At 51.4% G+C, this 89560-nt stretch carries 80 protein-coding genes and 1 tRNA gene; 49 read left to right on the forward strand and 32 right to left on the reverse strand.

Translation table 11 applies throughout. The features are described 5' to 3' along the window. Positions 1-161: 161 nt before the first annotated feature. Positions 162-1532 carry an asparagine--tRNA ligase gene (gene asnS, locus Q0Y65_RS11975; RefSeq protein WP_297960081.1) on the forward strand — a complete coding sequence of 457 codons (1371 nt, stop codon included), beginning with the start codon at positions 162-164 and terminating at the stop codon, positions 1530-1532. Between the two features lie 109 nt (positions 1533-1641). After that, the gene (gene asnA, locus Q0Y65_RS11980) at positions 1642-2652 is read left to right on the forward strand and encodes an aspartate--ammonia ligase (protein ID WP_297960083.1); all 1011 of its coding nucleotides are present in this window, start codon (positions 1642-1644) and stop codon (positions 2650-2652) included. Positions 2653-2963: 311 nt separating this feature from the next. Here asnA and Q0Y65_RS11985 read toward each other — a convergent pair whose 3' ends face one another. From Q0Y65_RS11985 to Q0Y65_RS11995, 3 genes are read right to left on the reverse strand one after another with little or no spacing between them, the layout of a single operon-like run. Further along, positions 2964-3581 (reverse strand): hypothetical protein, encoded by a 618-nt coding sequence (locus Q0Y65_RS11985; protein WP_297960085.1) that lies wholly within the window; start codon positions 3579-3581, stop codon positions 2964-2966. Between the two features lie 52 nt (positions 3582-3633). After that, positions 3634-5346, reverse strand: coding sequence for an NAD(P)H-hydrate dehydratase (locus Q0Y65_RS11990; RefSeq protein ID WP_297960087.1), 1713 nt, complete (start codon positions 5344-5346; stop codon positions 3634-3636). Between the two features lie 59 nt (positions 5347-5405). After that, on the reverse strand, positions 5406-5927 hold the full coding sequence (locus tag Q0Y65_RS11995; RefSeq protein WP_297960089.1) for a hypothetical protein: 522 nt from the start codon (positions 5925-5927) through the stop codon (positions 5406-5408). Between the two features lie 558 nt (positions 5928-6485). Here Q0Y65_RS11995 and pheS point away from each other — a divergent pair. From pheS to pheT, 3 genes are read left to right on the forward strand one after another with little or no spacing between them, the layout of a single operon-like run. After that, positions 6486-7514, forward strand: coding sequence for a phenylalanine--tRNA ligase subunit alpha (gene pheS / locus Q0Y65_RS12000; RefSeq protein WP_297960090.1), 1029 nt, complete (start codon positions 6486-6488; stop codon positions 7512-7514). A 1-nt stretch (position 7515) separates the two neighbouring features. After that, on the forward strand, positions 7516-8028 hold the full coding sequence (locus Q0Y65_RS12005) for a hypothetical protein (protein WP_297960092.1): 513 nt from the start codon (positions 7516-7518) through the stop codon (positions 8026-8028). A 42-nt stretch (positions 8029-8070) separates the two neighbouring features. Continuing rightward, positions 8071-10527 (forward strand): phenylalanine--tRNA ligase subunit beta, encoded by a 2457-nt coding sequence (gene pheT, locus Q0Y65_RS12010; protein WP_297960094.1) that lies wholly within the window; start codon positions 8071-8073, stop codon positions 10525-10527. A 197-nt stretch (positions 10528-10724) separates the two neighbouring features. Here the strand turns inward: pheT and Q0Y65_RS12015 are convergent, their stop codons facing one another. Then, on the reverse strand, positions 10725-11612 hold the full coding sequence (locus Q0Y65_RS12015; RefSeq protein WP_297960096.1) for a hypothetical protein: 888 nt from the start codon (positions 11610-11612) through the stop codon (positions 10725-10727). 355 nt (positions 11613-11967) lie between these two features. Between Q0Y65_RS12015 and Q0Y65_RS12020 the strand changes: the two genes are divergently transcribed. The 17 genes from Q0Y65_RS12020 to Q0Y65_RS12100 all read left to right on the forward strand — a co-directional run bounded on the left by Q0Y65_RS12020 (position 11968) and on the right by Q0Y65_RS12100 (position 26958). After that, positions 11968-13062 carry a DUF3810 domain-containing protein gene (locus tag Q0Y65_RS12020; RefSeq protein ID WP_297960098.1) on the forward strand — a complete coding sequence of 365 codons (1095 nt, stop codon included), beginning with the start codon at positions 11968-11970 and terminating at the stop codon, positions 13060-13062. Between the two features lie 161 nt (positions 13063-13223). After that, the gene (locus Q0Y65_RS12025) at positions 13224-14312 is read left to right on the forward strand and encodes a hypothetical protein (protein WP_297960100.1); all 1089 of its coding nucleotides are present in this window, start codon (positions 13224-13226) and stop codon (positions 14310-14312) included. A 31-nt stretch (positions 14313-14343) separates the two neighbouring features. After that, the gene (locus Q0Y65_RS12030) at positions 14344-15477 is read left to right on the forward strand and encodes a hypothetical protein (protein WP_297960102.1); all 1134 of its coding nucleotides are present in this window, start codon (positions 14344-14346) and stop codon (positions 15475-15477) included. A 72-nt stretch (positions 15478-15549) separates the two neighbouring features. Continuing rightward, positions 15550-15828 carry a sporulation protein YabP gene (gene yabP, locus Q0Y65_RS12035; RefSeq protein WP_297960104.1) on the forward strand — a complete coding sequence of 93 codons (279 nt, stop codon included), beginning with the start codon at positions 15550-15552 and terminating at the stop codon, positions 15826-15828. After that, positions 15825-16370 carry a spore cortex biosynthesis protein YabQ gene (yabQ, locus tag Q0Y65_RS12040; RefSeq protein WP_297960106.1) on the forward strand — a complete coding sequence of 182 codons (546 nt, stop codon included), beginning with the start codon at positions 15825-15827 and terminating at the stop codon, positions 16368-16370. Before yabP ends, yabQ begins: the two co-directional genes overlap by 4 nt. Then, positions 16360-16662 carry a hypothetical protein gene (locus tag Q0Y65_RS12045; protein WP_297960108.1) on the forward strand — a complete coding sequence of 101 codons (303 nt, stop codon included), beginning with the start codon at positions 16360-16362 and terminating at the stop codon, positions 16660-16662. Before yabQ ends, Q0Y65_RS12045 begins: the two co-directional genes overlap by 11 nt. A 44-nt stretch (positions 16663-16706) precedes the next feature. Further along, positions 16707-17252: a S1 RNA-binding domain-containing protein gene (locus Q0Y65_RS12050; protein WP_297960110.1), complete on the forward strand. Its 546-nt coding sequence runs from the start codon at positions 16707-16709 to the stop codon at positions 17250-17252. 117 nt (positions 17253-17369) lie between these two features. Beyond that, on the forward strand, positions 17370-18170 hold the full coding sequence (locus Q0Y65_RS12055) for a hypothetical protein (RefSeq protein WP_297960112.1): 801 nt from the start codon (positions 17370-17372) through the stop codon (positions 18168-18170). 12 nt (positions 18171-18182) lie between these two features. Further along, positions 18183-19709 (forward strand): YifB family Mg chelatase-like AAA ATPase, encoded by a 1527-nt coding sequence (locus Q0Y65_RS12060; protein WP_297960114.1) that lies wholly within the window; start codon positions 18183-18185, stop codon positions 19707-19709. A gap of 264 nt (positions 19710-19973) precedes the next feature. Then, positions 19974-21131 (forward strand): FtsW/RodA/SpoVE family cell cycle protein, encoded by a 1158-nt coding sequence (locus Q0Y65_RS12065; protein ID WP_297960116.1) that lies wholly within the window; start codon positions 19974-19976, stop codon positions 21129-21131. A gap of 128 nt (positions 21132-21259) precedes the next feature. Beyond that, the gene (locus Q0Y65_RS12070; RefSeq protein WP_297960118.1) at positions 21260-21538 is read left to right on the forward strand and encodes a hypothetical protein; all 279 of its coding nucleotides are present in this window, start codon (positions 21260-21262) and stop codon (positions 21536-21538) included. A 22-nt stretch (positions 21539-21560) separates the two neighbouring features. Next, a complete protein-coding gene (locus tag Q0Y65_RS12075; RefSeq protein ID WP_297960120.1) occupies positions 21561-21839 on the forward strand; it encodes a hypothetical protein in 279 nt (92 codons plus the stop codon). A 197-nt stretch (positions 21840-22036) separates the two neighbouring features. After that, positions 22037-22891, forward strand: coding sequence for a dockerin type I repeat-containing protein (locus Q0Y65_RS12080; protein ID WP_297960122.1), 855 nt, complete (start codon positions 22037-22039; stop codon positions 22889-22891). Positions 22892-22894: 3 nt separating this feature from the next. Further along, positions 22895-23968: a radical SAM/SPASM domain-containing protein gene (locus Q0Y65_RS12085; RefSeq protein ID WP_297960124.1), complete on the forward strand. Its 1074-nt coding sequence runs from the start codon at positions 22895-22897 to the stop codon at positions 23966-23968. A gap of 175 nt (positions 23969-24143) precedes the next feature. Next, positions 24144-25154 carry a M20/M25/M40 family metallo-hydrolase gene (locus Q0Y65_RS12090; protein WP_297960126.1) on the forward strand — a complete coding sequence of 337 codons (1011 nt, stop codon included), beginning with the start codon at positions 24144-24146 and terminating at the stop codon, positions 25152-25154. 2 nt (positions 25155-25156) lie between these two features. Next, positions 25157-26161: a M42 family metallopeptidase gene (locus Q0Y65_RS12095; RefSeq protein ID WP_297960234.1), complete on the forward strand. Its 1005-nt coding sequence runs from the start codon at positions 25157-25159 to the stop codon at positions 26159-26161. Next, complete coding sequence (locus tag Q0Y65_RS12100) at positions 26158-26958, forward strand: GNAT family N-acetyltransferase (RefSeq protein ID WP_297960128.1); 801 nt, start codon at positions 26158-26160, stop codon at positions 26956-26958. Before Q0Y65_RS12095 ends, Q0Y65_RS12100 begins: the two co-directional genes overlap by 4 nt. A gap of 48 nt (positions 26959-27006) precedes the next feature. Here Q0Y65_RS12100 and Q0Y65_RS12105 read toward each other — a convergent pair whose 3' ends face one another. Beyond that, the gene (locus tag Q0Y65_RS12105; RefSeq protein WP_297960130.1) at positions 27007-28038 is read right to left on the reverse strand and encodes a hypothetical protein; all 1032 of its coding nucleotides are present in this window, start codon (positions 28036-28038) and stop codon (positions 27007-27009) included. Between the two features lie 3 nt (positions 28039-28041). Next, positions 28042-28284: a hypothetical protein gene (locus Q0Y65_RS12110; protein ID WP_297960132.1), complete on the reverse strand. Its 243-nt coding sequence runs from the start codon at positions 28282-28284 to the stop codon at positions 28042-28044. A 187-nt stretch (positions 28285-28471) separates the two neighbouring features. On the opposite strand from Q0Y65_RS12110, the gene Q0Y65_RS12115 reads away from it, so the two are divergent. Both Q0Y65_RS12115 and Q0Y65_RS12120 read left to right on the forward strand, forming a co-directional pair. Continuing rightward, positions 28472-29284 carry an amidohydrolase family protein gene (locus Q0Y65_RS12115; protein WP_297960134.1) on the forward strand — a complete coding sequence of 271 codons (813 nt, stop codon included), beginning with the start codon at positions 28472-28474 and terminating at the stop codon, positions 29282-29284. 51 nt (positions 29285-29335) lie between these two features. Then, positions 29336-29749 carry a peptide deformylase gene (locus Q0Y65_RS12120; RefSeq protein ID WP_297960136.1) on the forward strand — a complete coding sequence of 138 codons (414 nt, stop codon included), beginning with the start codon at positions 29336-29338 and terminating at the stop codon, positions 29747-29749. Between the two features lie 222 nt (positions 29750-29971). Here Q0Y65_RS12120 and Q0Y65_RS12125 read toward each other — a convergent pair whose 3' ends face one another. Both Q0Y65_RS12125 and Q0Y65_RS12130 read right to left on the reverse strand, forming a co-directional pair. Beyond that, on the reverse strand, positions 29972-30835 hold the full coding sequence (locus Q0Y65_RS12125) for a hypothetical protein (RefSeq protein ID WP_297960138.1): 864 nt from the start codon (positions 30833-30835) through the stop codon (positions 29972-29974). 140 nt (positions 30836-30975) lie between these two features. Beyond that, positions 30976-31716, reverse strand: a complete 741-nt coding sequence (locus Q0Y65_RS12130) for a polysaccharide deacetylase family protein (protein WP_297960140.1) — start codon at positions 31714-31716, stop codon at positions 30976-30978. A gap of 123 nt (positions 31717-31839) precedes the next feature. Here Q0Y65_RS12130 and Q0Y65_RS12135 point away from each other — a divergent pair, with 123 nt between their 5' ends. Continuing rightward, positions 31840-32112, forward strand: coding sequence for a hypothetical protein (locus tag Q0Y65_RS12135; protein WP_297960142.1), 273 nt, complete (start codon positions 31840-31842; stop codon positions 32110-32112). Next, positions 32099-32686, forward strand: coding sequence for a hypothetical protein (locus tag Q0Y65_RS12140; RefSeq protein WP_297960144.1), 588 nt, complete (start codon positions 32099-32101; stop codon positions 32684-32686). Before Q0Y65_RS12135 ends, Q0Y65_RS12140 begins: the two co-directional genes overlap by 14 nt. Before the next feature lie 32 nt (positions 32687-32718). Here Q0Y65_RS12140 and Q0Y65_RS12145 read toward each other — a convergent pair whose 3' ends face one another. From Q0Y65_RS12145 to Q0Y65_RS12155, 3 genes are read right to left on the reverse strand one after another with little or no spacing between them, the layout of a single operon-like run. After that, on the reverse strand, positions 32719-33072 hold the full coding sequence (locus tag Q0Y65_RS12145) for a hypothetical protein (RefSeq protein ID WP_297960146.1): 354 nt from the start codon (positions 33070-33072) through the stop codon (positions 32719-32721). Between the two features lie 60 nt (positions 33073-33132). Further along, positions 33133-34314: an iron-containing alcohol dehydrogenase gene (locus tag Q0Y65_RS12150; protein ID WP_297960148.1), complete on the reverse strand. Its 1182-nt coding sequence runs from the start codon at positions 34312-34314 to the stop codon at positions 33133-33135. A gap of 37 nt (positions 34315-34351) precedes the next feature. After that, positions 34352-35365: an SDR family oxidoreductase gene (locus Q0Y65_RS12155; protein ID WP_297960150.1), complete on the reverse strand. Its 1014-nt coding sequence runs from the start codon at positions 35363-35365 to the stop codon at positions 34352-34354. 243 nt (positions 35366-35608) lie between these two features. Between Q0Y65_RS12155 and Q0Y65_RS12160 the strand changes: the two genes are divergently transcribed. Both Q0Y65_RS12160 and Q0Y65_RS12165 read left to right on the forward strand, forming a co-directional pair. Further along, positions 35609-36169: an RNA polymerase sigma factor gene (locus Q0Y65_RS12160; protein ID WP_297960152.1), complete on the forward strand. Its 561-nt coding sequence runs from the start codon at positions 35609-35611 to the stop codon at positions 36167-36169. Between the two features lie 12 nt (positions 36170-36181). After that, positions 36182-38140 carry a hypothetical protein gene (locus tag Q0Y65_RS12165; RefSeq protein ID WP_297960154.1) on the forward strand — a complete coding sequence of 653 codons (1959 nt, stop codon included), beginning with the start codon at positions 36182-36184 and terminating at the stop codon, positions 38138-38140. A gap of 31 nt (positions 38141-38171) precedes the next feature. Here the strand turns inward: Q0Y65_RS12165 and Q0Y65_RS12170 are convergent, their stop codons facing one another. The 8 genes from Q0Y65_RS12170 to Q0Y65_RS12205 all read right to left on the reverse strand — a co-directional run bounded on the left by Q0Y65_RS12170 (position 38172) and on the right by Q0Y65_RS12205 (position 45450). Beyond that, positions 38172-39743 carry an SEL1-like repeat protein gene (locus Q0Y65_RS12170; protein ID WP_297960156.1) on the reverse strand — a complete coding sequence of 524 codons (1572 nt, stop codon included), beginning with the start codon at positions 39741-39743 and terminating at the stop codon, positions 38172-38174. A 24-nt stretch (positions 39744-39767) separates the two neighbouring features. Then, positions 39768-40811 (reverse strand): hypothetical protein, encoded by a 1044-nt coding sequence (locus tag Q0Y65_RS12175; protein WP_297960158.1) that lies wholly within the window; start codon positions 40809-40811, stop codon positions 39768-39770. A gap of 48 nt (positions 40812-40859) precedes the next feature. Beyond that, entirely contained in the window at positions 40860-41672 is an 813-nt protein-coding gene (locus Q0Y65_RS12180; protein ID WP_297960160.1) for a hypothetical protein, read from the reverse strand. A gap of 124 nt (positions 41673-41796) precedes the next feature. Beyond that, positions 41797-42939 (reverse strand): leucine-rich repeat domain-containing protein, encoded by a 1143-nt coding sequence (locus tag Q0Y65_RS12185; RefSeq protein ID WP_297960162.1) that lies wholly within the window; start codon positions 42937-42939, stop codon positions 41797-41799. A 184-nt stretch (positions 42940-43123) separates the two neighbouring features. After that, entirely contained in the window at positions 43124-44113 is a 990-nt protein-coding gene (locus Q0Y65_RS12190; protein WP_297960164.1) for a diaminopimelate dehydrogenase, read from the reverse strand. A gap of 227 nt (positions 44114-44340) precedes the next feature. Beyond that, positions 44341-44553 (reverse strand): hypothetical protein, encoded by a 213-nt coding sequence (locus tag Q0Y65_RS12195; protein ID WP_297960166.1) that lies wholly within the window; start codon positions 44551-44553, stop codon positions 44341-44343. Further along, complete coding sequence (gene trmB, locus Q0Y65_RS12200) at positions 44553-45218, reverse strand: tRNA (guanosine(46)-N7)-methyltransferase TrmB (protein WP_297960167.1); 666 nt, start codon at positions 45216-45218, stop codon at positions 44553-44555. Before trmB ends, Q0Y65_RS12195 begins: the two co-directional genes overlap by 1 nt. Before the next feature lie 16 nt (positions 45219-45234). Then, positions 45235-45450 (reverse strand): DUF6897 domain-containing protein, encoded by a 216-nt coding sequence (locus Q0Y65_RS12205; protein ID WP_297960168.1) that lies wholly within the window; start codon positions 45448-45450, stop codon positions 45235-45237. Between the two features lie 405 nt (positions 45451-45855). Here Q0Y65_RS12205 and pyrR point away from each other — a divergent pair, with 405 nt between their 5' ends. From pyrR to Q0Y65_RS12255, 10 genes are all read left to right on the forward strand, one after another. Continuing rightward, the gene (gene pyrR / locus Q0Y65_RS12210) at positions 45856-46377 is read left to right on the forward strand and encodes a bifunctional pyr operon transcriptional regulator/uracil phosphoribosyltransferase PyrR (RefSeq protein WP_297960170.1); all 522 of its coding nucleotides are present in this window, start codon (positions 45856-45858) and stop codon (positions 46375-46377) included. Between the two features lie 32 nt (positions 46378-46409). Further along, entirely contained in the window at positions 46410-47684 is a 1275-nt protein-coding gene (locus tag Q0Y65_RS12215; RefSeq protein ID WP_297960171.1) for a dihydroorotase, read from the forward strand. 22 nt (positions 47685-47706) lie between these two features. Further along, a complete protein-coding gene (pyrF, locus tag Q0Y65_RS12220) occupies positions 47707-48633 on the forward strand; it encodes an orotidine-5'-phosphate decarboxylase (protein ID WP_297960172.1) in 927 nt (308 codons plus the stop codon). 196 nt (positions 48634-48829) lie between these two features. Then, on the forward strand, positions 48830-49930 hold the full coding sequence (locus Q0Y65_RS12225; RefSeq protein WP_297960173.1) for a carbamoyl phosphate synthase small subunit: 1101 nt from the start codon (positions 48830-48832) through the stop codon (positions 49928-49930). A 24-nt stretch (positions 49931-49954) separates the two neighbouring features. After that, on the forward strand, positions 49955-53146 hold the full coding sequence (gene carB, locus Q0Y65_RS12230; protein ID WP_297960176.1) for a carbamoyl-phosphate synthase large subunit: 3192 nt from the start codon (positions 49955-49957) through the stop codon (positions 53144-53146). 18 nt (positions 53147-53164) lie between these two features. Beyond that, positions 53165-53704: a hypothetical protein gene (locus Q0Y65_RS12235; protein WP_297960178.1), complete on the forward strand. Its 540-nt coding sequence runs from the start codon at positions 53165-53167 to the stop codon at positions 53702-53704. A gap of 274 nt (positions 53705-53978) precedes the next feature. After that, on the forward strand, positions 53979-55940 hold the full coding sequence (gene uvrB / locus Q0Y65_RS12240; RefSeq protein WP_297960180.1) for an excinuclease ABC subunit UvrB: 1962 nt from the start codon (positions 53979-53981) through the stop codon (positions 55938-55940). A gap of 165 nt (positions 55941-56105) precedes the next feature. Beyond that, on the forward strand, positions 56106-58046 hold the full coding sequence (locus Q0Y65_RS12245) for a dockerin type I repeat-containing protein (protein WP_297960182.1): 1941 nt from the start codon (positions 56106-56108) through the stop codon (positions 58044-58046). A gap of 167 nt (positions 58047-58213) precedes the next feature. Beyond that, positions 58214-60019 (forward strand): cellulase family glycosylhydrolase, encoded by a 1806-nt coding sequence (locus Q0Y65_RS12250; protein WP_297960184.1) that lies wholly within the window; start codon positions 58214-58216, stop codon positions 60017-60019. Between the two features lie 67 nt (positions 60020-60086). After that, on the forward strand, positions 60087-62048 hold the full coding sequence (locus tag Q0Y65_RS12255; protein WP_297960186.1) for a cellulase family glycosylhydrolase: 1962 nt from the start codon (positions 60087-60089) through the stop codon (positions 62046-62048). 1015 nt (positions 62049-63063) lie between these two features. Here the strand turns inward: Q0Y65_RS12255 and Q0Y65_RS12260 are convergent. From Q0Y65_RS12260 to Q0Y65_RS12290, 7 genes are all read right to left on the reverse strand, one after another. After that, positions 63064-63237 carry a hypothetical protein gene (locus Q0Y65_RS12260; RefSeq protein ID WP_297960188.1) on the reverse strand — a complete coding sequence of 58 codons (174 nt, stop codon included), beginning with the start codon at positions 63235-63237 and terminating at the stop codon, positions 63064-63066. Positions 63238-63327: 90 nt separating this feature from the next. Beyond that, a complete protein-coding gene (locus Q0Y65_RS12265) occupies positions 63328-65526 on the reverse strand; it encodes a D-alanyl-D-alanine carboxypeptidase family protein (protein WP_297960190.1) in 2199 nt (732 codons plus the stop codon). A 332-nt stretch (positions 65527-65858) separates the two neighbouring features. Next, positions 65859-67829, reverse strand: coding sequence for a DUF5620 domain-containing protein (locus Q0Y65_RS12270; protein WP_297960192.1), 1971 nt, complete (start codon positions 67827-67829; stop codon positions 65859-65861). A gap of 223 nt (positions 67830-68052) precedes the next feature. Beyond that, a complete protein-coding gene (locus tag Q0Y65_RS12275) occupies positions 68053-69402 on the reverse strand; it encodes a YbbR-like domain-containing protein (protein ID WP_297960194.1) in 1350 nt (449 codons plus the stop codon). Continuing rightward, positions 69399-70286 (reverse strand): diadenylate cyclase CdaA, encoded by an 888-nt coding sequence (gene cdaA / locus Q0Y65_RS12280; RefSeq protein WP_297960196.1) that lies wholly within the window; start codon positions 70284-70286, stop codon positions 69399-69401. Before cdaA ends, Q0Y65_RS12275 begins: the two co-directional genes overlap by 4 nt. Before the next feature lie 147 nt (positions 70287-70433). After that, on the reverse strand, positions 70434-71570 hold the full coding sequence (locus Q0Y65_RS12285; RefSeq protein WP_297960198.1) for an aminotransferase class V-fold PLP-dependent enzyme: 1137 nt from the start codon (positions 71568-71570) through the stop codon (positions 70434-70436). Further along, positions 71557-71787: a putative Se/S carrier-like protein gene (locus Q0Y65_RS12290; protein ID WP_297960200.1), complete on the reverse strand. Its 231-nt coding sequence runs from the start codon at positions 71785-71787 to the stop codon at positions 71557-71559. Before Q0Y65_RS12290 ends, Q0Y65_RS12285 begins: the two co-directional genes overlap by 14 nt. Positions 71788-72269: 482 nt before the next feature. Here Q0Y65_RS12290 and trpE point away from each other — a divergent pair, with 482 nt between their 5' ends. The 9 genes from trpE (at position 72270) to Q0Y65_RS12335 (ending at position 81060) form a co-directional block, all read left to right on the forward strand. Beyond that, a complete protein-coding gene (trpE, locus tag Q0Y65_RS12295) occupies positions 72270-73736 on the forward strand; it encodes an anthranilate synthase component I (RefSeq protein WP_297960202.1) in 1467 nt (488 codons plus the stop codon). Next, the gene (locus Q0Y65_RS12300) at positions 73733-74299 is read left to right on the forward strand and encodes an aminodeoxychorismate/anthranilate synthase component II (RefSeq protein WP_297960204.1); all 567 of its coding nucleotides are present in this window, start codon (positions 73733-73735) and stop codon (positions 74297-74299) included. Before trpE ends, Q0Y65_RS12300 begins: the two co-directional genes overlap by 4 nt. 37 nt (positions 74300-74336) lie before the next feature. Next, complete coding sequence (locus Q0Y65_RS12305) at positions 74337-75119, forward strand: class I SAM-dependent methyltransferase (RefSeq protein ID WP_297960206.1); 783 nt, start codon at positions 74337-74339, stop codon at positions 75117-75119. Between the two features lie 15 nt (positions 75120-75134). Next, positions 75135-76325, forward strand: coding sequence for a tryptophan synthase subunit beta (gene trpB / locus Q0Y65_RS12310; protein WP_297960207.1), 1191 nt, complete (start codon positions 75135-75137; stop codon positions 76323-76325). Further along, positions 76318-77094: a tryptophan synthase subunit alpha gene (gene trpA / locus Q0Y65_RS12315; RefSeq protein ID WP_297960209.1), complete on the forward strand. Its 777-nt coding sequence runs from the start codon at positions 76318-76320 to the stop codon at positions 77092-77094. The genes trpB and trpA overlap by 8 nt, the downstream gene beginning before the upstream one ends. Positions 77095-77159: 65 nt before the next feature. After that, a complete protein-coding gene (trpD, locus tag Q0Y65_RS12320) occupies positions 77160-78179 on the forward strand; it encodes an anthranilate phosphoribosyltransferase (protein ID WP_297960211.1) in 1020 nt (339 codons plus the stop codon). An 8-nt stretch (positions 78180-78187) separates the two neighbouring features. Then, positions 78188-78964, forward strand: a complete 777-nt coding sequence (gene trpC / locus Q0Y65_RS12325; RefSeq protein ID WP_297960213.1) for an indole-3-glycerol phosphate synthase TrpC — start codon at positions 78188-78190, stop codon at positions 78962-78964. Between the two features lies 1 nt (position 78965). Further along, complete coding sequence (locus tag Q0Y65_RS12330) at positions 78966-79574, forward strand: phosphoribosylanthranilate isomerase (RefSeq protein ID WP_297960215.1); 609 nt, start codon at positions 78966-78968, stop codon at positions 79572-79574. A 148-nt stretch (positions 79575-79722) separates the two neighbouring features. Continuing rightward, the gene (locus Q0Y65_RS12335) at positions 79723-81060 is read left to right on the forward strand and encodes an aspartate kinase (protein ID WP_297960217.1); all 1338 of its coding nucleotides are present in this window, start codon (positions 79723-79725) and stop codon (positions 81058-81060) included. Positions 81061-81504: 444 nt separating this feature from the next. Here the strand turns inward: Q0Y65_RS12335 and aroC are convergent, their stop codons facing one another. Continuing rightward, a complete protein-coding gene (aroC, locus tag Q0Y65_RS12340) occupies positions 81505-82596 on the reverse strand; it encodes a chorismate synthase (RefSeq protein WP_297960219.1) in 1092 nt (363 codons plus the stop codon). Between the two features lie 237 nt (positions 82597-82833). On the opposite strand from aroC, the gene glgB reads away from it, so the two are divergent. Together glgB and Q0Y65_RS12350 are read left to right on the forward strand one after the other, a co-directional pair. Next, positions 82834-84642 carry a 1,4-alpha-glucan branching protein GlgB gene (glgB, locus tag Q0Y65_RS12345; RefSeq protein ID WP_297960221.1) on the forward strand — a complete coding sequence of 603 codons (1809 nt, stop codon included), beginning with the start codon at positions 82834-82836 and terminating at the stop codon, positions 84640-84642. A gap of 254 nt (positions 84643-84896) precedes the next feature. Further along, positions 84897-84985 (forward strand) — tRNA-Ser (locus Q0Y65_RS12350). A 136-nt stretch (positions 84986-85121) separates the two neighbouring features. Here the strand turns inward: Q0Y65_RS12350 and Q0Y65_RS12355 are convergent. The 5 genes from Q0Y65_RS12355 to mobC all read right to left on the reverse strand — a co-directional run bounded on the left by Q0Y65_RS12355 (position 85122) and on the right by mobC (position 89444). Then, positions 85122-86309: a site-specific integrase gene (locus Q0Y65_RS12355; protein WP_297960223.1), complete on the reverse strand. Its 1188-nt coding sequence runs from the start codon at positions 86307-86309 to the stop codon at positions 85122-85124. A 229-nt stretch (positions 86310-86538) separates the two neighbouring features. Then, positions 86539-86790: a hypothetical protein gene (locus Q0Y65_RS12360; protein ID WP_297960225.1), complete on the reverse strand. Its 252-nt coding sequence runs from the start codon at positions 86788-86790 to the stop codon at positions 86539-86541. A gap of 153 nt (positions 86791-86943) precedes the next feature. After that, the gene (locus Q0Y65_RS12365) at positions 86944-87156 is read right to left on the reverse strand and encodes a helix-turn-helix domain-containing protein (RefSeq protein WP_297960228.1); all 213 of its coding nucleotides are present in this window, start codon (positions 87154-87156) and stop codon (positions 86944-86946) included. A 651-nt stretch (positions 87157-87807) separates the two neighbouring features. Next, the gene (locus Q0Y65_RS12370; RefSeq protein WP_297960230.1) at positions 87808-89133 is read right to left on the reverse strand and encodes a relaxase/mobilization nuclease domain-containing protein; all 1326 of its coding nucleotides are present in this window, start codon (positions 89131-89133) and stop codon (positions 87808-87810) included. Next, positions 89133-89444 (reverse strand): plasmid mobilization protein, encoded by a 312-nt coding sequence (mobC, locus tag Q0Y65_RS12375; RefSeq protein ID WP_297960232.1) that lies wholly within the window; start codon positions 89442-89444, stop codon positions 89133-89135. Before mobC ends, Q0Y65_RS12370 begins: the two co-directional genes overlap by 1 nt. Positions 89445-89560: the final 116 nt, after the last annotated feature.

Genomic DNA, 89560 nt, shown 5'->3' on the forward strand with positions numbered 1-89560 from the left:
GACGTATTCCGCACGTTACAGCGGCTCAAAAGTGATCGCTTTTGCGGTAATTCAGGTGGCACCACGGGTATTATGCCCCGTCCTGTAGTTTCAGGACGGGGCTTTCTGTATTTCAGCTCGTCCTGCATGAAACACTTTATATTTTGAAAGGAAGATCTTTTATGAAGCACATTGACGTAAAGGAGATAATCTCCTCAAAGGACTATGCAGGCAAGCAGGTAACTGTATGCGGCTGGGTACGCACATCACGCAACTCCAAGAGCGTGGCTTTCGTTGAGCTCAACGACGGCACATCGCTGAAAAACGTTCAGGTAGTAGTCGAAAAGGGCGACAGCGACTACAAGGAGCCCAGAGTTGGCATGGCACTGAAGGTCACAGGTACGGTCGTTGAGGGCAGGAACGACACTATGGAGATAAACGCCGTTCCCGACGGTATTACCGTACTGGGCGACGCTCCCACGGATTATCCCCTCCAGAAGAAGGGCCATACCCTTGAATTCCTCCGCACTATCCCTCACCTCAGAGGCAGAACGAATACCTTCAACGCAGTATGGAGAGTACGTTCCGTACTGGCAGCTGCAATACACGAATACTTCCAGAGCAATAACTATATATATGTAAATACTCCCCTTATCACAGGCAGCGACTGTGAGGGCGCAGGCGAGATGTTCCAGGTAACTACCATCGGCTACAGCACCGATTACAAGAGCGAGGAGGACTACTGTGCCGCCGACTTCTTCGGCAGAAAGGCAGGCCTTTCCGTATCGGGACAGCTTGAGGGCGAAATGGCGGCAACTGCCATGGGCAAGATATACACCTTCGGCCCCTCATTCAGAGCCGAGAACTCCAACACTCCCAAGCACCTTGCAGAGTTCTGGCACGTTGAGCCCGAGATAGCCTTTGCCGAGCTTGACGACGTTATTGAGATCGCAGAGGATATGCTCAAGCACGTTATCCGCACTCTCCTCGACAAGTGTCCCGACGAGATCGCATTCTTTGACGCTCACTTCGAGAAGGGACTCAGGGCAAGACTTGAGGAGCTCATCTCCCACGACTTCGGCAGAGTTACCTATACAGAGGCTATCGAGCTGCTGAAGAACTCGGGCGAGAACTTCGTATACCCCGTAGAGTGGGGCTGCGACCTCCAGACCGAGCACGAGAGATATCTCTCCGAGAAGGTATTCAAGAAGGCTGTATTCGTAACAGATTATCCCAAGGAGATAAAGTCCTTCTACATGAAGCTGAATCCCGACGGCAAGACAGTTGCAGCCGTTGACCTCCTTGTACCCGGTGTCGGCGAGATAATCGGCGGCAGCGAGAGAGAGGCAGACTACGACAAGCTCATAGAGGCAATGAACAAGAGAAACATGAACCTCGATCTCTACAGCGATTACCTCGATCTCCGCAAGTTCGGCACAGTTCCTCACGGCGGCTTTGGTCTGGGCTTCGAGAGACTCATCATGTACACAACAGGCATGGCAAATATCCGCGACGTAATACTGTTCCCCAGAACAGTAGGTTCTATCAGATAATTTATCCCGTAACGCCGAAAGCGGCGTAACCTGCTTAAAACAGTACAGCACAGGGAGCATCAATGGCGCTGTTCTCTGTTAGAATATCAAGAAAAGGAAAGTGATTACTATGTCAAGATCGCTGTATATCCCTGAGGGCTATAAGTCCTCACTGACGCTGAGAGAGACTCAGCACGCAATCAAATACATCAAGGACGTATTCCAGCAGGCTCTTTCATTCGCTCTTACTCTGGACAGAGTATCCGCTCCCCTTATCGTAAGGAAGGGCAGCGGTATCAACGACGACCTCAACGGCGTTGAGCGCAAGGTGGATTTCGACATAAAGGAAATAGCTGCCGAGGCAGAGGTCGTACAGTCTCTGGCAAAGTGGAAGCGTATGGCTCTCTACCGCTACGGCTACAGTGCAGGTGAGGGCATTTATACCGATATGAACGCTATCCGCCGCGATGACGATACCGACAACACCCATTCCATATTCGTTGACCAGTGGGACTGGGAGAAGGTCATCACTCCCGAGCAGAGGAACATACAGTTCCTGAAGGAGACGGTGAAGTCCGTAGTTAAGGCAATAGCCTACACCAAGCGCAAGGTGAGCCTCCGCTATCCCCAGATAGCAGGAAAGATCTGCGAGGAGCCCTACTTCATAACCACACAGGAGCTTGAGGATATGTATCCCGACAAGACAGGCCACGAGCGCGAGCGCCTCATCACCAGGGAGCACAAGACCGTATTCCTTATGGGTATAGGCGGCAAGCTCTCCAGCGGTGAGAAGCACGACGGCAGAGCTCCCGACTATGACGACTGGTCCCTCAACGGCGATATCCTCTTCTGGGACGAGGTGCTTGACGATTCTCTGGAGATATCCTCAATGGGTATCCGTGTTGACGCGGAGTCCCTGAAAAAGCAGCTTGCAGAGTGCGGCGCAGAGGACAGGATGCAGTATAAGTACCACCAGATGATAGCGGACGGAACGCTTCCCCTGACTATCGGCGGCGGTATCGGCCAGTCCAGACTCTGTATGTTCATGCTTGAAAAGGCGCATATCGGCGAGGTACAGTCCTCCATATGGCCTGATGATATGATAGAGAAGTGTGCCGCAAACGGCATAACACTGCTCTGATGAAAAAGCCCGGAAGCTTATATGCGGTACTCGTAAAGAAGTATGTATGGGATTTACCGGGGGAAACCTTTCTGAGGAAAGGTTCTCCCCCGTGCCCCCTTCCAAAGACTTTATAGCTGATTTTTTCTATAACAGAGCCCCCTTGTAATTATACAAGGGGGCGAGTTTTTTATGGGGCTCTGTCATAGAAAAAATTAAACCAGGAGCCTTGAAAGAAGCATGAGAAAAAACATCTCAAAAGGGTTTTCCCCGATAAATTCTCACAAATATTTCTCTATGCGTATCACACACAATCTTCCGGGCTTTTTTCATTATTGTTCCTGTGTGGTTGGTGCAGCTGCTTCGGTGGTGACGGCTTCGGAGGCCGCTTCCGCAGTGGCTGCGTCTGAGCCCTGCTCCGCAGATATCTCCGCAGTTTTGACTTCGGTGAACTTCATGGTCAGTTTATTGTTTGGCATCTCAAAGCCGCTGATGAGACCCTCTTTGTCCACTGTAAGGGTGTAGTCGCCGCCGTCCAGCTTGCCGCTGATACTGATACTGCCGTCCTTTTCCTCGCCGCTGAGCTCCTCATTTTTTGCGTTGTCGTCCACAGCCTGCATGAAGTTCAGCATCATGGCTTTTACGGGCACTGCCGACTGTGGCACGGAAAAGCTCAGCCCCTTATATGAGGCCATAACGTTTCCCTCGCTGAATTCGAGCTTGACGCCGCTGAGAGTATTGGGCTCGGAGAATTCTATCTCCCACACGCCCTCGCCGTAGCGCATCATGCTGCCCTCGGCTTCAAGGCGGTCGATGGTAATGCTGACGGCCGCGGAAAAGGGCTCGTCAAGCCTGTTCCTGCAAGATGTGCTGCCGCCGCGGGTCACAGCGCAGGCTGTGAGGCATACCGCAGCAGCCATAGTGATTACGGATGTAAAGATCCTTTTCATGATACCAGCTCCGATCATAGTAATGAAAATACATTTTTACATCCTTATACTGTTATACGGTCTTATTGCTCTTTTTTTCCTTGAGTATGGCGAAAGCCTCGGGCAGACAGGATATGATATCCCTTGGCAGCATAGCCTCCATGCCCAGCTTTCTTGCGGCGGTATCGCCTGCAAGGCCGTGCATATAGACTCCTGCGCAGGCGCCGTCGAATACACCGCAGCCCTGAGCAATGGCAGCTCCTATCATACCTGCAAGGACGTCGCCGCTGCCGCCGACGCTCATGCCTGCGTTGCCTGTGTGGTTGACGGCAACGTTATTGTGAGAGGCGACGATAGTACCTGCGCCCTTGAGTACAACGGTGATGCCGTACTGCGCGGCGAACTTTTCGGCCACAACCAGTCTTTTATCGGCTATCATGGGCACATCGCAGCTGAGCAGCCGTGCCATCTCGCCCATATGGGGAGTAATGATGATATCCGACTTCTTCTTCATTAAAATATCTATGTCCCCGGCTATGCAGTTTATTCCATCTGCGTCGATGATAACGGGACAATTTGCAGTTTCGGTGACGAATTTCACAAGCTCCGTGGTATCGGGAGTCACTCCCATGCCGCAGCCTATTACTATGGTGTCTGCTTTTTTCATAGCCTCTGCAAGGGGCTCACGGCTGCTGTCGTAGAGCATATAGCCGTAGTCGTCGCTGTCCAGCTCTATGAAGGTAGCCTCGGGAGCCAGCACGGATACCGTGTCTATGCACTTCTCAACAGAGGCTACACGGACCAGACCTGCGCCGCTGCGGAGAGCGCCCAGCGCTGCAAAAGCAGCGGCGCCCCGCATGGAGGAGCTTCCTGCGATGACCAGCACCTCGCCGAAATCGCCCTTATAGGCGTCCCTTTCGCGCTTGGGAGGATAGAATGCGAGGAAGTTGCGTTCGATACGGTGGTACTTGCAGGCGAAATCGTCGTGCATCTTCTTTATGGCCTCACGGGGTATACCTATATCCGCAACGGTAATATGTCCGCAGTATTTCTTCAGGGGAAACTGTGACATACCTGTTTTGATATAGCCGAATGTGATAGTCTCGTCGGCCTCGAAGGTACCTGCCGAGACCGCGCCGGAGGAGCTGTTGCCGCCGCTGGGGATATCAACGGCAATGCGGTATGCGCCGGAGCCTATACCGAATATGCCCATGGTGTCCTTGTCCAGCTCTCCGTGGAAGCCTGTGCCGAACACGCCGTCCACCAGCACCTGAGCGGAGACCACCGCACCCTTGATGAGACCCATGCGCTTCTTTTCGGCAAGAAGCAGATTATCCAGCGGGTTCAGTTCTTTTTCGTCCTCATGAGGCTCGGCGCTTCTGGGCTGTATAGTCATATAGTCCAGCTCCGCAGCCTCAATGGCCGCTTCAACGTTTCCGCTGCGGAAGCCCTCGATGAAGGTTATACGGTCACGGGGGAGGATACTGAGCATTTCCTGTGCAAGGGGAGTTTTCGGCAAACCGCCTATGTGGATAATGGTCAGCCTGTAGCCCTTGTACAGCAGGATATCGGCTGCGGCGTAGCAGTCGCCGCCGTTGTTTCCCGTACCTGCCAGGAATACCACGGAGCAGTCCTCTGGGCGGAGCTTTGCTTCATTGCGGCAGTAGCTGTCGATAAGCTCCGCAAGCTTGCTGCCTGCATTTTCCATGAGCTTTCTTTTGGAGACGCCGAGGCTTTCGGAGATCTCCTCCAGTCTGCCCATCTGCTTTGGGGTGACTATCTTCATATACATACCTCCTTACGGGTTTAAAATACATCTACAGATCATGATTCAGCGAAGATGGATCATGACTTGTGTCTCAGCCTTGCGGGCAGAAATTTCTGTATATTCTCCAGCATACGCTCGTTGGGAGCGAATACCAGTCTTGTGCTGCCGTAGTTCTCGTCGTTGAAATCAGCGTAATACTCATGCTCCGCGATATTGTCGGTAGCGAATATCACAGTCAGGTCCTCGGTCTCCTCCATGCCGTCCTCGTACTTGCCGAAGGCGGTGAGCTGCCTGATGTTGGCGGACACCATTTCCTTGCGCTTTTTCTTGGCGATTATCTTATCCACGTCCAGCTCGCCGTTGGTAAAGGCGTATTCGTATTCCACCTTTGTGTTCTGAACTATGTGGAAAGTTCCGTAGCCTGCGACGATAGCCAGCGCAAAGCCCAGCAGGGCTACCAGCGGGTTCCTCAGCTGCAATACAGCCAGTGCTGCAAGAGCGATGGAGAAAAGGACTCCCACTATTATCATGAGTACGCGCCTGGTCTTATCGGCTGAGGTCTCGTTCTTTTTTACAAGCTGTTCCGCAAAATTATCCATTAGAATATCTCCGTTTCGTTCTTTGATTTAAATGTACTTATATCATACCACATTTTTCGTCAGATTGCAACAAATCACGCTAAAAAATTCAATTCTGTAGTGTTATTTCACCACAGTGGTGCCGCCCGTTGATTTTTTTCAAAAAAAGGCTTGATTTTTTTAAGATCTGCGTATATAATATGTTTATAACCCGATGACTGAGAGAGTAAGAATGCGGACTTCCTACAGAGAGGGGCGGCAAGGTGAAAGCGTCCCGTTATGATACATTCCGAAGTTCACTCACGAGGGGCGGAGCGGAAGCGCTTGTGCAAAAAGCGTTGTAGGCTGACGACGTAGGTCTGCGTTAAAGACAAGAGAGTGTCGGCTCTCCTGACAATGGGTGGTATAAAAGCAAGGTTTAGGTCTTGTCCTGTTGGACAGGGCTTTTTTATTTAGTCACGACACATAAATCATTTGCAGGGGCTGGCGTCCTCGACAGCCCGTTGCCCCAGGGCAAAAAACATAATACGGGCGGGACGTCGAGGACGCCGTCCCCTACACTATTTTGAGGTGAAAAGAATGAAAGAACAGCTTGAAAAGATCGAAGCGCTGGCAAAGCAGGAGCTCTCCTCCTGTACCGAGATCAAGGCGCTGGACGATCTGAGGATCAGATTCCTCGGAAAGAAGGGCGAGCTCACCGCTATCCTTAAGCAGATGGGTAAGCTCTCGGCAGAAGAAAGACCCGTTATCGGCCAGCTTGCAAATAAGGTAAGAGCCGATATCGAAGAAGCTATAGGCAGCAAGCTCGCTTCACTGAAGGCGGACGCACAGGCTGCAAAGCTTGCGGAGGAGAAGATCGACATCACTCTCCCCGGAAAGCAGGCTCCCTTCGGAAAGCTCCACCCCCTTACAAAGGTGGAGAACGAGATCAGGGAGATATTCATAGGCATGGGCTTCAATATCGCCGACGGTCCCGAGATCGACGACGATTACCATGTTTTCGAGGCGCTTAATCTGCCTCCCGATCACCCTGCAAGAGATACACAGGATACATTCTATATCGAGGGCACAGATGAGTCTGTTCTCCTCCGTACCCAGACCTCGTCGGTACAGGTACACGTTATGGAGAACCAGAAGCCCCCTATCCGTATCATCTCCCCCGGACGAGTATTCCGTTCAGACGCCGTTGACGCCACACATTCTCCTCTGTTCCACCAGATAGAGGGACTTGTTGTTGACAAGGGTATCACAATGAGCGACCTGAAGGGCACTCTGGAAATGCTTATGAAGAAGCTCTACGGCAACGACTGCAAGCTCCGTTTCCGTCCCCACCACTTCCCCTTCACCGAGCCCAGCTGCGAGGTGGATATCAGCTGCTTCAACTGCGGCGGAAAGGGCTGCTCCATGTGTAAGGACGAGGGCTATATCGAGCTCCTCGGCGCAGGCATGGTACACCCCAAGGTGCTGGAGAACTGCGGCATAGATCCCGAGGAGTATTCCGGCTTTGCCTTCGGTCTCGGACTTGAGAGAATGGTCATGGGACGCTATGACATCAACGATCTCCGTCTCCTCTACGAGAACGACGTGAGGTTCCTCAGCCAGTTCTGATATGGACAAGAAGCAGATAGGTCAGTATTCCATATTGATCCTCCTGACAGTCGGCGGTGTGATAAAAATGATGTGGCATAATGAAAACATAGAAAAGCCTGCCGCATTTATCATCATATTATGTATATTCACCGCAGCCGTTGCAGCATTCTATGCTGTAAAGCTGGTGACAGGAAGCTCCTCCATGTGCAAAAAGCTGGGACTTAAAAATAAAAGCGAGCTCACTGCATGGAAGAACAGCTGCCCAATAAGATACGAGGGCGGAATTTATGCCGACGAGGAATACACGCTGTTCATGAATAACGGCGCTGTGTGGAGAACCAACGATATAATGTCCATGAGGGACTACACAGGTCAGAGAAAAACAGCAGGCTTCAACTATAATATAGACTTTACCCATGTAAACGGCAATCACGCCTATGTGATAATGTCCGATAAATTTGAGCGCGACAGTCTCCACATCGAAATGGAGCAGTTCCTTTCAGAAGTAAAGGAGCGCTACAGAGGACGCTGATACTGCGTCACGGAGTAAAATATACGAAAGGAAATCGATGATATGAATTTATCAATGAAATGGCTCGGCGATTATGTTAAAGCCGATATGCCTATAAAGGATTTCTGCCATGCCCTCACCATGAGCGGCTCAAAGGTAGAATGCTATGAAAAAGAGGGAAGCAATATCTCCAATGTGGTAGTTGGAAAGATACTCTCAAAGGGACCTCACGAGAATGCTGACGCCCTGTTCGTTTGTCAGGTGGACATCGGCGCGGAGGCTCCCATACAGATAGTTACAAACGCAAAGAATGTCAAGGAGGGCGACCTGGTGCCCGTTGCTCTTGACGGAGCAGTGCTCCCCGAGGGTAAGATAAAGAAGTGCAAGATGCGCGGAGTAGAAAGCTTCGGTATGTTCTGCGGACTCGATACTCTCGGCCTCACAGCCCACGACTTCCCCTATGCAGACCCCGATGGCGTTTTCGTCATCGAGGAGGACTGCAAGATAGGCGAGGATATCCATACAGCTATCGGTCTTGACGATACTTCCGTTGAGTTCGAGATAACCTCCAACCGTCCCGACTGCCTCAGCGTTATCGGCCTTGCAAGAGAGACCGCCGCTACCTACGGCACAGAGCTGAAGGTGAAGGCTCCTGAATTCAAGGGCGTTGACGGCGATATCAACTCCATGCTGAAGGTGGATATCCACAACACAGAGAAGTGCCAGCGCTACTGCGCAGGTATCGTTAAGAACGTAAAGATAGGTCCCTCACCCAGATGGATGAGGGAGAGGCTCCGTGCAAGCGGCGTTCGTCCCATCAACAACTTCGTTGATATCACAAACTACGTTATGCTGGAATACGGCCAGCCCATGCACGCTTTCGACCTCCGTTATGTTGAGGGAGCTCATATCAATGTCCGCAACGCAAAGAACGGCGAGAAGATAATGACTCTCGACGGCGTTGAGCGCGAACTCACAGAGGATATGCTGGTAATCGCTGACGAGAAGAAGCCCGTTGCCGTTGCAGGTATCATGGGCGGCGAGTACAGCGGCATCATGGACGATACCACAACAGTGGTATTCGAGTCCGCATACTTCGAGCCCACACAGGTAAGACGTACATCAAAGGCTCTCCGCCTGAAGTCCGACGCCTCATCACGCTATGAGAAGGGCGTTGACAGACTCATCTCCATGACCTGCCTGAAGCGTGCCTTCGAGCTCGTTGAGGAGCTTGGCGCAGGCGAGGTGCTTAACACGGTCATCGACTGCGACTACACAGACAAGACTCCCGCTACGGTTGATTTCAGCGCAGAGTGGATAAACAATTTCCTCGGCACGGATATCTCCGAGGCTGACATGATAAAGTACCTTGAGCGCCTTGACTTCAAGGTGGAGAACGGCAGGGTGATAGCTCCTTCCTTCCGTATAGACATCGGCTGCAAGGCTGATATCGCAGAGGAGGTCGCCCGTATCTACGGCTACAACAACATTCCCTCAACAGACTTCCGCGGCGTTGCAAGAGCAGAGTTCACAGAGGAGCAGAAGTTCGCACGCACACTGAGAAATGCAGCAGTTGCTCTGGGCGGCTACGAGATAGCTACTTATTCATTCGTATCGCCCAAGTATTTCGATAAGATAAAGCTCCCTGCCGACAGTAAGCTCCGCAAGGTAGTAAAGATAGTTAATCCTCTGGGCGAGGACACCAGCGTTATGAGAACATCTACTATTCCCTCCATGCTGGACGTGCTCTCCTTCAACTACAACAACCGAAACGAGAAGGCCTGCCTCTTTGAGATCGCAAAGGAGTACCTCCCCGCACAGGAGGAGAAGCCCTTTATCAACGGCGATACCCTTGCAAACAGCGGCATGCAGAAGCATAAGTACAGCTATTCTCTCCCCGATGAGCCCCAGAGACTCACTATCGGTATGTACGGCGGCGACGCTGATTTCTACACCCTCAAGGGCATGGTAGAGCAGCTCCTTGCAGAGCTGAAGATAGAGGACGTTGAGTATGTACGCGCAGGAGACTGCGAGGTATTCGACGAGAAGTACGCTCTCCACCCCGGCAGAAGCGCAGTCATCATCAAGGACGGCGCACATCTGGGTATCATGGGCGAGGTTCACCCCGAGGTTCAGGAGACCTATGAGATAGGCGTCAAGACCTACGTTGCAAAGCTGAATATCCCCGAGCTCATGGCAGCTGCCGCTGACAAGATAACCTATCAGCCCCTGCCCAAGTTCCCTGCGACCACCCGTGACCTCAGTCTCCTTGTGGACGAGGATATGCCTGTTGCAGAGCTTGAAAAGGCTATCAAGGGCGCAGTAGGAAAGATACTTGAAAAGGTATCCCTCTTTGACGTATACCGAAGCGACGAAATGAAGCAGAACGGCAAGAAGAGCGTAGCTTACTCCATTTCCATGCGTTCACACGAGGGCACTCTCACCGACGAGCAGGCAGACGGCGCAATGAAGCGCGTACTGAAGGCTCTCAGTGCTATCGGCGCAGAGCTGAGAGGCTGAACAGCGTGATGCTGACTGCCAAAGGCATATTGGCATTTATCAGTGTGTGATCCAGGTATATATGACCATTTGTCGTGTACACAGAATATTTAAGGGCGGATACTATCCGCCCTTTTTTATGCAAAAAACAAATGCCTGAATTGCGCATTATAACATAAAAAGAGCCTGACAATTTTTCGTGTCAGGCTCTTTATTAATTACTGATAACTCGAAGTATCTCCGGTCATAACTGTGAAATCAAAACTTATGACCTTTGCATCTTCATCATTATACCCAAAAGATGAAGTATATATGCTGTAGTTTCCAAAAAGGTTCTTTTCCTTGCTCTTTGTGCGTAATTCGTAATGTGAAGTACTGAACATACCTTTCGGCTGATCCCAGAAAACATCGGGCTCAAAACATAATGAGAAGTTTGCGTCGTCAAGGCTGATATGCTTATATCCTAAGTTTTCCAGAAACTCCGGCAAATTTGAATATGTAAAATCTTCGGGCTGATATGTGATTCCCTGCGGATACCAGCAGGCATTAGCTCTCTTAGTATCCAGACCGGCAAAGATAAAGTATACTATAGCATCACCAACACTTGACTTTTCTTCGCTGTTTGACATATAGTTTATATGAACTATAACATTCGGGTCAGTCACAGAAACAAGCTCTGCTTTGCCTTCTTTTCCGGGGTCTAATAAGCCATCGGGATTTATTACAGACATATCATACCTGTCACCGAATTCCTCGATGAACTGATCAACAGTATAATATCCGCCGATCTTGAAAACATCATTTCCTATCTGAACAAGTCCTGATGAGAAATCGGCATTCAGTATTTCCTCTGTAGGCTCATAGGAAGCCTCATCTTCTGTTGTGGTCTCGGCTTCTGTTGTCTCTTCCTTGTCAATCTCCTTGACAGCATCTGCAAAAGCCTCTTCAAGTTCCTTTTCGTCAGTGTTGTCTAAAGCCTGCTCTACCTTCTTGTCGTCATACTTTTTACCATTTTTGCTTTCCTTTTCATCGCCGCAGCTTGTCATTGATACCGCACTCATGCAGACTGCAAGAGCAAATGCAGCTATTTTTGTGAACTTTTTCATTTTAACCATTTCCTTTCGCGTTTAAAAATATAGAATAATTATAGTGCTGTTTTGTGACAAAATTGCGTAATTGCCTATAATTCGGCAACAATGCATAAATATATCGACAAAAGTCGCAACTATTGAACAGTGGAGCCTTTCAGCTTCCCTCTTTTCACTTTTTAGACAAGCGGAAACGGGAAAAGTCTCACAGGAAAGCATATCTTTGTATGCTTGTACAAATATCATTTCCGTATAATGTTTGAATTTGTGCGGATGCACAACAAGCCGCCCTGTCGTGCCATGAAATGACAGTTGCAGAAAACCTGCAACTGTGTTATAATAGTATGTAATACGGACCGCGGAGGGGATATCCATGAAAAAGAGATACAGCATACCGCTCATCATTATAGGTGCAATGGTGATACTGAATATCATAGCGCGGCTGAGCCGTTCCTTTGCGGACTTCTATGTGACTCACATATTCCACTGCATATCCACGGCAGTTTCAGCCGTTACGGGACTTCTGCCCTTTTCGCTGGGCGAGATGCTGACTGTTGCGGCGGTAGCGCTTGTCATCATCGGTATACCGCTGTTCCTTATCCTGCTCATATTCAGAAAGGGCAAGCGCCGCGCAACGGCCGCCTTTGCAGGAACTCTTGCGCTGTGGATACTGTGCTACATAGTCACCACCGAGACCATGAACTGCTTTATCATGTATCAGTGTACCCCCGTTTCCGAGAAGTATTTCCCCGACGCACATCAGCACACCGACGAGGAGCTGACTGAGCTTTACGGCATACTGATAAACGAGTGCAATGAACTGGCTAAGCAGGTACACCGCGACGAAAACGGCTGCTTCGATGTCACCTGCGACATAAACGCAGAGGCAAAAAAGGCCATGAAGAAGGCAGGAGAGAAATACCCTCAGCTCCGCGGATTTTATCCCGACCCCAAGCCCATACAGTTCTCATACTTTATGAGCCAGTCCCACCTGACGGGCATATACCTGCCCTACACCATAGAGGCCAACTATAACGACGATATGGTGCGGGCCAATCTTCCCGCAACGGTATGCCACGAGCTGGCGCACCTGAAGGGCTTTATTCAGGAGGACGAGGCCAATTTCATGGCATTCGTGGCGGCAACGGGCAGCGATAACGTGGAATTCCGCTATGCAGGCTATCTGGACGCTCTTGAGTATGTACATAACACGGTCTGGGAAAACGAGGTGGAGGAGGCCTATCCGCTCTCCGACACCATATCCGATGAAGTGCTCCGCGACTGGTTCAGGTTCATGCCCGAGAATTACTGGGAGGACAACGCGGACAAGGAGGTAATATCCACCGAGACGGTCAGCGAGGCCTCCACGGCGGCAATAGACACAAATATAAAAATGAACGGCAGAGATGACGGCATAAAGGCCTATTCCATGGTAGTCGATCTGCTGCTGGACTACTATTACCCATAAATCATAATCTGTAATTGCATGGATTGGTATTTCCGTGCAGGGAAAGCCGTCCCCCGGCGTACCGCCGGTTACAGTCATTTATAATAAACATGAATTCTGCTGACGGCAAATGGCCGTCACTACAAGTAGAAATTATGAATTACACAACAGGAGAAAACAGAATGAAAAAGATCATTGCAGGACTCATTGCCCTTACAGCTGCGGTTTGCAGCATGACATCATGTACAGACAATAAGTCCGGAAACAGTAAGGAAGGCACGAAAAAATCCTCCGTGCAGCAGACCACCGAAGGTACAGTACCTGATGCAGATTACGACCGTACGGATATGGGGGAGACCATCGGGGCATTCATTGACGCATTCAATGCAAGGGATTACAAAAAGACCTTTGAGATGCAGATGCCTGACGGTATAATGGACGTTATGGAGGTCGTGGCCAGGACGGAAGACGCAAGGGGACAGTCGGTCGAGGAGCTTATAAAGGGATATCAGGATGTTTTTTATAAAGATGCGGAGGACAATAAAATTGATTTCAAAGGCATAAAAAAGACGGAGCCCGTGAACGAGTCCGAAATGGCAAGCCTGAGCTTTTCTTTCGATATGTACGAATGGATGGTCGATTATGTAGCCGATAACGGCGGAGTTGAAGGAGTTGATCCTGAAAAACTCAATGAGTCGTTCAACAATATCGATATAGATGACATTTCAGGCCCTTCAAATATTACCGAGGCATATTTTGTCACCGTAGAACTCGGAGATCATGAGACAGGCGGGACATACGAAGGTGTGTTTTACCTTTTGGGATATAAGGGCGGCTGGAAGATCAATGCCCAGTATCTTCAGGGGATCGGGATCAGAGCCGAAGAATCCGATATGAACGAGGAAGCTGAGAATCTCTATAAAGCTGCAATGGTGTCGCTGGCGGAAATGGACGAGGAGGGCGTTCTCGGCGATACATCGGCAGGTCTCATCATCAGCTCGGACGAGACAAAGGATCTCGGCGTGCCGGAGGACTTCGACCCGGAGAGGTTCCGTAAAAAGCTTGGATCGTATTATCCCGATGCCGCAAGCGAGGACAGAGTATGGTTTGTGGAGATAAAGGACGGCCGCACAGTATTTGCCGCTGTATACGATACGGGAAATGCCGCTGTTGCTGGTCACTATCCCGATGTGACAGCTGACGGTTCACAGTATGACGGCATGACCTATGACGAGATTTATGACAAATTCTGCCGTGAAATAAACGGCTGAACATATTATATCAGTAAAAGGAGATAAAAAAATGAAAAAGATCATCGCAGGGTTCATCGCCCTTACAGCTGCGTTTTGCAGTATGACAGCCTGCTCAGATAGCACTAAGGACGAGAAGGACAGCAAAGCTTCGGAGCCCGTCACAGAGCAGGTGACTGACGAGATCACCACCGACGAGGTCACCACTGATGACTCCGAGGAGGAGACAACCGCACCGAAGGCTGCCGATACAAAGGAGCTGGAGGCTGTAATGAAGAAGTTTATCGACGCATACAACTCAGAGGATTACAAAAAGACCTTCAAGCTGACCATGCCCGAGGGAACGGATAAGGTGTTCAAGGCCTTACTGAATACGTCTTCGCTCCAGGAGGAATACGACGGTGTTTCCGAGGACGAAATGATAAAGGACTCCCAGTCGTCGCTGTTTCTCGGCAAAAAGGAAGGAGACCTGATACTCGGCGACATACTGAAGGCAGAGCCTCTCAACGAAATGGAGGAATACGATCTGAAGTCGGATCTGTCCCTGATAGCATGGTGCGCGGACTATATCGACAAGAACGGCGGTATCGACGCTGTTGACGGCGATGAAATGGTAAACCAGATGATTGATCTCTGCGAGGACGACCTTATATCCATGGTCGATCTCACAGAGGCCTACTACCTCACATTCGAGCTTGAATACGAGCCTACTGGCGAGAAGAACGAAGGCTATGCCACAGTTTACCGCGTAAACGGCGGAGAGTGGAAGGTGAGCGCCAATGATTTCAAAGGCATAGATACAAGAGGCGCAGAAAAAAGGCTTGACACCGAGGCAAGCAGCATATCCAAGGCTGCCAATACTGCTCTTGTTGAAATGGACGAGAGAGGTCTTCTTCCCGTCACCGATGAAAAGTTTATCGTATCCTCCGACGGCAGCAGGGACATGAATGTGCCCGATGACTTCGATGCGGAGCAGTTCAAAAAGCTCATGAAGAATTACTACGAATCCGAAAATGAGTGGTTTATCAAGATCTATGGCGGCTGCGCATTTGAGGTCGCCGTGTGTGATCCCGAAAAACCGCACGCTGTAGGCACCTATCCTCCATCTGATAACGCAGACTTTGAATACGAAGGCATGGAGTATGATGAGATCTACAGGAAGTACTGCGAGGGACTGGGCGGCTGATGACCTGATCCGTGCATACGGCGAAGCTCCTCCGAATATACTTTCAGTATCAAGTAATTCGGAGGTAGCACCATGCAGGACAAGACCGTAAAGAAGGACCAGAACATAATCCTCGAAAACCGCAGAAGCATGACTATATCGGGCATAACCGACGTTGACAGCTTCGACGAGAGAGAGATAAGCCTCTATACTCAGCTGGGAGAGCTCATCGTCAAGGGGCGGGAGCTCCATATCGACTCCATGAGCGTCGAGACCGGAGATATGACCATAACAGGCGAGATACAGGCCATGATCTACGGCGACAGCGACAGAAAGGGACCCGTTTCCGCACTGGGCAGGCTCTTCAGATGAGCATAACGGAAAACTTCCTCACGGTAAGCGAGGAGCTGCGTCTATTCGGCATATCCTGCCTTGTGGGAGCCGCTCTTGGCGCGGTATACGACGTTTTTCGCGCATTCCGCCTGATATTTCCCCATAACAGCATACTTACAGCTTTTGAGGACATACTTTTCTTCTGCATTTACGCCGTGACCCTCTCCGTCTTTTCGGCGGTTTTTGCAGGAGGTGAAACAAGGCTGTACTACGCTGTGGGGAACCTTATAGGCTTTGCACTGTACATGGCTCTTGTGGGCAGCGTCGTAATGGGCACTCTCCGCAGACTTCTGACGCTTCTGGGAGCTGTTCTGAAGCTGATTTTTCGCCCTGTGAAAGCTATTTATACACTACTTGGTAAAAAACTACTGCTCAAATTTGTGGGTTTTATCCAAATTATAGTTAAACCACTTAAAAAAATAAAAATAGTATTGCTAAACAGGCGGAATCTGTTGTATAATAAAATGGAAAATAAAAAGAGAAAGAACGTGAAAAGCGTTGTCGAAAAAAATGAGACATGAAAAGCAGAGAAAAAAGTGTCTGTTCAACCGCGGTCTTGTTAGACTTGCGGCTCTGGCCGTAGTAATGGGCTGCGGAGTGCTTATCGCAACCACGCTCAGGGACTGCGCCGAAAAAGAGGAGCAGATGGAGCTCATACAGACAAAAATAGATTCATACGAGACCGAAAATGCCGAGCTGCAGCGTGTCCTTGACAGTGACGACCTCAACGCTTACATGGAAAAGGTCGCACTTGAGGAGAGAGGCTATGCCTATCCCGACGAGCGCAGGTTCTACGACACTACAAGGGATTAATAGATTCCGTGGGACGGGATCATAAAAAGGAGTTATAAATTAGTATGCAGCTGGAAATAGGTAAGATCTACAACGGCAAGGTCAAGGGAATAACGCAGTACGGAGCTTTCGTCGACATCGAGGGCGGAGGCACCGGAATGGTGCATATTTCCGAGATCGCCAATACATATGTCAGCGATATCCGCGAGCACCTCACAGAGGAGCAGGATGTCAGGGTAAAGGTCATCGGCATCAACGAGGCCGGAAAGATCAGTCTTTCCATAAAGAAGGCCTCCGAGAACGGCGATGCACAGCCTCGTCCCAGACGTTTCGACAAGGGTCAGGGCAGATCCGACCGCGGCGGCGACAGAGGCGGTGACAGGAGCGACAGGGGCGGCGACAGGAACGATCGCAGCTTTGATAAGGGCGACAAGAGCGGAGACCGCGGTAATCAGCGTATCAAGCCCGTTGTGTGGGAGCCCAAGAAGCAGATCCCTCAGTCCGAAATGACATTCGAGGATATGATGTCACGCTTCAAGCAGACCAGCGAGGAGCGTATGTGCGACCTCAAGCGCAGCACCGACAGAAAAAACGGTACAAGAAGAAAGTAACGCAGAGCCGTCCGAAGGGACGGCTTTTTTATGTCCTCTGAAATCCGTGAAATATATTTACATCAGTCGAAAAAAGTGGTATAATAATATAGATTATTATTTTTGGCGGAGGATGATATGGAATTCAGAAAAAATCCCGATCTTGAGGAAAAGCCCGATCATCTTCATTATCCTATATGCCGCGGCAGACTTGATGCCATAAACGAAATGAGCACCGGTATACTGAAGTTCAGCCTGATAGCCAGTGCGGTACTGTGTATAGTATCGCTGATAGGTATACCTCTCCATGTTGTGGGCTGGCTGCCGCTCATCTTCACTCTGAAGGAAGCCGACGGCGACATGGGCTTCCTCTTTTCGGTGGTGCAGAGCGTCATAAGTCTTCTGCCCGCCGCAATGGCGCTTCTGGGCTGCACAGAGCGCAAGAAATACGACGTGATACTGTTCTTTTTCTATGCGCTGATGTTTGTTTTTTCATTATTTGTGCGATTGACAGCCCTTGACGCCGTAACGGTCATAATAGGCGGAGTGGGTGTTGTAAAATGCTTCGGTATGCTGAAGGGCTATGTGGACTTCCGACAGCTGCGAAAGACCGAGGGCTATCCCGTGTTCAGCGTGGTGCTTGCGGAGTACGACGACAGGAAGAAGCAGAGCCCCGACGGCTATTACCGCGACCCATACGACAGGCTCATGCGCGAAAAGCTCAGAAGTCAGCGCAATATGGGAAAAGGTGAAGGTAACGATCAGCTCCGCAATCTTACTGAGTTTGCCCAGCCGATGTCGGAGCAGACTGACGGTCTCGGCGATATGCCGGAGCTGGATATCACAGCAGCTTCGGCGGAAAAGGCTGCACCGGACAGGTTCACGGTAAAGTCGGGCAAATACGGAGTGGTGCTGTTCAGCGAAATGAAACTTAGATAAAGGGGGAAAACTATGTTTGCAAAGGTATCGAGTCTGGGACTTTTCGGCCTGAATGCCTTTCCCGTAGATGTTGAGATAGATATCAGCCGCGGAAATCCCGTATTCGAGATAGTGGGACTTCCCGACACGGTGGTAAAGGAGAGCCGCGAGCGTATACGCGCAGCCCTGCGCTCATGCAGCATAAGCTTTCCCGTTGCCTCTGTTATGATAAACCTTGCCCCTGCCGACACAAAAAAGAGCGGCTCGGTGCATGATATGGCCATATTCATGGCTATACTCCGCGCTATGCGTATGATAAGCGAGGATACCGACGGCAGCTCCTTCATCGGAGAGATATCCCTCAACGGCGATATCCGCCGCATAAACGGCGTGCTGCCCATGGTCATGCTTGCCCGTGAAAAGGGCATAAAATCGGTGTTCGTCCCTGCGGAGAACGCAAAGGAGGCCTCTGTCATAGACGGCGTGGACATATACGCAGTCAGCAATGCGGAGGAGCTTATCCGTCATTTCCGCAATGAGGAGAGGCTTTCTCCCTGCGAGAGGTATATACCGCCCGAGGCTGCCTATAACGAGCCCCTGGACTTCTCCGACGTAAGGGGACAGCAGTCAGCGAAAAAGGCGCTGGAGATAGCTGCGGCAGGCGGCCACAATGCCCTGCTGATAGGCTCTCCGGGAAGCGGAAAGAGTATGCTGGCAAAGCGTATGCCCTCCATACTTCCGCCCCTGACCTTTGAGGAGGCTCTTGAGACCACAAAGATACATTCCATTTCGGGATTACTTACTCCCGAAATGCCCATAATAACAAAAAGGCCCTTCCGCTCGCCCCATCACACCATATCCTCGGCAGGACTTGCAGGCGGCGGCACAGTGCCCCACCCGGGAGAGGTATCCCTCGCCCATAACGGCCTGCTGTTTCTGGACGAGCTGGCGGAGTTCGACCGCAAGACCCTGGAGATTCTGCGTCAGCCCCTTGAGGACAGAAAGGTAACTATCGCAAGGGCGTCGGGGACAGTGACCTATCCCTGCACCATTATGCTCATAGGAGCAATGAATCCCTGTCCCTGCGGCTATTACGGCCACCCGAAGAGGAAGTGCATCTGCCCGAAGAACAAGGTCACGGGCTATCTCTCAAAGATCTCGGGGCCGCTTCTTGACCGCTTCGACCTGCATATCGAGGTAGCTCCCGTGGAGTTCGGCGATCTTTCCTCAAAAATCAAGGAGGAGAGCTCCGCAGAGATAAGAAAGCGTGTAATTGCCGCAAGAGCCATACAGGAGCAGCGCTTCAGCGGTACGGGTATAACCTGCAATGCGCTGATAACTCCCGACAAGCTTCAGGAGTTCTGTCCCATGGACGACGCAGCGGAAACCCTGATGAAGAACGTTTTCGACAGGCTGGGACTCAGCGCCAGAGCCTACGACCGCATACTGAAGGTTGCAAGGACGATTGCGGATATAGACGGCTCAGAGGTGATAAAGAAGCCCCATGTTGCAGCGGCTGCTCAGTTCAGGAGCCTTGACCGCAAATACTGGAACGAGTGACAGCTGTAGGGGACGGCGTCCCCGATGTCCCACCATGTACGGTCATCTTGTAGGGAACGCCTTCTCTTGCAAGGCGTTCCCTCTTCAAAAACAGTCCACCGGACTGTTTTTGAATTCACCCTTTGCGAGGCGCCTGATGTATTCGTGGCGCTGCCCCGAACCCTGCCAGAGGCGCCGCCTCTGGACTCTGCCAAAGGGTTGTGAACCCTTTGGAATCCCTTTCATGGGCTCAGCATAATAAAGAAAAGATCAAAAGGAGAAACAATGAAATCGGCATTCAAAAAACTGCCCTCGGGCAAACACAGTATAGACGCAGGACTGCTCTTTGCGGTCACGCTGTGCGCTGCCATAAGCACCCTGCTGATATATTCCATAACCTATAACAAGGTCCTTGAAACAGTGGGCTCCAGCTACTGGAAGACACAGGCCTTCTCCATGTGCGCAGGAATAGTTGCGGCGATAATAATATCTTTTATCGACTACCGCAAGCTGGTAAAGCTCTGGGTCGTATTCGTCCCCCTGTCACTGGTGCTGGTGGGACTGACCTTTACCTCTCTGGGCTATCAGCGAGAGGGCGCGGACGACCAGGCATGGCTGAACCTCGGCTTTATCCAGTTCCAGCCCTCTGAGGTGCTGAAGCTGACCTTTATACTGACATTTGCCTATCATCTCTCACGGGATGAGGAGGATATGAACAAGCCTCTGCATATGCTGCTGCTGATAATACACGGCATGATCCCCATAGGCATCATAGGACTTCAGGGCGACTACGGAACGGCTATCGTTTTTGCGGCAATATTCGTATTCATGATATGCTCCGCAAAGATATCCTGGAAGTACCTTGTTGCAGCTCCCTTTGTGGTAGCTGTGGGAGTTGCCGCCATGTGGTTCTTCGTGCTCAGCGAGTTCCACAAGAAGCGTATACTCATACTCTTCCACCCCGGAACAGACCCCGAGTATATCGAGTATCAGCAGGATCTGGGACTTGCAGCACTGAAATCGGGCGGAGTTTTCGGCAAGGGACTTTTCGGCAAGCCCGAGGACTATATCACCGTTCCCGAGATACACAATGACTTCATATTCACCTATGCAGGACAGGTATTCGGCTATGTGGGAACTCTGGGACTTATAATCATACTGGCATATATATGCCTGAAGATATTCGGCGACAGCCGTATCTGCCGCGATCATCTGGGCAAGTTCATCTGCATGGGCGCCTTCGGACTGGTGCTCTCACACTGTATCATGAACGTGGGAATGGTACTGAAGGTAGCGCCCGTTATCGGTGTTCCGCTGCCCTTCCTCAGTGCGGGAGGCACCGCCCTTATAAGTATGTACGCCATGATCGGACTGGTGCTGAGCACCTACAGTCACCGCGCTGTGAATTACAATGTATTCTATGATGAGGACGGGGAAGAATAAGCGCCCGTTCTCACAGATATATGCAACATCGCTCCCGTTATCATGCGGGAGCTTTTTTCTGCTCCGAGGTTGACAAATGCTCCGTAAAGGAGTACAATTAAAGTAACTACAGATCGGAGGGGATATCCATGAAAAAGAACAAGAAGACCGCACTTATGGCAGCTGTACTTACAGGAGCTGCCATGCTCACCGGCTGCGATCACGGCAGCGACAATGTTCAGGACGTTTACGGTCCGCCTGTGACGGAAAACACATCATCCTATGCCACAGTTCCCGCGGTGTACGGTCCTCCGCCGACGGACGAATTCGTTACCGATCCCATTACAGAGGCCGTTACCACGGATTATGACCCGTCGGAGGACAACGTGCAGATTGTATACGGTCCTCCCGAGACTCCCGAGCGATAAGCTCCGCATCGGAGGTGCAGCCATGAAAAAGAACCGGAAGACCGCCCTTATGGCGGCAATACTCACAGGAGCCGCAATGCTGACGGGCTGCGATACGGGCGGCGACATCGTCACGGTCTACGGCCCTCCCACGGCTGAGGAGGCCGCTCCCGCCACGGATAGCATGGAAGGCGGCGACGGCGGCCAGATGATAAAGGGCTTCCGCGATATGATAGCGGATAAGTATCCCGAGGTCAATAATGACGGCTCGGGCAATGGTATGCAGGGAGAATATGATTTCCCTGAGGACGATGAATATTAAAACTGCACAAAGACTTCTTTGACCTTTTGTGCAGGTATACAAAGATGGTAACAAAAGGGAAAAAGTCCGTACTTTTACGGCATTTATTTAATAGCACTGTGGAACCGTGACAGCCGAGCGTCCGATCACCATTCGGATATCACTTGCTGTCTCTTTCGGCTGTCACGCCATAGATCATCGAAAGGAGTGTTTTTATTATGAAAAAGTCATTACGAACAGTTGTTACCGCAGCAATGTTCGCAGCAGCAAATATGTCTGCGCTTCCAACTATGGCTGCAGGGGACGAGATAATAAAGGAACAGAACGGAAACAGGGGAGTTTCTGAACAGAGCGCTGATATACAGCAGGATATAGTTGCCGCTACTACAACGACAGTTTATCCTGTTTACGGTACAAGGCCGCCTCATGAGCTGACTACCACAACTACCTCGACTACAAGCAATATCGAGGAGTTTCTGACCATGACCACAACTACCGATTATCCCACGCCTCTCTACGGAACAACTGCACCTATAAACCTTGAGGAATACCTTACCACAACTACTACCGTTCCTCAGCCTGTTTACGGTCCTCCTATCCAGGACTGGGTGGGCGATGTGAACCTTGACGGCTCCGTTGACAGCTTTGACGTTCTCTCAGTAAGAAAGATGCTGATAAAGGGCACAGATAAGTACAGTGATGAGTATAAAGAGGCTTACTACGGTGACATGAACAACGACGGCAAGCTCACTATCGCTGATCTTATCCTGTTGCAGAAGTACGTTCTGGGCAAGGTAACAAAGCAGGAGCTCCAGCAGCAGTTCCATTACTGGTACGGAAGCCATGATGTGGAGATAGAGCAGATCTATCCTGATGTTCCCGGAACAGCTCCCGAGAACAATCCCATTGCCACCACAACAACCACTGCCCCATATGATCCCCGTCAGGACGTTGTGGTAACTCTTTACGGCATAGCTCCCATAAAGGACATTATCACTGACTTTACTGCTGAGGATCAGGATACCCCTGCTCAGGAGGCTCAGCCTCAGGATACTACAACTCAGGAGAAGTAAGATATGCTCGATGAAAAAATGAAGCTGGATCATCTCAGACAGATGAGAGAATACAGGAGCTCGCTGATGAAAAAGCCTCAGCTCCGCAACCTTTTCCTGGAGCTTACCCTGCGCTGCAACGAGAGATGTATGCACTGCGGAAGCTACTGCGGAGAGGTACAGTCAGAGGAGCTGACTGTTGAACAGTACCGCACATTCCTTCAGCAGGTGAAGGAGGATATGACCACCAAGGGCAAGATGCTGGATATCACAGGCGGAGAGCCCCTGCTCAGGAAGGAATTCTTCGATATACTGGGAGCTGCTCACGAACTGGGCTTTGCCTGGGGCATGACCAGCAACGCCACACTTATCGACGACAGCGTGGCAAGAGACCTGAAAAGAGTGGGCATGGGTACTATCTCCGTAAGCATAGACGGCCTTGAGGAGACCCACGACGCCTTCAGAAGGACTCCCGGCGGCTATAAAAAGGCCATGAACGGCATCGAGAGCCTTATCCGTGTGGGCAGCTTCGATCATGTGCAGGTGACAACTGTGGTCACTCATCAGAATATAGGCCAGCTCGACGAGCTGTTCAAAATATTCAATGAAATGGATATCGACTCATGGAGAGTCATAAATATGGAGCCCATGGGACGTGCAAAGCAGCACCCCGAGCTCATACTCACCAAGGAGGACTATCAGACCCTCTTTGAGTTCATAAGGAACAAGAGGATTGCAGGCGAGCCCGTTACTTACGGCTGCAGCCACTATCTGGGTATGGAGTACGAGAGGGAGGTACGCGACTGGTACTTCCTTTGTACAGCAGGTCTGTACACCGCAAGTATCTGTGCAAACGGCGATATCATAGCCTGCCTCGACATCGAGCGCAGACCCGAGTTCGTACAGGGCAATATCCTCCGCGACCGCTTCAGCGATGTCTGGGAGAATAAATTTCAGATATTCAGGCGCGATCTTGCAGACGATAATGAGGTCTGTTCAAAGTGCGACCAGAAGGACTTCTGCCACGGCGACGCATATCACAGCTGGGACTTCGACAACAACAGACCGCAGCTGTGCTTCAAGGACATACTGTTTTGATTATTTCCTTCAGATCATTGGTACGGGAGCTATGGCTCCCGTACTTTTTTGCTCCTTTTTCGTCTTTCGGGATAATACTGCATAAATTATACCTGAAGGCTATTGAAAAAAGCTGACGTATCTGCTATAATATATATTGATGTATTATGATCATGTAATGAAAGGAGTTAATGCAATGGATCTGAAAAAAACCGTCACCGAGCTGGCTGAAGCTTCGGGTACCTCGGGAAGCGAAGAGGACGCAGCAGGCCTCGCCCTGTCAATGCTCCGGCAGTTCTGCCCCGACGCAGCCATATCGGGCGGAAATGTCATCGGACGCTTCGGCACCCATGTGGAAGGCCGTCCTTCCCTTGTCCTCGACGCCCATATCGATCAGGTGGGCTTTGCGGTGACCGCCGTCACCGACGAGGGTTTCATCAAGGTGGGGAATATCGGAGGCATCGACCGCAGACTGCTTCCCGCACAGCCCGTTGTTATCCACGGAAAAAGCGATATCAAGGGCGTTATATGCTCCACACCGCCGCATCTTACCAATGGCAGGACACCCGTTCCCGAAATAAGCGACATCGCCATAGACGCAGGTATGTCCAGGGCAGAGCTGGAGCAGATAGTCTCCTCGGGCGATACCATCACCTTTGACGCCGTATGCCGCGATCTTATAGGTACCCGTATCACAGGCGGAGCCCTTGACGACCGCTGCGGTGTTGCCGCTGTGCTCTATGCTCTGGAGCTTCTCGGCGGAGCGGAAACCGCCTATAACGTCACCGTTATCTTCTCCACACAGGAGGAGGTAGGCGAAAGGGGCGCAAAGATCGGCGCATTCGCCGTTGATCCCGATATCGCCATAGCTGTTGACGTAAGCTTCGGATTTGCCATGGGCGAGGACGAGACCAAGTGCGGATATCTCGGAAGCGGCCCCATGATAGGCGTATCCCCGTCGCTGTCCCGCGAGATCAGCGACAGTCTTGCCGCTGCTGCGGAGGCTGAGGATATCCCCTACCAGACAGAGGTCATGTGCGGACTTACTTCCACCAATGCCGACCGCTATGCAGTCAGCCGCTGCGGCGCAAAGACCTGCACCGTGTCGATACCTCTGAGAAATATGCACACCCCCGTTGAGGTGATCGACCTCACCGACGTTGAGCTTACCGCAAAGCTGCTTGCGGCATTCATAAAGGAGGGCTGATGATGAAGGAGCTTCTGAAAGAACTGTGCCTCGCCGACGGAGTGTCGGGGGACGAGGGCGCTGTCCGCGACCTCATAATCAGCAAGGTCAAGGACGTCTGCCAGTACAGCATAGACGATCTGGGAAATCTCATATGCTTCAGGAAGGGAAGAAAGGCTCCCAAAAAGAAACTGATGATATGCGCCCACATGGACGAGGTGGGCTTCATGGTAACGTATATCCGCTCCGACGGAACTCTCCGCTTTGACTGCGTGGGAGGCATAGATCCCTCTGTAGTCATCGGAAGGCGGGTAAAGGTGGGCAGCAGCCGTATCAGCGGAGTCATCGGCTCTACTGCTGTACATAATCTCAGCAAGGAGCAGCGCGAAAAGGCTCCCGATATTGACAGCCTGTATATCGACATCGGCGCTTCAAGCAGGGAGGAGGCCGAGAAATACGTTTTCCTCGGCGACTGTGTATACTTCGACGCTGAATTTGCGGAGCTGGGCGAGCACTGCGTAAGGTCAAAGGCTATCGACGACCGTGCAGGCTGCGCTATCATGATAAAGCTCATGCAGGAAAAGCCCGATTACGATACCTACTTCGTATTCAACGTACAGGAGGAGATAGGTCTCCGCGGTTCGGCGGTATCGTCATTCTCCGTGGCTCCCGATTTCGCCATCGTGCTGGAGGCCACCACCGCTGCGGATATCGACGGCGTTACAGGCGAGAAGAGAGTCTGCGAGCTTGGCAGAGGTCCCGTTGTGTCCTTCATGGACAAGAGGACCATCTACGACAAGGAGCTGTACAGACTGGCCTTCGACCTTGCAACCTGCCAGACCAAGACCATGATAGCAGGCGGCAACGACGCAGGCTCAATACATATAAGCGGCAAGGGAGTCCGCACCATATCCGTGTCTGTACCGTGCAGATACCTCCATTCTCCCTCGTCGGTCATTGATATGTCCGACCTTGTAAGCTCATACAAGCTTGTGAAAAATCTTTCAAAGAGGATACCTTTACTATGATAACACTTATCGAACATGAATACGAGCTCGACCGCGTCCTGCTCAACAAGACCCTCTCGGGCAAGAAGATGCTGGCCTATATGAGGGCATACGGTCCCAATTATGAATTCTGCCGTTTTTACAAGATAACCGATGAAAAAGGCGTGGGCTTCATGTTCATTATCAACTCCACACTGATAATATGCGGCGACGGCAGGCTTGAACCCAATCAGGAGATAGACCTGTTCGTCAGCATGAACGTGCCCTTCCGTATAGAGGGCGACCAGAAGATACTTGAGGGCATAAAGATACCCGACAGGTATCAGGTGCTGAACCGTACCATTTTCGAGCTCATACCCGATGATACGCCTCTTGAGGCTATAGAGGAGCACGTTGAGTTCAATCCAAGTCTCCCCGACGTATACAAGATACTCAGCGAGGGCTTCCCGAATATAGCCGATTTCTCGCTGTGGTACACCGATACCTCCCATCGCTGCCGCCACGGTATAAGCAGGGTATTCACATACCGCAACTCCACAACGGCTTCGGCGGTATTCGATATCGGAAGCACCGTCCTCATCGGACAGGTGGCCACAAACAAGGCTGCAAGAGGCAGAGGCTATGCAAGGGAGTTCCTGAAATGGCTGGCCAAGTTCTTCAACGGACTTGGAAAGAGAGCTTATCTCCTTGCTCTGGACGTCAGAGTAAGCTTCTATCAGGAGATAGGCTTCCGCATCGCAGGACGGGAGATAGTTCTGGAGCGTATCGACGTTGAAAAGGAAAGCGCTGCAAAGGGTCGTCTGGAGGACAGATCCTGAGCGCGGAAATATGGTGAAAAAGCCCGTGAGCTGTCACGGGCTTTTTTCTTATGTTCCGATGTACTTTATGTACATCTCCGAGGGCTGTATGTCGGTGTCGGCTTCGATGATGTTCCTGCCGCTGAATGTGGGTATGGTCAGCGATGTGCCTGTGAAGCTCACAGTGTCGTTTTCGCCCAGCAGGGACGTTCCCAGGTCTATGGTGACTGTCGCGGACTGTGCTCCGCTGCGCACCGTAACGGGAAGCGTGGTATGATAGGGCTCCCAGCAGGTGACGCCGTTTACATCTGCGTCGATGTAGAACGGAACTGCGGCAGTATCGGCAGGTACTATCTGGAAGCGGGTGAATACATTGCTGTTGTATTCGGGATAGATCTTGCTGATGAAGCCAACCGAGGTGTCCGAAGATACAGTGAACGGGTACTCCTCGTGGTAGAAATCATGTCTGTACGAATCATAGCCGTCAAAGAGCGGATCCTGTACGACAGGGGCGTAGGCCTGATTCATGGACTTTTTCACAAGCAGCACATTATCCTCGGTGAGCAGGGCGATATAGGGATTCTCGTTGTCGTGATTCCTCAGCAGCCACGGGTATCCGCTGTCACGGTAATACTCGCAGAACAGCTTGTAGCTGCCTGCTCTCAGGCGGCCGAAGAACTGGCAGTGCTGATAGTCGCAGGGGCGGTCGTCGGCAGTGTAGTCCGTTCTGTCATCGCCGGTATATGACGTTTCTGCGATCATCCACTGCTGATAGGCCGTTGTGTATGGTGTATTCGGGGGAACAACAGGGATACTGAAAAAGTCTATCCTGATGTTCTGACGGTATGTGGGATCCGACGAGTTGTTGCTGAGACCGTCTGCAAGAGCGTATTCACGCATTTTCAGCTTGTTCAGCCCTGCCTTGCCGACGCCTCCTGCCGCGCCTTTTATGCGCCAGTCCATAAGGGAGCTGCCATCGGAGGTGAAGCGCAGGGGCAGTGCCCCTGTCAGCTCCTTTTCGGTGAACTTGCTGCCTCCAAGCATGGAGTAGAGATCATCGGGAACTACGCTTCTTTTTGGTGTGAGTGCCTCGTAAAGCATTTATCATGCCTCCTCCGCAGGATCGTAGACCTCTCCCGAGCTCTGATCCACCCACTTGCCGTCGCTGCCGAAGCCGAAGAGAGCTCCTGTGGAGATCTCCCATGCGATGGAGCCCTGAGAAAGTATCCTGCCCCCGATACCGTCGGCGGCAGGGAGGTCGGTCTTTGCGTCAACAGCTATCTCTGCTGTGACCACGGATCTGCCCTCCTCAAAGCTTCTGAATCTTTCCTTTAAAATGGTGATCATTATGATTCCTCCTTATAGATTTTTGAAAGCGCTTTCATAAATGGTCCGTAAAGGGGTGAAATTCAAACGAAAACGGTTGAATAAGGAGAAATTTTTTTTGAAAAAGTTGTAAGCGTGCACTAACATTTGACAAATCTGAGGATATGGAGTATAATATTCTGTGAATCTGTAATTAGGAGATGTAAGAATGAATCCAGAGGTATACGGAAAATATGAGATAATAGACGCTCATTCCCATATTTTCCCCGATAAGATCGCCGACACAGCTACAGACAGCATTGGCCATTTCTACGATATGCCTATGAATAACCGCGGCTTCAGCGAAAAGCTCATAGAGGCAGGCAGCAGGATAGGCGTTAAGAAGTACCTTGTGTGCTCCACTGCCACAAGTCCGAGACAGACCAATAATATAAACCACTTTATCGCTCAGGAATGTGAAAAGCACTCCTGCTTCTACGGCTTCGGCACAACTCACGCCGACTCCGCAGACCTTGAGGCGGATATCGAGCAGATAATCTCTCTGGGACTCCACGGTGTAAAGCTCCACCCCGATTTCCAGAAGTTCAATGCCGATTCTCCCGAGGCCTTCAGAATATATGAGCTCATGGAGGGCAGACTGCCCCTGCTCATACACTGCGGTGATTCAAGATACGATTATTCAAATCCTCACCGCATCAAGAGGATAAACGAGAACTTCCCCGGGCTTCAGATACTTGCTGCTCATCTGGGCGGCTATCAGCAGTGGGACGCGGCTGAGGAGATGCTTGCAGGCCTTAAGAACGTGAGATTCGACGTAAGCTCATCGCTGGCATTCCTGACTCCCGAAAGAGCGGCAGGCATTGTAAGGAAATACGGCATTGAGAACTGCTTCTTCGGCTCCGACTTCCCCATGTGGAGCCACGAGGACGAGCTGATGCGCTTCCTGAAGCTGGGCTTCACCGAGAAGGAGAACCAGATGATACTTGCCGATAACTTCAAGGCGTTTCTCGGACTGGAATAAACATGAACGGGGCAGTGCTGTCCCGTTTTTTCTATGAGAAGGAGTATTTTTATGGTAAAGGATATCGTCAGGGACGAGGCTGTGCTGGGCATAAAGTCCGAGCCCGCCACAAGAGCGGATATGCAGACAGTCAGAGACCTGCTGGATACGGTTAAGGCCAATTCCGAAAGATGCGTGGGTATGGCTGCGAATATGATAGGCGTCCATAAGACCATACTTGTGGCGCTTATAGGCGACGAGTATGTGGCTATGATAAACCCGCGGATAGTTGACCGCTCAAAGGAGACCTACGAAACCGAGGAGGGCTGCCTGTCGCTCAGCGGAGTCCGCAGCGTGACGCGTTACCGCACTATCGCCGTGGAGTATCTGGACAAGAAGTTCAAGCGCCGCCGCGGTATCTTCCGCGACTATGAGGCGGAGATAATCCAGCATGAGATGGATCACTTCGAGGGGAAGATAATCTGAGGATATTATCCCTCATTTGCTGTTGATCTTGTAGGGGACGCCTTCTCTTGTAAGGCGCCTTGGTTCTTTCGGGGCGCTGCCCCGAACCCCGCCGGAGGCTCTGCCCCCGGACTCCGCCAAAGGAACACAGTCCCTTTGGAATCCCGTTCATGGGCTCAGCCGCTTTATATAAAAAGCCTGAAAGCAGGATAACCGCTTTCAGGCTTTGTTGTTAAGGAGGCTTTATCTGGAAAGCCTGCCCTTTATGATGAGAGTGCTTACTCCTGCCTGTGTGCTCCACTGACCTGTGTCGGGATCCTGTGAGAACTGCGCCGCAGGTACTGTGATGACGCCGTCAAGGCTGGTGAATGTTCCCGTGGCGGGATCGTAGGCGTAGTCGGTGCCCGATGCCCATACAGCGCCGTTGAACTCCGCTGTGAGGCCGCTGAGGACAGGTGTGAAGGTGTCGGTGAAGATAACGTTGTCGGCAGCCTCCGCAGCTGTGGTGCCGAAGTTCTGGATAACGAAGGTGTAGGTCACCTCGCCGTTCTCCTCCACAGCCGCAGGACTGAGGGACTTGCTGATGGCAAGGTCTATGCCCTCGGCATAGGATATATCCGCGGAAGCTGTTACAGGCCCGAAGCCTGTGCCGCTTACAGCTGCGGTGTTGGTTATTTCCGCGCCGGAGCCCATGGGTGCGTAGGCGTTTGTTTCCGCAGAGTAGATAAGAGCTGCATTGCCGCCTGCGGGGACGTTTACGCCTGTTACCGTAAGCGGATAAAGAGAGGCGATAACGGGAGTGGGCTGCTGTACGCCGTTGACGTAATACAGGAGACTGCCCTCGGTGTAGGACATGGGAACGGCTGTGCCGTCTGTCTCGCCGAAGCTGTATTCTCCCATATCGTCGGTGACGGTGAGGTCGTTGTAGCAGACAGAGCCCGAATTCACTATACTGATAATGAAGGTGTTGCTGCTGTCCTGTGAATAGCTGTCGAGCACAGCTGCCTTGGAAACGGAGAGCACCTCCATTATCTCGCCTGCGGTTATATTTGAGCTGGCCACTGTTCCGTTGTAGGACAGGGTAGCCTGATTATAGAAAGTTGCCATAGTATTTCCTCCATATGGCGGCGGACCGCCGTACTAAGGGAGGGAGCCTTCCCTCCCTCGATATATGATATGAGGGAGGAGCGGAAATGGTGACATGGCACAGAAAGAGCCCGGGGACAACAAATCCCCGGGCCCGTGGTCTATACCGTATATCCCGCAGCGCGGAAGCTGTCTATAAGGTCGCCCAGTATCTCCGCATTTGTGGAGGATACCGAGTGGAGCAGGAGTATCTCTCCGCCGTGTGCTGCTTCGGTGAGCTTTTTCAGCCCCTCCTCGGGCAGCGGCTGGGAGTCGGTCTTCCAGTCCACATAGGCGCTGCTCCAGAAAAGAGTCTTGTAGCCGCACTGCTGTGCTATGCCCAGCGCTCTCTCGGAGTATTCTCCGCAGGGACAGCGGAAGTACTGCATCTGATAGCCGAAGTTGTTCATGACGTAGCTGTGAAGCGACATTATCTCTTCCTTTGCGTCCTCATCGGAGAGGGTAGGCAGGCTCGCATGAGTCATGCCGTGATTTCCGAGGATATGTCCCTCGTCTATCATACGCTTTACAAGAGCGGTCTCCGTTTTTGCATAAGGACCTGTCAGGAAGAATATGGCCTGAACGTCCTTTTCCTTAAGTGTGTCCAGTATCTTTGCGGTATAGCCGTTTTCATAGCCCTGATCAAAGGTGATGATTATTCGCTTTTCATCCTCCGACAGGGCGAAGGCATCAAGGTCGCCGTATCGGCTGTTGAACTGCACCGCGTCAAGGGGACGGTTCTTTTCGTCTGTTGCCGTTCCCTGACCGTAGCCTATAATGGTGTTGTCTGCGGCATATACCGCAGTACACGGCATGACTGCCGCGGTCAGCAGTGCAGCATACGGGTGTATCTTCATAAGCATTTACCTCTGATTTGTGTGTGCGGATCGCTCCGCATGATTATTATGAGCTGTGAGTGCCGTAAAAAACATGGTGATTTCTGCATTTTGCGGTAAAATCTGCATAAAATTTAAAGAGGTGATATTATGGAGAACCATGAGGACTTCTGCGCTGACCGTGAGGACGGTACGGAGGCGCTTTGCGGAGATTATGAGATGAAAAGAAAGAACAGAGCCGACGATATCATAGCAGTACAGGCTGTGCTGTGCATAGTCATAGGGGCGGCCTTTTTCGTGGGGAATATGTTTTATCCCGATATCACAGGGGAGGTCTTCGGCAGGATACGCGCCCTCTCCGCAGAGGGAAGCATAATGCCCAATCCAATAGACCTGCTGGCGGAACTGATTGATAAGCTTTAGACTGGGGCGGACGGCGGTAAGGATAGATTTTTCCTTTCTGGTGTTCAACGCAATGGTGTTCCTTGTCCGTGACGGCAGGTCGGTGCTGTCCTTCTATACTGTCTGCGCTCTCCATGAGGCAGGCCACCTTGCAGTGCTTACGCTGACGGGAGGAAGCGCGGCCTCGGTGTGCTTCACAGCCGCAGGCATACGCATAGATACCCGTAAAACAGGAGCTTCCCCTGTGCTGCATGATATGGCGGTGCTCCTTGCAGGCCCCGCGGTGAACGCAGCCGTATATGCGGCCATGGGTATCATGGGACGGGGCGGGGAGTTCGCTGCCCTGAACCTTATGGCGGCGGTATACAATATGCTGCCCTATCGCAGTCTCGACGGCGGAGCGCTGATAGCACTGCTGACAGCGGGCAGCTCCGCGGAGCAGGCGGCAGACCTTATCCTTGCCGCGGTGAAGCTGCTTATGACAGCTGCCGCAGCATGGGCGGTGTACATATACGGCAGGGAGGCGCTGCCTCTGCTCATAGGAGGGACCGCCCTTTTCATCGGCGACCTGCGTCCACGCAAGAAAAGCCCGTAAAGCGGTGTGTTTACGCTTTACGGGCTTGTTTTTCAACTTTCCGTTATGCTCAGGTACATGAAGCCGTCAAGCTCCCTGTCGTCATATTCAAAGCTTATAATGTGCGCGTCGTCCAGAGTGTGGTCGGCATAGGTTATTATCTGGTTCCCGATATCTATACTCGGAACGCCGAGACCGTCCTTTATCTCCTCGGGGGTGAGCTCTCCGAAAACGTCGCTGATGCCCTCTTTTATGAGGAAATCGGCTATATCGTCAAGCTTCGCCGCGTAGTTTTCGGCTACTTTCTCAGCCAGCTCCTCGGAGCCGTCCGTCATCTCATCGCAGGTGATGACCACGTTGCCGAGGTCGGCAGTGTACAGCTCGGATACCTCGTCGTATTCAAACATATTCGTCACTCCTTTTCAAAGCACGGGTACACGGATACGGGATATCTGTGTATCCGGTCATCACAGACCTGCGTTTGCGGCTATGCGGTAGATAGTTGCAATGTCCTGAGAGGTCAGGTGTACGAAGCCGCCTGTCTTTCCGTCGCCGAGGCCGAATTTCTCCACAAGGACGGGGATATCCTCCTCCTTGGCGCCCAGCTGCTCGAAGTTTATGGGCATACCTATGCTGTGGAGGAAGCTGCGGAAGCAGGCTATGCCTTCAAGAGCGGTCTCGTCGGGGAACTCGAAGTTCATCTGGCAGCCCCAGATGCGGACGGCCATCTGTGCAAAGCGCATAACATCGTGCTTGTATACGAATTCCATCCATGCAGGCATGATGACCGCAAGGCCTGCACCGTGAGCGCAGTCGTAAAGAGCGGAGAGCTCATGCTCTATGCCGTGGCTGTTCCAGTCCTGGCTCCTTCCTACGCCTACTATATCGTTATGGGCGACAGTGCCTGCCCACATGATGTTTGCTCTTGCCTCGTAGTTGTCGGGCTGGGCGATAGCGCGTGGAGTCTCCTTTATCATGGTGAGGAGCACTGCCTCGCAGAGACGGTCTGTTATCTCGACCTCACGGGTATTGGTGAAGTATCTCTCGAAAACGTGAGCCATTATATCCGTAGCACCGCAGGCTGTCTGGTATGCAGGCAGTGAGCAGGTGAGCTCGGGATTGAGTATGGAGAAGCGTGGACGTAGCAGGTCTGAGCCCACATCACGCTTGAGGCTGCCCTCCTCCTTGGTGACTACAGAGGCGCCCGAGCCCTCGCTGCCTGCGGCTGCGATAGTGAGCACAGTGCCTATGGGCAGAGCCTTTTCTACTTCCTTGCCCGTGCCGTAGAAGTCCCAGAAGTCTCCGTCATAGGGTACGCCCAGGGCGATACCCTTTGAGGAGTCGATACATGAGCCGCCGCCCACCGAGAGAATGAAGTCAACGCCCTCGCTGCGGCAGAGCTCTATGCCCTTATATATAAGTGTGTCGCGGGGATTGGGCTGAACGCCGCCCAGCTCCGTGTAGGCGATACCGCTCTCATCGAGGGAAGCCTTAACGCGGTCTATGAGTCCCGACTTCACCGCAGAGCCCGAGCCGTAGTGTATCAGCACCTTGGTTCCGCCGTACTTCTTTACCATTTCGCCTGCTTTTGATTCTGTATCCCTTCCGAAGATGAACTCGGTAGGGCTGTGAAACTGAAAATTATCCATTGTATACCTCCGTTGTGTTTCCTTGTGATCGTTTATGTCATTTCATTGCATTCTTTGCCAGCTCCATAGCCGATACGACCTTATCGCACCAGCTGTCGAAGTCGGGATCGTCGTTCTGACATTCCTTGTGGGCGAGTATATACCTTACGGTATCCCTTATGCCCTGATCTGCGCGTACCTTCGCTGTGAACCCAGGCACTGCACGTTTGATCTTTGAGTTGTCGAATATGACCGTGCTGGACTTGTCGCCGATGAGAGTCCCCTCAAAGTCGTAGGGGCCCACAGCATTGAGCCATTCCGACGATACATGGCAGGCCTTCAGCTCCACACCCAGCTCGTCCGCGATAATGGAGTAGATCTGGTTCCATGACACGCTCTCGTCGGAGGTTATGTGGAAGGCCTGGCCTATGGCGTGGATATTGCCGATAAGTCCCGCATAGGCAGCAGCGAAGTCGCTGTTGTGGGTAATCGTCCACAGTGAGGTGCCGTCGCCGTGGATTATGACGGGCTTGCCCTCCATGATACGATTCACCACCTGCCAGCTGCCCTTGTCGCCGTGTACTCCCAGCGGCACCGACCTCTCGTCGTAGGTGTGGCTGGGGCGGACTATAGTTACGGGGAAGCTGTTTTCGCGGTACTGCTTCATCAGGTACTCCTCGCAGGCTATCTTGTCGCGGGAATACTGCCAGTGGGGATTGGAAAGGGGAGTGCTCTCGGTTATCACGCAGTCCGAAAGGGGCTTCTGATAGGCCGAGGCGGAGCTTATAAAGATATACTGCTTTGTTTTTCCGCTGAAAAGTCTGTAGTCTCTCTCAACCTGCTCGGGCACGAAGCCGATGAATTCGCCCACGCAGTCAAAGCTCATACCCTCCAGCTTTTCTGCTGCGTCTTTCTCGTTGGATATGTCGCACTTTATGACCTTAACGCCCTCAGGGAGCTCGCTGTTCCTGCCGCCGCGGTTCAGCAGAATGACCTCATGTCCCTGCTGTGCAAGGAGCTTTGTTACGGCCATACTGATAGTGCCTGTACCGCCTATGAATAAGATCCTCATGTTTTCTTCACCTCTTTATCGTTTTTTTGTGTAATGCGCATAACTGTCGTAAATATTATACCATACAATTATAAAAAAATCAACCTGAAAATCGGATAAAAGTATCAGATCCATTGTTTCTGATACAAAATCTTGCACTTAAAAATAAAAAATGCTAAAATAGTGTTACACATTGTTGCTGCACTGCGTTATTATGGGTGAGGACAGATCTGATCCCTACGACAAAGGATATGGAGGTAGCATATGACTGACAGTGAGATACTCTGCCTTATGCAGGAGGCTCCGCCCCGCGGGCAGCGGGAGCTTTTCGATAAATACTACAGCTATGTTTATGCTATAGTCAACAGACTTATAAGCGGATTCGGCAGCATCAGCGATACGGAGGAGTGCGTGATAGACGTATTCGCCTCTGTGATGATGAAGCTGGGAAAGGACAGCGATATTTCGCTGAAGTCCTACATAGGCACTGCCGCAAGGAACGCGGCCATAAGCATGAGGAGGTCCATTGCTTCAAAGCGCGGAATGGACCTCCCCGACGGCGACGAGAGCATGAACAGAATAGCAGATGAGGCCGATGTGGCGGGAGACGCGGAAAAAAGCGAGCTTTCACAGCAGCTGCTCAGCCTGATAGGCGCAATGGGCACTCCCGATTCTGTCATAATAATACAGAAGTATTACTATAACAGGACCTCTGCGGAGATAGCCCGAATGGTGGACATGACGCCTGCGGCGGTGAGAGTACGCTGCGGACGGGCCATGAAGCGCCTGAAAAAGCTCCTCGACGAAAAACATATAACTCTGTAAAGGAGGATAAATATGAACAGCAGCAAGAAGATAATAGATACCCTTCGCAGTGCGGACAAGGCTTCCGTTGAGAAGCTCATGGACGAGGCCGCAAGGAAGGAAGATATATTTGCAAGGATACAGGAAAGAACAGGCGCTCAGAACAGCGATTACACCGACGTTGAAGCAGGCGTTGAGAAGTACGGGCGCAGGATAAGCATTACAAGGATGGTCTCCGCAGCGGCAGCCATAGCCGTTCTGGCAGGAGCTGTGGGCGGCGGAGTTTACCTTATGAGGCGCCCCAATCCTACCGATGACGACCTGAATATCACAAATACTACAGACGGACAGCTCACCACTGATGAATCCATACCCGCTGAGCTCACAAAGGATTTCCTTTACGACAGGGTCGTCAATTATGAGGATCACTACCGCAGGTTCTCCTGTGATTATGAGATAACCGACAATTCTGAAGGGATCATCCCCTTTACTGTCAGCGGTTCAGTATGTGTGGACAAGGACGGGGATAAGGGCTGGTGCAGCTCCGAGAAAGTGTATCACGGTAACGATACCGATGTGAAGCTTTCCGAGAATACTCGTACCGTAGAGTATTACTGCGGCGGATACGATGTCCATGCTCAGGGAAACTGGGCAGATGACAGCGGCAGTGAGCTCACAGGCAAGGAGTACACTATGTCGTATGCCCGGCACGACAGTGTTTATCTGCCAATTTCTCCGGTAGATTGCGGCTCACTGTCGGAAAGGATCGGCGATAAGGAGAGCTGGGAGATAACAGGGGACAGGACCGAGAACGGCAGAAGGATAGCCACCATCGAAGGCAAGCATCACTACGCTACAGACAACGACGGTAATGAAGCCGAAGTTGATTTCATTGCGGATATAGATGTTTCCTCGGGTATCCGCATTTCCCAGAAGTTCATCACAAGCAGCGGAGATGTAGTCTTTGAGCTCAATCTTACAAACTGTAAATTCGAGAAGGACGCAGAGGCACCTGTGTCTCCCTCTGATTTCTTCATGTTCGTCGTGGAGGGGGACTACGCCAAGTCGCAGAATTCGGAATTCGATATAATCGTTCTCAGCGACTATCACGGCGATGTGGACTACGAGCAGGCTACTATAGATCCCAGGCTGCTGGACGAGGCTATGATATATTTGCCTGTACAGACTCCCGTGACCGCAGAGGCTCACGACGTTCCTGCCGAGCTCACAGGGGAATTCCTTCGCGAGAGAAGCCTCGGCGCCACACATTACTATGACAGATTCTCGGGCAGCTGGACTGCCACGAGCCTTTCATACTACAGTGCAGGTGAAAATGGTACTTACAAAGGCAGCATAAAGATAGACAATACTACCATGACAGGCGAATACGACCAGAGCTACTACGATGCTGACGGTGTTTACTGGAATTCCGACCGCAGCTACTTCCTCAACAATATTTTCGTAAAGGCACACGAATATGATGAGGAGATATATAACGAAAGATGGTCTGACGGCAATGCAAAGTCGTATGAAGTAAATAGCACCGACAGTGAATTTGATGACTGGAAGAATAAACCTGACAGGGTAATGTTCTTTGATTTCGGCGGCTTTGATTACATCAGACTGGACAATAACAGGATACAGTATAACGGTATCGAGGCTGTCAGAAATGAGTCCGAATGGACGATAACAGGTGAAAGGACAGAAAACGGCAGAAGGATTGCCGGCGTAAGCTTCAGTTATGAGCAGCTTCATGAAGGACAGTATTATCCTGTGGAGGTTACTGCCGATATCGATGTGGAAACAGGTATCTGGCTTGCGTATGAGGTCAAAGATGATAGCTGGGGGAACGGTACAGTGAGAACTTCCTTCAGGATGACGGATTATAAGTTCGACGACGAAGCAGAGGCTCCCATGACAGCAAAGGAAGTAAGCAGCTATCTTGATGACAACGGCTTTAAATCAGAGGGAACCCCTCTGTTAATAGGATGAAAAAAGGCTTCCTCTCAGGAGGAAGCCTTTTTCATATCCTGTCGTAGTCCAGGCCGTACTGTTCCGCGTAGTAGTGTGCTCTTGCAGGATTGGGCGCCAGATACTCGCCGCCGTATTTATAACAGGCCGCAAGGAGCTCCGCCGCTTCCTTGTCGCCGCCTGCCGCAGCCTTCTGGAACAGCTCCGCCGCGGTGGCGAAGTTCTTTGATGTTCCTGTGCCATTGGCATAGCAGCAGCCAAGGGACTTCTGCGCCGCCGTATGTCTCTGGGCAGCTGCAAGCTCGTACATTTCCTTTGCGCGGAAGGGATCCTTTTCGGTGCCGATACCGTGCTCATAGCACCAGCCGCAGGAGTACTGTCCGTCGGGATCCTCCTGCCTTGCGGCCTCCTGATACCATTTGAGAGCCTCCTGCTGATCTTTCGGGACTCCCGTGCCCTTGAAGCAGCACTCGCCGTAGTTGTACTGAGCCTTGGGGTGGCCCTGCCCGGCGGCCTTCTTATAGTATTCCGCCGCAGCGCGGGGATCCCTGTCGATGCCGTCTCCACGCAGGCAGCAGCCTGCAAGGTTGTTGAGGGCGTCAAGGTCTCCTTCCTCCGCAGCCTTTCTGAACATCATCACCGCAGTTATCTTGTCCTGCTGAACGCCGTTTCCCGAGAAGTAGCAGCAGCCCAGATCAAAGAGAGCCGCGGCATGCCCCTGCTCGGCAGCCTGCTTCAGCCAGTATACAGCCTTTGCGGGATCGTATTCTATGCCTGCGCCGCTGAGGAACATACAGCCTAGCCTGAACTGCGCGTTGGGGTCTCCCATCTGAGCGCGCTTCTGTATGCCCTCGGGGGTATCGTCATCAACGGATACGCCGTAGCGTTTTGAATAGTATGCAGCTCTTGCCCTGTCGGGAGGGAAGCCGCTGTCACCTGTGAGATAGCAGCGTATCAGCGCCTTCTGGGAGTCATAGTCGCCCTGCTCGGCAGCCTGCTCGTAGCGGTAAGCCGCCTTTGCCAGGTTCCTCTCGGCGCCCTGCCCCAGATAGTAGCAGTCCGCCAGTTTTTTCTGGGAGCTGCAATCTCCGCGGTCTGAGGATATGGTGTACCATTTTACGGCCTTGGCGTAGTCCTGCTTGACTCCGCGGCCGTAGAAGAAACGCTCGCCCAGATTGAAGCAGGCGTCGTTGTCACCGTTCTGCGCACGTCTGAACAGATCCTCTATAAGGGAGGACGACGCCATATAGCCCGTATCTCCGTGTCCCTGTGAGGACTGCTGCGGCGAGGCGCTCATCTGCCAGCCCAGCGCTCCTGCGATACTGCGCACCACCAGCTCCGCCTTGGCGTCGTTGAGGTACTCGGTGATATCGGTCATAGCGCGCTGAATAACGGTCTCTGCGCTGCTGCTTCCGCTCATTACGGCGCTGTTTTCCTTTATGAATATCTCGCCCACGTTCTCGCTGAGGGCAACAAAGAAGGCCTTGTTCTCCTTGCTGAGGCGGGGGGCGAAGTCAGAGAATGCCGAGCAGAATCTCTTGTGATCCCTGAGTATATCTGTGCCGAAGCGGTCTGTGACCTGCTTTACGGCGGCAGTGGTCTCGGCGAGTAATTTATCGTCCATAGGGGATATCCTCCGTGAATATGCTTACATTATCCTGTTCTCCGAATCGGGGAACTGGGTGTTGGGGTATGCCTTTTCCTGAGTGATACGGGCGTTTATCCTGTCAAGGAGCTTCTTTTCCAGCTCGCCCTCGGAGGAGAGTATGCCCGTCATCCTGCCCAGAGCGGCATAGCCCTCGGTGACGAACCTCTCCGCGCCTGCCACATCATGATAGATATTGAAGGCGTAATAAGCCATGAGGCGCTTTGCGTTGGCGTCCGTATCGGTGGTAATGACGCCCTTTATCTTGTTGTAGATACTGTCTGCCAGCTGTGTGTTCGGCTCAACCTCCGAGAAGAAGAACAGCAGCCAGTAGTAGGTCAGGGTCTCCTGATGTATGTACTCCCTTTCCACCATATAGTTCATGACCTCGTGGGAGGGGGCGTGCATTGCACCGTAATTGTCGGTGGCTGCCAGGTAGGCCATATAGGCTCCGTAATAGAATATCCTCTCGGTCTTGGTGACCTTCTTGAAGCCCAGCTCGTCCACGGGCTTCAGGTCAAGATCTCTGAGGGGCATACCGTTACGCAGGTTCTGCATCTTACCGGACATATAGCCTGTGAGACGCTTCCTGAGCACTGTCATGGTGTATATTGTGATGGCAAGGGTTTGCAGTCCGAAGAATACAATACCCATTGCGAAGCCGTTTGCAAGGGCTCTCAGGTAGTTGTTCTCCCTGTGCCTGAAGAACAGGAGTATGGCTGTGCAGATGCCGATATCCACTGCAAGGAGCAGCAGCTTCGAGATGATGCTCATGGCATTTGAGTTCTTTTCGTTGAGCTTCTCGGCGGGCTTTTTCATGTTGAATACCACCTGATGCTGGATTATAGGCGAGAGCTTGGTGAAGGAGCTTTTCCACCTTCCGTCATTTTTTAAAAATGTAAGGCCGAACAGTGAGAAGGTGCTGACTCTCATGCAGAAAAGGGGAGCAATGACTGCGTCAATCAGCAGTCTCAGCAGGGAATTGACTTGAAGGGCGATAATGAAGCCCGTGAGCAGGATCATCATTCTCATCAGATCATAGTGCATAAAAAGACCTCCTTTTAGCTGAAAGGGGCGGATCACCGCCCCAGCTTATCAGTATATATCCAGATATGTGATGAGCTCGGCGTTCATTATGGTAGTATAGGAGAGGTACCATTTTCCGTCGTGCTCCACGAATGCGCAGCCGTTGCCTATGAAGGAATGATCGTCGTTGCCGTCCTTGTAGTAGACGTAGCCGCAGTCGGCGGCGGCGCTGAATTCCGTATTGAGGGTCTTGTTGAAGTCCTTCAGCTCGTTCTCGCCCGTTTCCCTCAGCAGCTCCTCTGTAAGGGATACCGTCCATTTCTCGGGCGGGACGTCGGATTTTTCCTTCATGATGTCGTGAATGGCCTGTATGGACTGCTTTATGGCGTTTATCACGTTTGAGCGCTTGAACACCACCTGGGGGTTCTTGCCCTCCAGCAGGTCTGTGGAGCGCAAGTAGGCGTGATAGGCCTCTATCTCCTCATCGCAGAGCATATCATATACCGCGTCCGCATTATTTGTCAGATAGGCATTGTAATAGGCCTTTGCAGCCTCATAGCTGCTGTCGAAGCCTTTCTTCACAGCCTTTGTGGGAGTCTGTGGAGCCTCTGTGGCTGCCGCTGTTGTTGTGGCAGCTGCCGTATCGGAGGTGACGGTCTCAGCCGATGTGGTCACAGTGGAACCATCGGGAGCGGAGGTGGTCTCCGCAGCAGAGGTATCCTCGGCGGAGGTCGTCTGCGCCTCGGTGGTCACTCCGGAAGCGGCAGTGGTGTCGGCTGTGACATTGCTGCTGTCTGTTTTATTTTTATTGCCGCAGCTCCATGAAGCGGCGGCCAGCAGGGCGGCAAGAAGCACAGCCCCTGCGTTTTTAGTGAGCTTCATAAATATCTCCTTATAGTCAAGATATTAATATTATAGCTCCAAAAGCTCATTCCGTCAATACAAAACTTGTCATTTTGCAAAAAATGCAGAAAAAAGCGGACGGCAGCGACCGTCCGCATTATTATCAGTAGTCCTTTTTCTTGCCGCAGATCTTGCATACCTTGGACAGCAGCTTGAAGTCGCCGCCGCAGTATACGCATTTGCCTGCGGTCTTTCTGCTTGCAACTACGGTCTCGTAGTAGGCGGGGAAGTTCACTGCGTTATCCGAGAGATTTGCCCATGAGATAGTGGTGAGCTTGGGACAGTCCGTGAAGCCGCCGCTGACCTTTTTCAGTGAAGCGGGCAGGCTTATCCTTTCAAGGTTGGTACAGCCGCTGAAATCGCCCACGGCCGTAACTCCCGCAGGTATCTCCAGAGACCTGAGCCCCGTGCAGCCGCGGAAGCCGTCAACGCTGAGAACTCCGCCGGGGATATCGATGCTCTTGAGAGCGGTGCAGTTCTGGAAGGAGGAGGCGCCCAGGGACTTTATGGTCTTGGGGAGACCTACTGCGGCAAGAGAGACGCAGTTGGCAAAAGCGCACTCCTCGATGAGGCTCACACCGTCGGGGACGATGATACGCTCTATCTTCTCACAGCCCGAGAAGGCGTATTTGCCTATCTGAGCCACATATTTCGGTATATCTATTGCCTTCAGGCTCTTGCAGCCCGAGAAGGCGAATGCGCCTATTTCAGTAAGCAGGTCGGGGAACTCCACCGACTCCAGCGCGGAGCAGTCTGCAAAGAGGCAGTCGGACAGGTGTCTGAGCTGAGGCGGGAGCACCAGCTCCTTCAGAGCAGTACAGCCGCGGAAGGCCCATGTGCCGATATTCTTTATGCTGTCGGGGAACTTTATCTCTTCAAGTGAGGTACAGCCTCGGAAAGCATAGCCGCCTATATCCGTGACCTTGTCATGGATGATGACGTTCTTCAGCTCTGTATTGTTCTCAAATACGTTATCGCCGATCTTATATACATCACCGGGAATAGTTACCTCCTCGGAGCTGCCCTTGTATTCGATGAGGACGCCGTCCTTCACTTCAAAGTCGGCGCTGTTCTTTTTTACGGCCTTGACTTTCTTTGCCACGTTCTTGTGTTCCGAGCGGTATTTGCGTATTGCCTTGTCAACTATGAAAGGTGTACTGCAATGCGGACAAACCCATGCGTCCTTAGTGCTGTCGACTTCTACGGTCTTGCTGCAGCTTGTACAGATAGCGTTTACTAATGCCATACAGATCCCCCTTATTACGTCATAATTTTATATTATTATTCTACCACTTTTACCATCTTATGTCAACAAAACGGGATCAAAACTAACAGAATACACATAAGGGGCAGCTTCGTTTTGTGCTGAATGTATATTGCATAACAAAAAAAGAGCTGCACGAAGCAGCCCTTTTGTGGTACATTTTCTATTAAAGCATGGAAGCTCTGAGCTCTTCGCCGCTGAGCCTTGAAAGGTATGCAGGGGGAACGTCAAAAGCGGTCTTGCAGCCTGTTGCGCCCTCAGCCTTCATTCTTGCAAGAGCTCTTGCGAAGCAGATGAGCACGCTTGCTGTGAACTCGGGGTTGGACTCCAGCTTCAGTGAGTATTCGATCATCTGGTGTGTCTTTTCGCCGTCGCCTGTGAGACCGCTTCTCATAACGAAGCCGCCGTGAGGCATCTTGTTGTGGTTGGCTTCGAACTCCTCCTCGGAGATGAAGTTTACTGTTGTATCGTACTGATCGAAGTAATTCTTCATAGTCTTGATATCGTTCTCGATTTTTGCGAGATCAGCGCCCTCCTCGGGAACTACCCAGCACTCTCTCAGGTGCTTTTCGCGTGTGGAGAGCTCGGGCTGGCTTCCGCTGCGGACAGCATCCATAGCAGCCTCTACGGGGATAGTGTACTGGATTCCTCTCTTTACGCCCTCAACTCTGCGGATAGCGTCGGAGTGACCCTGGCTTACGCCCTTGCCCCAGAAGGTATAGCTCTTGCCGTTGGGGAGGATGGACTCTGCATAGAGTCTGTTCAGTGAGAAGAGACCGGGATCCCAGCCCAGGGAGATGAAAGCGAGGTGACCGCTGTCCTTTGCAGCCTTGTCAACGTTTGCAAAGTGCTCGGGGATCCTTGCGTGAGTGTCGAAGCTGTCGATAACGTTGAACAGCTTAGCCATTTCGGGAGTCTGCTTGGGAAGGTCAGTAGCGCTTCCTCCGCAGATTATCATAACGTCGATATCATTTGTCATTTTCTCAGCATCTGCAATGCTGTAGACCTTTACACCCTCTGTAAGGGGCTTTACTGTGGAAGGGTCGCGGCGTGTGAAGATGCCTGCCAGTTCCATGTCATCATTCTGGCGTATAGCCAGTTCAACGCCTCTTCCGAGGTTGCCGTAGCCTGAGATGCCTATTCTTACTTTAGCCATAATTAATTCCTCCTTAAATTACCGTGCTCGCCATTGAACACGACCTAACTGATATTATAGCACCTTTTTTCAGGATTGTAAAGCGGTAAATCAAAATTTATATCTGCTGCTGCGCTTTTTATGTCTGTAGGGGCGAACAGCGTTCGCGTGAAATCACCGCAAAAACTAAAGGGCGCACACTGTGCGCCCGATATAACGGGAACACCGAAGGCGGCGTTCCATGCAGATTAAGATTTCCGCTTTCTTTTGGCCTTATGCCTGAGCAGCACCAGTCCCGTCAGTGCGGCTGCCTTTGCAGCGGTGACAGCCACCTTTTTCGGATCGATCTTTGTGCGTATATCCTGGGGGACCTCTCTTGTAACGCTGAGATCGCCTTTGCCAGCGGTCTTCATGGAGCCGCCTTCAATATGTATCTTTCCGAGATCCTTCTGAAATTCCATTATTCTTCCTCCCATACAGGCTCTGCGATAAGGAACTTTATCTTCTTGCCCTCATCAGTGAACATCTTCTCGTGCTCGGTTACGAAGTTCTCATATGGACTCTCCGCGTGGAGATCCCATGTCTTGTATTTTATCCTGAAGCCCGCCTCCTCGAAGTACTCAAAGGACTCCTCAAAGAGCTCGTCGTCATCGGTCTTGAACCACAGCTCGCCGCGGAGGAACTTCTTGTAGTTCACAAGCTGGCGGGTGTGGGTGAGACGGCGCTTCTTGTGCTTCTTTTTCGGCCACGGGTTGCAGAAGTTGATGTATATGCGTTCAGCGCGGTCGTTCTCGTCCCATGCAAGGTCAAGGCGCTCGATATTCTGTATGGCTATGCGCACATTGTCGGGAGAAGCCCCCTTTTCCTTGTAGGCCGCCTCCAGCTTGCGCTTTGCCAGCACCAGCATCTCGTTCTTGATGTCCATGGCTATGAAGTTTGCCTCGGGGTGGGCGGGAGCCGCCTGGGATATGAAGCCGCCCTTGCCGCAGCCCAGCTCCACATACAGGGGCTTGTCGGGCTGATCGAAGAGCTCTCTCCAGTGACCTATCTGCTTCTGGGGTTCGTGTATGTAAAAGGGACAAGCCTCAAGCTCGGGCTTTGCCCAGGGTTTGTGACGTATTCTCATAAGCTGCCTCCCTGTTTCAGGCTATTACCATCTTTTTCTTTCCCTTTTTATTGCGGGGATATTCCTGTATGCGTGAGACATAATCGGAATTGACGATCTGCTTCTGACCGTTCTTGTCCTCTATCTCTACCCAGTTGTCCTCAATGGCTGTTACAGTGCCTGTGACACCTGATGCAGAAGAAGTGTATATTATGACTTCCTTGCCGATATATTTTTTAATAAGCTCGTTCATGATGCGTTCTCCTTTGTTTCGTTTTAAGCGGTTCCTGCGTGCATTCCTGACCTGACGGAGCTTTCTTGCCCTTGCAGCAGGCAGCAGGATACATAAAATGATGATAAAATAAAGATACCAGAATTGCATAAAAGTCATCCTTTTCAGAAAGTCTTGGGATCACCATATATTATAACAGCTTATTTATATTTTGTCAATTGATAATAATAAATAAAAACCACTGGACAAGACTCCGCCGATGTGGTATAATAAATATGTTGTTTGGAAACTACCCTTTAATTCGATCCCGTGAGGTCGGCAAGGCGCGTTCGTAAATACTGGATATAACTATAACCATAGCTATAAGTATAAGTATGCTCCCTGCCGCGCGGGGAGCATTTTTTGTTGTTGAAAGGAGTGCCGCGTATGGAGCAGAAGCGCGTTATAATGGACGAAAAGGCTGTGGCAAGAGCTATCGCCCGTATCTCCTACGAGATAATAGAGCGCAACAAAGGCACTGAGGATCTCTGCATAGTGGGCATATTCTCAAGGGGAGTACCCATAGGCAGGAGGATAGCCGCAAAGCTTTCGGAGCTGGAAAAGAATGAAGTTCCCTTCGGAGCTCTCGATATCACGCCCTACCGTGATGACAGCCGCTCCTCCGAGGAGACCGACAAGACCGATATCCCCTTTGATATCACCGACAAGAACGTGGTCATAGTGGACGACGTTATTTTTACGGGCAGGAGCTCCCGTGCCGCCATGGACGCAGTCATCAAGCGGGGAAGACCCCGTTCCGTACAGCTTGCTGTGCTCATAGACCGCGGTCACAGAGAACTTCCCATACGTCCCGACTATGTGGGAAAAAATCTCCCCACCTCTCACAGCGAGGTGGTAAAGGTGTCGGCTATGGAGATAGACGGCAGCGACGGAGTTGCAATATACTGATAAAATATCCACAACATGAAAGCGAGGTAATCATGTCATCTATCCTGATAAGGAATATCCGTGCGGTGGATACCGTAACGGATATCACAACAGACGTACTCATTAAGGACGGAGTTATTGCGGAGCTGGGCTCCGCTGTCAGCGCTGAGGCGCAGCAGGTCATAGACGGAACAGGGCTGGTGCTCATGCCGTCCCTGTTCGATATGCACGTTCATCTCCGCGACCCGGGCTTCACCCACAAGGAGGACGTGCTCACAGGCTGCGGTGCCGCACTTGCAGGCGGAGTAACGGGCGTGCTTGCAATGCCCAACACCAAGCCCCCCTGCGACAATCCCGAAACTATCCGCTACATCATCGAAAAGGCAGAGGGTACGGGAGTCGACGTATATCCCGTGGGCTGCATAACAGGCGGAATGAGCGGAAACGGTCTCTGCGACTACGAGGCGCTGAAGGCCGCAGGCTGCATATGTATATCAGACGACGGACGTCCCGTTGAGAATGCGGAGAATATGAGAAAGGCGCTGGAGCTCTCAAACGAGAACGGTCTTCTCGTTGCTTCACACTGCGAGGACCTCAGCATAATAAACGGCGGTATCATGAACAAGGGGGAGACCTCTGAAAAGCTGGGCGTCAAGGGCATGGACAGAGCCTCAGAGGACTATATAACCGCCCGCGAGATGATACTTGCCTCATCGGTGGGCGCAAGGATACACATATGCCACGTTTCCACCGAGGGAAGCGCCGCAATGATACGCTTTGCAAAGTCAAGAGGAGTTAAGGTAACCTGCGAGACCGCTCCTCACTACTTCATGCTGACGGATAAGCTCCTTGAGAAGCGCGACGCGGACTACCGCATGAATCCACCTCTGAGGACTCCCGGGGACGTAAGGGCTATCATAGATGCTGTCAAGGACGGCACCATAGATTGTATCATCACGGATCACGCTCCCCACGCAGCCGAGGAAAAGGCGGACTTTGAAAAGGCTCCCAACGGCGTTGTGGGACTGGAGACATCTCTGGCAGCCACACTTACAGCCCTCTATCACACCGGAGAGATAGACCTCCACAGGGTAGTGGAGCTCATGTGCGCAAATCCCCGTAAGATACTGGGACTTGAAGTGCCTGCGATAAAGGAGGGCAGCACAGCCGATCTGGTAATAGCCGATATAAACAGAAAATGGACAGTAGAGCCGGAAAAGCTCCGTTCAAAGTCCCACAACACGGTATTCAAGGGCATGGAGCTGACAGGAAAGCCTCTCGTCACCATATCAAAGGGCGAGATACGATATGACGGAAGAAACGAATAATCATATATAAGGAGGAGAGTTTATGTCATTTGACAGACTTATCGAGAAGATCATTGAACTGAAAAATCCCACGGTGGTAGGACTTGACCCGAAGCTGGAATACGTTCCCGAGTTCATACAGCGCCGCTATCTTGACAGCGACGGCTGGACGCTGAAGGCTGCCGCAAAGGCTATCTTCGACTTCAATCAGGCTATCATCGACGAGATACACGATATAGTCCCCGCTATCAAGCCCCAGGCCGCATACTATGAGATGTACGGCCACTACGGCATTAGGACTCTCGAAAAGACTATCCGCTACGCTAAGCTCAACGGTATGTTCGTCATGACAGACGGCAAGCGCAACGATATCGGCGCTACAATGGAGGCCTACTCCAACGCTCATCTTGGCGTTACATCTGTAGGTGAGAACGAGCTGGAAGCCTTCGGCGCCGACGCTCTCACAGTAAACGGCTATCTGGGCACGGACGGCATAGAGCCTCTGCTGAAGGTCTGCCGCAGTCGTGACAAGGGCATATACGTCCTTGTAAAGACCTCCAATCCCTCATCGGGAGAGCTACAGGATATGAAGCTGGCTGACGGCCGCACCATTTACGAGTGTATGGGCGATATGTGCGAGAAGTGGGGCGAGGACACACGCGGAAAGTTCGGCTACTCCGCAGTGGGCGCAGTTGTAGGCGCTACATACCCCGAGATGCTGACAGAGCTGAGAAAGAGACTTCCCCATACTATGTTCCTTGTACCCGGCTACGGCGCACAGGGCGGCGGAGCTGAGGGCCTGAAGGGCGGCTTCGACGAGAACGGTCTCGGTGCTATAGTGAACTCCTCACGCGCAGTAATGTGCGCATACAAGAAGGAGGGCTGCGACGAGCGCGACTTCGCAAAGGCTGCCCGCCGCGAGGTGATACGCATGAGAGAGGATATCTGTCAGTACATCAACCTGAAGTGATCAGCGTAGGGGCGGATATTATCCGCCCGTGGGATGCACAAAAAAGTATATGTGATATATCGTATGGAACGCCGCCCACGGCGTTCCGCTGCTGAAATATAATTCTAAACATTGAAACGTTCTGCCCACAATGGCGTGGAACAGAACGCACAACACCAATAATACGACCTCTAAAAAATAAAGGGAGGAATTTACAATGTCATTATTCAACATGGGCGAAAAAGCTTACCTCATGCTTGCCGACGGGCAGGTATTCGAGGGCAGGAGCTTCGGCGCAAAGGGCACGGTCATCGGTGAAGTCGTTTTCACCACGGGAGTTACGGGCTATCAGGAAACTCTCACAGATCCCAGCTACTACGGACAGATAGTCACCCAGACCTTTCCCCTTATCGGAAACTACGGCGTGAACTCAGAGGACAACGAGTCTGCAAAGTCCTATGTATCGGGTTATATCGTAAGGGAGTGGTGCAATGCCCCCTCAAACTTCCGCAGCGAGGGCAATATCAACGACTTCCTCAAAGACCACAATATCGTCGGTATCAATAACATCGACACCAGACGCCTTACCCGTACTATCCGTGAGGTTGGCGTTATGAACGGCGTTATCACCACCGAGGACGTCTACGCAAAGAAGGAGGAGCTCCTTGAAAAGGTCCGTGCTTTCACCGTAAAGGACGCTGTTAAGGCTGTGACCAACACCGAGACTCTCACCTATGAGCCCGAGGAGAAGAAGCTCCGCGTGGCGCTGTTCGATTTCGGCTACAAGCGCAATATCAGACAGGAGCTCTTAAAGAGGGGCTGCGAGGTCATCGTAGTACCTGCCTATACCACGGCTGCGGAGATAAAGGAGCTTGCTCCCGACGGCATCATGTTCTCCAACGGCCCCGGAGACCCTGCGGAAAATGTTGAGATAATAGACAATATAAAGGAGATACAGAAGCTGGGCATACCAATATTCGGCATATGTCTCGGCCACCAGCTCATGGCTCTTGCCAACGGCGGAAAGACCGAGAAGCTGAAGTACGGTCACAGAGGCGCAAACCAGCCTGTTATCGACCTTGAAAGCGGCCTCACCTACGTTACCAGCCAGAACCACGGCTATGCGGTGGTAGGTGACAGCATCGACCCGTCGGTAGGCCGTGTATCCCATATCAATGCCAACGATAAGACCTGCGAGGGCATACACTATACCTCAGTCAACGCAAGAACGGTCCAGTTCCACCCCGAAGCACACGGCGGTCCGCTGGATACAGCTTACTTGTTTGATGACTTCGTTAAAACAATGCAGAACGCATAATGAATTGATTTGGAGGTAAATAGTATGCCACTCAGAAGTGATATAAAGAAGGTACTTGTTATCGGCTCGGGTCCTATAGTTATCGGACAGGCAGCCGAATTCGACTACGCAGGCACACAGGCCTGCCGCGCATTAAAGCAGGAGGGACTTGAAGTAGTCCTCGTAAACTCTAACCCTGCCACCATCATGACCGACAAGGCCATGGCGGACAAGGTCTACATCGAGCCCCTTACCCTTGACGTTGTAAAGCGCATAATAGAAATGGAAAAGCCCGACAGCCTGCTGTCAACTCTCGGCGGCCAGACAGGTCTTACCCTGTCCATGCAGCTGGCGGAGGAAGGCTTCCTGGAGAGCCACAACGTAAAGCTCCTCGGCGCCGATCCCGAGACTATCCACAAGGCCGAGGACAGACAGGCCTTCAAGGACACAATGGAGAAAATAGGCGAGCCCGTTATCCCCTCAAAGGTGGTAGAGACCGTTGAGGACGCTGTGGACTTCGCACAGGTGATACACTATCCCGTTATCGTCCGTCCTGCATTCACTCTCGGCGGAACAGGCGGAGGTATAGCCCAGAACGAGGAGGAGCTCCGCGATATCGCAACAAACGGACTCCGTCTTTCGCCTATCACACAGATACTTGTTGAGAAATGCATAAGCGGCTGGAAGGAAATAGAGTTTGAAGTTATCCGTGATGCAAAAGGCAATGTCATCACAGTCTGCTCAATGGAGAACTTCGACCCCGTAGGCGTCCACACAGGCGACAGTATCGTTATCGCTCCCGCTGTTACCCTCAGCGACAGGGAGTACCAGATGCTCCGTACAGCGGCTATCAACATCATCAAGGAGCTTAAAGTCGAGGGCGGCTGCAACTGTCAGTTCGCACTTCACCCCACAAGCTTCAAGTACGCCGTTATCGAGGTAAACCCCAGAGTTTCCCGTTCTTCCGCACTGGCTTCAAAGGCTACGGGCTATCCCATAGCAAAGACCGCGGCAAAAATAGCTATCGGCTATACTCTCGACGAGATTATCAATCAGGTAACAGGCAAGACCTATGCCTGCTTTGAGCCTGCTCTGGACTATGTTGTCATCAAGTTCCCCAAGTGGGCATTCGATAAATTCGTATATGCAAAGCGTACCCTCGGCACTCAGATGAAGGCTACAGGCGAGGTAATGGCTATCGGCACAAGCTTCGAGCAGGCTATGATGAAGGCTGTCCGCTCAATAGAGCTGGGTCTTGACACCATGAACCTGAAGAAGCTGGCAAAGCTGTCCACAGAGGAGATAAGGGAGAAGCTCCACGTTATCGACGACGAGCGTTCATTCTGCGTATTTGAGGCTCTCAAGCGCGGCATAACTCCCGAGGAGATACACGAGATAACCATGATAGACAACTGGTTCCTCTACAAGCTCCTGAATCTTGTGGAGCTGGAGAAATGGCTGGCTGAGGGCGAGCTCACCGAGGAGAAGTACGACATCGCAAAGCAGTACGGCTACCTTGACAGCACTATCGAGCGCATCTCGGGACAGAAGTGCCCCAAGCACAAGAGCGCTGTCTACAAAATGGTAGATACCTGCGCAGGCGAGTTCAAGGCTGAGACTCCCTACTTCTACTCCACCTTCGATGAGGAGAACGAGGCAAAGCAGTTCATCGAGCGCACCGACAAGGGCAAGAAAAAGGTCATCGTATTCGGAAGCGGTCCTATCCGTATCGGACAGGGCATCGAGTTCGACTACTGCTCCGTTCACTGTGTATGGACGCTGAAGGAGCTGGGCTACGAGGCTGTTATCTGCAACAACAACCCCGAGACCGTCTCCACCGACTTTGATACAGGCGACCGTCTCTACTTCGACCCCCTCACCAAGGAGGACGTTCAGTCCATCATCGAGACCGAGCAGCCCTACGGCGTTGTGGTACAGTTCGGCGGACAGACCGCTATCAAGCTTACACGTTATCTCTCCGATATGGGAGTGCGCATACTGGGAACCTCCGCTGATATGATCGATGCCGCAGAGGACAGAGAGCGCTTCGACGAGGTGCTTGAAAAGTGCGGTATCCCCAGACCTGCGGGACACACAGTAATGAACACCGAGGAAGCGCTTGTGGCTGCCAATGACCTTGGCTATCCCGTGCTGCTCCGTCCTTCATATGTTCTCGGCGGCCAGAATATGATAATCGCTCACTCCGACGCAGACGTAAAGGAGTATATGGGCATCATCATGAGCCATAATATAGAGAACCCCGTACTCATAGACAAGTACATGATGGGTACTGAAGTCGAAGTTGACGCTATCTGCGACGGCGAGGACTACCTTATCCCCGGTATCATGGAACATATCGAGCGTGCAGGCGTACACTCCGGCGACTCAATATCCATTTATCCCGCACAGCACCTCTCCGAACGTATCAAGCGCATAATCGTTGAGTACACGAGACTTCTGGCAAAGGAGCTCAACGTTATCGGTCTGGTAAATATACAGTATGTTGTTTATAACCATGAGGTATTCGTTATCGAGGTAAATCCCCGTTCATCGAGAACAGTTCCCTATATCAGCAAGGTCACGGGCATACCTATGGTGGATATCGCCACAAAGATAATGTTCGGCGCTAAATTAAAGGACATGGGCTACGAGAGCGGACTCTATCCCGCAGGCGACTATGTTGCCGTAAAGGTGCCTGTATTCTCCTTCGAGAAGCTCACAGACGTTGACACAATGCTGGGACCCGAGATGAAGTCCACAGGCGAGTGTCTCGGTATCGGCAGAAATCTTGAGGACGCCCTCCTCAAGGGACTTATCGCCGCAGGCTTCGACCTGAAGCGTGAGGGCGGAGTTCTAATTTCCGTCCGCGACAGCGATAAGCGCGAGATACTTCCCATTGCAGACAAGTTCGAGCGCATGGGCTTTGAGCTTTATGCTACTTCGGGTACGCAGAGCGTGCTCCACAGGAACATGATAGCGGCAAACCTTGTCCGCAAGATCTCCGACGGCACACCAAATGTGGAGACTCTCCTTGACAGCGGCAAGATACACTATGTGATATCCACCTCTGCAAAGGGCAGACTTCCCGAGCGCGACAGCGTCAAGATGAGAAGAAAGTCCATAGAGCGTTCGATATGCAGCCTTACAGCTGTAGATACGGCGAAGTCGCTGGTAAAGGTGCTTGAATCTGGCAGAACTATCAACGACGTTGAGCTTGTGGACATCACCAAGATATGAAAAGGATTATTCTTAATTATGCGGCATAGAAAAACAATACTATTTTCTGTAATTGCAGTTTCTGCATTTTGCTTTATAAGTTGTGGACATAATAATAAAGCATCGCTCTCATCGTCACAAAACACAGAGACACAAACCACAGTTGATATCACAGATACAAACATAAATAATACTACAGATGTTTCAGATAATGATTCACAAGGAAAAAAATCCTCATCAAGAACGATGGCAAGTGGGATAGGCATGGATTTTTTTTGTAACGAGTCTCCTCTTCCAAATATGGTTTACGGGCATATTCGTGATAATAGTGAATTTGGAAATTATTTCTTTTCAATTCATAAATCATTGGACGATGACGTAGAATATATTGCTTTTGTTAATGAAGAGGGATTTGCCGAAGATGTCTTATGTTGGATATGCAGTTACGATAAGAAATATATTGGTATTGCCAAAAAATATGGTAGTAAATTGAAAGATGATTTTAAAAACTGGGATGAAGTATTGGCATATTATGGTTTAAAAGAGGGCGAATATACTAATATTTATCCTGAGGAATAAAAGACGGAAAGCTAATTCAGCTGGGGCGGCGGTACGCCGCCCCTACACAAAAAATTATTCGATACTTTCAAGGGGACGCCTTCTCTTACAAGGCGTCCCCTCTTCAAAAACAGTCCACCGGACTGTTTTTGAATTCACCCCTTGCGATGCGCCTTACGTATTTTGGGCTCTGCCCAAACCCGCCAGAGACTCTGCCTCTGGACTCCGCCAAAGGAACACAGTCCCTTTGGAATCCCTTTCATACGTTAATCACTTTTTTCAGAAAGGTAATTATATGGATCACTTCAAGCTATGCTCAAACTACGCTCCCGCAGGCGACCAGCCGCAGGCTATAGACAAGCTGGTAAACGGTATACAGTCAGGCAAAAAGGAGCAGATACTCCTCGGCGTTACAGGCTCGGGAAAGACCTTCACTATGGCGAATGTAATTGCCCGCGTCAACAAGCCCACCCTCGTTCTGGCCCACAATAAGATACTTGCGGCACAGCTCTGCTCGGAGTTCCGCGAGTTCTTCCCCGAAAACGCCGTGGAGTACTTCGTGTCCTACTACGACTACTACCAGCCCGAGGCCTACGTTCCCAGCACCGACAGCTACATCGAAAAGGACTCCTCCGTAAACGACGAGATAGACAAGCTCCGCCACTCCGCCACTACGGCTCTTGCGGAGCGCCGCGACGTTATCATCGTTGCCAGTGTGTCCTGCATCTACTCACTGGGAAGTCCCGAGGAGTACCGCTCCATGTGCGTTTCCATACGTCAGGGCGCGGAAAAGCCCCGCGATCAGCTCATCAGCGAGCTTGTGAAGATACGCTACGAGCGCAACGATATCGCCTTTGAGCGTAACAGGTTCAGAGTCCGTGGCGACGTTGTGGAGATATTCCCTGCAATGTCAACGGATACGGCTGTCCGCGTAGAGTATTTCGGCGACGAGATAGACCGTATATCCGAGATAAACGTGGTAACGGGCGAGGTGAAGGCGGTAGTCTCCCACGCGGCCATTTTCCCTGCCTCTCACTACGTTGTGGGCGACGAAAAGCTCGAGGAGGCAATAAAGGAGATAGACCGCGAGCTTGCGGAGCGTATTGACTACTTCCAGCAGAACAACAAGCTCATAGAGGCGCAGCGCATAGAGCAGCGCACTCACTACGACATGGAGATGCTGCGCGAGGTGGGCTATTGCAGCGGCGTTGAGAACTACTCCCGCGTCCTTGCAGGCCGTCCCGCAGGAAGCACTCCTCAGACTCTTATGGACCACTTTCCCGAGGACTTTCTCCTCATAGTGGACGAGAGCCACGTTACGCTGCCCCAGGTACGCGCCATGTATGCAGGCGACCGCGCAAGAAAGACCACTCTTGTGGACTTCGGATTCCGTCTGCCCAGCGCTATGGACAACCGTCCGCTGAATTTCGACGAGTTCAACGCGCATATACATCAGGCTATCTACGTCAGCGCAACTCCCGGACAGATAGAGCGTGAAAAGACCGATACCATAATCGAACAGGTGATACGTCCCACGGGACTGGTTGACCCCGAGATCATCGTAAAGCCCACACATGGCCAGATCGACGATCTGCTCTCGGAGATAAACGAGCGCGTTGCACGCAATGAGAGAGTTCTGGTCACTACCCTCACCAAGAAAATGGCGGAGGACCTTACCAAATACTATGAGAAGCTGGGCGTGAAGGTGCGCTACCTCCACCATGATATAGATACTATCGAGCGTATGGAGATCATCAAGGATCTCCGCGAGGGAGTATTCGACGTTCTGGTGGGAATAAACCTCCTCCGTGAGGGACTGGACATTCCCGAGGTCAGCCTTATCGCTATCCTCGACGCCGACAAGGAGGGCTTCCTGAGAAGCGAGACCTCCCTGATACAGACCATAGGCCGTGCGGCGAGAAACTCCCGCGGACAGGTCATAATGTATGCGGACAGCGTGACGGGCTCCATGGAGAGGGCTATCACCGAGACCGAACGCCGCCGCTCCCTGCAAATGGCATACAACGAGGAGCACGGCATAGTTCCTAAGACTATTATCAAGGACGTCCGCGACGTTCTGGAGATAACCTCAAAGGCTAAGGTGGAGGAAAAGACAAAAAAGAAGAAGATGTCCGCTGCGGAGAAGCAGCGCCTCATAGACAAGCTCATGGTGGAGATGAAGAACGCGGCGAAGCTGCTTGAATTCGAGCACGCAGCATATCTCCGCGACAAGATAAAGGAGCTGAAGGAAAGCTGAACATTTGTGCATACCCCACATATCAGGTATCATGTCGCGTATATATCATACAAAGTTTCAGATGATATCAGGCATAACTGTTGACTTTTGCGGTCGGATAATATATAGTGTAATTAAGAAAAGTGTACGTTCATATCATTACCGTTTTATGAAAGGGTGATATCAATGCTGAAAAAAGCTTTATCAGTTATCATTGCAGCGGCTATGCTTCCCGTATGCGGATATTCCGCGGGAGCTTCGGGCGATACGGGCGTTGTCCTGGCTGTCGGCAGTGAAGATCAGACACCGAGGCAGATGACGCTTGACGACCTCAGGGAGCTTGCTAAGAAGGGCGGCGAGCTGAGCTTCTCCGACCTTGCTCCCTTTATCGACTCCGACGGTCCCATGAGCGCTTCATCTGTTATGCCTTATGTCTACTATTACATCGAGGACGGTTATTATCTGCTTATCGGCGGCAGCTCCCCCGGAAAGCCGAGGGTAGCGGAGCTCAGCCGTTATGGCTGTTCGGAAAGCATAGACATACGCACAGGGGACGTTGAGGCCTTTATCGCTGAGAACGCAGCCGCAAATGAAGATATCTATGTGGGCGGCACGGAAACCCTTACCCTTGACGGTGTAAGGGAGCTGGCAAAGAAGGGCAGCAGCCTTACATGGTCGGATTTTGAGCCTTACAGAGGCAGGGACGTTGGCTCGGGACTGTATATACTGGAATATGTCCTTGAGGACGGTTATACCGTGCTGGTAGGCGGAGTCCCCGGAGAAGATCCCTGGTATATATACCTTTCCCGCTTCGATAGTCAGAACAGGATAGACATACGCACAGATGACGTTGAGGCGTTTATCGCTAACACCGTAACGGAGACCATGCCCGTTTCTCAGCCGATTACCACCACGACTACTACAGCCGCAAATGAAGATATCTATGTCGGCGGCACGGAAACCCTTACCCTTGACGGTGTAAGGAAGCTTGCAAAGAAGGGCAGCAGCCTTACATGGTCGGATTTTGAGCCTTACAGGGGCAGAGATATCGGTTCGGGACTGTATATACTGGAATATGTACTTGAGGACGGTTATACCGTGCTCGTAGGCGGAGTTCCTCAGGACGCGCCCATTTACATATATCTCTGTTACCATGAGCATCAAATAGATATACGAACAGAGGACGTTGAGGCCTTTATCGCTGAATATTCCGAAGGGGACAGCAGATATACCATTGATGAGAATTACGTTCTGTTCAATGAGCCTGTTGATGTGGCTTGGGTAATGTCAGACAAGAACTTCGATGATTACTGCAAGAACAATACCTATAAGTTCTATGTTCCCGACGGTTCAAAGTATATAATACTTATCGGACAATACAATGTTGATGTGAATGAGCTGCTGAACGACCCGACTATGCCCGATGTGGACTGTACCATACAGAGCTACACCGTGGAGAGGAGTAACGGTGAGATCACAGTGGAAGCAGGAGAGGAGTATTTTGTTCCCTATCCTCATAATGATGAGGAGGCTGAGGCTGTATTTGCGCAGGATCACAGCATTTATTCCAAGGTCATGGAGCTGACGGGCAAGGATTACTTCTTCCGCACCGTAAGGGCTCGCGGCGATGATAAGGAGATCAACGAAAAGAGTCTTATGATCAGTTCTTCGGCGAAGGGAAGGCTTTTCGTCACCAGAGAAACTCCCGACGGCGGAACAGTCACTGCGGAGCAGCGCGAGGAGGAAGGCTCAGGAGCCGGTACGAAAATATTCGCTGTAACAGCTTCGGACGAGTCCATGTATCCTGAGGATTCTGATCCACTGCATATCCCAACGTCAGTGTTAAAGGTAACCAGAATAGACCAGGGTATTGTGACAAACTATGAGCTTATGGAGAGCTGCGGTTATCTGATACAGTCAAAAATGAAGATAAGCTCATGCAAGCTGGGCGACGTAAGCGGCGACGGCAATTTCAACGTCGCGGATATCGTGCTTTTCCAGAGGTGGCTCCTGGGTCAGAAGCCCGAGAACTTCAAGAACTGGCAAGCTGCGGATATGGACGGCAGCGGAGAGCTGGACGTTTTCGATCTCGCTAAGATGAAACGCTATCTGGTGGAGACAATATAACATAATGTGCATTTTTGCCGCACCTGTTGAATAAGCAGGTGCGGCTTTTTCATGTTCCGTGTCGGTTTTGTGAAAACCGCAGAAACTATTGACATTTTGGCTGTGAAATGCTACAATATAGTTAATATCAGTATACTGGATAAGTATACATGAGAGGGGAAATAAAAATGAAAAAATTAGCACGCACTGCGGCTGCTCTTGTGTCGGCAGCTGCGCTGGCAGTGACGGGAGCAGCACCCTGTTACGGTCAGTTAGCGATCACGGCAAATGCCGTGGACACATCAGGCGACGACTGGCTCCACGCAAAGGGCAGCCGTCTCTACGACATGAACGGAAACGAGGTATGGCTCACGGGTGCTAACTGGTTCGGTTTCAACTGTACCGAGTGCGTTCCCCATTACCTCTGGAGCGGCGACATCGACGATATGGTCAAGGATATCGCAGACCACGGCGTTAACGTGCTGAGGCTTCCCGTATCCACGGAGCTTCTCTACAACTGGATGATCGGCGATCCCGATCCCATCGGAAGCGTTAACCCCAACGACGATCCTGCATATCCCTTCAACATCGACCTTATCAATCCCGACGGCTCCATCGCCAACAGTCAGCAGACCTTCGATGTACTGCTGGCAAAGTGCAAGAAGTACGGTGTAAAGTGCTTCATCGACATCCACAGCCCCGAATCAAACAACTCGGGACACAACTACGGTCTCTGGTACGGTAAGAGCTTTACGGCACGTGACGGAAAGAAAACTACAGTTGACACGGATCTCTGGATAAAGACTCTTGCATGGTGCGCCGACTACTACAAGGGCGACGATACCCTTATCGGCTTCGACCTGAAGAACGAGCCCCACAGTAAATACGGCGGAGCTCCCGTTGACGCTATATGGGACGATTCCGACGAGGAAAACAACTGGAAAAAGGCTGCGCAGGACTGCGCTGACGCTATACTGGCAAAGAACCCCAATGCGCTCATCATCATCGAGGGCGTCGAGGGCTTCGAGGGACACGGCGCATGGTGGGGCGGAAACCTCCGCGGCGTTGCGAAGTATCCCGTTATGCCAAAGTCAGGCACCTCGCAGATAGTATACTCTCCCCATGACTACGGCCCTGTAGTAAGCCAGCAGTCATGGTTCGAGAAGGATTTCACCGAGGAGACCCTCCTCAACGACTACTGGCGCGATACATGGGCATATCTGGTAGAGAAGGATATGTACCCGCTGCTCATCGGCGAGTGGGGCGGACGTCTCGACGGCGGAAAGAATGAGAAATGGCTGGGCCTTATCCGCGATTATATGATAAAGAACCACATAAACCACACCTTCTGGTGTCTCAATGACGACTCCGGTGATACGGGCGGACTCTGGAAGGATATACAGTTCTCCGCTACTGCGGGAGCTGACGGAAAGATCGTGGGCAAGACCACTATCAACTGGGATACGGAGAAGTATGATACATACTATTATCCCGCTATCTGGAAGACGCAGACTTCAAAGAAGTTCATCGGTCTGGATCATCAGGTGGCTCTGGGCAAGGACGGTATCTCGCTGAACGACTTCTACGCCAACTACGCTTCCTCCGAGGGAAGCAACCTTGACGGCGGCAAGACCTCCAGCGGAACTCCCGTTACTGCCGGCAGCGCTACCACGACTACCTCGACCTCCACAACTACGACGACTACTACATCTTCCACCACCACTACGTCCACAACTACTCCCGATATCGTCAGTAATCGCATTTACGGAGATACTAACCTCGACGGCCAGGTCGAGCTGGCAGATGCTATTCTCATAATGCAGGCTCTTGCAAACCCCAATAAGTACGGCAAGACCGGCAGCGATCCCAAGCATCTTACTTCAGAGGGTTCACTCAACGGTGATGTCGACGGAGAACAGGGACTTACAAGCGGTGACGCACTTACCATTCAGATGAAGCTCCTGGGCTTCTACGATAAATTACCTATAGCTTAACGCATTGGACTGCGCAGCTTTCAGGGGGCTGCGCAGACAAAATAAATTTAATGAGAGGGAAATCATTATGAAGAAGTTTTTACGCTCAGTGGCTGCTATAGCCGCTGCAGCAGCCGTTACGGTAACAGGCTCTGCCTACTATATACCCAAGGCTGCAAACGACACCATCGGAACGGCAGTAGCTGCCGATGACTGCAACGACGACTGGCTCCATGCAAAGGGCAGCCGTCTCTACGACATGAACGGAAACGAGGTATGGCTCACAGGTGCCAACTGGTTCGGCTTCAACTGCTCGGAGAACTGCGCACACGGTCTTTATGCTGCCGATGTTGACGATATGCTCCAGAGCATTGCGGATCACGGTATCAATATCATCCGTTTCCCCATTTCCACCACACTGCTCAAGTCGTGGATGGACGGCGAGCCCCATAAGGTAAGCTCGGTTCAGGCTTCCTATACTCCTCCTACAGATCAGGTAGGCGAGGACGGCAAGGTAACTCCCGCAGGCTACTACACCAATATCAACAAGGACTTCGTGCTTGAAGACGGCAAAACCATCAAGAACTCCATGGAGATCTTCGATATCATCATGCAGAAGTGCAAGAAGTACGGCCTCAAGGCATTTATCGATATCCACAGCCCCGATGAGAACAACTCCGGCCACGACTATGAGCTGTGGTACGGCAAGGCCGGCATCACCACCAAGGACTGGCAGGATACTCTGGTATGGCTGGCCAAGAAGTACGCAAACGATGATACTCTCCTGGGCTATGACCTGAAGAACGAGCCTCACGGCAAGCGCGGATATTCGGGAACTTCATGCCCGAGCTCTATTGCAAAGTGGGACGACTCCACCGATGAGAACAACTGGGCTTACGCTGCAACAAACTGCGCAGAGGCTATCCTGGACGTAAACCCCAATGCTCTTATCTTCATTGAGGGTATCGAGCAGTATCCTATGACCGAAAAGGGCTATACATTTGATACAGCTGATGTTTTTGATCCCAGGAGTGAGGAAGACAAAAAATGGTACGGCGCATGGTGGGGCGGAAACCTCCGCGGCGTAAAGGACTATCCCATTAAGATGTCAACTGCTGCAAAGCAGTCTCAGATAGTTTACTCGCCTCATGACTACGGCCCGTCAGTTTACGCTCAGACATGGTTTGCCAAGGACTTCAACACACAGACTCTCCTTGATGACTACTGGTATGATACATGGGCTTACATCAACGACAAGGATATCGCACCCCTCCTTATCGGTGAGTGGGGCGGCTTCGTTGACGGAACCAAGAATCAGAAGTGGATGGAGCTCCTTGCTGATTATATGGTAAAGAATCACATCAACCACACCTACTGGTGCCTCAACCCCAACTCGGGCGATACAGGCGGACTTCTCAGCCACGACTTCCTCACATGGGATCCTGCACGTTACGGTATCCTTAAAGAGACTCTCTGGCAGACGGACGGCGGCAAGTTCATCGGTCTCGACCACCAGACTGCTCTCGGCAAGAACGGTCTCTCGCTTAACGACTTCTATTCGTCAGGCGCCAAGAGCAACCTTGACGGCGGCAAGAGCGGCGGCGGTCAGCCCGTTTTCGTAGACAAGACCACTACTACAACGACCACAAGCACAACAACTTCCACCACGACTACCACCACAACAACAACTACTACATCATCGGATACTACTACTTCTTCTACAACAACTACAACAACCACTACTACAGCTCCTCCTGTTGATGAAACAACTACTACAACCACTGAACCTAACCCCGGTAAAGATGATGTTGATTACGGTGATACCAACTGCGACGGCAAGATAGAGCTGGCAGATGCTATCCTCATCATGCAGTCACTGGCTAACCCCAATAAGTACGGTGTAGGCGGTACAGCTGACAAGCCTTTGACAGCACAGGGCAAGCTCAACGGCGACGTTGACCAGTCCGTAAAGGGTCTTACTTCCGGCGACGCTCTCCGTATTCAGGAGTATCTGCTCCACAAGATCGCAAGTCTTGATCCTGCAAAGTAATTGATTCAGAAACGGCACATTTTAACCGCTATACTCATATAGCAGCTTTACGGGTGATATTGAGGGAAACCCTTTTGAAAAAGGGTTCTCCCTCAAACTCCCTTCCTAAAACTTTTAGCATTAAATTTAGCCCTTACAGGGCGCTCCCCGGTTATTACCGGATCTCACGTTTTGTGGAGAGCGCCCTGTACGGGCTAAATTCAGTTATAAAGTCTTTGGAAAAGGGGTTCGGGGAAAGAACCTTTCCTCAGAAAGGTTTGTCCCCGATAATTACGCATAAACTTCTGTATAAGCACCACGGTTATATGTGCCGTTTTTGCGCTCAGCTTTCATAAGAGGGCAGGAAAAGGGTGAAATTCAAACGGAAACAGTTGAATAAGGTAAAAGTCTTTCGGGAATTCTATGTTGTGTACAAAACAAAGCCTCTGCATTTGTAGGAAATATACAGAAAGAGCAGCCAATGGAGTTGACTGCTCTTCTGCCGAAAAATATGAGACCATTATGGAAAAGATGTCTTATCAGCGGGGAGTGACTTTTTCGGCACAAAAAGACGAATAACTCCCTTGTTTCTGCGACCTGACACAGAATACTGCGGGATATTTGTGCAGTCCGCCGGAATGTGCGGCGGTATCGTCTTTTTGCACCTTCGAGATCACTTGATTATGAAAGGAATTTTTTGTCCCCTATATACAATAACGCACGGAATATCAAAAGTGTGACACGAAAGCCTGTTTTTTATGAAATAAAAAGAGAACCGCCGACACTGTTGCGCCGGCGGTTTTATTCTCTTCCGAAAGGTGTGTTCAGAGGACGGTGGTGTGCGGCACCGTCATAACTGTTTTTGCGTCGGGAGGTATGGTCGACGCAGAAACGAGGAACAATGAAGTTTTTTATGCTTATTTCTTTTCCCTTACTGTCTATATTATATATTATCCTGCGGAAATATGCAATAACAGAGCAGTCACGGTTTGAATACAGTTCGGATATGAATTGCTTACGGAATGTGTTACAGAGGTTACACATTGCTGACAATGGTGACAGGACAGTCAACGGGGAGAAGTGTACTGTAAGAATTTTCATTGTACCTTTTCGCTGTTTCTGCATAATATAATGTAAGCGGCAATATGAGTCTGCCGTCAGGAGGTGCAGCGGCGTTCCTGCCGTTTCCGAGGATAGCTTCCCGACGCATGGCAGGTCTCCTGACGGCTGCTTTGATATAGATAAAGCTGCCGCAGAGGAGCACCGTTGCAGGTGCCCGCTGAAGCGGCAGCTTTTACGTTTATTTGTATGCTGATGTGATTCCCAGATATTCCTCGAGGCAGAGGCCGCTGTTGTATACTGCCGTGGCAGTTGCGGCGCCAAGGAACCTTATGTGCCAGGGCTCGTAGCTGTAGCCTGTATAAGCCTCCTTGCCCTTGGGATAGCGGATTATGAAGCCGAACTTGTGAGCGTTCTTCTCCAGCCATTCGTACTCGGGCGTGTTTGCAAATGACATATCAATGGTGTTCAGGTCTATTGCAAGTCCTGTCTGGTGCTCTGAGTGTCCGGGACGGGCTGAGAATGTATCAGCCTTGAGGATACCGTTTATGGCAACGTAGTTGTTGTAGATCCTCTCCTGATCCGCATAGGAACGGAAGCCCGATGAGCAGGTAAGGGTCAGGCCTACCTTTTCTGCCTCCTTCTTCATCAGCTCGAACTGGGCAACTGCGTTGCCGTTCAGTGCTGAAGCGCTGTAATCCTTGGAAAGGCCGTATGTCTTGTTGACTATCAGTATGCCGTCAACGTAGGTGGCTCCGTTAATGTTCTGGATAAGGTGAGTAGTTGTTACTGTCGTGGTTGCGGTGGCAGATGTGGTAGTAGTTGTTGTGGTGGTAGTGGTGGTTGTAGTTGTGGGAAGGGGCTTCTTGCGCACCGTTACCTTGATGTCAGCCTTTACCGAGGGATTTGCCTTGCTGATGACAGATACCACGCAGCTTCCCTCTGACAGGCCGTATACGTTGCCCCAGTTGTCAACGCTGGCGATGGCGGGGTTGGAGCTTGTCCATACCTCGTCTACGTTTGCTGCGGTCTTGGGGAGCATAGTTACATAGGATATATCGCTTGTACCGATAATGAGGTCCATTTCGTACTTGCTGAGCTTTATCTCCGATACCTTTGTGGGATCGGTAACTGTTACGTTTATGGTGGCCTTTACCTCGGGATTGGCCTTGCTGCTTACTGTAACAACGCAGGTGCCTTCCTTCAGGCCTGTTATCCAGCCCTCGCTGTTGACGCTGGCAATGCTGCTGTCGGAGCTTGTCCATATCTCAGCCTTGTTGGTGGCGTTTGCAGGGAGCATGGTCACATATGATATATCGCCGCCGCCTATGGGGATCCTTATATCCGTCTTGGTGAGCCTTATGGCGTTTACCTTGTTGGGATCCCTGACCGTTACCTTGATATCGGCCTTTACGGCAGGATTGCTAAGGCTTGTTACCGTAACTACGCATATGCCCTCGGCCTTGCCCACTATCCAGCCCTCGTTGTCAACTACGGCTACGCTCTCGTCGGAGCAGCTCCATATCTCGCGCTTATCGGCGGTTGCAGGGAGCATGGTAACATAGGAGATGTCTCCTGCGCCCACGCTGAGCTCTATCTCCGTCTTGCTGAGCTTTATGGAGGCTACCTTGTAGGGGTCTCCTGTAGTGGTGGTAGTCAGTGTGACGGTAGTGGTGGTGGTCGTAGTCGCTGAAGTTGTGGTGGTCGATGTTGATGACGGCTGAGTAGTAGTGGTAGTGACAGGCGCTGTTGTTGTAGTTGTAGAGGGTACGGGCTGCACCGATGAAGTGGTGGTGGGTACAGGAGCCTGTGTTGTGCTGGTTGATGAAACAGCTGTCGCTGACGATGTTGTTGAGGATACGGGCTTTGCCGTAGTTGTGGTTGTGACCTTGGTCGTTGTGGTGGTCACGGGCTTTGCGGTAGTGGTGGTAGTTGCAGGGGACTGCTTCTTCAATGAATTAAGGTAATCCTCGATTGAAAGGGTGCCGTTGGTTGCGGAATACGCATAGTAGGCCAGTACGTTGGAGGCGTCTACTGCGTCTGCATTGCCGTCCTTGTTGACGTCTGCCGCAATGGTCTGCATAGCTGAAAGCGTTGATGCACCGCCGTTGGTTGCGCTTGCCGCATATGCCGCAAGTATGGCTGAGGCGTCGATAGCGTCGATGTTGCCGTCGTTGTTGAGATCTCCGATCCTGATGGTGACTACCGATTCATTGCCCGTTGCGGTAGTGGTCGTGACCTTCGGAGACGCCGTTGCGGCAGTGGTGGTCGTAACTGCTGCTGCACCGACATTGTTTGCTGCGTCCGCTGCTATGCCGCTGTTCACCCCCATAGTGACAGCCGCTGAAACGCTCTCCTCCGCTGACGCGGTGACGACAGGCATTGCTCCTGCGCAGAGGGCGAATGACAGCACGGACGCGATAAGTCTCTTAGCTCTCATTTTCTTCTCCTTCTATTAAATTTTATGTATTGCGAACCTTTTACCCCTCGCAATAATACATTATGCAATATGCCCTTTCCTTAATATTACTGAATGGAAAGGTGTTCAATCATTATAACACAAAACAGCAATAAATGAAAGGTTTTTCGCAAAAAAATACCAACATTTCCGTTTTTTTCGGTGTTTTTCATAAAAATGGACATAGATAAAGTCGCCCCATATATCAATAATTAAGCCCGAAAGCGGATTTTACACCGCTTTCGGGCTTTCTGAAGGTTTGTTTCATGAGAAGGCTTTATACAGCCTTTTATGCTTTATGTGCCTTACAGCTATCACTTTGTTGGATCGAGAGTAGTTCTCTTTTTGAGGAGGTACTCCTGGATGTAGAGGGCGTCATTTGATGTGAGACCTTCTGTACCCTTGTCAACGTCGCCGTTGAGCTTGCCGTCCTTTGTGATGTGCTTCTCGTATGTGCCGTTCTCGCCGTACTTGTTGGGGTTGGCAAGTGCCTGCATGATGAGGATAGCGTCTGCCAGCTCAACCTTGCCGTCGCAGTTTGTATCGCCCCATGTTCTGTTTGCGGGAGGCGCTGTGGTAGTTGTTGTGGTGGTTGTAGTAGTTGTAGTTGTGGTTGTAGTGGTAGTAGTTGTGGTGATCTCGGGGAGATAGTAGTATACCTCTACGTTGTCAACCGTGATAGTGTCGGACTCGCCGTAGTAGTAGCCGAATACAACGTTGCCGTCGGGATTTACCACGTTCTTGTCGGGATTATCGCCTGTGATATCCTTGGGGAGTATCCACATGATCTCTGCCTTTTTGCCTGCGCCGAGGATAACGGAGTTTACGGGCTCCTGGAACCAGTAATCGTCTACTGCCTTGGTGGTGCCTGTACCTGTGCCGTATACAAGCTTCTTGATCTCTTTGTTAGCGGATACGTCGAAGCGTACTGCGTATACCTTCATATCGGAATCAATGCCAAGATCGGCGTAGCTTATCTCAAAGTTCTTCTTTGAGTCTGATGAAGCTGTGCAGTCGAGAGTCTTGGACTGTGACTTCTTTACGGAAGCTGTGTAGGGGATAGTCTTTGTTACGGTATATGTAAGGGCTGCGCTTGTGATGGTAACGGGATCCGATGATGTGATCTCGGTATACTTGGAAGCGTCCTTTGTGCCGTACCAGAACTGGAAGCCGATGGAGTCGTAGGAGTTTGTGGTCTGATCCTTCTGTACGTCAGCGGGAACGTCCCATACGCACTCGATATACTTGCCTGCGCCTTCCAGGGTTGTGCCCTCGCCGATGTCCGAGAGACCGAACTCAACGCCTGCTTCCTCGAATTCCGCCTTGGAATCCTCGCCCATTTCGTTGTACCAGTAGCCTGCGTCGTCCTTGCCCTCGATTATGCCTCTCTTGGCATACTCTGTATCGGAGGGAGAGCCCATGGTTACGTTGGTTCCGCAGCCGTACATGAACTTGTCAACGTCGAAATCAGACTCTACTACAACGTAGAGAGATTCGATGGTAATATCGCCGTCTGTGGGTACGCCGAAGTCGCCGTACTTGAACTTGTGGCTGTTTATGGGATCGCTGTCTGTGGGAGTTTCGCCCTTTGATGTATAGTAATCCTCGTCGTAGCCTACTGTGAGGTCGTAGTCCAGATCGTCAAGCTGCTTTGTAACGGTGGAGCTTATGGTAGCTGTGCCGTCCTTGTTGTCCTTGAAGCTCCATGAGCCGCTCTTCTTGTTCTTGGACTCGGGAGTGCTCGATGAGCCGCCGCCCGATGATGAGCTTCCGCCGCTGAACTCAACGCCGGTGAGGGTTACGGAGTTGTCCACCATATCGCCCTTGGAGTTGTCCCAGTGTGCGGAGTAGTAGCATCTGAACTCAAACTTTCCGCCGGGCTTTGCGTCAGCCTTGGAGAGGTCGATGGTGATGGTGCTTGAGGCCTTGTCCAGCTTGCAGGCTGTACCCTCGGCCTTGGAACCGTCTACCCATTTGCCGCTCTTGTCAAGCTCCAGCCAGTAGGGGGACTCCTTGGTGGAGCAGCCGAAGCCGTATGAGAAGCTCTGTCCGGAATAGCTGGTGCTAAGAGTAAATGTAACAGACTTGGCGCCTTCCTCGGGGATAGTGCCCTCGTATACAGAGTCTACCTTCATGGTCTTTGAAAGGCCCTTGTTCTGCGAAAAAGCAGGTGTGCCGGGGACGGAGACTGCGTTTACGGGAGCTGCGTAGGCGGGGAGCATTGCTGCTGCCATGGTAAGACTTACGACAGTAGCCCTGATCCTTCTTGAGAGGTTGGTTTTCATTGCGTATCATCCTTTCAGATAAAAATAAAATAATAAAGGTGTGCAAAAAAATTTGTACAGGAAAATTATATCACATTCAGCGGCTCTAAATGTTAACAAACTGTTAAAATATGGTCAAAATCGGTACAAACAATAAATATGTTATCAATAATTTGTGCATAATCACAACGAGACGCCGTGTAAAAAGGCTCCGCTGTATCTTCGTACAGCAGAGCCTTCTGCGTTAATTTGTCTTTGTGGTCACCGTGGCGGAGCCTGCCGCTGTCTGTGTGGTGGAAGCTCCTTCCTTGGGCGTCTTTTTGATATTGACCGTTGTGCTGGTCACAGACCAGATATTCTTGTACTTGTTGCATGATACCGTTACCGGGTAGGGGAACTGATCCATGGAATCGTCTGCGCCCAGCAGGTTCACATAAGCGTCAAGATCCGCAGGGGTTATCTCGTTTATGACATCCGACGGGCCTATAAGCTTTACCATTATGTTCTGGTTGAGCACGGTGTAATCGTAGCTTTCGCTGGGAGCATTGGTGGTATGGATATCATTGTTGCTTATGGTGATGTCCTTTGAGGCAAGTCCCTCGCTGTTGAGGGATATATTGACGGTGTCCGTATCGGACAGATTGGTGATATTGGTTCCCATGAGCAGGTTTTCGATGGCGATATCCTTTGAGAAGCCTATATCCAGATCGCTGAGCCTGAGCTTCAGGTCAAGGGTGTCGGGGAGCCTGGTCTCCGTATTCTTTGTGGCTATGACCGCGGTCTCGGGAGTGATGGTGAAGCTGAGACAGCTTGTGTCAAAGTCCGTGGGCGCTCCCACTATCTGAGTGACGAATTTCACGGTTTTCTGCGTCATTACGGGGATACTCATATTTACCACAGGCGGATCGAAGGTTATCAGTGAGGACTGGGCGATCTCGGTGCCGTCCTCGGAGAGGAGCAGGTACCTGTCGCTGTTGATGCTGGTGGTGGTGTCAATGGTCATCTTCTCGTCGGATACGGCGTAGCACTCGGCTATGTTGGCCAGCTGCGCCGCAGGGCCCTTGATGTTTACCTCGCCGGGCTCGCAGGTTATGTCCGCACTGTTTATGACCCTGTTCTCTCCTCCCGATATGTTGGGCACCTTGGCCTTCAGAACTATGGCCTTGGTCTCGTACTTATCAAGCTCTACCGTAACGGTGGCAGGGGATATCTTCACGTTTGAGATCTCCGCGCCGTTGGTGGTCTCCACTCTGACGCTTAGCTCATAGGTATCGGCGGAGGAGATATTCTTGTAATCCACATAGGCTCTGAGCGTATCTGACCTTATGCGGCTGTAGTCGGTACGGCTGCAGTCGAGGCTTACGCTGACATGATCCGCGGAGCACTTTATCACCGACAGTCCGTTCTTGGCGGCGGTGGCGCTTATATCAGTTACCAGAGGTATGTTGGATATGTGCTTCGACTCAGCGGTATACTTGGTCATTGCGATTATGAACCAGCTGGCTATGGCGCATATCAGGGCGATGAGCAGCAGCATGGCGTTGCTTCTTGCCGTTCTGATATCTTTCTTTTTAAGGTTCTTCAGTATGTTCATTTTTTCTTCCCCCTTTCGGAGCGTGAAGAAAACAGCTTCTTTTTGCCGATGGATATCTCGGTCTTGTCATTGAAGATCTGCTCCTGAAGGAGAGCCTTCAGCTTGTCGTGGGTGTAGTCTCTGGTGAGGTCGCCGTTTATGGCTACGGATATCTGTCCCGTCTCCTCCGAGACTACTATTACTATTGCGTCCGAGTTCTCGCTCATGCCGATGGCGGCTCTGTGGCGTGAACCCAGCTTCTTGTTTATGAGGGCGTCCTTGGCGGGCTTGGGAAGGAAGCAGGCGGCGGCAAGTATGATACCGTCGCGCATGATAACGGCTCCGTCATGAAGGGGAGTCTTGGGGTAGAATATATTGCCGAATACCTCCTTGCTGGGAGTGGCGTTGAGTATGGTGCCCGTCTCTATCTGTTCGCCGAGACGCACCTGCCTTTCCACTACTATAAGTGCGCCTGTGCAGGTAGCCGACAGCTCCACGCATGAGTCGCATATAGCGTCTATGGCGGGATCCCATATCTGTTTGAACTCGTCGGTGTTCTGTCCGAGACCGAAGAGACGTATGCCGAATTTACTTCTTCCTGCCTTTTCGAGAGCTCGTCTGAGCTCCGGCTGGAAGAGTACGATCATGGCCAGGACTCCCATGCTCAGCGCATTCTGGAGCAGGTAGCTGACTACCTTCAGTCCGATGGCTCTGCTTATGAAGTATCCTGCCACAAGGAATATGATACCTTTTACCAGCTGACCTGCGCGGGTCTCGCGGATAAGCTTCAGCAGCAGATATATAACGTAGGTAAGTATGAGAACATCAAGCACGTCTATGGGCTTGAAGGTGGATATGACGCTGAGAAATGCGTCAAATATCTGCTGGGGAGAAGAATGGAACATTAACTGCACCCCCTCGGGGAAGATTTATACACACATTTATTTTAAACATTTATCTATGTTATGTACGAGGACGGCTGTCCTCTTAGCAGACTGCGCAATACTGCATATTATTATTGTACCACAAATTCAGATAATTTCAATAGTTTTTTACGAATTTGGTAAATTTTTCAATGTTTTAACGTTGTATACAAGTTTTTTTACTTCTTCCTCCGTGTTGAAGGCCGATGGCGCAAAGCGGACGGTGCCTCCTTTTGTGCCGAGAGTGGCGTGGGCAAGAGCTGCGCAGTGATAGCCTGCACGGAGACAGAAGCCCCTGCTGCCCAGAAGCTCCGCAGCCTGCTCTGATGGCATATCCCCTATATTGAAGGAGACTATGGGAGCGTATTCTGCGGAGGGGTGCCTGTATACGGTGACGCCGCCGCAGTCCTCCATGCCCGATATGAACAGGCTGCAAAGCCGCTCCTCGTGGGCGCGGAGCCTGCTCATGCCATAGGATGTGATGAAGCGTATGCCTGCGCCTACGGTGACGGCTCCGATGATGTTGGGAGTGCCGCTCTCAAGGCTGTCGGGGAGGATATCAGGCTGGAAAAGGCTCAGGGAGCCGCTGCCCGTGCCGCCCTGTATTATGGGAGCTATGGGATAGCTGCCGTCGGTCATGAGCAGTCCTGTGCCCGTTATGCCGTAGAGCCCCTTGTGACCTGCGGTGCAGAGTATATTTATCCCGTCGGCAAGCTTTATATCATATATGCCGCAGGCCTGTGCGCCGTCGGCTATGAAGCATATGCCCCTTTCGCGGCAGAGCTCCCCTATCTCGCGGAAGGGAAGCAGCTGCCCCGTGACGTTGCTCGCTATGGTACAGACTATGGCGCGGGTATCGCTGCGGATCAGCCTGCGGAAGCTCTCAACGGTCTCGGCGCTGTCGGGAAAGACCTCGGCAAAGGACAGGGTTATCTGCTTTTTCATGGCAAGACTTACCGCAGGCCGTGCTGCGGAGTTGTGCTCCATGCTGCTGATTATCAGGTGGCCGCCCCCGGACATGACGCCCTGTATGGCCATATTCAGCGCGTGAGTGCAGTTCAGCGTGAATACGGTGTTTTCGGGAGAGGCTCCGAAAAAGCCTGCGGCGGTGTCCCGCGCGGAATAAAGAGCCTCTGAGGTGCGCATGGCCAGCTCGTGGCCGCCTCTGCCTGCATTGCCGCCGAAGCTGTTTATGGCCTCAGCAGCCGCTCTGCGCACAGAGACGGGCTTGGGAAAGGTAGTGGCGGCGTTGTCAAAGTTTATCATTATCGTCACCTCCGCCTACTGAGTAGGGGATATCATAGCTGTCCAGGACGCGGAGGGCGTTTTCACAGGCGCCGTTTATGCGGAGCGAGAAGCCGCAGCCCCGTTCCGGGGTGCGCTCGCGCCGCTTTATCATGCACGGATAGCCCCTTGCCCTGAGAAGGCGCTGTGCCTTTACGGCGTAGGTGTATGACGGCATATCAAGAATGCAGATGTTCAAAGTATCACCCCTGACTGCTGCAAATTGCGCAGTCCGTCAGGATCTGCGGTACATTTCATTATATGTTGCAGCACAGGATCCTGCGCAGGGAAAAGTTTTACGTTAAAAAATAAAAATTTTTATGCCTACTTGACAAGTAAGAATTACAGTGCTATAATCATAACATATCAAACCGTTGACGCGGAGATAAAGTTGGTTATGCTTCTACAGAGAGCCCGCGACGCTGAGAGTCGGGTGAAAAACAGATCAGCAAATGGACCGCCGAGGGTGCAGTCAAATGTGCAGGCATCGTACCTGCTCAGAGTATTCTGCAACGTAAGGATGTGCGTTAATCATCAGGGATATGATAGTATCCTGTTAAGCGCACGGCTTTGCCGTGAATCAAGGTGGTACCGCGGATAAGAATTATTCGTCCTTGACAGATCATATTGATCTGTCAGGGACTTTTTTATTTGTCCTGACAGGTCACGGAGGTGCTTATTATGAAGTTTTTACCCGAATTCACTAAGGTCAGGGAGCTGGCTGACAGCGGAAAGTACGATATCCTTCCCGTCAGCTGCGAGATACTCTCTGACATCTGTACTCCCATAGAGGCGATAATGATACTCAAAAACGTCTCGAACCACTGCTATATGCTGGAATCTGTGGCAGAGAAGGAAAAGTGGGGAAGATACACCTTCCTCGGCTTCGACCCCAAGCTTCAGATAACAGCGGCAGGGAACGACCTGACTATCGGCGACGTAAAAATGACTTCGGACGATCCGTCGGTTCAGATAAGACAGATCCTTTCAAAATACAGAAGTCCCAAATTCGATTACCTTCCGCCCTTTACGGGAGGTCTGGCAGGCTATTTCTCCTACGATTTCCTTGCCTATTCCGAAAAGACTCTCCGCACAGGCACGAAGGATACCGAGAACTTCAAGGACGTTGACCTCATGCTCTTTGACAAGGTCATAGCCTTTGACAATTTCCGCCAGAAGCTCATACTCATTGCCAATATGAGACTTGACGAGGGCGAGGCAGGCTACAACAAGGCAAAGCTGGAGCTCACTCAGATGGCGGAGCTCCTCAGAAAGGGAGAGCGTACAAAGGAGCACTCGGGCAGGCTCACCACAGATGTTACCGCACTTTTCAGCAAGGAAGAATACTGCGGAATGGTGGAAAAGGCAAAGAGGCATATCCATGAGGGCGATATCTTCCAGATAGTCCTTTCAAACCGCCTCAGCGCAGGCTTCGAGGGAAGTCTCCTGGACACCTACAGAGTGCTGAGGACTATCAATCCCTCCCCCTATATGTTCTACTTCTCGGGCACGGACGTGGAGATAGCAGGCGCTTCTCCCGAAACTCTGGTGAAGCTGGAAAACGGCGTTCTCCATACATTCCCCCTTGCAGGCACCCGTCCGAGGGGAAAGACCGAAAAGGAGGACAAGGAGCTGGAGGAAGGACTTCTCCGTGACGAAAAGGAGCTTGCGGAGCATAATATGCTGGTAGACCTGGGACGAAACGATCTGGGCAGGATCAGTAAGTTCGGCAGCGTTCAGGTGGAAAAGCTCCACAGCATAGAGCGCTATTCCCACGTTATGCACATCGGCTCCACTGTGCGCGGAGAGATAAGGGAGGAGTTCGACGGACTTGACGCGGTGAGCGCTGTGCTTCCCGCAGGCACTCTCTCGGGAGCTCCCAAGATACGCGCCTGTCAGCTCATTGCAGAGCTGGAGGACAACAAGCGCGGCATTTACGGCGGCGCTATCGGCTACATCGACTTCACAGGCAATCTCGATACCTGCATCGCTATCCGCATAGCCTACAAGAAGAACGGAAAGGTCTTTGTAAGGAGCGGCGCGGGAATAGTTGCGGATTCGGTTCCCGAAAAGGAATACCAGGAGTGCATAAACAAGGCGGCGGCTGTGGTCAACGCCCTTAAAATGGCAGAGGAGGCAGACGAATGATACTTCTCATTGATAATTACGACAGCTTTTCATATAACCTGTATCAGCTCATCGGTGAGATATGTCCCGATATCAAGGTGATACGCAACGACGAAATGACGGTGGAGGAGATAGAGGAGCTTGCTCCCGACAAGATAATACTCTCCCCGGGACCCGGACGTCCCGAGGACGCAGGCATTATAATCGAAGCCGCTAAGACGGTGTGCAAAAAGATACCTACTCTGGGTGTTTGTCTTGGTCATCAGGCTATATGCGCCGCTTACGGTGCAACAGTTACCTACGCCAAGGAGCTCATGCACGGTAAGCAGTCCGTTATAAGCTTCATGAACGATTGCCCTCTGTTCAGAGGCATTGACGAGGGAGCTCCCGTGGCAAGGTATCATTCCCTTGCGGCGGACGCGGCTACTCTTCCCGAATGCCTCGAAGTCACGGCAATGGCCGACGACGGCGAGGTAATGGCTGTACAGCACAGGGAATACCCCATATACGGCGTGCAGTTCCACCCCGAGTCTATAATGACTCCCGACGGAAGGATAATGCTGAAAAACTTTATCGAGCTTTGAATTATTCATTGCCGCAATAAAAAACGAGGTGACAGCTATGGACTATCTTGATGAATTCTACAGAAATTACGACGAGGAGGGCAGGCTCCTCTCACAGTCGGGTCAGGTGGAGTACCTGACCACCATGAAATACATCCACGACTTCCTCGGCGGAGCAAAGCAGGTCCGTATCCTTGAAGTGGGAGCAGGCACGGGCAGATACAGTATCGCCCTTGCCCGTGAGGGTTATGAGGTAACGGCGGTGGAGCTTGTTGAAAGCAATCTCAATAAGCTGAGGGCAAAGCTTGACGGCAGTGAAAGTCTCACGGCGGTGCAGGGAAACGCCCTTGACCTTTCGGAGCTTTCGGATAACAGCTTCGATGTCACTCTGCTGCTGGGACCTATGTACCACCTGTTCACCCGTGAGGATATGCTCAGGGCGCTCTCAGAGGCGGTAAGGGTCACCCGAAAGGGCGGATACATACTGGCGGCATACTGCATGAACGAGGCAGCCGTCCTACAGCACGCATTTCTCCACGGAAACCTGCAAAAGGTGCTGGATAATGATATGATAACCGATGAATGGCACTGCAAGAGCGAGCCGAAGGAGCTTTTTGCTCTGATGAGGACGGAGGAGATAGCGGCGCTGAATGCGGAACTCCCCGTTGAACGGATAAAGCTCATAGCCGCAGACGGCGCGGCGAATTATATGAGCGATTGTATCGACGGCATGGACAGCTTCACTTTTGATAAATACATGGAGTACCATTTTGCCACCTGCGAAAGGCAGGATCTTATCGGCGCTTCAAATCATGCGCTGGATATCTTACGGAAACTATAACAGGAGGAAATAAATATGTCACAGTCAAAAGGACGATTCGGCGTTCACGGCGGTCAGTATATCCCCGAAACGCTGATGAACGCGGTCATAGAGCTGGAGCAGGCCTACGACCACTATAAAAACGATCCCGAGTTCAACCGCGAGCTGAAGGAGCTGCTGGACAACTATGCGGGCAGACCTTCTCTGCTGTACCGCGCAGACAAGCTCACAAGGGATCTGGGCGGCGCGAAGATATACCTGAAAAGGGAGGACCTCAACCACACGGGCTCCCACAAGATAAACAATGTTCTCGGTCAGGCTCTGCTGGCAAAGAAAATGGGCAAGACCAGACTTATCGCTGAAACAGGCGCAGGTCAGCACGGAGTTGCTACGGCTACGGCAGCGGCTCTCCTGGATATGGAGTGTCTGGTGTTCATGGGCGAGGAGGACACAAAAAGGCAGGCGCTGAACGTTTACCGTATGAAGCTCCTCGGCGCTGACGTTGTCCCCGTAAAGAGCGGCACGGCTACCCTCAAGGACGCGGTATCCGAGGCCATGCGCGAGTGGACTTCAAGGATAGAGGATACCCATTACTGTCTGGGCTCCGTTATGGGACCTCACCCGTTCCCCACTATAGTCCGCGATTTTCAGGCGGTCATCTCCCGTGAGTCAAGAGCACAGATACTGGAGGCTGAGGGCAGACTTCCCGACGCTGTTATTGCCTGTGTTGGCGGCGGCTCCAACGCTATCGGAAGCTTTTACCACTTCATTCCCGACGAGGGCGTAAGGCTCATAGGCTGCGAGGCGGCAGGCAGAGGCATTGATACCTTCGAGACTGCGGCTACGGTGAATACGGGAAGGATCGGTATATTCCACGGCATGAAGTCCTACTTCTGTCAGGACGAGTACGGACAGATAGCTCCCGTGTACTCCATCTCGGCAGGTCTGGACTACCCCGGAGTAGGCCCCGAGCACGCATATCTCCACGATATCGGCAGGGCGGAATACGTCCCCGTAACAGACGAGGAGGCGGTCAACGCCTTTGAGTACCTTTCGCGTACAGAGGGCATTATCCCCGCTATCGAGTCGGCTCACGCCATTGCCTACGCTATGAAGCTGGCTCCCACAATGGACAAGGACAAAATCATAATCGTGACGGTCTCGGGACGCGGCGACAAGGACTGCGCTGCCATCGCACGATACAGAGGGGAGGATATCTATGAGTAATATAAGAGCTGCATTTGAGAACGGCAAGGCATTCATACCCTTCATAACCTGCGGAGACCCCGATCTGGATACCACCGCAAAGGTGGTAAGGGCTGCTGCTGAAAACGGAGCCGATCTTATCGAGCTGGGCATTCCATTTTCCGATCCCACGGCTGAGGGACCTGTTATCCAGGGAGCCAATATCCGTGCTCTTGCCGGAGGAGTCACCACGGACAAGGTATTCGAGCTGGTGAAGGAGCTCCGCAGAGACGTTAAGGTGCCCTTTGTGTTCATGACCTATGCCAATGTGGTATATTCGTATGACGCAGAGCGCTTCATGGCAAGGTGCTGTGAATGCGGAGTTGACGGCATCATACTTCCCGACCTTCCCTTTGAGGAGAAGGAGGAGTTCTCCGCAGTTGCAAGGCAGTACGGAGTTGACCTCATATCGCTGATAGCTCCTACCTCGGAAAACCGTATAGCTATGATAGCAAAGGAGGCCGAGGGCTTCATCTACATTGTTTCAAGTCTGGGAGTTACAGGCGTGAGAAGCGAGATAACCACCAATATCGGCGATATCGTCAAGGTGATAAGGGAGAACACCGACGTGCCCTGCGCAGTGGGCTTCGGTATCTCAAAGCCGGAGCAGGCACAGAAAATGGCGGCACTCTCTGACGGCGCCATCGTGGGCTCGGCTATAATACGCATACTGGAAAAGTACGGCAGGGACGCAGCTCCCCATGTGGGCGAGTACATCAGGGAAATGAAGGACGCAGTTGCAGGAGCGTGATCGGGCTTAGCCGTATCACGCCTGAATGAAGAATTCGGAATTGGATTTGAATCGGAGGTTTTATTATGATAAAAGAGGCAATCGCTAAGATCGTTGACAAGCAGGATCTGACATATGATGAGGCATACAAGGTAATATCGGAGATCATGGCAGGAGAGACTACTCCCACACAGAATGCCGCCTTTCTCTCCGCTCTTTCAACAAAGAGCACAAAGGCTGAGACTATCGACGAGATAACAGGCTGTGCCGCAGCTATGCGCGACGCCGCTGTAAAGTTTGAGAACGACATGGATCTCCTGGAGATCGTCGGTACAGGCGGCGATAACGCTCACAGCTTCAATATCTCGACTACATCGGCATTTGTTATTGCGGCTTCGGGTATAAAGGTGTCAAAGCACGGAAACCGCGCAGCTTCCTCCCTTTCGGGTACGGCAGACTGCCTGGAGGCTCTGGGCGCAAATATCAGCCTCGATCCCGATCAGTGCAGGAAGCTCCTTGAGGACACGGGCTTCTGCTTCTTCTTTGCGCAGAAGTACCATACTTCCATGAAGTACGTTGGACCTATCCGCAAGGAACTGGGCTTCCGCACGGTATTCAATATCCTGGGTCCCCTTACAAATCCCGCCTGCCCCAATCATCATCTCCTCGGCGTATATGACAGCGTGCTCCTCAATCCCGTTGCTGAGGTGCTCATGAAGCTGGGCTCAAAGAACGGCATGGTAGTATACGGCAAGGACAAGCTGGACGAGATCTCTCTCAGCGCTCCCACCGCCGTATGCGAGTACAAGGACGGCTGGCTGAAGAATTACGAGATAACTCCCGAGCAGTTCGGCTTCGAGCGCTGCACCAAGGACGACCTGAAGGGCGGTACTCCCGAGGAGAACGCTGCTATAACACGCGGTATCCTCGACGGCAGCATAAAGGGTCACAAGCGCAATGCAGTTCTGCTCAACGCAGGTGCCGCAATATACATCGGCGGAAAGGCTGAGAGCATGGCTGAGGGCGTTGAGAAGGCTGCCGGGCTCATCGACAGCGGCGCCGCTCTTGCAGCTATGGAGAAGTTCATCGCTGAGTCGCAGAACTGAGGTGCGGTATGACTATTCTCGATAAGCTTGCAGACCATGCCCGCGAGCGTGTGGCCGAGGCTAAGAAAAAGCTGTCTCTTGACGAGGTAAGGCGCCTTGCAGCGGAGCTTCCGAATGGCGGCTTTGAGTTTGAAAACGCTCTTAAAAAGGAGGATATAGCCTTTATCTGCGAGTGCAAGAAGGCGTCTCCGTCAAAGGGCGTTATCGCAGAGGACTTCCCCTATATGCAGATAGCTAAGGACTATGAGGCGGCAGGTGCGGACTGCATTTCCGTCCTCACCGAGCCAAAATGGTTTCTCGGAAGCGACGAGTATCTCCGCGAGGTAGCCGCAAATGTAAGTATACCCTGCATACGCAAGGACTTCACAGTTGACGAGTATATGATATATGAGGCTAAGCTCCTGGGCGCAAAGGCTGTGCTGCTCATATGCTCCATACTTCCGCAGCAGCAGATAAGCGAGTATATCGGTATCTGCGATGAGCTGGGGCTCTCGGCTCTGGTCGAAGCTCACGACGAAGCGGAGCTTCGGGCGGCTGTTGCCGCAGGCGCCCGTATCATAGGCGTGAACAACCGCAATCTAAAGGACTTTTCCGTGGACACCGGCAACAGCCGCCGCCTGCGGGAGCTTGCTCCCGCAGATGTGAGCTTCGTATCTGAAAGCGGCGTTCAGTCCGCGGAGGATATAAGGCTTCTCCGTGAGGCTGGCGTGAACGCTGTGCTCATAGGTGAGACTCTTATGAGGGCGGCAGATAAAAAGGCGAAGCTGGCGGAGCTGAAAGGATAATATGACAAGGATAAAGATGTGCGGTCTGCGCCGCACAGAGGATATAGAGTACGCGAATATCATAAAGCCCGATTATATCGGCTATGTGTTCGCGGAAAAGAGCAGGAGATATATCGATCCCGTAAAGGCGGCGGAGCTGACGGAGCTGCTCGATAAGGATATCATGCCTGTTGGAGTTTTCGTGAACGAGACCGTGGAAAACATAATCACCGCCGTAAGAATGGGCGCTGTGAAAACAGTGCAGCTCCACGGCGACGAGACCGAGAAGGAGATACGGGAGCTGAAAGGTCTGGGTATATCTGTTATAAAGGCCTTTCGGATAGGCTCTGCGGCGGATATCGCTGCTGCGGAGAGCTCCTGCGCGGATATGGTGCTGCTGGATTCGGGCAGCGGCTCGGGAGTTACCTTCGACTGGTCCATCATCGGCAGCATGAAGCGTCCCTACCTCCTTGCAGGGGGACTGACTGCCCATAATGCCGAGGAGGCTGTGAGAAGGCTCCGCCCCTTCGGAGTGGACGCAAGCTCCTGCCTTGAGACCGACGGCTTTAAGGACCTTGAGAAAATGAGAGCCTTTGCGGAGGCAGTCAGGGCAGCGGATATCCAGCAGTAAAACTGTCCGTCAGCGGCGTACAAGCGTATTCACCAAAAATACAGTTTGGCAAGTCCCGAATTTTGGCTTTCTGTCAATTGATTTTAACGCAAAAAAGGCATATAATAGTTATTGCTATAAAATTATCAATGTTAAAAGGATGATATATATGAGTAATAAAGTCGTTAAATTCGGCGGAAGCTCCCTTGCTGACGCCAATCAGTTCAGAAAGGTGGCCGCTATAATAAAGAGCGATGACAAGCGCAGATACGTTGTGCCTTCGGCTCCCGGAAAGCGCTTCTCCGACGATATCAAGATAACCGATATGCTCTACAAGTGCTGTGACCTGGCAGGCAGCGGCGTTGACTTCTCTGCGGATTTCCAGATAATCAAGGACCGCTATAACGGTATAATTTCCGAGCTGGGAATAGATATGTCACTTGATGAGGAGTTCGACTCCATCGTTAAGGAGCTGAAAGCCCGTCCCGCCAAGGACTTCGCTGCAAGCCGCGGCGAATACCTCAACGGCAAGGTGCTGGCAAACTACCTCGGCTTCAATTTCGTTGACGCCGCAGACGTTATCGTATTCGATACCAACGGCGTTCTCCTTCTTGACGAGACTGTAAAGAAGGTACGCGAGAGACTCAGCGGTCTTGACAATGCTGTTATCCCCGGCTTCTACGGAAGGACTACAGAGGGCTATATCAAGACCTTCTCAAGAGGCGGCTCCGACGTTACGGGCTCTATCATTGCAAATGCGGTAAAGGCTGAGATATACGAGAACTGGACAGACGTTTCAGGCTTCCTTGTAGCTGACCCCAGAATAGTTGACAACCCCGACGTTATCGAGGTCATCACCTACAGAGAGCTCCGCGAGCTGGCTTATATGGGAGCTTCCGTTCTCCATGAGGACGCTATCTTCCCGGTACGCTCCGCAGGTATCCCCATAAATATCAGGAACACAAATGCTCCCGAGGACGCAGGTACAATGATAGTCGGCAACGACTACGACTTCAGCCGCGAAAGCCTCAGCCATACCATTACAGGTATCGCAGGCAAGAAGGGCTTCAGCACCATCAACATCGAAAAAGCCATGATGAACAACGAGACAGGCTTCGGTATGAAGGTTCTCAAGGTTCTTTATGACAACGGCCTATCCTTCGAGCATATGCCCTCGGGTATTGATACAATGAGCATCACTCTCAGCACCGAGAAGCTCGATCCTGTCCGCGACAAGGTGGTCGCAGAGCTTCGCAAGGCTGTTGAACCCGACCATATCGACATCGAGGACGGTATCGCTATCCTTGCGGTAGTGGGACGCAGAATGAAGAACACAAGAGGCACTGTTGCCCGTATCTTCGCTTCCATGGCTCACGCACGCATAAACGTAAAGCTCATAGATCAGGGCTCCAGCGAGCTGAACGTTATCATCGGCGTCAGCGAGAACGACCTTGCAGAGGCTATACGCAGGATATACGATATGTTCATAAATTCCGAAAAGCAGTAAGCTGAATACATGAAAGCCGCAGGGAAGCCGGTACTTCTCTGCGGCTTTTTCTGTTCACAGGCAGATACACGCTTTTTTCGGAAATAATGACATTATATTTAAGATTATTTCAATGATATGGTATTATTATGATATAAAACAGCAATTATTCCGCATTTTTTGAACAGCCTTTTTTATTGTTCGCAATTTTCAGCTTGCAATGCGGAAAACCTGATAATATAATTTAGGTAGGAGGGAATTGGGCGAAAACGCCTTAGGCAGCGTTTTCTGTATTTACTGTTTTATGAGGGATCTGCACTCCCACATAAATATAGGAATTTGTTGTAAGGGACAAATCAGAAAAAGCTGTACCTCGGGTACAGCTTTTTTCATTATACAGGCTATATAAAGCCGCTGAGCGTAAAACGCCCGGCGGCCTTTTGTTTTAACGTTCCGTGATACAGCTTACGCCTTCAGCCAGTCGGTACCGAAGCGGAGCGCCAGCTGGTCACAGAGCACAAGGGCGGTGATACTGTCCGCAACTACCCTTGCACGGTGTACGATAGCAGGATCGTGACGTCCCTTTATCTGGAGAGTGGTATTCTCCATGGTGTTCATGTCTATGGTCTGCTGCTCCTTGTATATGGAGGGGGTGGGCTTTATTGCCGTTCTGAACAGCACGGGAAGTCCCGTGGATATACCGCCCAGGATACCGCCGTTGTTGTTTGTGGCCGATACGGGAGCGCCGTCTGCTATGCCGAAGCAGTCGTTGCATTGGCTTCCAAGCATATCCGCCGCCGCAAAGCCAGCGCCGAACTCCACGCCCTTTACGGCAGGTATGCCGAAGAGCGCATGGGCAAGGACGCTCTCAAGGCTGTCGAACCATGGCTCGCCAACGCCTGCGGGGAGACCTGTAACAACCGTTTCCAGCCTGCCGCCTACGCTGTCGCCGTCCTCCTTTGCCGCTGTTATGGCAGCCTGCATGGCCTCTGCCTTTGCACTGTCAAGCACTGCGAATTCCATATCGCCCAGCTTTTCGATATCGTCGTTTATATCCCCGAAGGGACGGTCATATATGCCTCCGCATGAAAGAATATGAGTGCCTATCCTTATGCCCTTTCCGTGGAGAGCGCTTATGGCCACTGCTCCTGCGGCTACTACTCCTGCGGTTATCCTTCCCGAGAAGTGTCCGCCGCCGCGGAAGTCCTGAAAGCCGTGATACTTCATCTGTGCGGAGAAGTCCGCGTGACCGGGGCGTGCCTTGTAGGCCAGCTCGCCGTAGTCTATGCTTCTTGTGTCCTGATTCTCTATGATGAATGTTATGGGAGTGCCCGTTGTCCTGCCTTCAAAAACTCCGCTTACTATCCTTACCTCGTCAGCCTCGCGGCGTGCCGTGGACAGTGCGCCTATGGACTGGCGGAGCTTCATCTGATGTCTGATAAGATCTTCGTCTACTGCTATTCCCGGAGCCATGCCGTCAAGGACAGCGCCTATGGCCGCACCGTGGCTCTCACCGAATACAGTGACGGAAACACTTGAACCGAAGGTGTTCTTCATATCCTCATCTCCTTTGAAAAGTCCATGATAACGTGGTAAAACAGCGTTACAGGGTACTATTTGATTATATCACTTCGCCGGTTATATGTCAACACGGCAATTCACCGATTTGCAGGTGCAAAGCGATAAAGTATATGGCTATTTTGTATAGTGGCGCACTGTGGCGGCTGTACGGCGGTCCGGCATTGACTTTGTCGGTATATCGTGATATAATCAGAAAAAAGACGAGGTGAGTCTATGGACATTATGAGTTTTTACAGAGGTGAGGAATTTGCGGCCTATGAGTATCTTGGCGCTCACCTCGGAGAAGATGGGACTGTCTTCCGCACATATGCTCCCAATGCTTCAAAGGTGTCGGTAATAGGTGACTTCAGCAGGTGGGAGGAGCTTCCCATGACTGCCGTGGAGGACGGCAGGTTCTATGAGCTCACAGTGGACGGAGCTCTGGAGGGACAGCGTTACAAGTACCGTATCTATGACAAAAAAGGCGGCTTTATCGACCACAGCGACCCCTACGGCTTCGGTATGGAGGTCCGTCCCGGTACCTGCTCGGTCATAAGGAGTATAGAGGGCTTTGAGTTCAGCGACGGCCAATGGCTTGCCGGGAGAAGCGACTGCCGCGATAAGCCGCTGAATATCTACGAGGTGCATCTGGGCTCCTGGAGGAGGCGCTCCGACGAGGACGAGGAGGGCTGGTTCAGCTATGGGGAAATAGCCGATGAGCTCATCGACTATGTCTGCGAGTTCGGTTATAACTATATCGAGTTCATGCCTCTCAGCGAGCACCCCTGCGATGAGTCCTGGGGCTATCAGAGCACGGGATTTTTTGCGCCGACTTCGCGGTACGGTACTCCCAAGGAGCTCATGGAGCTGGTGGATAAGTGCCACAGCAGGGGAATAGGCGTAATAATGGATTTCGTCCCCGTTCACTTTGCGGTGGATCATTACGCTCTCACCGAATACGACGGCACGAAGCTCTATGAATACCCCGATGACGATATCGGCTATAACGAGTGGGGAAGCCGTAACTTCAACCACGGCAAAGGTGAGGTGAGGTCGTTCATACAGTCCGCAGCCGATCTCTGGCTAAGCGTTTACCACTTTGACGGACTGCGCATGGACGCGGTGCGCAATATGATCTACTGGAATGGTGACGAGAGACGGGGAGAAAACACAACGGCTATCAGTTTCCTCAAGGATATGAACTGCGGACTCAAAGCCAGACACCCTTCGGCTGTGCTCATTGCTGAGGATTCGTCGGCATACCCGAAAGTGGCGGCTCCCGTATTTGATGGCGGCCTGGGCTTTGACTACAAATGGGATCTGGGCTGGATGCACGATACCCTTGATTATTTCCGGAGCGCTTCCATGTACCGTTCACGGGATTACCATAAGCTGACCTTCTCCATGCTGTACTTCTACAATGAGAAGTACATACTGCCGCTGTCCCACGACGAGGTGGTACACGGCAAGGCCACCATAGCTCAGAAAATGAACGGCCAGTACCCCGAGAAGTTCCCGCAGGCAAGGGCGCTGTATATGTATATGATGGTTCACCCGGGAAAAAAGCTGAATTTCATGGGCAGCGAATTTGCGCAGCTCCGCGAATGGGACGAAAAGCGGCAGCAGGACTGGGATATGCTGAAGTATCCGCTCCACGACTCCTTCCGCGAGTACATAAAGGCACTTAATATGATCTACCTTGACAATAAGGCGCTTCACTATGACTATGATCCTACAAATTTCCTCTGGGAGGACTGCGGGTCCGTTGAGAGCTGCATATATGCTATCCGCAGGAAGGCTAAGGAGGGCGATATCCTTGCTGTGCTGAATTTTTCGGACTGGAGCAGGTGCGGCTATTCGGTAAATATCGGCAGCGGATATACGGCGGAGCTCCTGCTGGATTCCGATGACCAGCTCTATAGCGGTAACACTCCGCATGGCATGACAGGCTTCACCTGTGCAGACGGCAGGCTCAGTATGGATATACCGCCGTTCAGCGGCAGGCTGTTCCTGCTTTCAAAAACAGTAAAGGCAGAGCTGTAATGCTCCGCCTTTTGTTATAATATTAATTTTTTACCAGCCTATTGATTTTGAACTGCCATTATGATATAATATTATAGTGATTTTATGCAGTGGTATCGAAGTGGTCATAACGGACATGACTCGAAACATAGTCGTTCCTGAGCTTTCCGCACTTTGATTTATCCCTGTTCTGCGTGGTTTCGGCGGTGTTCGCAGTTGTGTTTGCAATTGGCTTTCTCGCAGTTTTCTCGCAGTTTTATAGTTAAATTAAATACGCAGTGGTATCGAAGTGGTCATAACGGACATGACTCGAAATCATGATGCCCCTTGAGGGACGTGGGTTCGAATCCCACCCACTGCGCCAGCGCGGAGCCCGCGCAGCCAATTTCGCGTCTCAGTTATTCTGGGACGCGATTTTCATTCCGCGCATTATACTAATTACGATTTTAAATATACTGTTTATGTTAGACCTCCGGACATAACGTCCGGAGGCTTTTATTTTACTCTGAGAGTGCTTTAGCTATCGCCTCCGCACTCAGCTTCTTGCTTTCGCTGTCCACATGGCTGTACACGTTGCTCGTTGTACCTATGTCGCTGTGACCGAGCCACTCCTGAATCAGCTTCATCTGCACTCCGTTGGCGAGAAGTAAGCTGGCACAACTGTGCCGCAGATCATGGAATCGTATCTTACGCAGACCGTTCTTACGAAGCACTATCGGGAAATGGTCCGACACATAATTCGGACGTATCAGCTCTCCCACAGCGTCCACGCAGATGTAGTCCTCGTACTTCTTGCAGTATCCTCTGCCGAATGCCTTCTTCATTTCTGCCTGATGCTCACGCTCAGCGATGAGTGCCTGCTCGACTACGGGTATCAGCGGAAGCGTTCTGTACGACGATTTCGTTTTCATAACATCGTAGCCTGCAACTCCGTCCTCGTCCTGCAAGACCTTGTGCTTGATGCTTATGGTCTTGCCTACAAAGTCCACCGCCGACCATTTCAGTCCGATGACCTCGCTGCGGCGAAGTCCGTAATAGGCAGCTATAACGATGACGATGTGCAGCGGATCGTCCTTTGTGCAGTCGATGAGCTGCTTTATTTCTTCAGCATTATAGTAGTTTCCTATGAACTGCACCGACTTTGGGCGGTCAGCCTGATCGACGGGATTTGTCGGAATGATACGTCTTTTCATAGCAGACTTGAATGCAAGGTGCAGGAGCGAATGGTGCCGCTGACAGCTTGTGCCTTTCAGACCTTTGGCTCTGAGGTAAGCGTAGTACTCGTTTATCTCGTCGCCTGTGATCTCCTTGACCTTGACCTTCATCTTCTTGAAGAATGGTATCATGTGTACGTCCATGTACCGCTTGTAGCTTGTATATGTGGACTTTGTGATGTTGCCCTTGTAGGACTCCAGCCACTCCGCAAGGTAGTCTTCCACTCGCATATCAGCTATGCGGTTGCGCTCCTTGTCGGCTCTCGACATTCCTTCGTGCAGGTACTGGTCACCAAGATTATACTGCTCCAGCACCTCGTTCAGACGGTGGTTGGCTTCGGTCTTGGTGCCTTTCTTTGCGTCCAGTCCGAGGGAGCGCCACTTTTCGTGACGCTTACCGTCGGCATCGTATAAGTTTATAACGGCATACCATTTGCCGCTCTTCTCAGCTAAATGTCCTGTGGTTATTTTCATTGGCATCCTCCTTTCAATTCCCAAATCGTTCCTTATCGTGACTTTCGTCACGACAACAATACCACACTTCTCCCGAAAAATCCATACCTTTCACCTCATTTCGGCAGAAGCACCAAATAGTTTCTTTCGTTTCGACATAATCATATATTTACCACATTTTATTTCTGTTTTTTCTCCAAATATAAAATGAAAAGCAGTTCTTTAGAACTGCTTTTCATAGTAAATTCAATTAGAATAATTCATCACAATTATCGTAGTCAATTTTGTCAGGATCAAGACCTAAAGATGAAGCAACATCCTGTTGTGAGAAATAGTGAAAACCTTGATCAACATTTTCTGTAACATCAAGCACAGAACCATCTTCCATTGTCAAAGTTACACTTATAACTTGAAATGTACCGGATGCTCCGCAGCGTTCTGCAGTTTCACGATCTTCCTCAATATAAATACTTACAACATCCTCGGGGTTAAACTCAATCATTAAACAAGCCTCCTTGATATTATTTTTTCAGTAAGATTACTGGAGTATCATTATAGCATTTTTTAATTCTAATTGTCAATGAAACAACCATACTAATTATCGGCATAATCCACTTTATATTATAGTAGTTTTGCACAAGCGTCAATAATGCTGTTAAGGCAGAAGCACCAAATAGTTTCTTTCGTTTCGGCAGAAGTCAACAAGGGCTGGCTTGGGAATAATTATCTTCTTGCCCAGCTTTATCGCTCCGAGACTTCCATTTTTCACGAGCTCGTAAGCCTGATTCTTTCCAATGCGGAGCAGCTTTGCTGCCTCTGGGACAGTCAGTACGTCCGGTTCGTTTCTGAACATTTCTGTATATCTCATTCGTTCCTCCTGTAATTCTTTCGCTTCTGTTTCCTGTGTGAACTGCATTGTTCATATTGCATTTCTCCTTTGATAAGAAAATGGGTACGGTGATTTGCCGTACCCTTGATGATTGTTAAGGGTATAGTACTTCACGATACCCTTGCTGCAAAGGGCGTCACGTTTCATGACACCCTTATGTATAATGAGCTGGAGTCACGTTTCGTTACTCCATGGTCTGACCGAACGAATCGTTCTGTCAACTCATACCTTCCGCTATGGATGATATGCAGGTGCTGCCGTTTTGGCAACGCCTGTCGGTACTGAACGATCTGTTCACCACCCGCCCCGAATCAGGGCGAGTGAAGGACGGTGAACGTTTCGTTCAGCGTCATCTCAAAGGGGTGTCCATTTTGGTCACCCCTTTGCTGAACCTGCGTTTCGCCGACTCAGGTATATGAGGTGGCGGTTCACCACCTCATAGTCATTACGGGATATTTCATTCCGCCATACCGAATTCCCATTATGGGAACTCGCTCCTAAGCTGGGAGTGAGTGCAGTCCTGTTTTGGGACTTCATCTCTCACGACCGCTTCGGTAGTCGAGCTACAAATAATAACTCACGGACGTTTCCCCCTGAGTTAGTTGAGTCCCTGATTCAGGGAGTCATAGCTTATCCCATGTGTATTCCGTGAGCTTCCTTGCGCTCACGTTCTTCTGCGAGTGCCTTTCTGTCGGTGTGCTCCCGAGCGTACTCAGTATCCTCATCGACAGGCTCGTCCTCAATTATCGAAGCCAGAGCAGCAATGCCACCGACGATATCAGGTGCAGAAACTCTATCAGCACTACCAGTCGTAGCAGTCTGAAGCCGTGACTTCTGCTCTGCTCTTCGGAGCATTTCAGCAGCGATAAGGTCTGCTCGCTCAGCTTCCCAGCCTGTGAGACGAGGTCCTTCGCCGCCTGATCCAGCTTCGACACCTCTGCCGTCACGTTTTGTGACGTCTGCTCCTGAATCTCCTTCCCCTGTTCCAGCAGCTGATCGTAGATTATCCGCTGATTTCGTATGTACCGTTCCATCTGTGCGTATGTCATTGTCGCGTCTGTCTGAGCCTTGACATCGAACATCGTATCTGTCAGAAGTTTCAGCTGCGAGATCAGCGCCAGCCAGTTGTGTTCCTGGACGCAGACCATAGTTGGTACGTCCTGTGTCTCCTGCATATTCTGCTTGGAGGCTTCTTTCGCTTCTTCGTATTTCGAATTCATATTCCATATTCTCCTTCCTGTATTTCGCTTCGTGCAATTTATTGTCACGGCATCTCCTGCCGTTGGGACAAGTGTATGTGATGTACTTTCGGTTGTCTTCCCACTTGACATCGTAGCCACACTGCTTCATGTAGAAGCGGAATTGTTTCTTTGTTTTTGCTCTCTTCATGACCACGTCAATGGTGTTTATGAGATCCATCTTCCAGCTTTCTCGTCGCATTGCAACACGATACTCACGGTTAGTGATACCATTGCTCTGCTTGTGTATCTCAGGTTTGCTGAGAGTTGTCACGCCATACTTCTGACAAATTTCATCGCTGAGCTGTCGCAGGTCTTGCAGTGTGAACTTATTGGAGTGGTACTTCAGACCTGTGTTGGCATTGACTGCGTTGAGCACAAAATGTGAATGCACATGGTCTGCGTCGGTATGAGTTGCCACCACAACTTCGTGTCCCGGGAATGCTCTCTCCGCAAACTCAACAGCTATCTTGTGAGCAAGCTCGGGAGCAATGTTGTAGCCGCTCGGGTGAGACTGAACGAAGTGATAGTACCTGATATCGTCAGTCTTGCCGTACATCTCACGAGTGTTTTTGAACTCTTGATAGGCTGTGGGCAGCGAACAGTTGAGAGCCGTTACATATTTCTTGCCCTCGGTCTTGTCGTCTCGGCAGATGTAGTCGAGACTTTTCTTTCCGCCGCCACCACCTTTCGTACTTATCGCTGTGACCGTCGCCACTATTTCACCTCCCGAAGCAGCTGACCTATCAGCTCCGTGACCTTCCTGTGCTCATCGAGAAGCGGTTGAAAATTGACGGCGGTCAGCCTGTTCATGTTTGCAAGTGTAGCTATCTGGTTCAGGTTTCGCCCGATAGCTTTCTGCTGCCGGACTATTTCATCGATGCCGTTTGCGACAACGATTTTCTTGCCCAGAGCACTCCGCATTACGAAGTCGTTCAGCTTCAATCCATGCTTATCAGCGAGCTCATGGATACGCCTGCTTTCTTCCTCTGTGCAGCGTATCGCTATTGTCGTATTTCGTTTTCTCATGTTATCATCCTCCTTTTTCTTATGCCAATTGAAGTGGGTTCGGGCTTCTGCCCGACAAGCAAAGGCGGCAGGCGGAATGCCAGCTGCTATGCTTGCCAACCCAGTAGGGTTGATTT

The sequence above is a fragment of the uncultured Ruminococcus sp. genome, assembly GCF_947301925.1.
GTDB lineage: Bacteria > Bacillota > Clostridia > Oscillospirales > Ruminococcaceae > Ruminococcus.

What these genes read in the sequence shown, in the direction of transcription:
- Q0Y65_RS12050 (WP_297960110.1), top strand. Translation starts at nt 16,707, where the DNA reads ATGCAGCTGGAAATAGGTAAGATCTACAACGGCAAGGTCAAGGGAATA.
- Q0Y65_RS12365 (WP_297960228.1), bottom strand. Translation starts at nt 87,156, where the DNA reads ATGAGATATACAGAAATGTTCAGAAACGAACCGGACGTACTGACTGTC.
- Q0Y65_RS11995 (WP_297960089.1), bottom strand. Translation starts at nt 5,927, where the DNA reads ATGGATAATTTTGCGGAACAGCTTGTAAAAAAGAACGAGACCTCAGCC.
- Q0Y65_RS12185 (WP_297960162.1), bottom strand. Translation starts at nt 42,939, where the DNA reads ATGGCATTAGTAAACGCTATCTGTACAAGCTGCAGCAAGACCGTAGAA.
- mobC (WP_297960232.1), bottom strand. Translation starts at nt 89,444, where the DNA reads ATGAGAAAACGAAATACGACAATAGCGATACGCTGCACAGAGGAAGAA.
- trpE (WP_297960202.1), top strand. Translation starts at nt 72,270, where the DNA reads ATGAAGTTTTTACCCGAATTCACTAAGGTCAGGGAGCTGGCTGACAGC.
- Q0Y65_RS12080 (WP_297960122.1), top strand. Translation starts at nt 22,037, where the DNA reads ATGAAAAAGTCATTACGAACAGTTGTTACCGCAGCAATGTTCGCAGCA.
- yabQ (WP_297960106.1), top strand. Translation starts at nt 15,825, where the DNA reads ATGAGCATAACGGAAAACTTCCTCACGGTAAGCGAGGAGCTGCGTCTA.
- Q0Y65_RS12090 (WP_297960126.1), top strand. Translation starts at nt 24,144, where the DNA reads ATGGATCTGAAAAAAACCGTCACCGAGCTGGCTGAAGCTTCGGGTACC.
- Q0Y65_RS12045 (WP_297960108.1), top strand. Translation starts at nt 16,360, where the DNA reads ATGAGACATGAAAAGCAGAGAAAAAAGTGTCTGTTCAACCGCGGTCTT.
- Q0Y65_RS12275 (WP_297960194.1), bottom strand. Translation starts at nt 69,402, where the DNA reads ATGAACATACTGAAGAACCTTAAAAAGAAAGATATCAGAACGGCAAGA.
- Q0Y65_RS12125 (WP_297960138.1), bottom strand. Translation starts at nt 30,835, where the DNA reads ATGGCAACTTTCTATAATCAGGCTACCCTGTCCTACAACGGAACAGTG.
- Q0Y65_RS11985 (WP_297960085.1), bottom strand. Translation starts at nt 3,581, where the DNA reads ATGAAAAGGATCTTTACATCCGTAATCACTATGGCTGCTGCGGTATGC.
- Q0Y65_RS12305 (WP_297960206.1), top strand. Translation starts at nt 74,337, where the DNA reads ATGGACTATCTTGATGAATTCTACAGAAATTACGACGAGGAGGGCAGG.
- pheS (WP_297960090.1), top strand. Translation starts at nt 6,486, where the DNA reads ATGAAAGAACAGCTTGAAAAGATCGAAGCGCTGGCAAAGCAGGAGCTC.
- Q0Y65_RS12360 (WP_297960225.1), bottom strand. Translation starts at nt 86,790, where the DNA reads ATGATTGAGTTTAACCCCGAGGATGTTGTAAGTATTTATATTGAGGAA.
- Q0Y65_RS12235 (WP_297960178.1), top strand. Translation starts at nt 53,165, where the DNA reads ATGCGGCATAGAAAAACAATACTATTTTCTGTAATTGCAGTTTCTGCA.
- Q0Y65_RS12060 (WP_297960114.1), top strand. Translation starts at nt 18,183, where the DNA reads ATGTTTGCAAAGGTATCGAGTCTGGGACTTTTCGGCCTGAATGCCTTT.
- Q0Y65_RS12115 (WP_297960134.1), top strand. Translation starts at nt 28,472, where the DNA reads ATGAATCCAGAGGTATACGGAAAATATGAGATAATAGACGCTCATTCC.
- Q0Y65_RS12160 (WP_297960152.1), top strand. Translation starts at nt 35,609, where the DNA reads ATGACTGACAGTGAGATACTCTGCCTTATGCAGGAGGCTCCGCCCCGC.
- Q0Y65_RS12150 (WP_297960148.1), bottom strand. Translation starts at nt 34,314, where the DNA reads ATGGATAATTTTCAGTTTCACAGCCCTACCGAGTTCATCTTCGGAAGG.
- Q0Y65_RS12105 (WP_297960130.1), bottom strand. Translation starts at nt 28,038, where the DNA reads ATGCTTTACGAGGCACTCACACCAAAAAGAAGCGTAGTTCCCGATGAT.
- Q0Y65_RS12225 (WP_297960173.1), top strand. Translation starts at nt 48,830, where the DNA reads ATGTCATTATTCAACATGGGCGAAAAAGCTTACCTCATGCTTGCCGAC.
- Q0Y65_RS12205 (WP_297960168.1), bottom strand. Translation starts at nt 45,450, where the DNA reads ATGAACGAGCTTATTAAAAAATATATCGGCAAGGAAGTCATAATATAC.
- Q0Y65_RS12195 (WP_297960166.1), bottom strand. Translation starts at nt 44,553, where the DNA reads ATGGAATTTCAGAAGGATCTCGGAAAGATACATATTGAAGGCGGCTCC.
- cdaA (WP_297960196.1), bottom strand. Translation starts at nt 70,286, where the DNA reads ATGTTCCATTCTTCTCCCCAGCAGATATTTGACGCATTTCTCAGCGTC.
- Q0Y65_RS12260 (WP_297960188.1), bottom strand. Translation starts at nt 63,237, where the DNA reads ATGCGTCGGGAAGCTATCCTCGGAAACGGCAGGAACGCCGCTGCACCT.
- asnS (WP_297960081.1), top strand. Translation starts at nt 162, where the DNA reads ATGAAGCACATTGACGTAAAGGAGATAATCTCCTCAAAGGACTATGCA.
- aroC (WP_297960219.1), bottom strand. Translation starts at nt 82,596, where the DNA reads ATGAAGAACACCTTCGGTTCAAGTGTTTCCGTCACTGTATTCGGTGAG.
- Q0Y65_RS12285 (WP_297960198.1), bottom strand. Translation starts at nt 71,570, where the DNA reads ATGATAAACTTTGACAACGCCGCCACTACCTTTCCCAAGCCCGTCTCT.
- Q0Y65_RS12110 (WP_297960132.1), bottom strand. Translation starts at nt 28,284, where the DNA reads ATGATCACCATTTTAAAGGAAAGATTCAGAAGCTTTGAGGAGGGCAGA.
- asnA (WP_297960083.1), top strand. Translation starts at nt 1,642, where the DNA reads ATGTCAAGATCGCTGTATATCCCTGAGGGCTATAAGTCCTCACTGACG.
- carB (WP_297960176.1), top strand. Translation starts at nt 49,955, where the DNA reads ATGCCACTCAGAAGTGATATAAAGAAGGTACTTGTTATCGGCTCGGGT.
- Q0Y65_RS12120 (WP_297960136.1), top strand. Translation starts at nt 29,336, where the DNA reads ATGGTAAAGGATATCGTCAGGGACGAGGCTGTGCTGGGCATAAAGTCC.
- Q0Y65_RS12055 (WP_297960112.1), top strand. Translation starts at nt 17,370, where the DNA reads ATGGAATTCAGAAAAAATCCCGATCTTGAGGAAAAGCCCGATCATCTT.
- Q0Y65_RS12005 (WP_297960092.1), top strand. Translation starts at nt 7,516, where the DNA reads ATGGACAAGAAGCAGATAGGTCAGTATTCCATATTGATCCTCCTGACA.
- Q0Y65_RS12330 (WP_297960215.1), top strand. Translation starts at nt 78,966, where the DNA reads ATGACAAGGATAAAGATGTGCGGTCTGCGCCGCACAGAGGATATAGAG.
- yabP (WP_297960104.1), top strand. Translation starts at nt 15,550, where the DNA reads ATGCAGGACAAGACCGTAAAGAAGGACCAGAACATAATCCTCGAAAAC.
- Q0Y65_RS12030 (WP_297960102.1), top strand. Translation starts at nt 14,344, where the DNA reads ATGAAAAAGATCATCGCAGGGTTCATCGCCCTTACAGCTGCGTTTTGC.
- Q0Y65_RS12170 (WP_297960156.1), bottom strand. Translation starts at nt 39,743, where the DNA reads ATGGACGATAAATTACTCGCCGAGACCACTGCCGCCGTAAAGCAGGTC.
- Q0Y65_RS12250 (WP_297960184.1), top strand. Translation starts at nt 58,214, where the DNA reads ATGAAAAAATTAGCACGCACTGCGGCTGCTCTTGTGTCGGCAGCTGCG.
- Q0Y65_RS12130 (WP_297960140.1), bottom strand. Translation starts at nt 31,716, where the DNA reads ATGCTTATGAAGATACACCCGTATGCTGCACTGCTGACCGCGGCAGTC.
- Q0Y65_RS12355 (WP_297960223.1), bottom strand. Translation starts at nt 86,309, where the DNA reads ATGAAAATAACCACAGGACATTTAGCTGAGAAGAGCGGCAAATGGTAT.
- Q0Y65_RS12015 (WP_297960096.1), bottom strand. Translation starts at nt 11,612, where the DNA reads ATGAAAAAGTTCACAAAAATAGCTGCATTTGCTCTTGCAGTCTGCATG.
- trmB (WP_297960167.1), bottom strand. Translation starts at nt 45,218, where the DNA reads ATGAGAATACGTCACAAACCCTGGGCAAAGCCCGAGCTTGAGGCTTGT.
- Q0Y65_RS12270 (WP_297960192.1), bottom strand. Translation starts at nt 67,829, where the DNA reads ATGAAAACCAACCTCTCAAGAAGGATCAGGGCTACTGTCGTAAGTCTT.
- Q0Y65_RS12180 (WP_297960160.1), bottom strand. Translation starts at nt 41,672, where the DNA reads ATGAAGCTCACTAAAAACGCAGGGGCTGTGCTTCTTGCCGCCCTGCTG.
- uvrB (WP_297960180.1), top strand. Translation starts at nt 53,979, where the DNA reads ATGGATCACTTCAAGCTATGCTCAAACTACGCTCCCGCAGGCGACCAG.
- pyrR (WP_297960170.1), top strand. Translation starts at nt 45,856, where the DNA reads ATGGAGCAGAAGCGCGTTATAATGGACGAAAAGGCTGTGGCAAGAGCT.
- Q0Y65_RS12065 (WP_297960116.1), top strand. Translation starts at nt 19,974, where the DNA reads ATGAAATCGGCATTCAAAAAACTGCCCTCGGGCAAACACAGTATAGAC.
- Q0Y65_RS12265 (WP_297960190.1), bottom strand. Translation starts at nt 65,526, where the DNA reads ATGAGAGCTAAGAGACTTATCGCGTCCGTGCTGTCATTCGCCCTCTGC.
- Q0Y65_RS12025 (WP_297960100.1), top strand. Translation starts at nt 13,224, where the DNA reads ATGAAAAAGATCATTGCAGGACTCATTGCCCTTACAGCTGCGGTTTGC.
- Q0Y65_RS12085 (WP_297960124.1), top strand. Translation starts at nt 22,895, where the DNA reads ATGCTCGATGAAAAAATGAAGCTGGATCATCTCAGACAGATGAGAGAA.
- Q0Y65_RS12175 (WP_297960158.1), bottom strand. Translation starts at nt 40,811, where the DNA reads ATGCACTATGATCTGATGAGAATGATGATCCTGCTCACGGGCTTCATT.
- Q0Y65_RS12145 (WP_297960146.1), bottom strand. Translation starts at nt 33,072, where the DNA reads ATGTTTGAATACGACGAGGTATCCGAGCTGTACACTGCCGACCTCGGC.
- Q0Y65_RS12215 (WP_297960171.1), top strand. Translation starts at nt 46,410, where the DNA reads ATGTCATCTATCCTGATAAGGAATATCCGTGCGGTGGATACCGTAACG.
- Q0Y65_RS12020 (WP_297960098.1), top strand. Translation starts at nt 11,968, where the DNA reads ATGAAAAAGAGATACAGCATACCGCTCATCATTATAGGTGCAATGGTG.
- Q0Y65_RS12070 (WP_297960118.1), top strand. Translation starts at nt 21,260, where the DNA reads ATGAAAAAGAACAAGAAGACCGCACTTATGGCAGCTGTACTTACAGGA.
- pheT (WP_297960094.1), top strand. Translation starts at nt 8,071, where the DNA reads ATGAATTTATCAATGAAATGGCTCGGCGATTATGTTAAAGCCGATATG.
- Q0Y65_RS12135 (WP_297960142.1), top strand. Translation starts at nt 31,840, where the DNA reads ATGGAGAACCATGAGGACTTCTGCGCTGACCGTGAGGACGGTACGGAG.
- Q0Y65_RS12335 (WP_297960217.1), top strand. Translation starts at nt 79,723, where the DNA reads ATGAGTAATAAAGTCGTTAAATTCGGCGGAAGCTCCCTTGCTGACGCC.
- Q0Y65_RS12155 (WP_297960150.1), bottom strand. Translation starts at nt 35,365, where the DNA reads ATGAGGATCTTATTCATAGGCGGTACAGGCACTATCAGTATGGCCGTA.
- trpC (WP_297960213.1), top strand. Translation starts at nt 78,188, where the DNA reads ATGACTATTCTCGATAAGCTTGCAGACCATGCCCGCGAGCGTGTGGCC.
- Q0Y65_RS12100 (WP_297960128.1), top strand. Translation starts at nt 26,158, where the DNA reads ATGATAACACTTATCGAACATGAATACGAGCTCGACCGCGTCCTGCTC.
- trpD (WP_297960211.1), top strand. Translation starts at nt 77,160, where the DNA reads ATGATAAAAGAGGCAATCGCTAAGATCGTTGACAAGCAGGATCTGACA.
- glgB (WP_297960221.1), top strand. Translation starts at nt 82,834, where the DNA reads ATGGACATTATGAGTTTTTACAGAGGTGAGGAATTTGCGGCCTATGAG.
- Q0Y65_RS12190 (WP_297960164.1), bottom strand. Translation starts at nt 44,113, where the DNA reads ATGGCTAAAGTAAGAATAGGCATCTCAGGCTACGGCAACCTCGGAAGA.
- Q0Y65_RS11990 (WP_297960087.1), bottom strand. Translation starts at nt 5,346, where the DNA reads ATGAAGATAGTCACCCCAAAGCAGATGGGCAGACTGGAGGAGATCTCC.
- Q0Y65_RS12165 (WP_297960154.1), top strand. Translation starts at nt 36,182, where the DNA reads ATGAACAGCAGCAAGAAGATAATAGATACCCTTCGCAGTGCGGACAAG.
- trpA (WP_297960209.1), top strand. Translation starts at nt 76,318, where the DNA reads ATGAGTAATATAAGAGCTGCATTTGAGAACGGCAAGGCATTCATACCC.
- Q0Y65_RS12095 (WP_297960234.1), top strand. Translation starts at nt 25,157, where the DNA reads ATGAAGGAGCTTCTGAAAGAACTGTGCCTCGCCGACGGAGTGTCGGGG.
- Q0Y65_RS12075 (WP_297960120.1), top strand. Translation starts at nt 21,561, where the DNA reads ATGAAAAAGAACCGGAAGACCGCCCTTATGGCGGCAATACTCACAGGA.
- trpB (WP_297960207.1), top strand. Translation starts at nt 75,135, where the DNA reads ATGTCACAGTCAAAAGGACGATTCGGCGTTCACGGCGGTCAGTATATC.
- Q0Y65_RS12300 (WP_297960204.1), top strand. Translation starts at nt 73,733, where the DNA reads ATGATACTTCTCATTGATAATTACGACAGCTTTTCATATAACCTGTAT.
- Q0Y65_RS12255 (WP_297960186.1), top strand. Translation starts at nt 60,087, where the DNA reads ATGAAGAAGTTTTTACGCTCAGTGGCTGCTATAGCCGCTGCAGCAGCC.
- Q0Y65_RS12245 (WP_297960182.1), top strand. Translation starts at nt 56,106, where the DNA reads ATGCTGAAAAAAGCTTTATCAGTTATCATTGCAGCGGCTATGCTTCCC.
- pyrF (WP_297960172.1), top strand. Translation starts at nt 47,707, where the DNA reads ATGTCATTTGACAGACTTATCGAGAAGATCATTGAACTGAAAAATCCC.